The 115343-nt window shown below is 46.4% G+C and carries 61 protein-coding genes and 6 pseudogenes (1 of these 67 only partly in view); 58 read left to right on the plus strand and 9 right to left on the minus strand.

Going from position 1 to position 115343, the window contains the following annotated elements:
• The 9 genes and pseudogenes from AC1S8V_RS15805 to loaP all read left to right on the plus strand — a co-directional run.
• Positions 1 to 2646, plus strand: the 3' portion of a protein-coding gene (locus AC1S8V_RS15805; protein ID WP_482069835.1) for an SDR family NAD(P)-dependent oxidoreductase. The gene continues 3150 nt to the left of window position 1, outside the view; only the last 2646 of its 5796 coding nucleotides appear in the window; its start codon lies off the left edge, out of view; its stop codon occupies positions 2644 to 2646.
• Positions 2647 to 2687: 41 nt separating this feature from the next.
• Positions 2688 to 20297: an SDR family NAD(P)-dependent oxidoreductase gene (locus AC1S8V_RS15810; protein ID WP_482069836.1), complete on the plus strand. Its 17610-nt coding sequence runs from the start codon at positions 2688 to 2690 to the stop codon at positions 20295 to 20297.
• A gap of 113 nt (positions 20298 to 20410) precedes the next feature.
• A complete protein-coding gene (locus tag AC1S8V_RS15815; RefSeq protein ID WP_482069837.1) occupies positions 20411 to 31408 on the plus strand; it encodes an SDR family NAD(P)-dependent oxidoreductase in 10998 nt (3665 codons plus the stop codon).
• 19 nt (positions 31409 to 31427) lie between these two features.
• A pseudogene (locus AC1S8V_RS15820) lies at positions 31428 to 36359 on the plus strand (SDR family NAD(P)-dependent oxidoreductase); the annotation flags it as partial.
• A 207-nt stretch (positions 36360 to 36566) separates the two neighbouring features.
• Positions 36567 to 38204, plus strand: a pseudogene (locus tag AC1S8V_RS15825) (type I polyketide synthase); the annotation flags it as partial.
• Positions 38205 to 38642: 438 nt separating this feature from the next.
• Positions 38643 to 38882: pseudogene (locus tag AC1S8V_RS15830) on the plus strand (acyl carrier protein); the annotation flags it as partial.
• A 103-nt stretch (positions 38883 to 38985) separates the two neighbouring features.
• On the plus strand, positions 38986 to 39501 hold the full coding sequence (locus AC1S8V_RS15835) for an isoprenylcysteine carboxylmethyltransferase family protein (RefSeq protein ID WP_482069838.1): 516 nt from the start codon (positions 38986 to 38988) through the stop codon (positions 39499 to 39501).
• Between the two features lie 106 nt (positions 39502 to 39607).
• Positions 39608 to 40807: a cytochrome P450 gene (locus AC1S8V_RS15840; RefSeq protein ID WP_482069839.1), complete on the plus strand. Its 1200-nt coding sequence runs from the start codon at positions 39608 to 39610 to the stop codon at positions 40805 to 40807.
• 137 nt (positions 40808 to 40944) lie between these two features.
• Positions 40945 to 41484 (plus strand): antiterminator LoaP, encoded by a 540-nt coding sequence (loaP, locus tag AC1S8V_RS15845; RefSeq protein ID WP_482069840.1) that lies wholly within the window; start codon positions 40945 to 40947, stop codon positions 41482 to 41484.
• Between the two features lie 416 nt (positions 41485 to 41900).
• On the opposite strand, the gene AC1S8V_RS15850 is transcribed toward loaP, so the two are convergent.
• Complete coding sequence (locus tag AC1S8V_RS15850; RefSeq protein ID WP_482069841.1) at positions 41901 to 42242, minus strand: nuclear transport factor 2 family protein; 342 nt, start codon at positions 42240 to 42242, stop codon at positions 41901 to 41903.
• Positions 42243 to 42271: 29 nt separating this feature from the next.
• Positions 42272 to 43066, minus strand: a complete 795-nt coding sequence (locus tag AC1S8V_RS15855) for an SDR family oxidoreductase (RefSeq protein WP_482069842.1) — start codon at positions 43064 to 43066, stop codon at positions 42272 to 42274.
• A 179-nt stretch (positions 43067 to 43245) separates the two neighbouring features.
• Between AC1S8V_RS15855 and AC1S8V_RS15860 the strand changes: the two genes are divergently transcribed.
• From AC1S8V_RS15860 to AC1S8V_RS15885, 6 genes and pseudogenes are all read left to right on the plus strand, one after another.
• Positions 43246 to 44127, plus strand: a complete 882-nt coding sequence (locus tag AC1S8V_RS15860) for a LysR family transcriptional regulator (protein ID WP_482069843.1) — start codon at positions 43246 to 43248, stop codon at positions 44125 to 44127.
• A 449-nt stretch (positions 44128 to 44576) separates the two neighbouring features.
• The gene (locus AC1S8V_RS15865) at positions 44577 to 44702 is read left to right on the plus strand and encodes a hypothetical protein (RefSeq protein ID WP_482069844.1); all 126 of its coding nucleotides are present in this window, start codon (positions 44577 to 44579) and stop codon (positions 44700 to 44702) included.
• The gene (locus AC1S8V_RS15870) at positions 44696 to 45127 is read left to right on the plus strand and encodes an IS3 family transposase (RefSeq protein WP_482069845.1); all 432 of its coding nucleotides are present in this window, start codon (positions 44696 to 44698) and stop codon (positions 45125 to 45127) included. Before AC1S8V_RS15865 ends, AC1S8V_RS15870 begins: the two co-directional genes overlap by 7 nt.
• Positions 45128 to 45220: 93 nt before the next feature.
• Positions 45221 to 45535: an ArsR/SmtB family transcription factor gene (locus AC1S8V_RS15875; RefSeq protein ID WP_482069846.1), complete on the plus strand. Its 315-nt coding sequence runs from the start codon at positions 45221 to 45223 to the stop codon at positions 45533 to 45535.
• A complete protein-coding gene (locus AC1S8V_RS15880; RefSeq protein WP_482069847.1) occupies positions 45532 to 47967 on the plus strand; it encodes an FAD-dependent oxidoreductase in 2436 nt (811 codons plus the stop codon). The genes AC1S8V_RS15875 and AC1S8V_RS15880 overlap by 4 nt, the downstream gene beginning before the upstream one ends.
• Positions 47968 to 48425: 458 nt before the next feature.
• A pseudogene (locus AC1S8V_RS15885) lies at positions 48426 to 49462 on the plus strand (MFS transporter).
• Positions 49463 to 49645: 183 nt separating this feature from the next.
• Here the strand turns inward: AC1S8V_RS15885 and AC1S8V_RS15890 are convergent.
• Positions 49646 to 49981, minus strand: a complete 336-nt coding sequence (locus AC1S8V_RS15890; protein WP_482069848.1) for a hypothetical protein — start codon at positions 49979 to 49981, stop codon at positions 49646 to 49648.
• A 191-nt stretch (positions 49982 to 50172) separates the two neighbouring features.
• On the opposite strand from AC1S8V_RS15890, the gene AC1S8V_RS15895 reads away from it, so the two are divergent.
• From AC1S8V_RS15895 to AC1S8V_RS15905, 3 genes are all read left to right on the plus strand, one after another.
• On the plus strand, positions 50173 to 50496 hold the full coding sequence (locus AC1S8V_RS15895; RefSeq protein WP_482069849.1) for a winged helix-turn-helix transcriptional regulator: 324 nt from the start codon (positions 50173 to 50175) through the stop codon (positions 50494 to 50496).
• Positions 50497 to 50787: 291 nt separating this feature from the next.
• Complete coding sequence (locus AC1S8V_RS15900) at positions 50788 to 50934, plus strand: hypothetical protein (protein ID WP_186327940.1); 147 nt, start codon at positions 50788 to 50790, stop codon at positions 50932 to 50934.
• 248 nt (positions 50935 to 51182) lie between these two features.
• Complete coding sequence (locus AC1S8V_RS15905; protein ID WP_482069850.1) at positions 51183 to 51899, plus strand: class I SAM-dependent methyltransferase; 717 nt, start codon at positions 51183 to 51185, stop codon at positions 51897 to 51899.
• Positions 51900 to 52277: 378 nt separating this feature from the next.
• Here the strand turns inward: AC1S8V_RS15905 and AC1S8V_RS15910 are convergent, their stop codons facing one another.
• Complete coding sequence (locus tag AC1S8V_RS15910; protein WP_482069851.1) at positions 52278 to 52616, minus strand: NAD(+)--rifampin ADP-ribosyltransferase; 339 nt, start codon at positions 52614 to 52616, stop codon at positions 52278 to 52280.
• A 925-nt stretch (positions 52617 to 53541) separates the two neighbouring features.
• Between AC1S8V_RS15910 and AC1S8V_RS15915 the strand changes: the two genes are divergently transcribed.
• The 8 genes from AC1S8V_RS15915 (at position 53542) to AC1S8V_RS15950 (ending at position 68286) form a co-directional block, all read left to right on the plus strand.
• Complete coding sequence (locus AC1S8V_RS15915) at positions 53542 to 57813, plus strand: galactose-binding domain-containing protein (RefSeq protein ID WP_482069852.1); 4272 nt, start codon at positions 53542 to 53544, stop codon at positions 57811 to 57813.
• Between the two features lie 3 nt (positions 57814 to 57816).
• Complete coding sequence (locus tag AC1S8V_RS15920; protein WP_482069853.1) at positions 57817 to 58983, plus strand: RICIN domain-containing protein; 1167 nt, start codon at positions 57817 to 57819, stop codon at positions 58981 to 58983.
• A gap of 298 nt (positions 58984 to 59281) precedes the next feature.
• Positions 59282 to 61498, plus strand: a complete 2217-nt coding sequence (locus AC1S8V_RS15925; RefSeq protein WP_482069854.1) for a helix-turn-helix domain-containing protein — start codon at positions 59282 to 59284, stop codon at positions 61496 to 61498.
• Positions 61499 to 61727: 229 nt separating this feature from the next.
• The gene (locus AC1S8V_RS15930) at positions 61728 to 62702 is read left to right on the plus strand and encodes an ABC transporter permease (RefSeq protein ID WP_482069855.1); all 975 of its coding nucleotides are present in this window, start codon (positions 61728 to 61730) and stop codon (positions 62700 to 62702) included.
• A 29-nt stretch (positions 62703 to 62731) separates the two neighbouring features.
• Complete coding sequence (locus tag AC1S8V_RS15935; protein WP_482069856.1) at positions 62732 to 63604, plus strand: carbohydrate ABC transporter permease; 873 nt, start codon at positions 62732 to 62734, stop codon at positions 63602 to 63604.
• A gap of 78 nt (positions 63605 to 63682) precedes the next feature.
• Positions 63683 to 65257 (plus strand): extracellular solute-binding protein, encoded by a 1575-nt coding sequence (locus tag AC1S8V_RS15940; RefSeq protein WP_482069857.1) that lies wholly within the window; start codon positions 63683 to 63685, stop codon positions 65255 to 65257.
• A 100-nt stretch (positions 65258 to 65357) separates the two neighbouring features.
• Positions 65358 to 66800 (plus strand): glycosyl hydrolase family 28 protein, encoded by a 1443-nt coding sequence (locus AC1S8V_RS15945; RefSeq protein WP_482069858.1) that lies wholly within the window; start codon positions 65358 to 65360, stop codon positions 66798 to 66800.
• A gap of 328 nt (positions 66801 to 67128) precedes the next feature.
• Complete coding sequence (locus AC1S8V_RS15950) at positions 67129 to 68286, plus strand: glycoside hydrolase family 88 protein (RefSeq protein WP_482069859.1); 1158 nt, start codon at positions 67129 to 67131, stop codon at positions 68284 to 68286.
• A gap of 583 nt (positions 68287 to 68869) precedes the next feature.
• On the opposite strand, the pseudogene AC1S8V_RS15955 reads toward AC1S8V_RS15950, so the two are convergent.
• Positions 68870 to 69175 (minus strand): annotated as a pseudogene (locus AC1S8V_RS15955) (SDR family oxidoreductase); the annotation flags it as partial.
• Between the two features lie 310 nt (positions 69176 to 69485).
• Between AC1S8V_RS15955 and AC1S8V_RS15960 the strand changes: the two are divergent.
• From AC1S8V_RS15960 to AC1S8V_RS16010, 11 genes are all read left to right on the plus strand, one after another.
• A complete protein-coding gene (locus AC1S8V_RS15960) occupies positions 69486 to 70454 on the plus strand; it encodes a LacI family DNA-binding transcriptional regulator (RefSeq protein WP_482069860.1) in 969 nt (322 codons plus the stop codon).
• Positions 70455 to 70615: 161 nt separating this feature from the next.
• Positions 70616 to 71566, plus strand: a complete 951-nt coding sequence (locus AC1S8V_RS15965) for an ABC transporter permease (protein ID WP_482069861.1) — start codon at positions 70616 to 70618, stop codon at positions 71564 to 71566.
• A gap of 12 nt (positions 71567 to 71578) precedes the next feature.
• Positions 71579 to 72475, plus strand: coding sequence for a carbohydrate ABC transporter permease (locus tag AC1S8V_RS15970; protein WP_482069862.1), 897 nt, complete (start codon positions 71579 to 71581; stop codon positions 72473 to 72475).
• Between the two features lie 114 nt (positions 72476 to 72589).
• Positions 72590 to 74215: an ABC transporter substrate-binding protein gene (locus AC1S8V_RS15975; protein ID WP_482069863.1), complete on the plus strand. Its 1626-nt coding sequence runs from the start codon at positions 72590 to 72592 to the stop codon at positions 74213 to 74215.
• A gap of 166 nt (positions 74216 to 74381) precedes the next feature.
• Positions 74382 to 75905, plus strand: a complete 1524-nt coding sequence (locus AC1S8V_RS15980) for a glycoside hydrolase family 32 protein (RefSeq protein ID WP_482074497.1) — start codon at positions 74382 to 74384, stop codon at positions 75903 to 75905.
• A gap of 29 nt (positions 75906 to 75934) precedes the next feature.
• Positions 75935 to 78184: a GH32 C-terminal domain-containing protein gene (locus AC1S8V_RS15985; RefSeq protein WP_482074498.1), complete on the plus strand. Its 2250-nt coding sequence runs from the start codon at positions 75935 to 75937 to the stop codon at positions 78182 to 78184.
• Positions 78185 to 78380: 196 nt separating this feature from the next.
• Positions 78381 to 82919, plus strand: coding sequence for a GH32 C-terminal domain-containing protein (locus AC1S8V_RS15990; RefSeq protein ID WP_482069864.1), 4539 nt, complete (start codon positions 78381 to 78383; stop codon positions 82917 to 82919).
• Between the two features lie 88 nt (positions 82920 to 83007).
• Positions 83008 to 84672 (plus strand): glycoside hydrolase family 172 protein, encoded by a 1665-nt coding sequence (locus tag AC1S8V_RS15995; protein WP_482069865.1) that lies wholly within the window; start codon positions 83008 to 83010, stop codon positions 84670 to 84672.
• Positions 84669 to 86093: a GH32 C-terminal domain-containing protein gene (locus AC1S8V_RS16000; protein WP_482069866.1), complete on the plus strand. Its 1425-nt coding sequence runs from the start codon at positions 84669 to 84671 to the stop codon at positions 86091 to 86093. The genes AC1S8V_RS15995 and AC1S8V_RS16000 overlap by 4 nt, the downstream gene beginning before the upstream one ends.
• A 389-nt stretch (positions 86094 to 86482) precedes the next feature.
• A complete protein-coding gene (locus AC1S8V_RS16005) occupies positions 86483 to 86614 on the plus strand; it encodes a hypothetical protein (RefSeq protein WP_482069867.1) in 132 nt (43 codons plus the stop codon).
• A 655-nt stretch (positions 86615 to 87269) separates the two neighbouring features.
• Positions 87270 to 87614 (plus strand): alpha/beta hydrolase, encoded by a 345-nt coding sequence (locus tag AC1S8V_RS16010; protein ID WP_482069868.1) that lies wholly within the window; start codon positions 87270 to 87272, stop codon positions 87612 to 87614.
• Positions 87615 to 87704: 90 nt separating this feature from the next.
• Here the strand turns inward: AC1S8V_RS16010 and AC1S8V_RS16015 are convergent, their stop codons facing one another.
• Positions 87705 to 87962 carry a GlsB/YeaQ/YmgE family stress response membrane protein gene (locus AC1S8V_RS16015; RefSeq protein ID WP_024630063.1) on the minus strand — a complete coding sequence of 86 codons (258 nt, stop codon included), beginning with the start codon at positions 87960 to 87962 and terminating at the stop codon, positions 87705 to 87707.
• Positions 87963 to 88114: 152 nt separating this feature from the next.
• Here AC1S8V_RS16015 and AC1S8V_RS16020 point away from each other — a divergent pair, with 152 nt between their 5' ends.
• The 3 genes from AC1S8V_RS16020 (at position 88115) to AC1S8V_RS16030 (ending at position 91063) form a co-directional block, all read left to right on the plus strand.
• Positions 88115 to 88822, plus strand: coding sequence for a response regulator transcription factor (locus tag AC1S8V_RS16020; protein WP_482069869.1), 708 nt, complete (start codon positions 88115 to 88117; stop codon positions 88820 to 88822).
• Positions 88823 to 88863: 41 nt separating this feature from the next.
• Positions 88864 to 90246 carry a sensor histidine kinase gene (locus AC1S8V_RS16025; protein ID WP_482069870.1) on the plus strand — a complete coding sequence of 461 codons (1383 nt, stop codon included), beginning with the start codon at positions 88864 to 88866 and terminating at the stop codon, positions 90244 to 90246.
• Between the two features lie 112 nt (positions 90247 to 90358).
• Positions 90359 to 91063 (plus strand): hypothetical protein, encoded by a 705-nt coding sequence (locus AC1S8V_RS16030; RefSeq protein ID WP_482069871.1) that lies wholly within the window; start codon positions 90359 to 90361, stop codon positions 91061 to 91063.
• Between the two features lie 146 nt (positions 91064 to 91209).
• On the opposite strand, the gene AC1S8V_RS16035 is transcribed toward AC1S8V_RS16030, so the two are convergent.
• Complete coding sequence (locus AC1S8V_RS16035) at positions 91210 to 91779, minus strand: TetR/AcrR family transcriptional regulator (RefSeq protein WP_482069872.1); 570 nt, start codon at positions 91777 to 91779, stop codon at positions 91210 to 91212.
• Between the two features lie 155 nt (positions 91780 to 91934).
• Here AC1S8V_RS16035 and AC1S8V_RS16040 point away from each other — a divergent pair, with 155 nt between their 5' ends.
• The 3 genes from AC1S8V_RS16040 to AC1S8V_RS16050 all read left to right on the plus strand — a co-directional run bounded on the left by AC1S8V_RS16040 (position 91935) and on the right by AC1S8V_RS16050 (position 96331).
• The gene (locus AC1S8V_RS16040; protein ID WP_482069873.1) at positions 91935 to 93416 is read left to right on the plus strand and encodes an FAD-dependent oxidoreductase; all 1482 of its coding nucleotides are present in this window, start codon (positions 91935 to 91937) and stop codon (positions 93414 to 93416) included.
• A gap of 292 nt (positions 93417 to 93708) precedes the next feature.
• Complete coding sequence (locus AC1S8V_RS16045; protein WP_482069874.1) at positions 93709 to 95133, plus strand: glycoside hydrolase family 1 protein; 1425 nt, start codon at positions 93709 to 93711, stop codon at positions 95131 to 95133.
• Positions 95134 to 95158: 25 nt separating this feature from the next.
• Positions 95159 to 96331 (plus strand): MFS transporter, encoded by a 1173-nt coding sequence (locus tag AC1S8V_RS16050; RefSeq protein WP_482069875.1) that lies wholly within the window; start codon positions 95159 to 95161, stop codon positions 96329 to 96331.
• A 101-nt stretch (positions 96332 to 96432) separates the two neighbouring features.
• On the opposite strand, the gene AC1S8V_RS16055 is transcribed toward AC1S8V_RS16050, so the two are convergent.
• Positions 96433 to 97176, minus strand: coding sequence for a MurR/RpiR family transcriptional regulator (locus AC1S8V_RS16055; protein WP_482069876.1), 744 nt, complete (start codon positions 97174 to 97176; stop codon positions 96433 to 96435).
• 417 nt (positions 97177 to 97593) lie between these two features.
• On the opposite strand from AC1S8V_RS16055, the gene AC1S8V_RS16060 reads away from it, so the two are divergent.
• The 4 genes from AC1S8V_RS16060 (at position 97594) to AC1S8V_RS16075 (ending at position 103597) form a co-directional block, all read left to right on the plus strand.
• Positions 97594 to 99456, plus strand: a complete 1863-nt coding sequence (locus AC1S8V_RS16060) for a beta-glucoside-specific PTS transporter subunit IIABC (RefSeq protein ID WP_482069877.1) — start codon at positions 97594 to 97596, stop codon at positions 99454 to 99456.
• Between the two features lie 429 nt (positions 99457 to 99885).
• Entirely contained in the window at positions 99886 to 101049 is a 1164-nt protein-coding gene (locus AC1S8V_RS16065; RefSeq protein ID WP_482074499.1) for an MFS transporter, read from the plus strand.
• Positions 101050 to 101720: 671 nt separating this feature from the next.
• Positions 101721 to 102212: a hypothetical protein gene (locus AC1S8V_RS16070; RefSeq protein WP_482069878.1), complete on the plus strand. Its 492-nt coding sequence runs from the start codon at positions 101721 to 101723 to the stop codon at positions 102210 to 102212.
• 86 nt (positions 102213 to 102298) lie between these two features.
• Entirely contained in the window at positions 102299 to 103597 is a 1299-nt protein-coding gene (locus AC1S8V_RS16075; protein ID WP_482069879.1) for an IS110 family RNA-guided transposase, read from the plus strand.
• A gap of 392 nt (positions 103598 to 103989) precedes the next feature.
• Here AC1S8V_RS16075 and AC1S8V_RS16080 read toward each other — a convergent pair.
• A pseudogene (locus tag AC1S8V_RS16080) lies at positions 103990 to 104555 on the minus strand (alpha/beta hydrolase family protein); the annotation flags it as partial.
• A gap of 145 nt (positions 104556 to 104700) precedes the next feature.
• Here AC1S8V_RS16080 and AC1S8V_RS16085 point away from each other — a divergent pair.
• From AC1S8V_RS16085 to AC1S8V_RS16135, 11 genes are all read left to right on the plus strand, one after another.
• Positions 104701 to 105609, plus strand: a complete 909-nt coding sequence (locus AC1S8V_RS16085) for a LysR family transcriptional regulator (RefSeq protein WP_482069880.1) — start codon at positions 104701 to 104703, stop codon at positions 105607 to 105609.
• Positions 105610 to 105675: 66 nt separating this feature from the next.
• Positions 105676 to 106392, plus strand: a complete 717-nt coding sequence (locus AC1S8V_RS16090) for a class I SAM-dependent methyltransferase (protein WP_482069881.1) — start codon at positions 105676 to 105678, stop codon at positions 106390 to 106392.
• A gap of 255 nt (positions 106393 to 106647) precedes the next feature.
• Positions 106648 to 108579, plus strand: a complete 1932-nt coding sequence (locus AC1S8V_RS16095; RefSeq protein ID WP_482069882.1) for a fructose-1,6-bisphosphatase — start codon at positions 106648 to 106650, stop codon at positions 108577 to 108579.
• A 316-nt stretch (positions 108580 to 108895) separates the two neighbouring features.
• Positions 108896 to 109783 carry an RCC1 domain-containing protein gene (locus tag AC1S8V_RS16100; protein WP_482069883.1) on the plus strand — a complete coding sequence of 296 codons (888 nt, stop codon included), beginning with the start codon at positions 108896 to 108898 and terminating at the stop codon, positions 109781 to 109783.
• A gap of 273 nt (positions 109784 to 110056) precedes the next feature.
• Positions 110057 to 110257, plus strand: coding sequence for a cation transporter (locus AC1S8V_RS16105; protein WP_482069884.1), 201 nt, complete (start codon positions 110057 to 110059; stop codon positions 110255 to 110257).
• A gap of 29 nt (positions 110258 to 110286) precedes the next feature.
• On the plus strand, positions 110287 to 112725 hold the full coding sequence (locus AC1S8V_RS16110; protein WP_482069885.1) for a heavy metal translocating P-type ATPase: 2439 nt from the start codon (positions 110287 to 110289) through the stop codon (positions 112723 to 112725).
• 28 nt (positions 112726 to 112753) lie between these two features.
• Entirely contained in the window at positions 112754 to 113632 is an 879-nt protein-coding gene (locus AC1S8V_RS16115) for a DUF8832 domain-containing protein (protein WP_482069886.1), read from the plus strand.
• A gap of 16 nt (positions 113633 to 113648) precedes the next feature.
• Positions 113649 to 114278, plus strand: coding sequence for a nitrite reductase (locus tag AC1S8V_RS16120; RefSeq protein ID WP_482069887.1), 630 nt, complete (start codon positions 113649 to 113651; stop codon positions 114276 to 114278).
• Positions 114279 to 114283: 5 nt separating this feature from the next.
• Positions 114284 to 114487, plus strand: a complete 204-nt coding sequence (locus AC1S8V_RS16125; protein ID WP_482069888.1) for a heavy-metal-associated domain-containing protein — start codon at positions 114284 to 114286, stop codon at positions 114485 to 114487.
• Between the two features lie 33 nt (positions 114488 to 114520).
• On the plus strand, positions 114521 to 114760 hold the full coding sequence (locus tag AC1S8V_RS16130) for a glutaredoxin family protein (protein WP_482069889.1): 240 nt from the start codon (positions 114521 to 114523) through the stop codon (positions 114758 to 114760).
• Positions 114761 to 114999: 239 nt separating this feature from the next.
• Positions 115000 to 115329 carry a metal-sensitive transcriptional regulator gene (locus AC1S8V_RS16135; protein WP_127549284.1) on the plus strand — a complete coding sequence of 110 codons (330 nt, stop codon included), beginning with the start codon at positions 115000 to 115002 and terminating at the stop codon, positions 115327 to 115329.
• The last annotated feature ends 14 nt before the right edge of the window (positions 115330 to 115343 follow it).

Below are 115343 nucleotides of genomic sequence, written 5' to 3' on the forward strand. Positions count from 1 at the left end.
GAGATCAATATTGAACGGAATGACAATCGGCTTGTAGACGATGACGATATGCAGGAACTGGCAGCCAGCTGGATGCGCAAACGAAAAACGGTTCGGCTTCTGGAACAGTGGGTTCAGGGAATGAAGCTGGATTGGCAGCAGTGGTATGGAACGGTTAAACCACAGCGAATCAGCCTGCCGGGATACCCTTTTGCGGAAGAGCACTACATGATACCTTCTTTATCCTCCTCCTCACCGGTGAATGAAGGCTTCGTAACCGCGAACGTCGTAGCGCCAAGCCAAACAGAATGGCTTCATCCGCTGCTGCATAAAAACTCCAGTTATTTGGGCAGCCAGCGGTTTAGCTCACGTTTTACCGGAAACGAATCATTTCTGCGTGATCATCAAGTAAGAGGGGTGAACATTTTACCTGGAGCGGCCCATCTGGAGATGGCTGCAGCAGCTCTGCGGCATTCCCTGCCGCCCGAAGAACACAACAGACAGGAAAACGGAAACGATCATATTCGTCTGCATGATCTGGTATGGCTGCATCCCGCATCTGTAGAGGATCAATTGTTGTCTGTACATCTTGAATTACATGCCGAGCGACACCAGCAGGGGTACCGATTTGAAATTACGAGCCATGCGAAGGCTGAGGCTCCACCCGTATTATGCAGTCAAGGATTCGTTTCCCTGATCCGCTCCACAGGGGACAAGCCTTTATTCCAACCTGCTGATTGGCATAAGCGACATGGCAATAAGATCATTTCACCTGATCACAGTTATCAAATTTTTTCTCGTATAGGTCTGGTTTATGGAAGCACTCACCGCTGCATCTCACATTTGTATACAGGACAGCACAGCGTTATGGCACGACTAGTCATGCCAATGACGGGTACAGAAAGCCTGGAGGCATACGGACTCCATCCATCCCTGCTAGATTCGGCTTTTCAGGCCTGTCTTGCACTTGCTATGGATTTGAGCCAGGAAGAAGGTCTTTCACCGGAACCCTGGCTGCCATATGCACTGCATCAGGCGGAGATTTACAGACCATGTTCTTCAGTGATGTGGGTAGAAGTTAATTATGCCACGGGCAGTGGCCCTGAGAATTCTATGCCTCGTTATGACCTTGCGCTCTATAGTGAGGGTGGATTGCTTTGCGCGAAGTTTGAAGGTTTGGCGTTGCGGAAGTGGGCTGCCACCCCCCAATCCCAGCAGGATTGGACCGGCGAGGAAACAGCCGAAAATGATGCTAAACTGGCTGTTCTTACAACGGTGTGGGCCCCATTAGAGCAGCAATCATCAAGTGAAGACGTTTCCGGCACTGATGCGTATTCGGCGGGAAGACTCCTGATTCTCTGCGAAAATGCCGACATGAACATCCGTTTCCCGACAGGAAAAACCTTTCGAAAGATTGCCCTTCCGAGACAAACATCTGTGGCACAGATGGCGGATATGCTCGCTGCCGAAGGAGATTGCGATCATATGATCTGGATTTGTCGCCCCGGACCGTCAGAGAAACGTATGACAGAAACAAACAGGGAAGAGCAGGAAAGCTTCGTACCCGAACTTACTCGTTTCTTCAGGTTTGTCAAAAGCCTTCTGCACCTGGGATACGGCTCCAGAAGTCTTCACCTTACGGTCATTACATCGAATGGGCAGGCGCTCGCCTTTGATGAGTTCATCGACCCGGACCAGGCAGCCATTCATGGGTTGACGGGTTCACTTGCTAAGGAATATGCCCATTGGGCCATTCGCGTCATTGATCTGAATGGCGGCGAAATTCTCCCATTGGATGCTATCGCAGATATGACACCGAACCCCCACGGAAACTCTTATGTGTGGCGGGATCAGGAATGGTATCGCCAGGAATTGGTGCCTGTAGAATACGATTCCGTTCCACTAGCCGCTTATCGGCAGGGAGGGGTCTATTTGGTTATCGGCGGAGCCGGAGGAATCGGCGAAGTCTGGACACGTTATATGATTGCGACCTACCAAGCCCGAGTCATCTGGCTAGGAAGAAGCCCTCTGAGTCCCGAAATTCGCCGTAAAATCGAACAGTTGAGCCAATTGGGGCCTGAGCCTCTTTATATCCAGGCAGACGCTTCGCTCCCCGGTCGTCTGGAACAGGCTTATGAGTCTGTCATAAAGCGGTTTGGACGGGTGAATGGAATAATCCACTCTGCACTAGTGTTGTCTGACAGAAGTCTGGCGCGTATGGATGAGGAGATTTTCAACAACGTGCTATCTGCCAAAGTTCAAATTAGTGAACAAGTGAATGCATTAATGAGTCGGCTTCGGAAACAACCCGATTTTGTCTTGTTTTTCTCTTCGTTGAACTCCTATATGAAACTGCCAGGTCAGGGCAACTATGTAGCTGCTTGCTGTTATGCCGATGCCCTGGCCTCGCAGATGAACAGGAAATGGCCTGGACGGATCAAAGTGGTCAACTGGGGATATTGGGGCAGCGTCGGCTCGGTCGTATCTGAGCAGGTAAGGCAAAGCATGCAGCAGAAAGGCATTGGTTCCATCGAAGCGGAGGAAGCCCATCCCATACTGGAATGGCTGATGTCAGGTTCCCTGCAACAGGCCGTCATACTCAAGATGACCCGTAAACCCGAAATGCTTGTACTAAATGAAAATCAATTGTTAACGGTATATCGTTAGACCAAGTGCACATTGACCGATATGCAAAGGGAGTGTAGTAGATGATCATTACAGAACATATGGATTCGGTTCAGGAGCAGATGAGCAGCATCGAACGGCTTCTTATTCGGTTATTATGGGGGCAGCTGCACAATGCAGGATGTATGGATGAACATTTTGTGTTTGAAAAATCGGTCCGTCCATTCTATCAAAAATGGCTGATCGAAAGTCGCCTGATGCTTGCCGAATATGCCCAGGAGTTGCCTCGTTCGGTTGAAAACCTCCGATCAGAAGAGATTGCGGCCTGGACACGGTTATCCTGGACGGAATGGGAGAGCAGACTTCCGGGCTGGATCTCGCATCCCGATGTGCGTGCCTATGCAAGGTTGGCCGATTCGACGATTCGTGCTCTCCCTGACATTCTCAAAGGACATAGGGCCGCTACCGAGGTGATGTTTCCCGACTCGTCGATGCATATGGTCGAAGGTATTTATAAACATCATGCCATTGCCGATTATTTCAACGAAATCCTTGCGGAACAGGCGCTGAGCGTGATCAGTGAATATACGTCCGAGATAACAGAACACAGGAAAGTAAGCATTCTGGAAATCGGCGCCGGTACCGGAGGCACAAGCGAAGTCGTTTTTGAAAAGTTAAAACCCGTCGCACACAAGATACAGGAATACTGTTATTCCGATATATCCCGTGCCTTTCTCATGCATGCTGAGCAGCAGTATGGCCCCTCGGTACCTTATTTGACATACAGAATTGCCGATTTGAAAATTCCTTTTGCCGAGCAAGGCATTGAACCGGGGAGTTATGATCTCATTATTGCGAGCAATGTACTGCATACCACCCCCGATATCCGAGACACACTTCGCATGATCAAGGCATCACTCAAAAAGGATGGGCAATTGCTGTTAAACGAGATTACGCGCAAAACCGTAATAAATCACCTGACCTTTGGACTGCTGGAGGGTTGGTGGCAGTACACGGATGCGAATGTCCGCATCCCGGGATGTCCGGCTTTGTCCGCCGCAAACTGGAAAAAGATGCTTCAGCGGGAAGGCTATCATTCCGTTCATTACCCGTCAGAACAGGCAGACCGCTATGGACAGCACATCATTGCCGCCAAAAGTGACGGTATCGTTATTCGGGCTAACGTTTCTGTACCTATTGTTAAAAACGTTTTTCAACCCAGTCGTCCTGCCGATATCGTACACCAGAGCGGGTCGTTCTATGAACAGGAGCAGACCGCTGCGGAACATAGAATCATCACCACGGAGATGACTGAACAGTTTGTGAAAAAGGCGATCCGTGAAAGCATCGCAGAGGACTTGAAGATGGAACAGTCCAGAATCCAGAACAATCGCAGCTTCTCGGACTATGGCGTCGATTCCATTATTGCCGTACATCTGGTCAACGTGCTTAATCAGAAGTGCAAACTGACCTTGCAAACGACCGTCCTGTTCGACTATAACAATGTGGATCGTCTGGCAGAACACATTTTGCAGGAAAACGGAAAAACGATCGAATCGCTGCTCTTGCAGAGTCAGGCTTTGGAGCCGGAGTTGGCAGCTACCATGGCATCAGATAAAACGACAACCATTTTTCCGGGCACACCGCTCCCTTCCGAATCTGTCAATTATCCACCGGCTCCCTTTGTGGACAGCAGCGAAGCGGAAGCACGTAATACCCGAATCAATGACAAGACCTCGGGTTCTTATTTTTATCGGACACATATTAACAGCCCCTCGAAGATCAGTGATCTTCAGCTTCATCAGCTCCTTGTACAGGAGCTGCAGCCTGACGAAGTGCGCATTTCGGTCAGAGCGTTTTCCCTGAATTTTGGGGATTTGCTCTGTATTCGTGGCCTGTATCCGACCATGCCGCCGTATCCTTTTACACCAGGCTTTGAGGCAGCCGGTATTGTAGTCGAAACAGGGGCCTCCGTTACAACGGTAAAAACCGGTGATGAGGTAGTGTTCTATGCAGATGCCTCTCTCGGAGCGCATGCCACCGCCATCACATGTAAAGCGGAGCAAGTGTTTGCCAAGCCTGATCGGCTCACTCATGAGGAAGCTTGCTCGCTGCCCGTCGTAGCCATGACCGTCATTGCCGCCTTTCGCAAAGCCAATATTCAACCCGGCGAACGGGTTTTGATCCAAACGGCAACCGGAGGTGTCGGACTTGTAGCCATTCAGCTTGCCCGCCATCTTGGTGCAGAAATTTTCGCCACGGCCAGCAAGCAGCACAAGCTGGATTATTTGCGCGAAATGGGCGCCAGCCATGTAATCAACTATGCCACTACGGACTTTGAACAGGAAGTAGAGCGGCTCACGAACGGAGAAGGGGTACACGTCATTCTAAATACCCTGCCAGGCGAGGCGCTGCAAAAAGGACTAAACTGTCTTGCTCGGAACGGAAGATACATTGAGATCGCGATGACAGCTCTGAAAAGCGCCCATGCAGTAAATCTGTCGGGACTTAATCACAACCAGAGCTTCTACAGTCTGGATCTGCGCAAGCTGGGCATGGAGCAGCCGGAAATGCTCGCGGAATACAGGCAAGAGATGATGCAGTGGGTAGAAGAAGAGGTCATCCGTCCCCTGATCGGTCAAACATTCCCGATGGACAGATTGCAGGAAGCCTACCGTTGTATGGATCAACGAAAAAATATCGGCAAAATTGTCATCAGCGTGCCGGAATATATGCGCTATCAGCATGCCGCTGCCGCTCTTCCAGCCGATTCTGCCAGTGTCACCAACCGAGCCCGGATTGAACGTGACGGATTGGGAAACGAAAGTGAAGAGCTGACAACGTATGAGCCGGTGGCGATCATTGGCATGAGCGGCCGATTTGCGGGTTCGCGCGACGTAGCGGAATTGTGGTCGCATCTCGAAAAGGGAGATGACCTGATCCAACGTGAGCAGCGCTGGAATCTTGCCAAGCATTATGGAGCGGATGTTTCCTTTTGCGACCAGGGCAGCTTTTTGGATAACATTCATGCGTTTGATCCACTCTTTTTTAACATTTCCGGGCAAGAAGCGGCCTACATGGACCCTCAGCAACGGATTTTTCTGGAGGAAGCCTGGAGAACATTCGAGGATGCCGGTTATGCCGGCGATTCCATGCAGGGTCGCAAATGCGGCGTATACGTTGGCTGTACGGAAATGGATTATGGACAGCTGATGGGTGATCAGCCTCCGGCTCAGTCGTTCTGGGGGAAAGCCGGGTCCATCATTCCGGCCAGGATCGCCTATTATCTCGATTTGAAAGGTCCTGCCATTGCGGTAGATACCGCCTGCTCCAGCTCGTTGGTGGCCATTCATCTGGCGTGTCAGTCGCTGTGGGCCAGGGAAACAGAAATGGCGCTTGCGGGCGGGGTGTTTATTCAATCGACTCCCCAGTTCTATATGGATGCCAACCGTGCCGGCATGCTCTCAACCACCGGGCGATGTCATACGTTTGATGAACGGGCAGACGGTTTTGTGCCAGGAGAAGGAGCTGGAGCGGTTCTGCTGAAACGACTCAGTGATGCTGTACGTGATGGAGATCACATCCATGGCGTAATTCGCGGAACAGGCATCAATCAGGACGGTACGACCAACGGAATTACCGCACCAAGTGCCAAATCGCAGACTGCTCTGGAGAAACAGGTCTATGATCGCTTTGGGATCGATCCGGCCAGCATTCAGCTGGTAGAGGCGCATGGAACCGGAACCCGGCTCGGGGACCCGATCGAGTTCCAGGCGCTCACTAACGCCTTCTCGTCATATACGGATCAGAAACAATACTGTGCGCTAGGCTCCATCAAAACCAATATCGGGCATCTGGCAACTGCAGCAGGCATTGCGGGATTGATCAAGGTATTACTTTCCTTGCGTCACAAGCGTATTCCAGCTTCGCTGCATATGGAAAAGGCCAATCCCAACATTACGTTCGGCAACAGCCCTTTTTATGTCAATACGGAGACCAAGCCATGGGACACGGAAAAAGGACAGATGAGAAGGGCTGCGATCAGTTCATTTGGATTCAGCGGAACCAATGCTCATATGGTCATTGAAGAGGCACCCCCGCGTCCGGCAGCCAGTTCCGACCTGCGGCCCGGATATCTGATTGCACTGTCAGCCCGTACTGCGGACCAACTACGTCAGCAAGCTGAGCAGCTTGTGTCCTATGCGAAGGAAAACTCCGCGGTGGAAAGCCTGCATATGAGTTATACATTACTTACAGGTAGACCTCATTTGGCCCATCGGATGATCTGCATTGCCCGCAACGGGGAGCAGCTTGCAGATCAGTTGAGTGAGTGGCTTGCAAAAGGGGAGAGCAATTCAGTAACCAGCGGGTTCGTTAATCGAAATGAACAGCGCGGCAACGCCTCGTTGAAGCGATACGCCGCCGAATGTATAAGGGAATGCCGGGAAACGGAGGATTCGTCTGTTTATCTGGAGCATTTGGCAGCCCTCTGCGAAATGTATGTCCAGGGCTACGATCTTTCTTTCGACAAGCTGTTTCCAATCTCTGCACGGCGTATCCCGCTCCCGACTTACCCCTTTGCAGGGGACGACTACTGGGTACCGGCACGTGAAGAAATGCAGCGGGTTAAACAGCCGTCGAGCGCAGAACATGCTTTTGGAACAGTGCTGCATCCACTTGTTCACAGAAAAACATCCAGCGTAAGGCAATTGCAATATTCGTCCACTTTCAGTGGTCAGGAATTCTTTTTCAAGGATCACTTGGTCAAGGGGATGAAGGTGCTTCCGGGTGTAGCTCATTTGGAGTGGGTGTGCTTTGCAGCAGATACGGCCTGGGGTGATTTCTTGGATTCGAGGATGATTCGCTTGAGAAACGTGATCTGGTCAGCCCCGTTAATTCTGGATGAAACATCACCGTCCTTTGCCATCCGTTTTCGTCCTGTCGAACAGACAGAGGGTGATGAAACGATGCACTTTGAAATTTATCAGGAGCAAGGAAAGGAAAGCGGTCAAAATAAACAGGTATACAGTCAAGGCCAAGTCATGCTTGCCAAGCTTCCGGTGCAGATGGAGCGGGATATTCAAAGCGAGCTTGCGACCTGCAAACCCAGCCCGGTCCATGCCGAAGCATTTTACGCTGCCTCCGCTCAAACTGGCATTGTCCTTGGGCCGGGCTTACGCGGGATACAGTCCGTATATGTTGGACAGGATCGTGTCATAGCACACTTGTCACTCCCAAAATCTCTGAAGGCCTCGGGTGGAAATTATGTTCTTCATCCCAGCTTGATGGACTCGGCACTTCAGGTCACCATCGGATATCTGCTCGGCATTGTGACGGACCAGGCTGCCTCCGGCAGGCCTGCGCTGCCGTTTGCGCTGGAGCAGTTGGATATTCTGGGCCCCTGCACAGCGGAGATGTGGGCGGTTGCCACGTACAGTTCAGGAAACAGCCGGGACAGCAAAATTCACAAGCTGGATGTAGAGCTGTGCGACATGGACGGAATGGTACGTATACGCATGACCGGATTTACGCCGCGTGTTCTGGAGAAGGATTTCGATACACAGAAGGAAGAAAACGTGAGGCCGATTCTAATGGTGCCGGAATGGAAGCCGCTTGAGATCTCTTCCGACCAATCAGCCGTTCAGTACAACAGCCATCTGATCTTGATTTCGGATCATTTTACAGGGCAGCTATCTTCATTGCGTGAATCGTTCCCTCATGCTCGCTGCGTGCGACTGGCAATGGACGCATTTGCATCCGCAGAGCGATTGGAGCAAGATAATGCATTGCTGCACCCGCTTGCAAGCTTTTTTACTGAATCAGCTGCACACCTGCTCGAAGAAATCAGTCAAATGGTGAACACGGAAACCGGAAGCACACTTATTCAGCTCGTTATTCCTTTCGAGGAAGAGGGGCAGGGCGGACTGCTCAATGGTCTTGCCGGAATGCTGTTGACGGCTTCAAGAGAGCATCGACAGTTGACATGCCAGCTCATTCAGCTGCACTCCTCCATACAAACAGGAGAACTGATTGATAAAGTGGCTTCAGAGAGTCGTCATTCAGAAAACGTAATTGCCCGCTATCCGGCTTCCGGCATCAGGCAGACAAGGGTCTGGCATGAGCTGTCTGCTCACTCCGCTGGCAATTCATTGTCCTGGAAAGACGGTGGGGTATATCTGATAACCGGAGGCATCGGCGGACTCGGATTAGCATTGACGCGGACGCTTGTCAGTCAGATCAGGAACGCCACGATTCTGTTAAATGGTCGCTCGACTCCAAACGCCGAGCAGCAGGCCCATCTTCAACAGCTTCAATTGAACGGAAATCACGTGCTTTACAGGAAAGCGGACATTACTTCCCGTGAAGCAGTTCGGAGACTGGTACAGGAAATTCAGTCTGATTACGGTGAGCTGAACGGCATTATTCATGCTGCAGGTGTCGTGAAAGATCGTGCCTTACGGCACAAAGATTCAAAAGAACTGCGGTCCGTCTTGGCTCCCAAAGTGGATGGCACGATATGGATTGATGAATCGACCGCCCATATGGCGCTCGATTTTTTTGTCCTTTTCTCTTCGCTCGCTGCTGTGACAGGCAATTCGGGTCAAGCGGATTACGCCTGTGCGAATGCTTTCATGGATGCTTATGCCACATACCGAGATGCCCTGGTTCGGAACGGACAGCGAAACGGCACAACGCTCGCAATCAACTGGCCGCTCTGGAGGGAAGGACGCATGCAACCAGGGGCAGCAGCGGAGCAGAAAATACGCCGCCAATGGGGAATGCAGCCGATGGACACCTCGATCGGAATCAAGCTGTTGCATATGGCCTTGAACAGCGGTTCATCCCAAGTGCTGGCTTTTTACGGTGAACCGGACGTATTTCTGTCAGGTGTGATGTCAGATTTCGCAGGTTCGGTGGATCAGCCGTCGATATGGAACATGTCCACAGCTCCTTCACAATCCATGACGTCTGTTGCCGTCCCAAGCGACGTCCCCGAGTCGAAAGAACGAACAGGGCCGACAGGGGATGAGCGAAAACGGCTGCTCGTTTCCAGGGTCCAAGACGCTTTAACGGATCATATGTCAGAGTTGTTGCAGGTAAACCGGACCGACATCTTTCCAGATGTGGAATTTGGCGAATATGGATTCGATTCCATTTCGTTTACCGATTTCGCCGGTATTCTTAATGAGCACTATGCGCTTAAACTTACACCTACTGTTTTCTTTGAGCACTCCACCTTAAGGTCTTTAACAGGACATCTTGTCGGAGCCTATCCGAAACAGTGGGATACACTTTTGCCTGAGAAGCACATGGACACCGAGGGACTGCATGCTGATGACTCACCACAGGAGAAGGAAACAGAAGATTCATCTGAGCAGAAAGGACAAATGGAAGGTTCAATATCATCCTCCGAACGCCATAGAGAATCCAGCCTGCCTGAATCCGATCATCAAAATCATAAGGAACTGGAACCCGTCGCCATTATTGGCATGAGCGGCCGTTTTCCGATGGCGAAGGACATTGATGCCTTATGGAATAACCTGCTTCAGGGACGGGATTGCATCTCGGAAATTCCACCGGATCGGTGGGACTGGAGAGCCTTTTATGGAGACCCCGATCAGGCTCACAATAAAACCAACATCAAATGGGGCGGATTTATGGAGGGTGTCGCCGAATTTGATCCTGGCTTCTTTGGCATTTCCCCGCGTGAAGCGGAATTGATGGACCCGCAGCAGCGGCTTTTGATGATGTATGCCTGGAAAGCAATCGAAGATGCGGGCTATGCACCACCGAGCTTGTCCGGTTCAAAAATGGGTATCTTTGTTGGCACTGCGAGCAGCGGGTATCATCGTCTGTTGGCACAGGCGGATACCGTAATCGAAGGATATACTTCGACAGGCCATGTGGCTTCCGTAGGTCCTAACCGAATGAGTTTTTTCCTGAATGTACACGGTCCGAGCGAACCCGTGGAGACGGCATGCTCCAGTTCGCTGGTGGCACTTCACAGGGCTGTTCAGGCGATACGAAATGGTGACTGTGAAACTGCTGTAGTGGGTGGCGTTAATACCATTCTGGACCCGGACTATCATATCAGTTTCAATAAAGCGGGTATGCTGAGTCCCGATGGACGGTGTAAAACGTTCTCCGATGGGGTTAACGGATATGTACGCGGAGAAGGCGTTGGCATGATTTTTCTGAAAGGGTTACGAGCCGCTGAGCAAGCCGGTGACCACATATATGGCCTGATTCGTGCTACGGATGAAAATCACGGTGGACGGGCCGCATCGCTCACAGCACCGAACCCTCGAGCTCAGGCCGACTTGATTAAGTCCGTGTATTCAAAGGCTGGTGTGCACCCTTCTACCATAGGATACATTGAGGCTCACGGAACAGGCACGCCACTTGGTGATCCCATTGAAATTAATGGCTTGAAGATCGCGTTTCAGGAGACTCTTGCAAACGTGGAACTAAATATAACAACCTCAGCCTCCTGCGGACTGGGCTCTATCAAAACCAACATTGGACATCTGGAGCTTGCCGCGGGCATTGCCGGGGTCATTAAGGTACTGCTGCAAATGAAATACAAAACGCTCGTCAAGACAGTTCATTATGAGAGACCTAACCCTTACATTCAATTGGAAGGAAGTCCTTTTTACATCGTCGATGAAAACAAAGCATGGGAAGCGCTCAATGACTCTGCCGGGAGAGTGCTGCCAAGACGTGCAGGAGTGAGTTCCTTCGGATTCGGAGGCGTAAATGCACATGTGCTGCTTGAAGAGTATATTCCGGCTGAATCGGCAGCCGATTCGGATAGAACCCTTCATCCGGCTCACGGGGACTCAATGAACAAAGCTACTTCTGTATGCATCGTACTGTCAGCCAAAACCGAAGAGAGACTTCAGGAACAGGCTCGGCAATTGCTGGTGGCGCTGCAATCGGGACGATATGAGGATCGTCATCTGCCTCAGCTCGCGTACACACTTCAGACAGGGCGTGCGGCGATGGAAGAGCGACTGGCTTTTCTGGCAGATTCCATTCTTGAATTAAAAGAACGGCTCGATGCCTATATGGTTAATCCGGAGAAAGCCGAAAACATCTATCGCGGAAAACTAAAGTCCCACAGAGCCTCCATCGCTGCACTGGCAGAGGATGCAGATATGCAGGAAACGGTAAAAAGCTGGGTCCGCAAACGCAAGTATGGACAGCTGCTGGACCTTTGGGTGAAGGGGCTTGAGGTTCCGTGGTCTGAAGGTTACACAGGAATGGCGCCCCAGCGAATCAGTCTGCCCACGTATCCGTTTGCCACAAAACGTTATTGGGTGCCTGAACAGAAGGAGCGAAAATCGAGACAACCTGTACCGACATCTTATCTTCACCCGCTTCTCCAGCGAAATACATCGGATCTGCAAGGGATTCGTTTCAGTTCAGAGTGGAGCGGACAGGAATTTTTTCTAAATGATCATGTCATTCACAATCGTAAAATCATGCCAGGGGCCGCCTGCCTCGAAATGGCCAGGGCAGCGGTGGAACAGGTGATTCCGACAGATACATCCCGGCAGGACAGGGTTATTGTTATTCGCGACATCTACTGGACTGTGCCGCTGGGGATGGAACTGCATTCAGTCACACCGGACAGGCTTCAGGCGCAATTGGGATTGACTCCGCTGGATACAGGGGAGCTTCGTTATGAAATAACCAGCGGGGAATACAACCCGAGAACCGTGAGATCCGAACCATCCAAACGAAATGTACATCATATAGGCACGATCTCGACGTCCACTCGTCAAGCAGCTTCCTATCCAACGATCGATCTGGAATCCTTGCTGTTGCAATGTGGAAAACAAACGATGACGGCTGCTGAATGTTACCGTTTCTTTGAGCAGTCCGGCCTGTTTTACGGACCGGGTCATCAAGGGATTCAGCGTCTTCATATTGGAGAGGGGCAAGTCCTCGCACAATTGAAACTGCCGTCATCTCTTGCATCCACGGCTGATGAGTACGGTCTGCATCCGGCTCTGGTGGATTCAGCTATACAGGCATGCATCGGATTGTCGCAATTTAAGGAAGGGGGAGTTACCCCATTTTCCTTGGATCAGGCTGTAATCTATCGAGACTGCCCGGATTCCGTCTGGGCATGGGTGCGTCTTTTACCGGAGCAGGATTCATCCGGAACAGCCAGCAAAGTGCAGATCGATCTGTGTGACGAGCAGGGAAAAACAATCCTGCAATTCATAGGGCTGACGATTTTGCACACACCGTCCCCCGGGGAACCGTCCAGCTTTTTTGAGGAAGAGTCCAATACACTTGCGAAGCCACTTCCGTATGAAACAATAGCTTACGCCACCTCGGAGAAGCAGACACTGACACCAATTCCGCTCTCGGGAGCGATGACTTATGCGCCAGGTTGGAGAGAAGTATCGGCCAGTCCCGATGTAACCGAACCTCTGTCCATGTCTTTCGGTGGTTCGGGGATTATCGTAGGCGGGACGTCGAGGCAGCAGCACGTCATTCAGCAATGGCATCCCTACCTGCGACCTGTTGCGGTTGAAGGGAATGCCTCAGAAACAGAACTAGAACTTGAGTTAAAGCGCCATGACGTAATCAGCCGTCTGGTCTGGATTGTGCCGCCCTCAAGCATTGTTCACGGACCGGAGCATGCTGTGGAAGTGATCAATGAGCAGAACCAGGGATTGTTTCAGACATTTCTCCTCATTAAAGTCTTGTTGAATCTGGGCTACGACGCACGTAGACTCGATCTGACCATGATAACGGAGAGGGCTTGCAACGTATTAGCCGGAGAAGCCATCTACCCTGCGCACGCCGGAATTAGCGGACTCGCAGGTTCCCTCGCCAAGGAAATGCCGGATTGGAGGATCTGCCATCTGGATGTGGATGATATCCATGATATTGGAGCACATCCCGAACGCCATTTCCCAGGGATATGGGATGGGAATACGCGCGCCCGGCGGAATGGAAAAAGGTATGAACGTATACTTGTGAGCGTCTGCTCTATGGGTGACACGCTCGGTAACACGCATGAAGCATTCAGAAAAAATGGCGTCTACGTTGTTATTGGCGGTGCGGGCGGCATTGGGGAAGCATGGAGTGAATATATGATTCGGCGCTATCAGGCGCGGCTTATCTGGATTGGCCGAAGGGCAGTCGATGCAAGGATTGAAGAGCTATGCAGACGCCTTGGCGGATTGGGAACCGAACCGCTGTATATTTCTGCGGATGCAGCCGACAAGCACAGCTTGCAGGAGGCTTATCGCCAGATCAAATCATTGGCGCCAGCCATTCACGGGGTCGTGCATGCTGCGGTGGGCCTGATGGATCAAAGTCTGTCTCAGATGACACCGGATTATTTCCGCAATGTATTGTCTTCCAAGCTGGATGCCAGTGTGAACATGATGAATATTTTTGGACGGGAGCCCCTGGATTTCATGCTGTTTTTCTCCTCCATGAGCTCGTTCACCACACCAGCTGGACAAGCCGGATATGCTGCCGGGTGTGCCTTTATCGATGGCATGAGTGCTGCGGCACAATCCTGGAAATTCCCTGTAAAAGTGATGAATTGGGGTTACTGGGCTGAGACCGGCATCGCCAGTAAGGTGCCTGCCGCCTTCAAGCAAAGACTGAATCAGTCGGGAATTGGTTCCATACATGCTGAGGATGCCATGCGGGCACTGGAACTGCTGATGGCAGAAGGCAAGCATCAACTGGCATTCATTCAGACGGACAAGCCAGGGGCAGTGGAAGGCACGGCGTCTGATCGGATGTTTATTGTAGCACCTGAAGCCAAGCACGTAGGGCGACATCAGCTCATGAATAGAATTTCTGGGCAGCAGCTTAACGTGAAGCCGATTCAACAAAAGTGGGCTGCCTTTAACGATGAATTCGAGTCCATGCTGGCCGGACTGCTGTCGATTCAGTTGCAGCAGATGGGCTCAGCTGATTCGGTAAACCGTCCTATGGCCATCGATGATCGCTGGATGAAGGAAAGCAAAAAGCGCATAGAGCAGTATACGTTGTCGGAACAGTCTCTTGCTTCTGACTCGATGTGGTCGGCATGGGACCAGCGTATGAAACACTGGCTGCTGGACCCGGATTTTGCGCCCCAGGTTAAGTTAGTCGACCAGATGATACGCAGCCTGCCGGAGATTGTCAGAGGAGAGCTGGCTGCCACCCATATCATGTTCCCTGACGGAGCGATGGATATGGTGCAGAATATTTACAAGCATAATTCAGCAGCAGACTATTTCAACGAAATACTGGCCGATACCGCTGCAGCGTACCTCGCCGAGCGGCTTGAATCCAATCCGCAGGCCAGCTTGCGTATTCTTGAAATCGGTGCCGGGACAGGAGGAACGACCGAAAAGGTGCTTGAGCGAATCAAACCCTTTGCCGCGTCTATTGCGGAGTATGCTTACACCGACATCTCCAGAGCATTCCTGCTTCATGGAGATAAGACTTACGGGGAGAATCACCCTTATCTGAACTGCACCATTCTGGATATCGAAAAGCCTCCTGCCGAACAATCCTATGATCTGGGGAGGTATGATCTGGTCATCGCAGCCAATGTTCTTCATGCTACCCGGAACATAAGTCGTACCCTGGGTCACGTTCACTATCTGTTGAAACAAAACGGCCTGCTTCTGCTGAATGAATTGACCCACAGCTCGCTGTTTAGCCACCTGACATTTGGTTTGCTGGAAGGCTGGTGGCGGTATGAAGATGATGATATCCGTATCGGGGGCTCCCCTGTTCTTGGCAAGCAGCAATGGCAGAAGACGCTACAAGAGACTGGGTTTGGACAGGCAATGCTGCCAGCCGAACCAGGTGAAAGTCTTGGGCAGCAGATCATCACCGCCTTCAGCGACGGATATATATCCATGGCCATACCTCCTGCGGAGGCCAGTTTGAATCATGAGCCGATTTCTTCTGAAAACATATCGGTCATGAACATGGACAAAATGCAGATCGAACAACTGTCACAGCCGGAGTCCGAACTGGATTCCGATCAGATGTGGCAGGCCAGCCTTACATTTTTCAAACGTCTGGTTGGAGAGGTTATCCGGATGTTACCTGAACACATCGATGAAACCGAACTAATGGAGGCTTACGGCATCGATTCCATCCTGATTGTTCAACTGACCAATCAGTTGCGCAAGCATTTTGACGGGGTGAACACCACGCTGTTTTTTGAGCACAAAACACTTGCATCATTAATTCATTATTTTATGAAACAGCACAGACAGGAGCTTCTGGCGGCGGCCCTACCGAATCTGCCTGAAAAAGAGCCGGAACAAACGCGCGAATCCCTTATTCAGCCAACCATTTCCGCAGTGGAAAGGACGATGCACGAGCCTGTTTTACATCCGGCAAAGCATGTACCCATCACGGCACCTCCCAACTTGGCTGCCGATGAGCCGATTGCCATTATCGGCATTAGCGGCAAATATCCGCAGGCCGATAATCTGGAGCAATTTTGGGATAACCTGATTGCAGGCAAGGACTGCATCACGGAAATTCCGGAAGAACGCTGGTCACTTGAAGGATTCTATGAACCGGACCGCAAGGAAGCCGCACGCAAAGGCAAGAGCTACAGCAAATGGGGGGGCTTCATTGAAGGATACGCCGATTTTGATCCGCTATTCTTCCAGCTCTCTCCCCGAGAGGTCATGAACATGGACCCGCAGGAAAGGCTCTTTTTGCAAACCGTATGGGAAGCGCTTGAAGACTCGGGTTATACAAGGGAACAGATGGATCGACAGTACAGTGGCAAAGTGGGGGTGTTCGCGGGCATTACCAAGAATGGCTTCAACCTCTACGGCCCGCCTCTGTGGAATGAAAGCAGTGAATGGTTCCCGCAGACCTCGTTCAGTTCGGTCGCAAACCGGGTTTCCTATTTGCTAAACCTCCATGGTCCCAGCATGCCAGTGGATACGATGTGCTCCTCTTCACTCACGGCTATTCATGAAGCCTGTGAAAGCATTCGCCGCGGCGAATGTGAGGCAGCGATTGCAGGCGGGGTGAACCTGTATCTGCATCCTTCCAGCTATGTTGCCTTGTGTGCCCAGCAGATGCTGGCAGCGGACGGAAAATGCAAAAGCTTCGCTCAGGAGGCGGACGGTTTTGTACCCGGGGAAGGCGTAGGAGTGGTTATCCTGAAACAGCTGTCCAAAGCAGTAGAAGATGGCGATCAGGTCCATGCTGTCATCCGCGGAACCCACATTAACCATGGTGGCAAGACAAATGGGTATATGGTTCCCAATCCTGCAGCCCAAGGAGACCTGATTCGGGAAGCGATCAACAAAGCAGGCATGGATGCCCGTTGGATCAGCTATATCGAAGCTCATGGAACCGGGACAAGCCTGGGAGATCCGATTGAAATGGCCGGACTTGCCCGAGCGTTCCGCCAGGATACGCAGGATAAGGGATACTGTTCCATTGGGTCACTGAAAAGCAACGTTGGACATATGGAATCGGCTGCCGGAATTGGCGGACTTACCAAGATTATTCTTCAGTTGAAACATGGTCAGATTGCACCCAGCCTGCATGCCGGAGAGCTGAACAGAGAAATTGACTTCAAAAACACGCCGTTTATCGTACAGAAGAAGGCGAGTGATTGGTCAAGACCGATGGTTGAGGTGGACGGACAGATGCGGGAAATACCGCGCATTGCTGGTGTATCCTCATTTGGCGCTGGAGGCGCAAACGCTCATGTAATCGTTGAAGAATACATTCCTGCTCCTGCTCAACCTTCTTTTCCTGTGATAGAAAGCTCTTCTGGCAGGACAGAACGTAAGTCGGAGCAACCGGTAATGATCGTTTTGTCTGCCCGAAATGAAGAAAGGCTGGTTGCTGTGGCGGAGAAACTTCTACTATATATTAGCCGCCGAACATTGGATGATCAGGTGTTAGACATGCTGGCCTATACACTTCAAACCGGCAGAGAGGCAATGGAAGAACGTTTGGCTTTTACAGCAAGCACGATACGTGAACTGATCGCTAGACTGGTTACCATTCAAACCGGAAAGTTAAAACAAACCATTCCCGGGATATACAGAGGAAGGGTTAATCGAACCTCGTATACTCCTTTAGACACCGAGCAAGAAGCGAATAAACCTCCTTCTGAGGATGTCAGACTGGCCATGATGCAAGTTAACGTGGATCGATTGCTGGAATTATGGGTGAATGGCGCGAAGCTGGACTGGAAGCAAATGTATGGTGCAATAACACCAGGCAAAATGAGTCTGCCCACCTATCCGTTTGAGCGGGAAAAATATTGGCTGCCTGAAGCCAAGGGAATGTTGCATGTTGCTAATACCACCGAGGCAGATTCACGAAATACCATTGTGCTTCATCCGATGCTTCACCATAATACATCCCTGTTATCGGAGCAGCGCTTTACCTCACGGTTTAGCGGTAATGAATTTTTCCTGTCAGACCATCAGGTCGGTTCCCACCGGGTACTTCCGGGAGTGGCCTATTTGGAAATGGCTCGCGAGGCTGTGAAACGCTCTGTAGAATATGCTGGTTCCGTGCCCGAAGTGATTGTCCTGGAAAATATCATCTGGGGAAGACCGATGGCAATCGCCGCTCAGTCCATCGACGTTCATGTGCGTTTGTATACGGAAGAGCAGGGAGACATTCACTATGAAGTGTACACCCAAGACGCGTCAGCCGAGTTGCTGCACAGTCAGGGTTTGGCTTTGCTGAGAACCGAATCCCAAAACTTACGGCTGGATCTGGCAGACATACGAAAAAGATGCATCAAACCGTGGACAGCGGATGAATGCTATCATGCTTTTGAACGGATGGGACTTCACTATGGTACAGCCATGCAAGGGATCGAAACGGTTTATACGGGAGAAAATGTGGTGCTGGCCAAGCTCGCTCTACCTACCCGGGTGAGGGACTCCGCTCATGACTTCATCCTTCATCCGTCCATGGCAGATGCGGCTTTGCAGTCCGCCATTGGATTGCTGCTTGCACATTCGATGCCTGATGATCACAGACTGCAGACAAGTCCAAGTCCGCTGCTTCCTTTTGCACTGGAGCGGGCCGTTTTCCGTCGTCCTTGCACAGCAAACATGTGGGCTTATATTCGTTACAGTAACGGACATAAACCATCTACTTCGCTGCAAAAGCTGGACATTGACTTGTGTGATGAAGATGGAAATATATGTGTCCAATTCGAGGGCTTCACTAGCAAACCGTTGAAGGGAGAGATTCACATGGGGAAAACATCATCTCCAACCGAATCACAAACACTGATGTTTGCAAGAGAGTGGAAAGAGCAGGAAGCTGTAGTTGTGCCTGAGGTTGTATATAGTCGTCATATCGTCATGTTATCTGGCCCCTGGACAGAGCAGGAACATGCCATCGCTGCCAAACTTCCGAATGTGCAGTATGTATCCCTAGGTCCAGACCCAGCGGATCGAGTTGGTCATTCCGGCTTGATGGATGAGCAATATCTATTTGCTGTTAAGAAGGCCTATCGTTATGTACAACAGTTGCTCAAAGCTAGACCGGAAGGTACTGTGCTCATTCAACTGCTGGTTGCCAAGCGGGCACAATACAAGTTGTTCAGAGGATTATCTGCCTTGCTGAAAACGGCTGAATTGGAAAATCCGAAAATCATCATTCAAGTCATTGAAGCAGATGATCTTCAGAGTACCGAACGAGTGGTACAAATGCTGACGGAAAGCAGTCAAAGCGCTGGCGACACACATATCCGCTATCAGAACGATAGAAGATATACAGCATTGTGGAACGAGGTCGGTACTTCGCATTCATCCCTTGACGAGCTGCCTTGGAAAGATCGAGGCGTGTATCTGATTACAGGCGGTCTGGGAGCAATCGGATCGATCATAGCGGAGCATATCGCCGAGCAGGCGGAACATCCCGTGCTCATCCTTACAGGGCGCTCGGAACCGGATGATTCAGATCACCAGCGAATGGCGTTGCTGGAACAGATGGGGGCAGAGGTCATCTATCGGCGTTCGGATGTCTCGAAGAGGGAAGCTGTAGATGAACTGATGCTGGAAATCAGCCAAAATTACGGCGCACTGCATGGAATTATTCATAATGCGGGCTTGATTCGCGACAGCTATATGATCCGAAAGGAGCTTGACGACATCGAGGAGGTGCTGGCTCCAAAAGTCGCGGGAACGGTTCATTTGGATGAAGCAAGCCAGTATTTCAAGCTGGACTTTTTTGTTTTGTTTTCCTCGCTTGCCGGGGCGCATGGCAATGTGGGTCAGGCCGATTATGCAGCGGCGAATGCGTTTATGGACGAATATTCCGAATACCGCAATGAACGTGTTCAACAGGGAGAACGTCACGGGTTTACACTCTCCATTAATTGGCCCTTATGGGAAGAGGGCGGTATGAATATGAATGATCATGCCAGACAGAACATGGAGCGAATATCAGGCATGGCTCCATTGGAGCGTGTAAATGCGATGCAATCTCTCCTGCAGACGCTGCAAGAGAGAAGGTCACCTGTAGTCGTCATGCAGGGGGAGGCTGATCAAATGCGAAGTTTCATGGATGTTTCCGGGACAGCGCCGATTATGACTACGGATGATGCATACACCCGTTCCGACGACCAGAATTACATTCACCTTGTAGAGAAAATACGCAGCGGCGAATGTACCCTTGATCAGCTAATGCATCTCAAATAGTTGGATTTTACTTTTAACTTGCTTCTAAGCCGGTTTTTAAGACTTTCACGAAATGCAACTTGACTTTTTCAGCAATGATATCGATTGACGTTTTTCTATAGGAGGTGATCGCTTTGGAAGACCAACTGTCCACATTGTATCGAAAGATTCAGCAAGGAAAGCTCAGCGATCAGCAGGCAGCGGAGCAACTGCGCAAGCTTTTGTCCGAATCTGGAGAACAGGAGTCGAGCTTATTAGAGCCGCTTCAGGAAGACAGAGAGGAGGATACCAGCGAAAAAACCATTCGTTATTTCAAAAAAGTATTGTCCTCTAGCCTTATGCTGCCGGAACGGCAGATCGACGCACATGCGCCTCTGGAGAACTATGGCATTGATTCCGTGATGGTAATGAAATTAACGGATCAATTGGAACAGCAATTTGGTCCGCTGTCCAAGACATTGTTCTATGAATACCAAAATATAGCGGAGCTTGCCGGTTATTTCATGAGCCATCACCGGGAACGACTGGAGCAGCTCACAGGGGTGCAAGCGAAAAGCAATTCAGACGTGCAATTCCGTGCTTCAGAGCTTGAGTCCAACACAATTCGGAAGGCTGAAAGCCCGAATTCGTTCAATAGGCGGCAGCCTTCTGCTGGCTCGCGGAGAAGAATTCCAGCAGTGACCAGCGCAGGTGGAGAATCGATCAGCGAAGAGCAAGTGCACAGCAAATCGCTGGACATTGCCATCATTGGCATGTCTGGACGATATCCGAAGTCGAGTAACCTGGCGCAGTTCTGGGAGAACCTGAAACATGGGAAGGACTGCATCACCGAAATACCGGAAGATCGATGGGATTACCGGATTCATACCGAGATGAATAAGGGCAAAGGAAAACAGTCTGGAAAATGGGGCGGATTTCTGGATGGAGTGGATCGTTTTGATCCACTCTTTTTTCAGATTTCTCCAAAGGAAGCTGAACGAATTGATCCACAGGAGCGACTGTTTCTGGAATGTGTGTACGAGACGCTTCAGGATGCGGGATATACCCGCGAACAGGCCGCAGGTCCAGATACCCCGCCGGATCAGATGGGAAATGTCGGTGTATTCGCAGGAGTCATGTATCAGGAGTATCAGCTGTATGGCGCTGAAGCCAGAGTTGCGGGTAGCGAGCCATTTGCATTAAACGGTAATCCGGCTTCCATTGCCAATCGTGTCTCGTACTTTTGTAATTTTCATGGGCCCAGCATGGTGGTCGATACCATGTGTTCCTCGTCACTCACGGCCATTCATCTAGCCTGTCAGAGTCTGAGCAAAAAAGAATGCCGAACCGCAATCGCCGGAGGTGTCAATGTATCTGTTCACCCCAATAAATATGTGATGTTAACTCAGGGGCAATTTCTGTCTTCGAAAGGTCGCTGCGAAAGCTTTGGTGAAGGCGGTGACGGTTACGTCCCCGGAGAAGGTGTAGGTGCAGTGATGCTCAAACCTTTAAGCCGTGCCATAGCCGACGGCGATCATATCTATGGCGTCATTAAAGGAACTGCCATTAACCACGGCGGCAAAACGAACGGGTATACGGTTCCCAATCCTGCCAGACAGGCGGAGGTCATTGAAACAGCCGTTGCCGAGGCTGGAATTGATATTACCGACATCAGCTATATCGAAGCTCACGGGACAGGCACCTCTCTGGGAGATCCCATCGAAATTACAGGGTTAACTCAGGCATTTAGGAAAGGAAAAGCACAGGACAACAAATGTGCCATTGGCTCAGCCAAATCGAATATTGGTCATTGCGAAAGTGCAGCAGGCATTGCAGGCCTGACCAAGGTCCTTTTGCAGATGCAGCATCGGCAGCTGGTTCCTTCCATTCATGCGGACCCGCCTAATCCACACATTCAGTTCGACAAAACGCCTTTTGCAGTGCAGAAGCAATTAAGCGACTGGAACAGAATAACGATTGATTCAGGAGACTCTACACGGGAAGTCCCGCGGATTGCAGGAATTTCCTCATTTGGTGCCGGGGGTTCCAATGCTCATATCATTGTGCAGGAGTATTGTCCCGAGCAGTCAGATATGCTGCTGGCTGAGCAGGATAAGTCAGCTAAACCGCAAGCACTTATCGTTTTGTCTGCCCGGAATGAAGAGCAGCTTCGTGAATTGTGTGAACGCATGCTAACGGCTCTGCGATCCAATCGATATCAAGAGGAACAATTGGCGAACATCGCTTATACGCTGCAAACCGGACGTGAGATGATGAACATGCGTCTTGGCATCGTGACAGATTCGCTACAGGAACTAAGGTCGAAACTGGAAAGCTACTGTTCGGGGGATCAGGATTCGGACGACATGTATGTGGGACATGCAGGTGATACACAACAACCGCTATCCATATTGTCAGCCGATGCGGACATGAGCCACACCCTAATGAACTGGATTACCAAGCGCAAGTTCGGGAAATTGCTGGAGTTTTGGGTGAAAGGCCTGAATGTGGACTGGAACTTGCTGCATAACGGATTCAGGCACTGCAAGATCAGCCTGCCTACGTATCCGTTTGCCAAAGAACGGTATTGGGTACCTGTTGAACCTTCTGCGGTGTTCCGAATAAATGGGAATCATTCCCATAACGCATACTCCGGTCATATTCCATTTATTCATCCACTGCTTCATGAGAATAAGTCCAACTTGTCGGAGCAAAAATACGTGACGGTTCTGACCGGCCAGGAATTTTACCTGAATGATCATCGGATCGGGCAAGAGCGGATTCTACCCGGTGCGGCTTACCTTGAAATGGCCCACGCCGCGGTCAGCGATGCTCTCGGCGAGCAGCAGGGAGAGAATGCTGCGCTTATCCTGAAAAACCATGTGTGGATGCGACCTCTTATTGTCTGGGAGACTCCGGTGGCTCTGCATATTCGATTACATGCCGCATTGGAGAATCATCCTATTCAGTATGAAATGTACAGTGAGATGTCTGCGGATGGACTGGGCGAAAATAGGGTGCACAGCAGCGGTTATGCCAGCATCGTTTCACTGGAACCCGAGCTTGTCGCAACAATGACGATTGATCCAGGCGAGATAAAGGCACGCTGCAACACCAAACGATTTACTGCGGATCAATGCTACCGAATTTACGAACAGGGTGGTCTCAACTATGGACTCGCCCATCGGATGTTGGTTGAGTTACACGTGGGAGAAGGCGAGGTGTTAGGGCAGATTCGCCTGCCTTCTATTCTAAAGCAAGAAATGCAATCCTATGTACTGCATCCCGCCATCCTGGACGGAGCATTACAATCCGCGATTGGGCTGTGGATGGAGGACAAGGAGGGCAAAGAGCTGGAAAACGAAAATGCTATGCTGCCCATTCCCTATGCCATGGATGAACTTCAGGTTCTGGGCTCCTTCACTGAAGAAATGTGGGTTCATGTGCGTTACAGCTCTGATCCTGCTTCATCCGCTGCGGATGCCATGCCTAAGCTGGATATTGATTTGTTCTCCAGTACAGGCGTTCCATGTGTTCTTATTCAGGGACTTAGTTGCAGAGCCTTGAACAACGGTACAGTCCCGGGGGCTGAGCCGCATGAGCGGGCAACAGCAATGTTGGTACCTCGTTGGGAAAATACCGCCGCCGCTGTCCGAAATGAGTGGAACCACCCTTATGACAGGCATATCGTAATGCTGGCTGAACCTTGGGCCGAACTGGCGGAGGAAATAAAGGAAAGACTGAAGCGAGAGCAAATACCAACCGAGATCGTAGCGCTTGGATCTGAAAAGGTTGCTGACATTCACAACGTTGGTGCAAGCTCCAAACATTTTGCATATGCTTCAACTCAAGTGCTCCACGTACTTCAACAACTGGTGAGTAGTCCAGCCAACGCTGAGAATGTGCTTATTCAGCTGTTGTACAGCCGTGAAGATCAATTTCAGCTGTATAGCGGATTAACCGGATTACTGCGAACGGCGGCACTGGAAAATCCCCGGATCCGCGTTCAGTTCATTGAAGATATGGAAGAGGTCGGCTCAGAATCGAAGAGCCGACCTCGGGAAACGCGTAATGCCAAGCGTGCTGCCGAACTGATCAAGATTAACCGGGAGTCTGAGGATATATCTATCGGCTACCAAGGCGCACAACGACAAGTGCTTCACTGGAAAGCTCTCTATCTGCCTGCTGAGACGGATATCATGCCTTGGAAGAATGGCGGGGTGTACCTTATTACAGGAGGTGCAGGTGGTCTGGGCCACATTTTTGCCCGTGAGATTGCCTCTAAGGTTGTCAACACAACGCTGGTTTTGACAGGCAGATCGGACATGTCAGCGAATCAGGAGCAAGCGTGGGAACCATTGAAAACAAACGGTACTACGATCATCTATCGCCAAGGGGATATATCCCGGGAAAAAGATACATCGGAGCTTGTTGCTTATATTCAGCATAGCTTTGGTCGTCTGGATGGAATCATCCATAGCGCAGGTTTAACGGGAGATCAGTACATCCTGAACAAAACGAAGGCCGAAATGGAGAAGGTGCTGGCTCCAAAAGTTGCCGGTACCTTTCATCTGGATGAAGCAACCCGGGCGATGAAGCTGGACTTTTTTATCCTGTTCTCCTCCATGTCGGGTGTATATGGAAATCCAGGCCAATGTGATTACGCTGCAGCCAACGCGTATATGGGCAGCTATGCACAGTATCGTCATCAATTAATGCTTGCCGGTAAACGGCAAGGAAGGACCCTGGCCATTCACTGGCCGCTATGGAAAGATGGAGGCATGCATTTAAGCCCTGTTGAAGAGAAAGCATTATGGGAAAATACGGGAATGCGTCCACTGGCTATTGAAGCAGGTATTACGTTGCTGTACAGGGCTTTTCAGTCCGTAGCATGTGAAATTATTGGGGTACAAGGGGACATTCCGAAGCTGATTTCCAGCCTGGAGGCACGTTGGAATATGAACCGTGCAACGCAGGATATCCCACTCGTTTCAGAAGCAGATGCCATGTCTGTGTTGCAAGAATTGGCTGCGGAGCTGCTTGGTGTTGGGCCTGATGAGATTAGCCGCGAAGCGGATTGGCTTGAATGCGGGCTGGACCAGCCCCAATTAACGCTCTTGGCCCAAAGGTTGAACGAGCGATGTGGGCTGGATCTGAGTCATGTTCTATTCGTGGAATATCCAACGCTACAATCTGCTTCGGCATTTCTGAGCCGGCGATACCCGAGCGCTTTCCCGTCAGCATCGGTAGTTCCTGAGAGCAAACCATCACGTTCAAGCACAACCAGCCTGCCAACGGATCGTTCGGCGAAGCACGCGCAGACCACAGCAGCAGACCATATGCTGGCGGAAGCATTGGATACTTTTCTGAAAAAGGCCTTGTCCGCGGTGCTCAAAGTGCCCGCAGATCAAATTGAAAGCCACGCCCGACTGGAAGAGTATGGTATAGACTCGATTAGCATTACCCAATTGACGGATCAGCTTGAAGATACATTCGGGCCGTTGTCCAAAACGCTGCTTTTTGAATATCAGACCCTGAGAGAGTTGAGAGGATATCTGATCAAGGCCCACCGCGATACCGTCAATCGTCTGATTTCTGTTCCTGCGCTGCCATATGAAGAACGTAAGGAAGTTTCGGCTAAGACTGCCCAATCCGGCCTGCCGCACCCTCCATTTCGTGCATTTCAGCGTCCAGCTCAGCGCTCCTCGGTGCCAGCAGATGCTCAAGTGCGCTCACTAGCCAAGGATATTGCCATTATAGGCCTGTCCGGACGTTATCCCGAGGCGGACGACCTGGAACAATTTTGGGAAAACCTGATGCAAGGCAGGGACAGTGTTACTGAAATTCCTTTGGATCGCTGGGATTACAGGTTACATATGCACCATGCGGAGCCTAATTCACCGAAGCCTGGCGGCAAGTGGGGTGGCTTCCTCCAGGGCGTGGATCGTTTTGATCCCTTGTTTTTCCATATCTCGCCGAGAGAAGCACAGATGATGGACCCGCAGGAGCGGCTGTTCCTGGAAACGGCGTATGAAGCCATTGAGGATGCAGGATATACACCAGAGGGTTTGGCTTCTGCAACCGGAGATACTTGGGGAAACAGGGTTGGCGTGTACGTCGGAGTCATGTACGAGGAATACCAGCTGTACGCTGCCCAGGCTCAGGCCAAGGGTGATTCCTCCATCGCTTTAAGTGGCAATCCGGCATCCATCGCCAACCGAATATCGTATTATTGCAATTTCAATGGGCCAAGCATGGCTGTTGATACGATGTGTTCCTCTTCCTTGACTGCGATTCATCTGGCCTGCCAGAGTCTTGTATTGAAGGAATGCGAGGTGGCGGTCGCGGGCGGTGTCAACGTATCGATTCATCCTAACAAGTATATTTTACTGAATCAAGGAGGCTTCCTTTCAAGCGAAGGCCGATGTAAAAGCTTTGGTGCACAAGGGGATGGGTATGTTCCTGGCGAGGGTGTCGGAGCAGTCATTCTCAAGCCGCTCAACAAGGCAATCGAAGACGGAGATCATATCTACGGGGTTATTAAAGGCAGTGCACTGAATCACGGTGGAAAAACGAATGGATATACCGTGCCCAATCCGGCGGCGCAGTCATGCGTCATAGGGAGAGCCATTGCGGAGGCGGACATCTCCGCCGACACCATTACCTATGTGGAAGCACACGGCACAGGCACCTCGCTTGGTGATCCGATTGAGGTTTCCGGTCTGAGCAAGGCGTTTGCGGAGTCCACAGACCAGCAGCAGTTTTGCGCTCTCGGGTCGGTAAAGTCCAACATCGGGCACGCCGAAAGTGCGGCAGGCATCGCCGGACTGACCAAAATTTTACTTCAAATGAAACATGGACAACTGGTGCCCTCTCTGCATTCAGACCCGGCCAATCCGCATATCGACTTTGCGCAAACACCGTTTCGTGTACAGCGTGATGCAGAAGCGTGGGAGCCGTTGCAGCGGATGGAAAACGGCAAACTGATCCAGGTACCGCGCAGGGCAGGCTTGTCTTCATTTGGCGCGGGTGGTTCCAATGCCCACCTGATCATTGAGGAAGCAGAATACCGTCCGCATGAGGGGGTGAGCTTCAACGAAGCAACAAGAGGAGGAGCTGTCATCATTGTGCTCTCGGCAAGAACCCGATCCGCTCTCAGGGAACGAGCCAGACGTTTGCTCACTGCTGTGGATGAGAAGCATCTCACCGCTGGAGCAGAGGAAGAACCGGAACGTTTGCTGGAGCGCTTGGCATTTACACTTCAGACCGGAAGACAGGAGATGGAAGAGCGCCTCGGATTCGTCGTGCGATCCGTTCAGGAGTTGAAGGAACGTCTTCAACTTTTCCTGGGAAATGAGAACGCGAATGGGGCACTAGACGGAATGTACCTGGGTAATGTCAAGTCCTATCAGGCTGTGCAGGCGGCCATCGCCATGGATGAGCATTTTGGCGAAGTGGTGAGCCGTTGGTTGCAGGAAGGCCTTTACGGAAAAGTGCTGGAGTTGTGGGTGAAAGGCATCAAAGCGGACTGGACCGTTCTATATTCCACAGGAGAGCCTCGTCGAATTAGTCTGCCTGGCTATCCGTTTGAGCGGGAGCGCTGCTGGTTTGACTTGCCAGCGGATGCCGGTATCAGGGAACACGTGGATGGCCTTAACTCTGCCGCACCTGAAGGGATTCAAGAAGCAGCACCGAAGCGCCAAATGACTGCTTATCACAAAGACTGGCAGCTTGCGGACATTGCATCCATCTCCGATGAAAGCAATCCTGTTGGAAAGATTCTGATTCTTGCCAATCGTGATTCGGCAGCCCTTGCTGCGAGATTGACAGAACATTTTAAACATACGGTGGTTTTGAATGAAGAACAGTTGGATGATCCGGGACGCCATTGGCTCGAAAATGAGGAACAGTTGGAGCATGGCCTGACAGGCTTGATTGATCTGACAGCATGCATGAGGCAGACCACTGTTGATGATGCTTGCGAAGAACAGATCCGGCCGGCATGGCTGAAGCTTGTGCAGGACGTCATTGAAGACCATGGTCGTGAGGGGATGCTGCTGCTATTGGTGACCTGTGGCCTGGAGTCGTTCCGCAATTCCAAAGTGAATCTGGCCCACGCCTCTCGTGCGGGTCTGTTCCGCATGCTGCAATCCGAATACCGAAGCATCCAATCCAGACATCTGGATATTGATCCGTCAGCATCGGAAGAGGGGAAGATCGAATGTATTACAACAGAGTTCCGGCAAACCGATCGGGAACCGGAGATATGCTACCGTGATGGTAAACGCTGGCGTTCCTATATGCGCGAGATGCCTTATGGGGCGGGTATGAACAAAGATGTTACGGAATCTTCAATCGATCCGGAACGACCGATCCTGGAAGCCAATCAGGTGTTATGGATTACCGGAGGTACACGTGGCCTTGGAATGGCATGTGCCCGCCATTTTGTGAAGCATCACAACGTGAAGCGGCTGGTGTTGACTGGACGGGAAGCCATTCCTCAGCGGGAGGAATGGGACACGTATGCAAGCCATGACACTGCGACAGGTGCCAAAATCAGATCCCTGCTGGAACTCGAACAACTGGGGGCCGAGGTACTTGTTACGGATATCTCTCTTACGAACGAGAGCGCCATTCAGGCAGAACTGGCCAGAGTTAAGCGCTTCATGGGTCCAGTTGGAGGGGTTATTCATTGTGCTGGCAACGTGGATCATGCCAATCCGGCTTTTATTCGCAAGCAGGCAGATGACGTACAGCGGGTGCTTGATCCGAAAACAGGCGGGGTGCATGCGTTGTGTCATGCGCTCAGGCATGAGCCACTGCGCTTCTTTGTCCTGTTTTCCTCCGTCTCCTCAGCGATGCCTTCGCTGGGGGCAGGGCAGAGCGATTATGCGATGGCTAACGCTTATATGGACTATTTTGCCGAAGCCGTATCCCGGGAAAGTACCATCTCTCCATTCCCGGTTATCAGCATCCAGTGGCCAAGCTGGCAGGAATCCGGCTTTGGTGCGGTCACTAGCGAAGCATATCGCCAGAGCGGCCTTCTCAGCATCACCGATGCGGAAGGAATGTTATGGCTGGATCGGATTATTCGGGAAAACAGGGGACCTGTTATTCTGCCGGCTGTAGTTGCATCGCAAGCTGTTCACAAAAGAGAACAACAGGCAGAGGTATCGTTAGGCGAGGCAACGCAGGAGGTATCCATTCCGTTAATTCCACGCCCGGTGGAGCGGATGACCACAAGCTTTACGGAGGAGCTGGAGAACAGGACATTAGCGTGGCTCAAGGCTTTGATGGCAAAAGAACTGAGACTGGATAAATCCCGGCTGGATGAAGATACCCCTTTTCAGCACTACGGAATGGATTCAATCCTGCTTGTCCAGGTTCTAACGGTTATGGACCGAGAGTTGCAACATGTTGCTGTAGATCCTTCGCTGCTGCTTGAACATCCAACACTGCGTCAATTAGCGAAGCATCTGGTTCGGATCTATCCCGAATCTTTGGCTGACCTGTTGATGGCCCCCAACTCTAAGTTGGCGGAAAATTCGACTGGAAAACCTTCCGATGTTCGTTCAATGACTTCCACTCCTGTGCAGCATGCTGAACCAGATATGGAGGGTCGCACCGGACTGAACGAACTGAATGATCCTGTGGATGAAACACAAGGAAAACCAGCGGAGTTGGAACAAACCAAGAAACGGGATAAAATCGCGATTGTTGGTGTTGCCTGCCATTTTCCCGATGCCGACAATCCGGCGCAATTCTGGTCCAATCTGCAAAAGGGCAAAGATAGCATGACCGAACTCCCGGCGGAACGCTTGAGGTTAACAGGCAGCAGCACCAATAGGAGTTCCGCTTCCAGCAAGCGTATTGGGGCATTCATTCGAGACATTGAACAGTTTGATCCCGAATTTTTCCGAATTACGGATACGCTGGCAGAACAGCTCGATCCGCTCCAGCGCCAACTGCTGGAAGTGAGCGTGGAGGCCGCCGCAGACGCAGGATATAACCGGGAACGATTATGGAATTCGCAGACCGGCGTGTTTGTTGGCTCCAGAGCGAGCAACTTTTCGTCCAAGCTGGGAGGCAGCACCAAAGATACCATCGTTGGCATCGGCCAAAACTTTATCGCTGCACATCTGTCCCATTTTTATAATCTGAAAGGCCCCAACATGGTGGTGGATACCGCCTGCTCCAGTTCACTTACCGCAGTTCATCTTGCTGTACGAAGTCTGCTGGATGGGGAATGCGATCTCGCTTTTGCGGGCGGTGTGGACATTTTGCTGGATGATGCACCTTACGAGATGCTTGGAGCTGCCAGCGTATTATCCCCGGATTCTCGATGCAAAACGTTCAGTGCGGACGCAAACGGCATCGGGCTGGGTGAAGGTTGCGGCGTTGTATTACTTAAACCGCTATCACAAGCCATCGCCGATCAGGACACGATCTATGGGGTCATCGATGGTACCTCCATCAATAATGACGGTCAAACGATGGGCATTACGACACCTAATCCGGAAGCCCAGCAAGAATTGCTGGAAAAAGCGATGTCAAATGCAGGCATTCATCCTTCCACCATCAGCTATATCGAGACACATGGAACTGGGACACTAATCGGAGATCCCATTGAACTTAAGGCATTAACAGGTGTTTTTGCAAAATACACAAATCAGCGCCAGTTTTGCGGCGTAGGCAGTGTCAAAAGCAATATCGGGCATCTGCTGAGCGCCTCGGGCATTGCCAGCCTGATCAAGGTGCTGCTCTCGCTTGCTCACCGCGAGCTTCCGCCGACGATTCACTGCGACCAGCCCAATCCGCGGTTCCAGTTCGGGGAATCTCCTTTTTATATCGTGCAGCAGCACCAGCCGTGGGGAAATGGGCCAAGCGACACACTGCGGGCAGGCATAAGTGCATTCGGACTTGGAGGCAATAACGCACACATCATTGTCAGCAATGAAGGCATTCCTGCCGAACGTATGGTGAGCCTACCGCTTCGTTCCCCTGAATCACCTTTTCAACGCAAGTATTGCTGGCCACCCGTCAAGACCGCGGAATCGGTGGAGACCTCGTCCAATGTTTCAGCTGCGTCGCCGATGCAACAGCTATCGGAGCATTCAGAGCATTCGAGCTTTTTTGATTTCATCAAGCTATGAGAAGGGAGTGACACGGATCATGACATTGCCTGCAACCGAATCATTTTTACAGCGATTGCGCCACAGCGACTATTTCGTGAGAGATCATCGTGTTCACGGCGTCTGCACCCTTCCGGGTGTGGTGCTGCTGGATATGGTGTACCGACTGAGCGGAAGCCATCTGCGTACCACCTCCATTGAACTTCGGGATATCGTGTTTACACAGCCGATTGTCACTTCGGCCGATTTTGATGTGGATATCATGCTGACATTGTCCATGAAGATGGATGAGGGTCAGGGGCAAGTCACGATTCATAGCCGCAAAGTACCAACAGACGGTGAGCCGTCTTCATCTGATGTACTGAATATGGAATGCAAGCTGTATTTGCTCGGCGGGAAGGGGCCTGTACAACCTGTACAGCATACACACCCGCTGCCTTCCAAAGACACAGACGGGCTCCAGACGTGGGATATGGATCAGATCTATCAGCTCGCCCGACAGGCGGATATACAGCATTTTTCCTTTATGAAAAATCACGGAGATGTCTACAGACAAGACCAAATGGAGTGGATGGATATCCGGCTGAGCAGCCTGGCCGAGCAGTATCTGGACAAGTTCCACGCTCATGTAGCCCTGTTGGACGGAGCGACCTTTGCCGGGTCGTCCTTCCGTCTGGGGAATGTCGACGGTCTGGATGCTGAAGTTCCGCCATACATTCCGTTCATGATTGAACGATTTGTTATATACGACCGTTTTCCAGCCGAGATTCGCACGTTTACCGAACAAACACCAAGTGATCTTTCTGGTGGGGACATCATCTCCCGCAGCATTGCTGTTACGGATCGGGAGGGCAGGTTGCTTGCGGAGTTTGTGAATTTGAAGGCAAAGCGAGTTCGCCACGCCGCATCCATTACCGGACTGACAAACCCAATGACAACTGGACGCAACGACAAACCAACTTCTGAAGCGGCCATAGCTGAAAGTTCCGAATGGGCAAAGACAACTCTATTGTCTGCGGGTTCACAAGATCAGGTCCGAACCACGATTTCGGCTTATGTGAAAGCTGAAATCGCACGTATGCTGAACATTTTACCTGAGGCAGTGGATGAGCATGCAGGATTTTATGAGCAGGGGCTCGATTCCATGCATCTGCTTGAACTGGTGAAACGGATAGAAAACCGGGTAAACATGGTGCTTTATCCAACGCTGCTGTTTGAGCACTCTTCCGTGCAGGCTTTGACCGAGTACCTGCAAACCCATTGTTCCGACGTCTGGAATGAGGCGGCAGCGGTGTCGGAAAGTGTGAACTTGAATACCGTTTCATCCCAAGGCAGCCATTCGACTGATGAACAACCTGCAACGCATTCGGAAGTACCAGCAACAGCCAGAGAAATCGAGGGGAATGGAGAACCTGTGTGTTATGAGCCTAAATGGATTGAAACTCGGGATATCCATGAGGCTGAATCAGCCCGACCCACGATAGCGGATGGAAAAGAGCTACAGTCCGATCACACCCCGTACCGGATCGTTGTTCTCTATGGCAACTATCCGGCTCTGGCTGCGAAGATGGAGATTCAAACCGATATATACGAGGTTCATCAATTGCCTGATCATTCGTCCATGGATGCTGATCTGTACCGCCAGAAGGTAACCGCGTTATACGGAATGATCCAGGCCAAAGCAATTCACCCGAATGGGGGCAGACGAATCGTTCTTCAAGTGCTGTCGGATTCCCGTGACACGGGAGGATACATTCACGGATTTGAAGGCCTGGTAAAGACGGTTGCGATGGAGCTTCCAGCCTTTGGGGCTCAATTAATCAAAATTGATCTGCATGAAAGCTCCGTGGATGAGACGTTGATTCGTCGACTTCGATTCGAAGCCGAAAACATCTCGTCAGGGTCCGCTGTCTCCTTATGGTACAAAGGGGACTCTCTTCAGCGACATGTTCGCAAGCTGGTGGAGATACCTGTTCCGGGGGCCGCTACGGAACAGCGCTATAAGCCTGGCGGAGTCTATCTTATTACCGGCGGCATGGGCGGGCTGGGATATGCGCTGGCCGTTCATCTTTCCCGTCAATGCAGATGCAAGCTCGTTCTTGTCGGACGTTCTCCGCTGAATGAACGCATTCAGAGCAAACTGAATCCGCTGCGCATCAACGGTGCAGAAGCCATGTATATTCAGGTCGATACAACCGTTCAGGCCGAGCTGGAGCATGCTGTCCTGCGAATTCGGGATCAGTATGGCGGAATCACGGGGGTATTTCACTGTGCAGGAACTGCCAAAGACCAGTTGATGCTGCAAAAACCTTTGTCCGACCTGGAGAAAGTGTTGAAGCCCAAAATGGACGGACTCTGGAATCTGGAACAGGCCTTCGTTGATCTTAGGCCAGAGTTCACGGTTGCATTTTCCTCCCTGTCAGCCATTGTAGGCAACAAAGGGCAGGCCGATTACGCTGTAGCCAACAGCTGCATGGACAGAATTTTGTTGAATCATCAGGAGACAGGCGGAACAAACGGGACAATTACACGCCAGTTTACAATTAACTGGCCGTTATGGGCAGATGGCGGCATGCAAGTGAATGATCACATTCGCAGCAACATGTATACGTCCTCCGGTTCAATGCCGCTGCCGCTGGCAGAGGGGATGGCGCTTATCGACCGGATTATTGCTCAGGATGTTTCGCAGGTCGTACTTCTCTATGGAAACAAATCCCGGATTCAGTCCGTTATGGGAGACGACATGGCCATTCATTTGCCGCCGCCATCTGATCCGGAAGATATTGCTGTCATTGGCATGGCGGGAAGGTATCCCTCGGCAAACAACATGGACGAATTGGCCCGGATTTTGAAGGAGGGACGAGATTGTATCACGCCCATGCCGGATGAACGCTGGGCGGGGCTGCATCTTCCGTATTCCGCTTCTGAATATTACCCGGCTGGCGGGTTTCTGGATATGATCGATGACTTTGATCCGGCCTTCTTTCAAATTTCTCCGCTTCAGGCTGAGAGGATGGACCCGCAGGCACGCCTGTTTTTGCAGTCGGCATGGGCAGCCTGTGAGGATGCAGGCTTTGCTATTGAACGTGGCAAGCATCATTACGCTTCAGCAGCCAAGCGGAATGTCGGTGTATTTGCTGGCGTGTTCTGGAACCATTATGAACTGCTTGGCGCAGCCATAACGCAGCAAGGCACGCCTACGGCTATGGGCAGCAACGCTTCAGCCATCGCCAATCTGGTTTCTTACCACCTGAATTTTCATGGTCCATCCATTGCTGTAGACAGCATGTGCTCTTCCTCACTGACAGCGATACATTTGGCATGCGAGAGCATTCGGCATGGACAGAGCCAGTATGCCATAGCAGGAGGGGTGAATCTGGTCACCCATCCCCATAAGTATGTATTTCTGAAACAGGCCAAGTTTTTGTCATCGGACGGAAGATGTCGCAGCTTTGGCAAGGATGGAGACGGATATGTACCAAGTGAAGGGGTAGGTGCTGTCCTGCTCACAACGGTGGCTGAAGCCCGCAAGCAAGGTTATCCAGTCTATGGCGTCATTAAAGGCTCGGCTCTGAATCATGCTGGAAAAACGTCCGGAACGACGGTGCCTGATCCAGTGGCTCAATCGGAAGTCATTGCAGATGCACTCGCGGCAGCAGGCGTCGAGCCGGGAACCATCGGATATATCGAAGCCCACGGAACCGGAACGTCACTGGGTGATCCCATTGAAATTCAGGGGCTGGAGCGAGCCTTTCGAGACACCCTCAATCCGGGCCGAAGCTGTGCTGTCGGTTCCCTGAAGTCCAACATTGGACATCTGGAGGCAGCTGCAGGCGTCGCCGGGCTAACCAAGCTTATCCTGCAAATCAAGAACAGGGAGCTGTTTCCTTCGCTGCATGCCAAGGAGCTGAACCCGCTAATTCCGTTTGAAAACACCTGCTTCCACGTGCAGCAGACGACCGAGCGCTGGGAGCGCCGTCATGGACAACAGAATGGGCGCTACGCGGAGTGGCCTGTTCGTGCCGGGTTGAGCTCTTTTGGCGCAAGCGGAAGCAATGCACACCTGATCGTGGAGGAATATATTCCAACTGCAGCCTCATGGACAGATCGTTCTGCATTAGATACGAATTCCAATGGAGCGGAAGCTTCAGGGGATGGTGAAGTGGTTCTTCCGATCTCGGCCAGAACACAGGAGAGATTGATGGAATACGCTCGCCAGGTTCGTCTTTATTTGGAGAATGGTGGTCTGTCTGAGCGTCTAATAGACATCGCTTACACGTTTCAGGTTGGAAGAACGGACATGAAATACAGGATTGCTTTGACCGACAGCAGCCACAGCAAACTGGTGGAACAGATCGATCGCTTCCTGCACGGTCAATCCTCATTGCAACAAAATTCCAGTGAAAAATCAGATGAAATGACTTTGCTGGAAAATCGTCCTTCGTCGCAGGAGAGGCTTCATCAATGGGCTGCATTGTGGGAGCAGGGACAGGGGGTAGACTGGACAGCTTTGTATGATGATCTTCAGACGAAGCCGACCATTGTTCATGCACCTACGTATCCTTTTGCCAGAAATCGTTACTGGATTCAGGCTGAAGATCACTCACTCGGAGAGACAAAGAAGGAGAAGGAGAAGAAGGGATTGCAATTGAATCGTGCGGAAACATCCTCTTCTGAAGTTGAAGTCGCGGACATCGTCCAGCATATGGATGAAACATCGGACCCGGTTACGGGATCTGCTATGGCGTCTTCGTTTCAGGAAGATCCGCGGGAAGAACAGGTTCTATCCTTATTATCCCAAACGGTATCCTCTCTGTTGAAAGTCAGTATCTACGATCTGGACAGTGATGCGGAATGGGCAGAATACGGTTTTGATTCCATTCTGTTCACAGAGCTTGCGGATCGGTTGAACCACGACCATGGATTGGGTTTGACACCCGCTATCTTTTTCGAGTATGCCACTATTCGCGAGTTAGCGGTTCATTTGCTGCAAAATCATACGGATAAGTGGACACAGCTTGCTGCCACCAGAACGGCCTCTCAACCCGAATCGCTGAATGTGATGTCTCATTCTGTGCCAGGGGCATCAAGAAGGGAAGAACCGCTGCAAACTTCACTGCGGTCGACCACTTTAGAAGAAGAGAAACACGCCTCTGCCCGTTCCAATGCAGGTACAGGCAGCAAGCTTGATTCTCGTTCAGACCAGTTGTCTTCCGCCGAGCCGATAGCCATTGTGGGCATTAGCGCCAAGTTTCCGATGGCCGATAATGCGGAGCAGTTTTGGCACAATCTGCTTGATGGCAAAGACTGCATTTCGGAAGTTCCGGAGGAACGTTGGCGATGGCAGGATTATATGGGTGATCCACTTAGAGAGAATGGCAAAACCAACGTAAAACATGCGGGATTTATGAGCGGAATCAGTGAGTTCGATCCACTGTTTTTTGGCATTTCTCCCAAGGAAGCCATTCACATGGACCCACAACAGCGCTTGCTGATGATGCATGTGTGGAAAGTGATTGAAGATGCGGGCTATGCACCGTCAGACCTGTCAGGTTCGGCCATGGGACTGTTCATTGGCACAGGCAGCAGCGGATATAATGTCATGCTGGCCCAGTCGAATGAAGCGGTCGAGGCTTACTCCGTCACAGCCACCGTTCCTTCGGTTGGCCCTAATCGGATGAGCTACACCTTGAACATACACGGTCCTAGCCAGCCTGTCGAATCGTCTTGCTCCAGCTCCCTGGTCGCCATTCATCGGGCCGTTCAAGCGATTCGAAACGGGGATTGCGATACAGCTGTAGCTGGGGGAGTAAATACGATCCTGTCCGTGGATGCTCATATCAGTCTGACCAAAGCGGGCATGCTTAGCGCGGACGGGCGTTGCAAAACCTTTTCAAGCGAGGCAAACGGTTACGGCCGGGGCGAAGGGGTTGGAATGATTTTTCTGAAGAAATTAAGTGATGCTGAGCGTGATCATGACCACATTTACGGCCTGATCCGCGGTAGCGGGGAAAATCATGGCGGAAGGGCAGGCTCACTTACGGCTCCCAACCCCAAGGCGCAAACAGCGCTGCTGAATTCCGTATATGCTCGGGCGGGAATCGATCCTTCCACCATAAATTATATTGAAGCGCATGGCACAGGCACACCGCTTGGTGATCCTATTGAGATCAATGCGCTCAAGACAGCATTTCAGGAGACAAGATCAGACTTATTGCCCGCAGGGCGTTCTTCCATTCCAGGCCACTCAGACGCATACTGTGGCGTCGGCTCTGTCAAAACAAATATTGGTCACCTGGAGCTTGCTTCCGGCATTGCAGGAGTAATTAAGGTGTTGTTGCAGATGAAACACCGCAAGCTTGTTCCCAGCCTGCATGCAGAGCAGCTCAGTCCTTATATCCAGCTTGAGCAGAGCCCCTTTTACATTGTCAGAAAGACGCAGGAATGGGAGAGACTCATAGACGCCAATGGTAGCGAAATGCCCCGCAGGGCAGGAGTAAGCTCCTTTGGTTTTGGGGGTTCCAATGCCCACGTTATTCTGGAGGAATATGTACCACCACAGCATGAAGAGATGACCGCTTCTGAATCCAAATTGGATCCTGTTGCAATCGTACTGTCAGCCAAAAGCAAGGAGCGGCTCAGGGAACAGATGATCCAGCTGTCGGCTGCCCTGCTCCGTAATGAGGAGGAGGATACTCCTCAACAGCTGCATCGTATTGCCTGTACGCTTCAGACAGGAAGACAAGCCATGGAATACCGTGCAGGCTTCGTAGCCGCATCGATTACAGAGCTAAAATCCTTGCTAGACGGCTATGTTCAGGAAGCGCACCTGTGGACGGATTCGGATGATTCCGTGCATGCGCAGCGTCCATCAGAAGCCGCGAAAGGTCACAAGCTCCATCTCGGCTCCATTGCTGCTCACAAACGGACGGCAGCACTGTTCAGAGAGGATGAAGAACTCGGAGAAGCACTGCAAAAATGGATTATACGTCGCAAATACCATAAATTGCTTGAACTATGGGTGCAGGGCGTAGAGATCCGGTGGGAGCTGTTATATACAGAGGATCGTCCTGAGCGGATATCCCTTCCAACCTATCCGTTCACACCCGAGAAATACTGGGTTGGAATGAAGAATACTGTTACGGAAGAGTCCTTCGAAGCAAGTAAAGAAAAGATTGAAACCGTACCCGTTGCCAAAGCTGAAGCTATCGGATCAACAGCCCCGAATCCTTCGGTTGATAGTGAGGTCAGAAGCATTATTGCAGCTCTGCTGGGAATCCCACCAGACGAAATGGACGAGCATCGTTCGCTGGAAGATTACGGAATGGACTCTGTACTGGCGCTTCAGCTTCTTCATCATCTCCAGGCCCGGATTTCCTCTGAAATTGGTATGGAGGATCTGAATAAATGCCATACCTTGCAGGACGTCATCAGCGTTTCCCTGAACCCAATGCATCCAGAACACCAGAGGAAACTGGTACCGGACACTCCCTGATGAGTACCAAGTTGAATAAAGTCTCAGCGAGAAAGTCTCGGAGAGGAAATGCATGTAATCCATACTTGCCAATATAAAAAGCGAGAAGAAGGAGCGGATCACCATGTGGATTGGATTTTTGTTAATTATAATCTCACTCATTCGTATACCATCGGTTATTATTGCCATGCGTAACGAGAAAAAGATCGTTGCAGGAGGCGGCACAGAGTACGGCAACCTGAACAGCAAAGTACTGTTTGTGCTGCAAAACCTGATTTATCTGAGCTGCATTGTATATGCCTTTATTTACGATGTGCAGTTTAATACGTTGACCGTGATTGGTCTTGTCGTGTATGTGTTTGCCCTTTGCTGTCTCATCTATGTTATTCGTAAGCTCAGCCCTTTTTGGACATACAAGCTATACATTGCCAGAGACCACAAACTGGTGCAAAGCTCGCTGTTCCGGCTGGTGCGCCATCCCAATTATTACCTGAACATTATTCCCGAGCTTATCGGTTTTGCGCTGATTTCTCAAGCTTGGCCTGTATTTGTGCCTTTGTTTATCCTTCATCTCATTACACTGTTCAACCGGATTCATCTGGAGGAAAAGGTGATGAAACAAACGTTCACTCAGTACTAGGAACTGGTTGTAACCTTACGGCAGCTGTTGGCTCTTTCCAATGGCTGTATGGATCAAACGGGCTGCATCCCCTCTGCACATATGGATATAAAGGAGAGCGATTGGCATGAATATCAAGGAAAGAAGCAGTTTTCCCGATTTGAACTTGGTTACAGGTTTTAAGACCAACGCGGAAAAATATGAGCCATTTGCATGGTACAAAAAAATGCGGCAGGAAGATCCGGTTCATTATAACGAAGCAGAGGATGTCTGGAGTGTATTCAAATACGAGGATGTCAAACGGGTTGCTGAGGATAAGGAATACTTCTCCAACAAGGTGCTTGCTCCACCGATTATTCAGGATACGATCATTTTTCAGGATCAACCCAAGCATACCATCAGCCGCGCGCTGTTAGCCAAAGCATTCACACCAAAAGCGATGTCCTCCTGGGCATCCAGAATTGATATGATTGTCCAGGAACTGATGGAATCGATTGAAGGACGCATCGAAATAGATATGGTGCAGGACTTTGCCTCCCCGCTGCCGATGATTGTTATTTCCGAGTTGCTTGGTGTTCCTACGAGCGACCGCGAGCAATTCCGGGACTGGGCAAACACACTGACTCTGGCTCCCCAGGAGAATACGCCCGAAGAATATATGCGCATTTATCAGCTCCAGGCTCAGGCGAGTACACAGCTTGTTGCCTATTTTCAGGACATCATTGAACTAAAACGCCGTAATCCAGCCGATGATATCATATCTGACCTGACACAGGCGGAGGAAGATGGAGAGAAGCTGTCTTCCGAGTCGCTGATTGCAAGCTGTGTCATGCTGCTTATCGCAGGAAATGAAACCACCACCAGTCTCATCACCAACTCCATCTACACATTCAATGATTATGAGCTGGTTAAAGAGCTGGCGCAGCATCCGCAAATGATCCCTCCCGCTGTCGAGGAGATGTTGCGTTACCGATCTCCGTTGCAGCGAGCGATTCGCAAAGTGCTCAAACGCACAGAGATTGGCGGCAAAGTACTGGAGCCCGGCGACTATGTTGTCAATTGGATCGGTTCGGCGAACCGGGATGAGGACATATTTGAAGAGGGCGATAAGTTCATTCTTGGCAGAAAGAATAACCCCCATCTGGCTCTGGGTAAAGGCATCCATTTTTGCATGGGCTCCCACCTGGCAAGAATGGAAGCCAAAGCGGCGCTGACAGCGATGCTTACTACCTATCCGGGCCTTCAAGTGCATCCCGAATATGAGATCGACGTCAATCCCAGCAATGTATACGGGCTGAAAAATTTATCCGTTCTGCTTCAAGGCTGATCAATCAATCTGTTAGGTGAAAAGACGTAAAAAGTGCCTGAGGTGAACCATGACCTTAGGCACTTTTTCTTTACTTAAATGGGATATATTATAATATAATAAAATGAATGGGTTTGCATTTATCCAAAAAAAAGATCATGGGAGGACCTATGAACTGGTACAGCTTTTTTGTACGGAGTGGGAGAGAAGAAGAAATCAAACTTTTCATGGATCGATTTTATACGCGACAGCACTTGAGTTGTCTGGTACCCAAACGAATAATTCCTGAGCGAAAACAGGGAAAGACTCATCATTGCACCAAAGTCTTGTTTCCAGGCTATATTTTTATCCGAACCGGACAAATTCACGATTTATATTACAACATCAAAGAGATACCGCATATTTTGTATATGGTCAAGGGTGGCATTCACAAGCATGATCAGGCTGCCAATTTTTTCACACCGATCCCCAAGGAACAAATGGACTGGCTCATCCAGCTATGTGGTACCAACGGAACAGTGGGATACTCGGATATCATTCTTGGCGGGAACCAAATCAAAGTAACGTCCGGACCACTCGTCGGCAAAGAAGCATTGATACGAAAAATTGATAAACGCAAGTCACGGGCCAAAATTGAGGTACAGTTGCTGGACGAGGTCAAATTGATCGATGTCGGCATCAATGTCTCACTTGCTTGAGTTAACGGGATGAGCATTGGTTGGAGATTGCAGGGAAGGGTGTTACAATAAACAGTTGAGGCATATGTAAAAAGAAGTATATTTTTGAAACCGTTGATCTGATACATGATCAACGGTTTTTTTTTGATTTATTGTCGAGGGACAAGAACTTGTACTGGGACAAATCACGCGGAATCGCTAGCATGAGGCTATCTGGGAATTAGAAATATAGTAAAATATAGGATTTTTAGTGTTGAACTAATAATAACCTGTCCTCAATAAAGTAAGGTTGCGATATTTCCTTTCATTTTAAGGAGGACTTCTTGTGTTTCCTCAATTTTTGTATCAGAAGAGTCTTTTAGTCTTATAAGCAAGATAGTTAGATATATATACAAAGTAGCCTTAGAAAAGAATTCCTAAGGCCTTTGTGGTTATCTTTAAAAAATGGATAGTCTGACGATTTTATCGTCAACAATAACGAAATGATAATTCAATACTAGTGGATCGGGTAGACCAGTCTTGTCGTAAGTACCATCCAGCTTGCATGTTAGCACAATTTCATCACCTATTTTTTTTGCTGTTGTTGGCTCTAACGTAACATTCGCCGCGAAATGGTATTGATCACTCCATTCCCGAATCGCCTGTTTGCCATTTCGCTGTTTTCCTTCATCCAACACAACGGCATTTTCTGAAAAACAATCTACAAACACTGCCGGGTCTGGCTTGTTAGATGCAGTAATGTATTTGCCAATTACAGATGGTAAATGATTGAGATCCATATTGTTCTCTCCCTTTAATTAATTTGTTATTAGACGGTAGGGATAGTTCCCCCATCTATGACATATTCACTACCTGTAATGGATGCTGCTCGGTCTGAGACCAGAAATGCGACCAGCTCAGCGACTTCTTCAGGAAATCCTGGACGACCAATTGGAATACCTCCGAGTGAACTCATAAGTTGTTCGAGCGCACTTTCTCGACTTCCGGTTTCCGTTGCGATCCGATCAATTAATGCGTCAGCTGCTTCTGTCTGAATAAACCCGGGAGACAAAGTATTTATTCGAATTCCCTGAGGGGAAAATTCATTCGATAATCCCTTGCTATAATTAGCCAGCGCGGCTTTTGCAGATGCATAAGCCAGGGTAGTTTCATATAAAGGCAAACGCCTTTGAATGGAAGTGAAATGAAGAATAACGCCTGAATTGTTTTCTAACATAAGTGGAATTAATCCGCGATCAAGTCGAACTGCTGTGAGTAAATTCCAATTTAATGTATGAAGCCAATCCTCATCCCTCAATACAAGTGCGCCTCCTGGTGGTGTGGTTGATCCACCTACGCAATGGACAATAATATCGATACCTCCAAGTTGCTCTTTTACTGCTGTAATTACTTGCTCTATACCTTCAGGTGTGGCGACATCTGCTTGAACAAATTTGACCGAATTCGGCAAGTCAGTAGATCGGGAACGGGCAGTAGTAAGGACTGTAGCTCCGCCGTTTGCAAGCCTTCTTACAACAGCTTGCCCCATTCCCTTTGTTCCTCCGGTTACAAGCACCCTCTTGCCTTCAAATTCTGATGCAGACAACTCAAATTCTTTATGCATATCTATCCCTCCTAGTAATGGTATTCAATGATTAATTTAAAATCGCTCTGTCCCTTAACCTTAATGTGTTTTTCGAGAGGAGCTTGAACTAATATTACACTTGCCACTTCCATAACGTCCAATTTATTATAATAATTAAAACGATGAATAATATTAATGTATGAGGTAGGGATAATTTAATGGAACTTACACAATTAGAATACTTTATGACGGTTGCACGGCTTGAACATATGACCTTAGCCTCCAAAACACTCGGTATTACTCAGCCAGCGTTAAGTCATGCAATTGCCAAGCTCGAAAACGAAATAGGAGCTCCTTTATTTGAGCGAAATGGACGAAATATAAAGCTGAACCGAAACGGTACCATGTTCTCTAAATGGATTGGTAGAGCCCTACAGAATATTGAAAATGGCCTAAGGGAAATTGAAGAGTGGTCCAATCCGGATACTGGTGTGATTACGTTGTCTTATCTAAACATTCTCGGTGTTGAATTGATTCCTAGTCTAATCCGGAGTTATCAATTGGACTATCCCAAAGTTCGGTTCGAATTGACACAAGGGAACTTAGGGGATATTGATGAACATCTGGAGCAAGGATTTTCGGATGTTATGATTACATCGAGGGAATCCACTTTGGATAATCATCACTGGATGACTGTTCAAAATGTTCCTTTATATATTGTTGTTCCCTCCCAACATCGTTATGCAGGTTGTGGCGGTCTTAGTTTGGCAGAGCTGTCTGGCGAGCCATTTATTGGATTGAAAAACAACTGCGGATTAAAGGCGACGATTATGTCACGGTTCCAACATACCGGATTTGTTCTTGCTTCGGCTTATGAAGCGGAGGACCTGATCACTGTAGCCGGTTTTATAAAGTCGGGTCTTGGTGTATCCGTATTGCCTAAGACGTTGGGTTTGATGTTAGATGGATTGGTCTGGATCCCAATCATTGATGAAGGTTGGTACTGGGAAATCGGATTGAAGTGGAGAGAAGATCATCATATTTCCCCAGCAGCTAAAAGGTTTATTGCATATGTTGAAAATTTACATCAAGGAGAATGATCGCCGAAATTTTAAGTTTTCTTAATAACGCTCAAGTGTGAGATTGAAAGCATTAAGAAGAGTACCCGGCAGTGGATGTCAGAAGTGAGAAACGCTGTAAACAATATAGATAAATAACTTGGAGGGAGTGACATAAGTTGCCTACTAGGCTGGAGAATGTTTGAAGATGAGAAGATGTCGAGGGACAAGAACATATTCCCATTGAAGTCTGATATGCTCCCCTCATAGTAGACAGTAGAAAAAAACAAAACTTTCTACGTCTATTATGAGGGGAGTTTTACGAACTAAAACAAGCTGCGGTGCAAGATGTGTTGTCTGGGCGTTCCTCTATAGAAAAGGCAATTCAAACCTATCGTATTTCAAGCCGAAGCGTTTTATCGAGATGGATTTCCAAGTATACTCAAGAGATCATATGGAAAAACACCCTTCAACGTAAAGGACGATCTCAGATGAAAAAAGGACGTAAAACCACATTGGAGGAACGAATCGAAATTGTAAAATATACCCTCGCACATGAACAGGATTATCAGAAAGCAGTTGAGAAGTATGACGCTATTGGGCGTTATGTGTGTTAGCTGATGTAGCACGATCTGCCTATTACAAATGGTTAAATTGGATACCTTCTGCCAGGGAACGTGAAATGCGTATGCTGGCAAAAGAAGTGAAGTGCCGTTATCACAAGCGAGATGGAATTTTGGGCTATCGTCAAATGCGCACCCAATTCAATCGAAAGCTGAACCAGAAGTACAATATAAAGCGCTATTACCGAATTATGCGTGCTCTGGGACTGAAAGCAGTCATTCGTAAAAAACGACCACATTACGTGAGCGCCACAGCAATCCATTTGGCTGAAAATAAAATGAACCGCGACCTTAGTGCCCCTGCTCCGAATGTCAAATGGTCTACCGATGTGACAGAACTGAAGTATGGATTTACAAAGAGCGTGTCTCGTGTAAGTCGTTGTTTGGACAACCAGCCAATCGAACGATTTTGGGGTTGAAGAATGCGAGATGAATTTGAATATAAGAGAGCATATTGACATTGAAATCATTATATCGTAATATTGCGTTATAATGATTTAGGAGGAATACTTTTGAACACACCCGCTTTTGATATCAATAATTTAAAACAGTTCGACGAGCCTGCTAATCTGCTGAAAGCTTTATCTCACCCGATTCGTTTATGCATTGTGCGTGGACTGATGTTAAAAAAGAAATGTAATGTTTCATACATGCAAGAATGTCTGGACCTGCCCCAATCAACCGTATCTCAGCACTTGCAGAAGCTTCGCAGTGCAGGTATTGTCGCTACTGAGCGGAATGGTCTTGAAGTGAATTATGTGCTTGCCGATCAACGGGTTGAACAGATTATAACGACTTTGTTTGGAAAGGAAGACTGTGAATCATGAGCAAAAAAATACTGATTGTTGGCGGTGTAGCAGGGGGTGCATCTGCGGCTGCACGTCTGCGCCGTCTGGATGAACATGCCGAGATTATTATCTTTGAGAAAGGCCCCTATATATCGTTTGCCAATTGCGGCTTACCTTATTATATTGGTGGTTCGATTGATGATCGAGAGCGTCTGCTGGTACAAACACCAAAAGGCATGGCAGATCGCTTTCGTATTGATGTGCGTACAAGAAGCGAGGTCATTGCTATTGATCCGCACAAGCGTACGGTTCAGGTTCAAAACCAAGAGCGCGGTCAATATGAAGAAAGCTATGACGAGTTAATTTTGTCACCAGGTGCAAAACCAATCGTTCCCGATTTACCGGGTAAGGACATTCCATTGATTTACACCGTACGTAGCATTCCTGATATTGATCGGATCAAAGCACAAGTTAATTCATCTAACAACCAAATAGCAATCGTTATAGGTGGTGGATTTATTGGTGTTGAAATGGCAGAAAACTTAAAGGAAGCCGGATTGGATGTAACGTTAATCGAGGGTAATGGACAGCTACTCACGCCGTTTGATGCTGAACTGGCAGCAGCTTTGGCCCAGGAAATGGAGCAGAATGGTGTAAACTTGCTGTTCTCCCAGCGTGTTCAGGCATTTCATTCTCTAGAGAAGGGCATTGGAGTAAAGCTTGCCGATGGTCATGTTCTGACGGCTGACCTGGTTATTCTTGCGATCGGGGTAACCCCGGATACATCTTTCCTGAAAAGTAGCGGCGTTTCTCTGGGCACACGTGGACATATCATTGTTAATGAAGCTCTGGAAAGCAGTGTGCCACATATCTATGCTGTTGGCGATGCCATCGAAGTAACTGAAACCATTCATGGTACGAAGACAGCTATTCCACTTGCCGGACCTGCCAACAAACAAGGAAGAATTGTTGCTGATCGAATTGCCGGATTAAATTCCACCTATAAAGGAACACAAGGGACTTCCATTATTAAAATATTTGGAATGACAGGTGCTACGACAGGCAGTAATGAAAAAACACTAAAGCGTCTCGGCGTGGAATATCGCACTATAATTGTGCACCCTGCCTCACACGCATCGTATTATCCTGGTTCCAGCGCGATTACTCTTAAACTGCTGTTTACTCCGGAAGGTAAAATTTTGGGTGCGCAAGCCGTCGGTTATGACGGAGTGGATAAACGGATTGATGACATTGCCGTAGCCATTCATTTTGGGGGTCACATCCGAGATCTAACAGAGCTTGAACTGAGTTACGCCCCACCTTATTCTTCTGCAAAAGATCCGGTGAATATGGCGGGCTATGCAGCAGAGAATATTATAGCCGGTCGTGTTGAAACATTCACCTATGATCAGTTGTCTAAGCGTCAGCCGGAGCAGTCAATACTGCTGGATGTACGCAGTGAGCTGGAGCACCGCAATGGGAATATTCCGGGTTCAATCCATATCTCAGTGGATGAGCTTCGCCAGCGGTTAAATGAATTAGACATCTCCAAAGACATTTGGGTATACTGCCAGGTTGGTCTGCGTGGATACACGGCTTCACAAATTTTGCGACAGCATGGCTTCAACGTAAAAAACTTGAGTGGGGGTTACAAAACATATCGTCAAGCCCAGTTTCAGCCTGCCCCAATTTCTTCTGTCAATCATGGTCCGGTCCAATCAACTTCCGAACAGCCACAACGCATTGATCATGAGTTGAACGTATGCGGTTTAAGTTGTCCGGGTCCGCTGATACAAGTTAAGCAAAAGATGGATCAACTATCGAATGGAGAGACTCTGAGGGTCAAAGCTTCCGATCCAGGATTCTATGAAGATGTGAAAGCATGGGCAACCATGTCTGGGTCCGCACTCTTACACCTGGAACGAATCAAAGGCGGAATTATTGAAGCTGTCATTGCCAAGAATTCAGTGCAACCCATTTCCGATTCGCCTAGCCACCATGATCCCGCTAGCACGATGGTTGTCTTCAGCGGCGATCTGGATAAAGCCATTGCCTCTCTTATTATTGCAAATGGAGCTGCAGCAAGTGGACGTAAAGTAACGATGTTTTTCACATTTTGGGGATTGAATGTTATTCGGAAGCATCAGACACAGCCTGTATCCAAAACCATGATTGGCCGGATGTTTGATATGATGCTGCCACGTGGCAGCAAGAAGCTTGGCATGTCCAAAATGAATATGCTTGGTGTTGGTCCAAAGATTATCCGAGGTCTGATGAAAAATAATAACGTTCCGTCTTTAGAAGAATTGATAGAGTCCGTCATTGCACAAGGGGCTGAGTTGGTAGCCTGCCAAATGTCCATGGATTTAATGGGCATTCAGCGTGAAGAATTAATAGATCAAGTTACCATTGGTGGGGTCGGTTACTATCTGGGAGAAGCATCCCAAGCTAATCATAACCTGTTTATTTAAGTCAATTCCTACTTTGAGTTAATGAATAAAAACGTTATTAATAGACAAAGAACACCAAATGACATTGTACTAGAGAAGTTAGAGGGTAAGCGTAGAGAGATGCTTTCCTTAATCGCAATATCTGTATTACTTGAAAAAGGCCCAAAAGCGGTTTCTGTTATGCACAGAGAGCTGCTTTTCGGCCTTTTTGATCGATAAGAACAATTAACACACGAGAAGAGCGATATATCGCGTACAGTTTTTAGCAGGTCCTACATTATTCTTTCATTTAGATATCTAGGACTTGTTGTAAATCGGTTATCAGGTATGTTCATGATTTGTTTACATTTGAACGATATTACATGTTTCGGATAGCCCTACAGAGCCATTCAGTTAATGGACAGGTGCAGTTATGATTTTCAGTAAACCTGTGACATCAAGTTCTGTGGTTCATGCAATGGAGGGGAAGAACGTGACCAATATTCACAAAAACATTTATTTTCACAGCCTTCCTCGGGATTGGATTAATTGTTCCTGTTATGCCTTCTTTCAAAGATATGTTGGACTTATCCGGAAGTACAATGGGCTATCTAGTTGCAGTTTATGCCTTATCCCAGTTAATTATTTCGCCTTTTGCTGGTAGATGGGTTGATCGTTTTGGAAGAAAAAGAATGATCGTTATCGGTTTACTGGTATTTAGCTTATCAGAATTGATTTTTGGACTAGGAACACATGTTTCAATACTTTCAATACTTTATTTATCCAGGGTACTGGGAGGAGTAAGTGCTGCCTTTATCATGCCTGCTGTAACAGCTTACGTCGCTGATATTACTACTACAAAGGATAGACCAAAGGCGATGGGATACGTCTCCGCTGCGATCAGCACCGGATTTATTATTGGGCCAGGTGTGGGTGGGTTTATTGCCGATTATGGAATTAGGATGCCATTTTTCTTTGCCGCTGCTATGGCACTCTTAGCTGCTATTTCCTCTTCAATTATATTAAAAGAGCCTCTGTCACATGAAGAGATGGAACAACTATCGTCAAACACAAAGGGATCTAGCTTCATTAAGGATTTAAAGAAATCAATTCAACCAATCTATTTAATAGCGTTTATTATGGTCTTTGTCCTTGCTTTCGGATTATCTGCCTACGAAACGGTATTCAGCTTTACCTAATCATGGGTTCGGTTTTAGCTTTCATATCTACTATTGTCACTAGCTACACATCCGTTTTAATTGTAACTTGTTTTATTTTTTTACGTTTGATTTGTTACGACCTACGACCTGCCCTAACTACCTTCTTATCTAAAACTGCTGGTAAACAGCAAGGTTTTGTAGCAGGAATGAACTCCACTTACACTAACTTGGGGAATTTTTTTGGTCCAGCATTGGGTGGAATTCTATTTGATATTAATATTCATTACCCTTACCTTTTTGCAGGAATAGTTCTGATTGTTGGTTTAGGACTTACAGTACTGTGGAAAGGAACATCTAATCAAGCCTCACTCCGATAAGAAGTGTTTCTAAGATGGAAATGCCAAGTGGAAGGAGCGCGAGGGGAGGGGAAGATTGCCTTAAGACAACATAAAGTGGAGTGGCTGATAAAATAATCTCTCAGGGAATGTACTATAACACATTCCCTGAGAGATTCAAGTATTATTGCAACGAATTCTAGAGTGATGTTGCTGAATCTAATTTTAAGAACCAAACATTGTTTTTACATGCGGTTGTTGCAACCAATCTTTCAGAGAAGTCAATTGGAGATCAGGGACAACCACGCGATCTTTCACGTCATAATAGTTCAGGGAATGGAAAGTTACATTTTGACCCAAGGCTTGTGTAAAACGATCACCCAGTTCTGCACCTGTGAGAGCTTCTGGCCCTGGAGCCAGTAACACTTGTCCTGCCAGCTCAGGATGGCTTAACGCATAAACATGATATTGCGCTGCGTCTTCGGAGCTGATCCATGGGATTGGTTTATCCGCTGGCACAGGGTAGAAAAGCATCCCATTATTGATCAGACCCGGAATCAAAAAGTTCTCCGTACCCCTGACGCTCCATAGACTAATATCGTTTCCATATATACAACAGCTCCTTATAGTTACATTCATTTGTTCAGTAATGAACTAAATGTTATATTTATAATAACTAACTCACAAACTATATGTAAGTACGCACATTCGAGATACCACGTATCTCGAATGATACTTTTGGAGGTAAACTTATGAAGCTCGAACCACTGGAAAATTGTAGCCCTTGTCCGGTCGAATTTACAGTTAATGCGATCGGTGGGAAGTGGAAAATTCTGATTTTGTACCATTTATTGAATAAAGATATTATACGATTTAACGAACTGCAAAAATTGCTCTCCACCGTGACGCATCGCACGCTGACACGTCAATTGCGTGAACTTGAGGAAGATGGACTAGTACACCGAGTAGCTTATGCTGAAATGCCACCTCGTGTTGAATACACCCTTACGGATAAAGGACATAGTCTCACCCCAATTTTATTGCAATTGCGAGACTGGGGTCTACAGCATATGTAATTTTCTCGTGAATCCTTTATTTATTTGAACACAAGGAAAAAATCCTTTTACAATCATTGTCAGTACGCTATAATGCAATTATCAAGTGGGATTACTCAACATAAAAAGTGAAATAATGTAATTTGCGAAGGCTAAGTAATAACCGAAATTGATTAACGGCACATAGTGTTGGGTCATGGGACACCATGTGAATTTGGGTTGGATTATCTCCTTTTCACAGTCATGTAGTCACCCTCGGCTCGGCATAGTCTTGAGTCGCTTATTACATAATAAAATATTGGAGGTATGGTTTTGGTCAAGAAGAAAATTTCTACAGCCCTCAGCGCAGCTTTAATCGTTTCTATGCTGGCTACTGGCGTGATAGTCGCTATCCAAGGTAACACAACGTTAGAGGTAGCGAAGTCAGCAGGGGATAAAAAGGTTGAAGTTATTAAATGAAGAAGCTAGGTGCGACTCTAATATTCCCAACTAGGGGTATTCGAAACACCTGATGCGAAAGTCAACGGAATCAGATATAAAGAAAAAAACAAAATAGTAATTTATTAACCTCAGCTCGGTTAACCCAGCTGAGGTTTTTTCATTACCATTATTCATTGAAAAAAAGGCAGACCTATGACCCTTATTTATTGAACCATTTATTATAAAGACCATAGTAACATGCTATTGAAAGTGGGGAGACATTATTTATGATTCCATTAGTATACGACCAGATTAACCATTGGGGAAAAGACGATGAATTTTTCCTTGCATTGTTAAAGAGATTAAAAGTGGAATTTATAGCTGACTTAGGCTGTGGAACAGGAAGATGGACTATTCATCTTGATCAGTACGGTTATAAAATTACAGCTATAGATCCCAATGAAGAAGCGATTGAAGTGGCGAGAATTAAAGATAATTCAGGCAATGTGAAATGGATTGTAGGTGATAGTTCGGATTTACAAACCAATACCTATGATGCGGTAGTTATGACAGCCAATGTTGCACAGGTATTTCTTACAGATGATAGTTGGAAGCAAGTAATTTCTGACGTATTTCGTTCCCTAAAAATAGGCGGTCACTTTATTTTTGATACAAGAAACCCTTTGGTAAAAGTATGGAAAGAGTGGGAGAAGGACAAGACTCCTGACTTAGCTAAAGATAGGCTAAGTGGAGATCCACTAGAAATCTATACAGAATATGAAGGGTTTGAGGGAGATATTTATACATTCTATGAAACTGTAATAAATACTAAAACAGACAAAGTCCTAGTTCATGAAAAAATGCAGTTACGGTTCCGAAATCAAGAAGAATTTGATGATTCGCTAAAACAAATAGGTTTTTCGAAAATTGAAACATATGGCGATTGGGAGTTTAAATATGCAAATTCTGAAAATGGATCGTTTATTTTTCATTGTGTAAAATAGAGTCAAGTTCCAAATTTGCTCGTTAAATAAAAACAAAAGAGCATAGAACGCCGACCGTTCCTGTCGATGGACAAGAACATTGTTCCATATTTTGAGACATAAAAGAACCCAACTACAAGGACCTAAACGACCGACCACCATTAAGTAAACAAGCCCCAGACCTTATGTTAGTTGAACGATGATAAAATTATTGTCGAGGGAAGACTTTAACTCCTTTATTAATACATTTTATCAATGAGACGGTTTATTGGCTTATAGAGGTTTTTTTATTATCAGAAGCGGAAGGGGGAAGAGAAAACGCTCTCTTCCCGACAAGCATCGTGGTTGGCGTCCTCTAAGCGAACTAGAACTTTCTTGAATCCTGATGTGATCTAAAAATTAATCATATATTATATTTTTTCCTTCTTCACTTAGTTTTTTCAAAGATGTAATCATGTGATTAATCTCTTCTTCGGAGTGCCTTTCCCATGAAGCTAATTCAGCTATTATTTTAAGTGGCGATTTAGATCTATATGAACGTGTTGGGTTTCCAGGAAACTTTTTATCAGTTAAGTTTGGATCACTTTCAAATAATGTTGCAGTAAAATATATATGGTTAGATTTTTTTTCTTGGTAATTTGATAAGAATTGTGGTTCTAATACATCACCAATTTTTAGTTCTGCTTTTGTACCATGAAAAAAAGGACCCTGATCTATGATCACTTTTTTGTCATCCATACTGATGCACCTCTTCTATTGTAGTTTTGTATTTAGCAGTATAGTGTAGGAATTTTTAAAAAAACAGTCTATAAAAAAATAAAAAATAACGGTATAATTTAAGTAGAGGAATGATAACTGACCTAGCATTACATTTTTAATTAGTAATTTGATATGGGAGAAGAGTGTCGAGAGACAAGAACATTGTTCATTCAAAGTCGCTATTATAGTGGCTTTTTTGTTTTATCGATACAAGTTCTTCCCCGAACAAAAGACTAGAACTTGTACCGATTACCGGAATGGACAAGAACATAGTCCGATTCCCGATTAGGTGTATATCTAAACGTTGATCACAAGCACTTAAAACCTAATTAAGTACCACAGTACATGAAAATGTTCACATTGTATGAGCCAACGGACACGATTGAAAGGTAAACAGGGAATAGAACCGGGTAATGTATACAACTAAATAGTAGGAGTTTTCGTTTTCACTTAGGGCAAGCTGAAACTGAAATGACTTACTTTTTTCGGTATATGTTCTAGCAGTGTCGCGAGGAAAAATTAAGGGTATTCGCTAGATCCTCAGGTTTTGATGTGAGTAAACAAGTTTATGTCCAGCATTACGAGACTAATTGGCTAGGAAATTGCTTATGGTAGGCAGAAAGGTGAGTGGGCTTAAACAGGCACAAGCATTAACTGTTGGTCAAACATCATTTTTGGAGCATCCTTCAGGGTGCTTTTTCTTTTGTTCTCATAAAACGAACAGTGAGCTGTTTTAATCCTGTTTCAGCTAATGCTGCCTTGACGATTTAAAAGATATCTTAACAAATTGAATGATTTTGCAATGGACGAAGCTTGTGAAATCCTGCAATGTTATAGAGAACAACGAAACATCAATTAACGAATTGAATGGCACACAAGTCTACGACATGAAGGAGGAGTGTACATGTTATTACGGCAAAAGCGCGGCTTAAAAAACCAGGCCAAGTGTATTGTAATGTTTATGTTAATCGTTAGTTTGGTTGTAGCGGGTTATCCTTATCCGGTATCAGGTGAGGCGTCTCTCAACGAGAATACGGCAGCAGAATATCTGCCAACGATTTATGAGGAAATTGATGCAAGCGGTTTCAAACATCCGGGAATCGGGCTTACCAAGGAGACTCTTGAGAATATGCGCACACAGGTGCTGGCAAAGCAAGAACCTTGGTACAGCTATTATACTCGAATGACCGAATCTCCAACTGCATCAAGGAACGTTACGTCCAGCAATCAGAGCAGTGCGGATCCGACAAAGCCTGGCAACGTGGATTTCAACAGCCAATCCTTTAACTCCAAATTTATAGCCGACAGCTTAAAGGCCTACACACAGGCCATCATGTACTATGTAACAGGGGAAGATGTGTACAGAGCTAACGCGATGGGCATCATCCGAATCTGGTCTCAGATGGACCCGGCAAAATACAGCTATTTCACCGATTCGCATATTCACACTGGAATTCCGCTGAATCGGATGGTGACAGCAGCAGAGATTTTAAGATATACCAGCACTACAACGCAAGACCTGGAGTGGACAGACCAGGACACAGCCGATTTTAGCAATAACCTCATCTATCCGGTCATTGATACATTCCAGCATCATAACGGGTATTTTATGAACCAGCATCTGTATCCGCTCCTTGGAGCAATGTCGGGATATATATTTACAGGAAACCGTGACCGTTACAATGAGGGCGTAGAATGGTTTACCGTGAATGAGACCGCTGTGGATCAAGGGCAAAATGGCTCGATTAAGCAGTTATTCCGATGGGTGGATACTAATATTGTGACAGGTGAAGCAGTGGTTCCACCGAGAGTGCAACATGTGGAGATGGGGAGGGATCAGGCCCATGGCGCTGGGGATCTCACCAATGTGGAGATCTTGGCCCGACTGTTGGAAGCACAGGAAACCAAAGTCGATCCAGTCGCAGGAACAGTGTCCACTGCGGTGAATGCGGTTAATGCCTACGAATATCTGGATCAAAGGATATTGAAAGCGGCCGATTATTTTGCACAGTTCATGCTGGGCCATGATACGCCATGGACACCGGTGGCGGCTCATACAGATGCCGATGGCAATCCGACCATTATCTATAAGGAGCTGGCTGAAGGGTACAGAGGACGTATTGGCGGCAACGTCTATGGTCTCTACTATTATTACAAATATGCGGCAGGCGTAGATATGGAAGAGGAAGCTCCCTACTATGCCGATATGTTTAAGAAGCGACTGCCTTTCTATTGGGAATCTCCAGATGGAGGCGCTGATTATTGGATGTTTATCCCTGCAGAAGCAGCGACTGAAGGTGCAACAACACTTCCTAAAGTATCGACGAATGCGGATTGGAATGAAATGGAACACCGGGCTACAAGTCTGGATTCTCATTCCGAGATCATACAAGAGGGTGCAACATCCTTTGTAGAGATTACAGCCACGGAAGAAGGGAGTCGAATCTCCATCGTCAGCACCAGCACTCCCGTCAAAACCATAGGGCTGCGAATACGGACCAATGGTACAGCCAAGCTTGTGATCAATGGGTGGGACGATGCTCCTTTGATTTTGCCGAATACCCAGGGACAGTGGAAATATGTAACCTATACTATGCACAACCTGCGAGGTCTAAGTGATTTGACCTATTTCAAAATTCAGGGAGCGGGCACTGTAGTGAATATGGATCACATCCATCTTAAAGCCAGTGAACAGCTGACGCCACCTGTCTTTAACGATAGTGGAACCTCTCTTGATCTGTATTCGTATGTCGGGTCAAATGCAGCATTGCAGTATGATTTTTCTGCCACGGATGCAGGCGCAGGCGACAGCGTCACCTACCAGATCGATCATAAGCCTGAGGGGGCAGCGTTTGACGAAAGTACGGGTGCTTTTTCGTGGAATCCGGAGCAGGTCGGCACCTATTCCATAGTGGTAGGAGCGACGGATGGGACCACCATCACAGCCAAAGAAGTCAGGCTCATCGTGAGCGCTGACCGCTCGTCTGCCGTTACCGCAGTGATTGCTGCCTATAACCCGGAAACCACCTATGTATCAGCGAGTTTAACGCACTACAATAGCATATATGCTGATGTCATGGACGTAATAGCAACGGCTTCAGATGACGAATTTTTGCAAAAGCTGGTGGAGTTGAGAACTGCGGTAGTGGGTCTTCGGGAGTTAACACCGCAGCTTCAGGATGGAAGTATGGACTATTCCAATATACTGACTGCCGCAACCTTCTACAATGAAACGTTAAATTTATTGGATAATTACGCGGGGAGCTTTGCATTTTATGGTAACGCCATCAATTTGACGCACACGATGGATTTTGGACCGGATTATAAAGTGAGTGCGGATGCCTTCTCCCTTCAGGTAAGGGCAAGCTTTCCCGAGCGGATCGGCGGTACTGCGATTTTTGGCTCCAATGATAATGAAAGCTGGACACGGCTAACTCCAGAGTTAACCGTCGTGTCTGAAGATATGCAGACACTGGAGGTCAGCGAAGGACACAAGAATACGCCTTTCCGTTTCTTCAAGATTCAGATGATTGAGCCGTCCAGTACCATGTTGGAGTTATCCGAATTCAGAATATTTGGAGAACGCCATGAAACGAATAACAAGATTCAATCGCTCTCAATAAGCTCTCCCCAGAGCGTACAGAACCGCGTTGATGCAGGCAATTTGGTTGTGTTGACCTTTGAATCCAGCGAACCAATTCATGATGTGCAGGCAGTGATTCAAGGTCAGGAGGCAATCGTGCATTCGACGGATCAACTGAATTGGACGGCATCGGCGGTCATGGACAATCTTGCGCCTACAGGTCCTATTCGGTTTGCCATCGATTATAAGACGGCTAATGGACTGTCCGCTGGTCCTGCAATCTTCACAACGGATCGATCTTCGCTGTATTTGGTGAACCAATCCAAGCTCATCGATGTATCCAGGCTGGCAACCGTAACAGCTTCAGATAAACAGTATGGTACAGGCGGACTGAGCAAGGAGCAGGTAGGATATCTATTGTTCGATGGCAATACAGGTACTTTTGGCGATCTGGCAACTGGTGCCGGAGCCTACTATACGGTGGACTTTGGACCGGATGTATCAGTAGCGCTGAGCGATATTATGCTGATGCCCCGAGCCTCCTATCCCGCAAGAATGAACGGAGTGGTCTTGCAAGGTTCGAACGACAATAACAGCTGGACGAACTTGATTCCAGCCGTCACAGGAACAGCAGATGGCAAGTGGACTTACATTGGCGGGGACAGAATAATTGATCACGAAGCCTACCGATACCTGAGAATTTACAACAGCGCTGCATGGAATGGAAATGTGGCAGAAGTGGAATTGTACGGACAATATGATATTCGCAGCATCGATTCCAAGGTAGTCAGCCCGGATGGATATACCAAGGGAAGCTATTACGAATACATGCAAGAGGTTGAGCGAATTCGAGCACTCTTTAACAATCCTGCATCCGATCGGCCTGCTTTGCTGTCGGAGCTGTATCAGGCTCAAGAGCAGCTGGTTTCTCTTGTTTCCCTGCCTGCACAGAAGATTAGCGTAACGCCTTCCATGGTAGCGGCTTCCACGCCAGTCTATCAGAACAAGGGGACCAAAGAGCAGAATGGTTGGCGTGCCGTGGACAGCAATGTCGATACGTTTACCGATACCATGGATGCTGTATCATGGATTGATATTGATTTGGGAGAAAATCAGGCCGAGTCATTATCAAGCTTCAAGTTTTATCCGAGAAAGGGTAAGGCTTCAGAAATTACGCGAGTTAACGGAGCTATTCTGCAGGGTTCTAACGATGGTACGCATTACACCGATTTGTATACCATCAGCGGCATTAGCAGCGTCCAATGGTATACGGCTCCGATAACCAACGATACAGCGTTCCGATATCTGAGGTACTACTCACCTGGCGGCTATGCCAATGTGGCCGAACTGGAATTGTACAGCAAGCCCACAGACCCAACCCTGCTGGTAAAGCTACTGGAACAAGCAGGCACATTAGAGGCGGAAATCTATGATGAGACTGGCTTCACCACCATGTTGGCAGCCAAATCACTGGCCACAACAATAGCGGAAGATACTGACAGTACACAGGCACAGATTGACTCTGCAGCTAACGAGCTGCTTCAGGCGATACAGGCACTGGTGATCAAGACGGTAACGAACGATGAAAGATGAAAGGTGGTGCTGTTCCAGGATGAAAAAAACGGTAATCATCTCCATGGTGTTCAGTCTGTGTATCTTATTGGCAATGAATTCGGCGATGACCACAACGACGCCTACATCCAGAATTATTGGGCGAACTGGGATCTGAGCAACATGGCGGCGACGGTTGCGATTGGTATTTTCTGTGACCGCCGTGACATCTATGAAGTGGGAATTGAATATTTGAAGCACGGAAGTGGAAACGGCTCCATCTATAACGCAATTCCCTTCCTGCATCCAAACGGGCTTGCACAATGGCAGGAATCCGGACGTGACCAGGCACACACGATATTAGGGATTGGATTGATGGGTGCAATCAATGAAATGGCATGGAACCAAGGGGATGATATGTACGGCTGGGCGAACAATCGTTTCCTGCGTGCTGCCGAATACGTTGCCAAGTATAACAATGGAGACGATAATGTCCCTTTTGCGACCTATGAATGGGGCTCTGGAACGAACGGCGCTGTTCAGACCCATACTGTGATTTCGAATGCGAGCCGTAATGAGTACCGTCCGGTTTGGGAGATGATATATAACCACTATGTACAACGTAAGGGTCTATCCGTACCCAACATTGCTGCTCGTGCCAACCTGATGAGACCAGAGGCAGGCCCGAACACCGCTTATCCTTCAACTTTTGATCAGCTTGGATTTGGAACACTTCTATATACCCGGCCAGCGGGGAGTGGTGGTTCAGCCACACTTCCCAATGGGAATATAGCTAATGGCACGTACCGATTTGTTGTGCGTCTTGATGGCAAAGTGATGGAAGCAGCCGGTACTTCAAGTGGTGCACAAGTTCGAAAATCGACTTATACCGGGGGAACCCATCAAAAGTGGAACGTGACTCATCTCGGCGGTGGTCAATACAGTATCAAGAATGTTCAGAGCGGACTCTCACTGGATGTAGCAAGCGGTGCATTAAGCCATGGAGCCAACTTTCAATTGTGGAGCAATAATGGTGGTGATAATCAGAGGTTTGCGTTCATCCCTACAGGCCAGGGGTATTATCGAATCACTCCTGTGCATTCGAACAAACCCGCTGACGTGGTCAATGCATCCGCCGCAGAAGGAGCTTTGATTCAGCAATGGAGATATTTGTTAAGCAGTAATCAGCAGTGGAAGCTTGAACCATCCTAAAAAATCATTTTAACGAATCCCTTTATGTAAAAGAAAGCACGCGTTTATGTCCCGAAGTTCCTATACAAGGAGGCTTTGGGACATTTTTTTGCATTGTTTTGTACCAGATAAGTGCAGGTCCGCGACAGGGTTGAAAGAAATTAGAATGAAGTTAAAGATTTTATACTGGATTTTAGAGAATGATTTTGATAGCTTAAGCAATATGAATAACTATTGTTGATCTCATTTATGATAGCGCATACATTATTGTGGGGACGGGATAGTGTACGATGAGCGAAGTTAAAGGGGATGGATGAAAATGCCTGAATACAGAAAAACCATCTTTATCAAATTTATATTGTCATATACCGTTCTGTCCGTGGTTCTGATCGGCATTATGGGTGGGTATTGGTATACTCAGGCCAATGAAATGATGGAAGATGAGATTGCCAAAGACAATAAAAACCGTCTGATTTCCGCCGAGGATTATATCGAGCAGACGATATTAAAGAAATATGAAGACAACCTGCAGAATAAGGCACTCTCCATTCGGTTTATTCAGAATAACTTCAACTTGAATCTATTGTTAACGAAAAACTGGGAGGGAAATTTGAGCCGAATTGCATCCTTTCGGCAGGAACTGGAATTCTACAGGATTGAAAATGAAGGGCTAACCAATGTTACGGTTTATTTTCCGGCTAATCACTATGTTGTGGATGCCAGTAACTTTCATATGAAGAGTGATACATCTGAAGATGCAGAATTCATTCTGAAGCTGGACGAAGTGAAGCCTAAAGAATGGCTGTTTCGGACATTAGCGGATGGTAGCAAGGTCATGACCTATGTGATTAAACTGCCATACGAGACACCTGGCGTACCAACCATGGGGTATTTCTTCATGGATGTTGGGGTGGAGTATCTGCAGACGGCGGCCTCCCGAATCTTGAGTTCCCCGGCAGACCAATTGTATATTTTCGACCCTTCCGGTAAAGAGCTGCTTCACATCGGGGAGTATAATGAGGCGCTCGGTGGGTTATTGCAGAATACCATTTACAACCATCAAAGCGGAGAACAGATTATTGAAGGATCGGAAGGCAAAGCCGTGCTGTCTTATCTGGAGTCCGCAAACTCGCAGCAGGAGTGGACGTATGCGATGTACCGTCCCATGAACTCGTTTGTCCTGTCATCCGAACAGTTGAAAAACAGTCTCGTAATTAGTTGCGGCGTAGTTGTGTTATTCGGAATGTTACTATCGTTCTTTTTCTCCAAACAACTCTACATCCCGGTAAAGAGATTGATGATGCAGGTCAAAGGTTTACATACATCAAGTGCTGTCACGTCCTTAGGTAATGAGTACGCTTTTATCGGTAACACCTTTCATCTGATGGAGGAAAAGATCGTAAACCTCGAGACCCAAGCCAGAAAAAATCATTTGAAAAACCTCTTGCTTGGCGTAAGTCTGGAGATTGAAGCGGAACAGTTCATCCAACCGGGATATCACTATTGCACCGTCTATCTCCGAATTCCGGAAGAGGGCAGTGCCGGTTTGAAGATGCGTTATGAAAAGATGAATCGGTCTCTACACAGCATTTTCGTTCCATTAAATGAGAATGAGGCGGCTATGATTTATTATATTCTTCCTGATGAACAGGACGCAGAGAAGCGTATTCTGGCCGAGTTGCAGGAGGCTCATCAATCTACTGAGCCTGGTTCCCGGTTTGGAGCGGCTATTGGGAGCAGGGTAGAACACCCAGAGGCACTCGCTGATTCGTATCAGATGGCCAAGCAAACAAGCAGATATCACTTTTTATATGGAAAAGATTCAATCGTTGCGTACTCCAGAATGAAGGAGATGAGTACAGCCCCTTATCTGTTTCAATACGATCATTTCAAAAATGCATTACAGGCAGGAGATCAGGAAGCGGTTGCTGATTTCATTAATCATTTTCTGGAGGTTCTTCAGGATGGTCACATGCAGATCGAGACTGCCGAGCTGGCTGTGCTGCAATTAATGATGCAATTGTATCAATCGGTGCTTGAGTTGAAATTACAGCACTTTCTGCCGCATTCCAATATCTTTGATGAATTAAAAAAGGATACGCTGATCGATACGGTTGAAGGCATACGTAGACTATGCATGCAGATTACCGAACATTTGAAGTATGCGGGCAACCATGCACATACGGATGTGATTCGAACATTGAAGGTGTACATTGCGGATCATCTGCATGAAGAGTTATCCCTGCAGATCCTCTCGAAGGAGGTATCACTAGCCCCTGCTTATATTTCTACACTTTTCAGTGAAGGAACCAAAGAATCTTTTACGGAATATGTAACCCGGCTGCGGTTGGAAAAAGCTGCGGATCTGCTGCGTGATCAACCACGTCTATCGGTGTCGGTTATTGCAACCCAAGTCGGATACCGGAATCCTCAGTATTTTCACAGCAAATTCAAATCACGTTACGGCGTAACACCTGTACAATATCGAAATTCACAGCTGGCAGCGCTGGATTTATTGTCCTTGGATAAGGAATAACAGGAGGAGTCTGGAATTAGAAGGTAAGGTGCATATGGCTGTTGTTTGGAGCATCTAACGAATGTTATCCAAGCAGCGGTCATTTTTTATGAATTCGTTAGATTTTATAAGAAACTGTGAAAGAATTTATAAAGAATCGAATGAACTTGCAATAGAAAAAGCGCTTACATAATCCTAAGATTGGAGTGTGGCTTGAGGAATTTTGGATGGTTGGAAAGGAGTAGTTATCATGAACCCGGTGCACAATCCGGAAGTGGACGGCAAGAAAAATATATTCAATGAACAGCCGTCAAAATGGGCAGCAACTTGGAGGGAATACAAGAAGTGCAGATATCTGTTTCTGCTGCTTGCTCCGGTGATCATTTGGTACGCCGTCTTTGCATACGGCCCAATGTACGGTATCCAACTGGCCTTCAAGGATTTCAGGATCATGGATGGAATCTGGGGCAGTCCGTGGGTGGGCTTCAAGCATTTCGAGTTTTTGTTCTTTCAATCTCCTGATTTCTTGCGGATTCTGAAGAATACGATCATCATCAGTTTTTTGCATATTCTGTTTGGATTTCCGGCGCCGATCATACTTGCGCTTCTGATTAATGAGATCCGGTCAGGTGCCTTCAAAAGGGTAGCACAATCGCTGACTTATCTGCCGCATTTTTTCTCCTGGGTTATTCTCTCAGGGATATTAATCACACTGTTGTCTCCATCGTCCGGTGTGGTCAATTATCTGCTCCAGCTTGTGGGATTGGAGTCGGTCTATTTTCTGGGAGATCCGAATCATTTCCGGTCAACACTGGTCATTTCGGCGATTTGGAAAGAAGTCGGCTGGGGCACGATTATCTATTTGGCCGCACTTGCGGGTGTACAACCCGAAATGTATGAGGCTGCCGTGATGGACGGAGCGAGTCGCTGGAGGCAGACCCTCAGTATTACACTTCCGACAATTATGCCGGTCATTGTACTGATGTTTATTCTGCGCATTGGCAATGTACTGGATGCCGGCTTTGACCAAATTTTGAATCTTTACTCACCTGCAACCTATAGTGTAGCGGATATTCTGGATACTTACGTTTACAGGGTAGGCTTGCAGAATTTCCAGTTTAGCTTGACGACAGCGGTCGGTCTGTTCAAGAATGTGATTGCTTTTGCGCTGGTACTGGCAACGAACTATATGGCTAAAAGGTTTGGACAGCAGGGTCTTTTCTAAACAGAATAACCAGATTGGAGGACAAGGCAGTGAAGCATAGCAGGGGCAGTAACCTTTTTCAGGCTTGTTTGATTACCTTCATGATGATCTTGTGTATCGTCATGCTGTATCCGTTTGTCCATATGCTTTCGATCTCGTTTAGTACACCGGCAGAAGCATTGAGATTGGGTATCCATCTGTATCCACAGCAGGTATCTTTGTTTGCCTGGGAGAAGGTACTGGGCAACCAGGATATCTGGATGGGGTTTGGCAACACCGTTTTTCGTACCGTGGTGGGGACCGTTTGCTCGATTTTGTTCATGTCGTTTGGGGCATACCCGCTATCCCGTAAATACTTGCCGCATCGCAATGTGTATACGATGTTAATTGTGTTCACGATGTTCTTTAGCGGGGGAATGATTCCTTCCTACTTCCTGATCAAATCACTTGGGCTGCTGGATTCGCGGTTGGTGTACATTATACCGGGATTGATCAGTACGTTCTCCATGCTGATTTTGCGTAATTTCTTTCAGAACATACCTGATGAGCTGGAGGATTCGGCCAAAATCGATGGAGCGAACGATCTGCGTATTCTGTTTCAGCTGGTACTTCCGTTATCGATGCCTGTTATCGCCACCTTGTCGCTATGGTCTGCGGTAGGACATTGGAATGCCTGGTTTGATGCGGTGTTATATATCCAGGACCCTTCCAAGCAGGTACTTCAGACCTTTCTGAGACGAGTGGTCATCACAGGAGAGAATCTATCCATGTTCGCAGCAGATGTTAAGGGCTCGGAATTGGGATATCAGGAACCGATAAAAGCCGCTACACTGATGTTTACGGCACTGCCCATTATTATTGTGTATCCATTTCTGCAAAAGTACTTTGTAAAAGGAACCATGGTAGGCTCGCTCAAAGGGTAACACGGATTCATTCAAGCTGCCTTAGGGCGTCTTGATTCAAATATTCGAATAGTTAGATCAAAAGGGAGGAATTCAGAGATGAAACAAAAGAGATTCTTGACCGGTATGCTAGGACTAGTGGTGTCTGCTTCATTGCTAGTAAGCGGTTGCAGTGGCGGTGCGGCTATCGACAACAGTGCAGGAGAAATTTCCGATAAAGGCAATGAGAAGCCTATTGAAATTTCAATCGCAAACAACTGGAATATCCCGAAAGCCGATAACAATTACGTCCAGAAGTTTTTGGAAGAGAAATTTAATGTGAAGTTCAAGAATATCTCTTTCGAAACGGCTACCTGGAAAGAACAATTCAACGTCATGCTGGCTTCCGGCCAGATTCCAGACATTATTTCTGTAGATGGCACTGTAGGCGATGTGGTGCAATGGGCGGATCAAGGTATCCTTGCGAGTGTATCCCAAGAGGAAATTAAGCAATATATGCCTAAATACACGGCGGACGTGGAAAGTGTTGATCCGAATGCCTGGGACCCGGGGACATACAACGGCAAGAACTGGGGTGTTCCCAAGGTATGGGGGGAAGGCGCAACAGGTTTTATTCCGGCCTACAACGGACAATGGCTGAAGGCTATTGGCTATAATGAACCGCCAAAGGATCTTGCTGAGCTTGAGGATGTGCTGACCAAATTCATGAATAATGACCCGGACGGCAACGGTAAAAAGGATACGTACGGCTTGACCGGACGAGGCAAAGATGCCCAGGCTCAGCTGTTCAATACAGTATTCGCAGCTTACGGAGTAGCTCCGTACCAGTTCAAGCTGGACGCGAATGGCAAAGTAACTTATGGCGCAATTACAGAGGAAGCTCGCAATGCGTTGAAGTTGCTGAATGAATGGTATAAGGCGGGCATTATTGATCCTGAATTCATCACCGATGGTAATAGCGAGATTCAAACCAAGTTTGTCAGTCTGCGAACGGGCATCATTGAGACGGGAATGTGGCACCATCTGTATGATGATGGATACTTTGGCCTGATCTCCAAGGATAAAGGCATTGAACTTGTTCCCGGTGTTCCGTTCTCTGGGCCAGATGGCAAGAAGTATGCGATGGCCAACGGAGCCTTGCAGCCTCCGTTGTTGTTTGGAGCACAGCTGGAGAAGGATGAAGCCAAACGAATCAAAATTTTGCAAATTCTTGAGTATGTCACGACGGATACGGAAGGTTACTTGACGACGGTGTTTGGCGAAAAAGGAAACTCCTATAATCTTGAGGGCCAATTGGCGGTTGTTACGGAAGCCGCGGCTGGTACGGAGTTAATGAGTGAACTGGGTGCAGGTTTCTATAATCCATTCGGTGCCAAAGTAAGTTCCATGATGAAACATCACTATTCTCCTGAGAAGCTGGCTTTCAAAGAGAAATTGACTAATGTAGAGGGCGTTACTGTCCTGAGTGATCTGATGCAGTCCACGGTAATGAAGACCAAAGCCCAGTATGAGGCCATCTTAAATACATTGCAGGCACAATATTATATTAAAGCTATCTCCGGTGAAGCCAACACGGACAAAGACTTTGATGATTTCCGGTCACAGTGGCTGAACTCGGGAGGACAGTCGGAACTGGATGAGGCCCAACAGATTTACGAGGAGCGCAGTAAATAAAAATGACTTTCAGGGATGAACGCAAGATCGTTAGCAGATGAACGTGGGAACGGTGCTCATCTGCTAACTGGCTCATCTCTAGGGATGGAGGAGAACGGATATGCAGACTGTTAATACCGATTTAGTGGTTTATCCAGCCCCGACTGGTGCCGTAGTCAACCCTGACTTCACCGTGAAAGTTCGTAAGCCGCACGGAGAATGGCAGCCCTTGTTCAGCTACAATGTGAAGGTCGATATGCATGATGTCCGCAATGCATCGATGGTCACGTTTGATTGTAATGGGCCGGTAGAACTGGAGATTGTGAAAAATGAAGGGAGTGTTCAGGCGGCGATCGTCCGCCCAGTCTCAACAGGATTAAGCTGTGAGTTGGAAGCAAACCATATGTTTCTCCGTCTGGACGGTCCGCAGCAGCTATCCCTGGAAGTGAACGGAGAGCGATTCCACAATCTGCACATTTTTGCTAATCCGCTGGAGCAGGATGTCCCGCTGGTTTCGGATGATGGTGTGCTGCTGCTTACACCGGGAATGCATAACACGGCAGACATTCTGGAGACTTTGGCAGATATGAGTTCTGCAGTGAGATCCAAAGTGATATATTTTCAACCCGGTATCCATCATTTCGATACATCCCGATTAGAGGTACCTTCCAATACAATGATCTATATCGCCGGCGGCGCAGTCATCTATGGAGGATTTATGTGCAACCGTGTAGAGGACGTGGTCATTCGTGGCAGAGGAATTCTGTATCTGTCCGATTTTGAGAAAACGACCTTTTATCGTGGGGTGGAAATCAGCTACTCGAGAAACATATCCATTGAAGGGATCACAGTCATTGATCCACCTCATTATACGGTCCTGATTGGTCAATCGGAGTCTATAGATATTTGCAATATTAAGACCTTCAGTACCCGTGGCTGGTCAGATGGGATTGATATGATGGCCTGCTCAGACGTGAAAATCGACAGTGTTTTTCTCCGTACTTCTGATGATTGCATTGCGATCTATGCCTCACGGGGCGAATATCAAGGCGATACCCGGAGGATTAGTGTGACCCGTTCGATCTTATGGGCAGATGTAGCGCATCCAACGAACATAGGCACACATGGCAACTATGAAGGAGCTGGGGATGTAATTGAGGATATTAAATTCAGTGATATCGATATCCTTGAACATCATGAGCCACAGCCGGATTACTGGGGATGTCTGGCGATCAATGCAGGAGACAACAATACAGTACAGAATGTGGTGTATGAGAATATCCGTATTGAACCCTTCGAATTGGGTGAATTGTTCAATGTGAGAGTGCTGCAAAATCCGAAATACAATCCCGCTCCCGGTAAACAGATCCGCAATGTTCTCTTCAAAAACATTAAGTATAGCGGAACTTGCCTGAATCCATCACATATTGAGGGTTACGATGAAACACGCAAGGTAGAGAACGTGAGATTTGAGAATGTGGTGGTGAATGGCGAACATTTATCTAAAGACAAAGATCTTATTCTCGGACCCCACGTCGGTAAAGTAAAAGTACAACGAGTATAAGTAGAATTGCGCTGAGGAACTGGAGCATAAATGTAGTAATTCCCTCCTGAGAATCTCCTCGGTCCGTGTGCACTATTCGTTTGTAATCTCTATTCGTCAATAGTAGAATGGCTCAAATGGATGACCGTTCTCTCATACGTCTGGTTATTAATGACAACTATACGAGAGCCAAATCTAGCATTGCTACTCCTGTTTTCACAAATGCAATTATACACAACTAAACTTCCCCCAATTTTATATGCCTAGATGAAAGCAAATTAGAAGATTGAAACGTATATCCTAAGCGGTTAGGAAGAGTAAACTATATAAGGAAAGCAGGAGAATAGCCATGTTAACCATAGGGAAATCGAATATTTGGCTTCAAGAAGTCGTTCAACGCATAACCGAAAAAATGGACTGGGTGAGTGAGAAATCGAAGGATAAAATTCCTTATACGACCATAAATGGAGTACATGATGACAGATCAGTCCAGAATCCAAGCGGGATGCACGCTGACGGAATCAATTGGTGGACCAATGGGTTCTGGGGTGGTATGATGTGGCAAATGTATCATCTAACTGGTCAGGAGAAATACAAAAAGTATGCGAACCTCTCAGAAGATAAATTGGATGCCGGGCTGCAGCAGTATTACGGATTGCATCACGATGTGGGGTTTATGTGGCTGCCAACCAGTGTCACAAACTATAAGATCACCCAAAATCCACAGTCCCGAAAAAGGGCGCTACATGCAGCCAATCTTCTGGCGGGTCGCTATAACCTAGTAGGGGAATTTATCCGAGCATGGAACGACCTTCCTGAAGAAGATAGTCGAGGTTGGGCGATTATTGATTGTATGTTTAATATTCCGCTTCTTTATTGGGCCACTGAAGAAACCGGAGATCCTCGTTTCATGCAGATTGCCATGAAGCATGCAGATACAGTAATGAAAACATTTGTACGTCCGGACGGATCCGTCAATCACATTGTTGAATTCGACCCATTTAATGGGGGAGTCGTAAAAACGTATGGCGGACAAGGATATGAGGACGGCTCTTCCTGGACCAGAGGTCAGACGTGGGGACTTTACGGTTTTATGATGAGCTATATTCATACTGGCAAAGAAGAATACTTAAATACGGCAAAGCGCATTGCTCATTATTTTATCGCCAATATTCCAGAAAACGGAATTATTCCTGTTGACTTTAGGCAGCCAAAAGAACCCGCATATGAAGACTCCACGGCCGCAGCGATTGCTGCATGTGGACTCATTGAAATATCCAAGGTTGTCGGGCTGCATGAGAAAGATCTTTATCTGAGCGCTGCTATCAAGCTCTTAAAAGTATTAGATGAGGCTCGGGCAGACTGGACGAAGAACTGTGACTGCATCCTAATTAATGGATCAGCTGCGTATCATGCGAAAGAACATCACCAGTCCATCATTTATGGAGATTATTACTTTATTGAAGCTATCTTTAAATTAAAGGGGCATGATTTGTATCTTTGGTAAGCACTTATCATGTAGAAAATAGTATAGGGCAGCCAATCCCTTGGGCGGCTTCCTATTTTCAGTTTATTACAATGGACTTCATCAAACTAAAAGTTCACCCACGTTTTGTACGAAATGGGTGAACTTTTTCTCACTTCACTATTTGGTTCTTTTCATATTAGCCCTAAGAATATGAACTATCCTAAAAATAAAAACGGACAGACATACGGTTCAAGCGCAGATGCTACTTCGTCTTATAAGCAAGTGGGGTAATTATCATGAGTATTTACCCCTATAGTTAGATATTTATACAAAGTGGCCTTAGAAAAGAATTCCTAAGGCCTTTGTGGTTATCTTTAAAAAATGGATAGTCTGACGATTTTATCGTCAACAATAACGAAATGATAATTCAATACTAGTGGATCGGGTAGACCAGTCTTGTCGTAGGTACCATCCAGCTTGCATGTTAGCACAATTTCATCACCTATTTTTTTGCTGTTGTTGGCTCTAACGTAACATTCGCCGCGAAATGGTATTGATCACTCCATTCCCGAGACGGTAAATGATTGAGATCCATATTGTTCTCTCCCTTTATTAATGCTAATTAGACTGTAGGAATAGTTCCCCCATCTATGACATATTCACTACCTGTAATGGATGCTGCTCGGTCTGAGACCAAAAATGCAACCAGTTCAGCGACTTACCCTGGCCGACCAATTGGAATACCTCCGAGTGAACTCATAAGTTGTTCGAGTGCACTTTCTCGACTCCCGGTTTCCGTTGCGATCCGATCAATTAATGCGTCAGCTGCTTCTGTCTGAATAAACCCGGGAGACAACGTATTTATTCGAATTCCTTGAGGAGAAAATTCATTCGATAATCCTTTGCTATAATTAGCCAGCGCGGCTTTATTTTACGCTCTCCATAATCATTGCATTTTCCCTACTAAACATCCAAGAGATATGTGCATATTCCAAGCCAAATATAGTTAATGTTTGGTCTTTTTTTAATGGGCAAAAAAGTGAGTTTCTTATATTTAGCAGGATTATCTCAGTACCCAAAATTACGTTATTATATTGCCCTTTTGTACGTTTACCTGGTCATATTCCCCCCGTTCAGTAGGCAACGTAATAGAAGAAAGCGCTTTAAAAAAAGATATTGAAACGTTTCCAACTTGGTGTTATGATGATCTCCATAAAAGAGATTAAGCGGGGGGTTAAATGTCAAGTATTAAAGATGTAGCCACCTTAGCTGGTGTAGCTGTAGGGACCGTGTCCCGGGTCATTAACAATTCAGGCTCTGTTAAACCCGCAACACGCAAAAAAGTCGAGAAGGCCATACAAGAGTTGAATTATATCCCAAATGAGATTGCACGAAATTTCAAAATGCGGAAGTCCAAGATGGTAGCCCTGCTGCTCCCAAGTATCTGGCATCCCTTTTTTTCTGAACTGGCTTATTACATTGAAGATGAGTTGGACCGGGAAGGTTTTAAGCTTATGCTGTGCAACAGCGGCGGCAAACCTGAAAAGGAATTGTATTATCTGGATATGCTTCAGCAAAATAAAGTGGCAGGTATTGTCGGTATTACGTACAACGATATCGAAAATTTCGTAAGCAATGACATTCCGATTGTCAGTATCGACAGGCACTTCAACAAGAAAATCACATGCGTTACTTCGGACAATTATGAAGGTGGACGTCTGGCGTTAAGGGAGCTTGTCAAAGCGGGAGCCCAAAAACCGGCTTTTATGGGAAGTGTCACATCCGTTTTCAGCGAAACGATGAATCGGAGAGAAGGTTTTATTCATGAAGCCAAAGCAATGGGAGTCGACTATGTTATATACGAAAAGCCAGACCCGGTTGTAAACGATGATGCCTATTTTGGCGAGTTTCTAAAAGAGCATCGGGATGTGGACGGCATTTTTGCCATTACCGATATGTTCGCCGCCAAATATATTGAAAGGGCAGGCAGGCAGGGCATTCGCGTTCCGGAGGATGTAAAGGTCATCGGATATGACGGCATTCAGGATCATACTTATTTCCATCCGATATTGTCAACGATCAGACAACCTGTAGAGGAGATGGCTCGTACGACGATCAGGCTGCTCTACAAAAAGATCAATGGCGAAACATTGGACAGGGAAGTTTATCGTCTTCCGGTCATATTTAGACAAGGCGAAACCACTTGATTATTTCCTCGAAATAAATAATATACCCTTTAATTATTTCTAGAAAAACATCAGCTGTTATGGCTGCTTCACCGGTGGAATTACGGGATGACGTTTTTCTTATACTAAATTGGAAACGTTTCAAAAACAAAATACATTCTATGAAGAAAGGGAGTATGAGGATGAATTCAAGAGATTTTGGGGGAGATCAACCCCTGATCAAAGAAAATCGTAAAACTTGGAGTCGAGTCAAACGCGACTATGAACTGTATCTGTTCCTTCTACCGATCATTCTGATTTACCTTCTGTTCAAGTACTATCCGATGTACGGAGTACAAATTGCATTTAAGGATTTTTCGCCGAGTCAGGGAATTTGGGGCAGCGAATGGGTGGGGTTCCGGCATTTTATTGATTTTTTCAATTCTTATAACTTTTGGACGATCATAGAAAACACGCTAACACTTAGTTTTCTATCGCTTGTGTTCAGCTTCCCTGCTCCGATTATTATCGCGATCATGCTGAATCAGATGATGGGCAAGCGATATAAGAAATTTATCCAGACGGTCATTTATGCACCGCACTTTATATCTACTGTTGTCCTCGTCGGTATGCTCCATGTTTTTTTATCGCCAAATAGTGGGATCGTGAACCACATTATTACCTGGTTCGGTGGAGAACCCATTCTATTCATGGCTGACGAGGGATGGTTCCGTCCTTTGTACATTTTGTCAGGGATATGGCAAGAGACTGGTTTTGCCACGATTATTTACCTGGCTGCCCTTGCCGGGGTTAATCCAGAACTGCATGAAGCCGCGATTGTGGATGGGGCAAGTAAATGGAAGCGTGTATGGTACGTTGACATTCCGTCCATCTTGCCGACCATCGTCATCCTGCTAATTCTCGCACTCGGGAACGTCATGAGCATTGGTTTCGAGAAAGCATTTCTTATGCAAAGCGATCTGAACTATGCCACCTCGAATATTATTCCAACCTATGTATATGAATTGGGTATTCAGAAGGCGCAATACAGCTTTTCTACCGCGGTCGGACTGTTTAACTCTGTCATCAATATCATCCTGATTGTCATTGTCAACCGGATCGCCAAAAAATTAACCGAAACCAGTTTGTGGTAGGGGGGATTCACTTTGAACCAATTTTTGAAGAGAAAAACCAGAGGTGACGCATGGTTTGACGCTATCAACTATTTTTCCTTGACCGTAGTTATGCTGTTTGTTTTATTTCCGCTGTATTTTGTACTGGTTGCTTCATTCAGTGATCCCAATCTGATTTATTCGGGGGAAGTATGGCTATTTCCAAAGGGATTCACGCTCGATGGCTATGAACGAATATTCAGTGACTCTTCCATATGGATCGGATATGCCAACTCTTTGTTGTACGCGGGTATAGGAACCTTGATCGGAGTAGGGGTTACCGTATTTGCAGCTTATCCGTTAGCCCGTAAGAATTTGGTTGGAAGATCGGCCATCATGTGGTTTTTACTGATCACCATGTTTTTTAGCGGCGGGCTGATCCCTACGTATTTGTTAATCAAGGATCTTCATATGCTAAACACGATTTGGGCACTTGTGATCCCCGGTGCTGGCGGCATCATGAATGTCATTATTGTAAGGACTTTCTTTCAGTCCTCCATCCCGGATGAAATGTGGGAAGCCGCTTCGATTGACGGTTGTTCAAATACCAGATTCTTTTGGAGCATTGTATTGCCTTTATCCAAGTCAATATTAGCCGTCATGGTGCTGTATCATGTCGTCGGGTTCTGGAATGGATTCTTTGACGCTTTGATCTATTTAAACGATGAAAATAAATATCCGCTACAACTGGTGCTTCGAAATATTCTCGTCCAGAATCAGGTAAACTCCGGCATGATGGTAGATGTGGAATCCTATGCGGCAAAGATGCGCGTAACGGAACTGATCAAATACGGTGTCATCATGGTATCCAGTCTGCCGCTGCTGATTTTGTATCCTTTCCTGCAGAAGTACTTTGTCAAAGGAGTAATGATCGGCTCGATCAAGGGATGAGGTTGACATGGTACTTGAAAGGGGGGATGTGCAGCAGTTTCGATATATCAATACAGAAGAAGGTCAAAGAAAGGTATCTAACTTGTGCAATGATCTAAAGGGAGGTTATGTACGATGAAATCTGTATTCAAAAGAGCGGGAATTCTTATGCTGGCTGGAGCGTTTGCACTGAGTGGATGTTCAGGAGGTGGTGGAGGCTCCAAGAATCAGTCGGAAAATTCCAATCAGGCTGCTAGTTTCAACAAAACGGGGCTGCCGATTGTTGATGAACCGGTAACGTTAAGGATGGTATCCCCCAAAGCTGCATTGGCGCCCGAGTACTCGCAAATGGAAATTTTCAAGCGGTTGGAATCGAAAACCAACATTAAGATCGAATGGGAGAACATTCCGGATACCGATTTTACAGAGAAGAAAAATTTGCTGCTGGCCAGTGGGAATTTGCCTGACGCTTTCTATGGAGCGGGATTCTCGGATTACGAGCTGATCAATTACGGTAAAGACGGAACCATCCTTCCGCTGGAGGATTTAATCGATGAATATGCGCCTAATTTGAAAGCGCTCTTAAATCGCCGAACCGATCTTAAATCAGCAATCACAGCACCGGACGGGCATATTTACGGGCTGCCTTCGTGGGAAGAGAACAACCTTGGAACAAACCCTTTCTTTCACGTCATTAACAAAAAATGGCTCGACAAACTGGGCCAGAAAATGCCGCAAACTTTGGATGAATACACGGAAGCATTAGTTGCCTTTAAGACACAGGATCCAAACGGTAACGGCAAGGCCGATGAAATTCCGTTAAGCTTTATGCACATGCAGTGGTGTATGGATATTGCTGGCATATTCGGAGCTTTCGGACTTCCGGATAATATGGAACATCGGGTCGTTCGCGACGGAAAAGTGATCTTTACCGCTACGCAACCTGAATATAAGGAAGCATTGAACTATTTTCATGAAAAATGGTATAAGCAGGGCCTGATTGACCCTGAATCGTTCACCCAGGACGCCGCTCAGTATCTGGCCAAAGGGAAAACGACTACCGAAACGCTTGGCTCCTACATCTGGTGGGAAGTCGATGAGGTTGTCGGACCCGAGCGCACCAAGGATTATGCTTTACTGTCTCCGCTCAAAGGATCGAACGGGGATCAATTGATCGGTCGAGGCAATGGTGGCGGTCCAGGACGCGGCGCTTTCGTGATTACAAAAGAGAACCAGAATCCGGAAATCACAATGCGTTGGATCGATCAGCAGTATGAACCGTACATGGCTGCTCAAATCCACTGGGGTCCGATGGATATCGTATTTAAGAAGGACGAGAATGGAAAGTTGGTAAACCTGCCGCTTCCGGAGGGAACATCCGCAGGCGAATACCGTCAAAAAGTGGCTCCAGGGGCAGGCGGACCTGGCGTTATTACCATCGAAGACTTGGGGAAAGTAGTTGATTTGGAGCCTAGAGCCCAACAGCGAGTTAAAGATTTGGAGAAATATTACGATCCCTATATGGAAGAGGAAAACTATCCGAGTATCTTCTTTGAGCCGGAGGAACTGGACAAAATCAATAGAATTGAGCCCGAGTTGATTAAATATGTAAATACCCAACGAGGAAAATTCATTGTTGATGGCGGCGTGAATGAACAGTGGGACAGCTATTTAAAGAACCTGGAGAAGATGGGATTGAACGAATTGATGGAAATCTATCAAAATGGGCTGGATCGTTATAACGCAAATTTAAACAAATAAATAATCAAGCGTTGGGTGGGGAGAATCTGTGCTTGATGTAACAGCTGACGAGGGAGTATTGATAGACTTATAAGTTGCTGAATTTGCCAATGCTGGCGGTACGTTAATAACAATACGGAAAGGGGCTCTTCAGTCTATGCCGACGACAGATGAAATTAATAAGATAATGCAGTTAAATAAACAGCATGTGAATAATGGATCTAGACCGGGATTTCATTTTTCGCCTCCATCCCATTGGATGAACGATCCGAACGGATTAGTCTATTACGAGGGAGAATATCATCTGTTTTATCAACATCATCCCTATAGCAATACATGGGGGCCAATGCACTGGGGCCATGCCGTAAGTCGAGATCTGATTCATTGGCAGCATGAACCTGTCGCTCTTTTCCCGGACGAACATGGAGCTATTTTTTCCGGATGCTGTGTGGTTGACTTTAACAACAGTAGTGGATTTTTCGAAGGTGCTCATGGATTGGTTGCAATCTTTACCCATGCGGATACATGTCCAGAGACCGAACAGCCGCGCCAGCGGCAAAGCTTGGCTTACAGCAGTGATAATGGAAGGACCTGGCACAAATATAAGGGGAATCCGGTGCTTGCCGAACCTGCTCTGGCAGACTTCCGGGATCCGAAGGTGTTCTGGCATTCGCAAAGTGAGCAGTGGGTCATGACGATTGTCGCGGGAGATCATGTTCGGTTTTATGGATCGAAAAACTTGCGTGAATGGTCACTAACAGGGGAGTTCGGTCATGAGGAAGGCTCACATGATGGCATTTGGGAATGCCCGGATCTCTTTGAATTGTCAATCGATAACAGTGGGCGTTCCAAATGGGTACTTGTTATTAGCATTGGGGATAATCCTTCCTGTCCGGAAGGATCACGCACGCAATATTTTATCGGAGAGTTTGACGGAAATACCTTCATCAACGACAACCCTGCCGATCATATCATGTGGCTGGATCATGGTCGGGACAACTATGCAGGGGTCACCTGGTCGGATATGCATGAACTAGACGGCCGTCGCGTGATCATTGGCTGGATGAGTAACTGGAAATATGCCAACGAGACGCCTACGGGAGACTGGAGAGGCGCCATGACGCTGCCTCGTTTCTTGTCCTTAACCAATCGGGATGAGGGTATCGTGTTAACCCAAATGCCTGTCCAGGAAATAGAGCAGCTTCGAAAAGAATCGATAAGCTGGTCTGATACCACGGTTACTTCGGAGGTCCCATTTAGGCTAAAGACAAAGGATGATCTACTGGAGATCGAAGCGGATATCGATATTAGATCTGCGGGCGAGGTTCGTATCAAAATCCAATCGTCCGAGCAGAGTGAGACCATCATAGGATATGATCCTGGGCGCCAATGGCTTTTCATCGACCGATCCAAATCGGGCATAACGGACTTCCATCCTTCGTTTGCATGTCAGCATGGAGTTAGGCTGGCTCCGGAAAACGGGAAAATTAAGCTACATATCTGGCTGGATCGCAATTCGGTTGAAGTGTATGCGAATGAAGGCCTGGTTGTGCTGACGGATCAAATTTTTTCAGATGCCCCGGTGGATCATATTTCAATAAGTACGGAATCAGGGCAGTTTGTACTGAATTCGCTGTATGTCCATACACTTCAGTCCATTCATATTTCCAATAACAACATAGGAAATACATCGAGGAGGGATGAATCGTGAACCAAATACCCGACAATCAGGGTTTGATTATGTCTTGGGCCTTCGATGAAGGAACCGGAGCCAGCACGATGGAGAGCGTCTCCCAAGATCGGGATGATATTCAGTACGTATTTAAACAAGCGGAGTTTACCGAACCGTGCGATCCGCAGTGGAGAAAGGGAGTTTTGGGAAACGGACTCCTCTTCGACGGCTACTCGACTTATATTGCCCATCCGCTCAATGAGGGAGATGCGAATGGCGGGCCGCAATATCTTTCTGCGCTAAGCATCGGAGTATGGGTAGCACCCCGCTCGTATGAATGGGGAGATGAGGGCAAGTTGTCCGCCATTGTGAATCGCTACAACATGGATCGCAAGCAGGGTTATCTGTTTGGCATGTTTCGTCATGGCACCTGGTCCTTCCAAGTCGGTCTTGAAGGGGGGAGATGGAAGGAAGTTTGGTCGTCGGACGGCCATGAACTGCCTAAGAATGAGTGGTCTTACGTGAGTGCCGTGTTCGATGGGGACCAAGGGGAAATGAAGCTGTATTTGAATGGCAATGAAATCGCTTCGGCCGTCTTGCCTCGTGGTTCCCGCTTGGCCGAGGCTGTGGGCGAGGATCTGCTCATCGGCAAAAATAATCACGGCAGCCTGCTGGCGGGAGTATTCAGCCTGCACATGTTTAGCGGTATCATCGATGAGCTCAAGATTTATAATCGGCCGCTGAGCGCGGACGAGGTGGCCGCTTCCTATCGGCATGTGCTGGACACCGCCCATGGAGGAAGCCATCCACAATTAACGTATGATGAGATCAAGCTGGATCGGACGCCTCTGCTGCAGGATCGGCACAGACCACAATATCATGTTAGCCCGCCGGCCCATTGGATGAATGAACCCCACGCGCCGATCTATTTTGACGGACAATATCATTTATTTTATCAGCACAACCCGCTCGGACCGTTCTTTCATCAGATCCACTGGGGACATTGGGTAAGCAAGGACCTGGTACATTGGCGGGATCTTCCCGTGGCCCTGGCACCCGAAAAAGATCAACTCGCACCGGACGGGATTTGGTCGGGAAGCGCGACATATGACGCAGAAGGCCTGCCTGTCTTGTTCTTTACGGCGGGCAATGACAGTGCTTCGCCGAATCAGAGCGTGGCGCTTGCCCGAAGCACCTATTCCAGAGATGGAGATCCGGATCTGGTTCAATGGGTCAAACATCCGGAGCCGTTGATTGTACAAAAGAAGGGCATGGGCTTATTCGGAGATTTCCGGGATCCATTCGTGTGGAAGGATGATGACGGTTGGTTTGCCTTGGTCGGGTCCGGGATCGAAGGCGAAGGTGGAGCAGCGCTGGCATTTTCGTCGCAGGATATGCTGAATTGGACGTACAAAGGACCATTATTTAAAGCGGAGATTCAGAAGTTCCCTTATCTTGGACCGATCTGGGAGCTGCCCGTGCTTCTTCCACTTGGCAGCAATAAACAGGGAGTGAACAAGCATCTTTTACTGGTCAGCCCTGTGGGACAAGGAGCGGATGTCGAGGTATTCTACTGGATTGGGCAGCTCGATAAACAAAACCTTTCGTTTATTCCAGATCAAGAGGAGCCGGAACTGATTGATGTCGGTGATTTTCATTTTACCGGCCCGAGCGGCATGGTGGATCCGAAGACCGGCAGAAAGATCATATTTACGATAGCCCAAGGCGACCGGACATCTGAGCTTGAATATCAATCGGGCTGGGCTCATAACGGCGGCTTGCCTCTCAGCGTGTATTTGCGGGATGACGGACGGCTGGGAATCGAGCCGATTCAAGAGCTTCAATCCTTGCGTGGTGCCAAGCGGCTAGCGCTCCGGGACAAATCATTGGCTGAGGCTAATGAACTGCTTCAGGATGTTCAAGGCGACATGCTTGAGATTCAAGTGGAACTAGAGCCGGGCAGTGCCAGCCAACAACTCGGAATCAAAGTCCGGTGTACGCCGGATGGAGAAGAAGAAACGCTGCTATATTATGATTTAAATGAAGCTAAGCTCTTGGTTGATCGGAGGAAAACAACGCTGCATCCGGGAGAAAGGTGTAACGGGGTTCAGGGAGGTCAACTGGAGCTGTTGGGTGAGAATCTGAAACTTCACATCTATTTGGACCGCTCCATGGTTGAAGCGTATGCCAATGGATTGAAAAGCTTGACGACCCGTGTATATCCAAGCCGTAAGGATGCTCTGGGACTTGAGATCTGGGGTGATGGGGAACCGCTGGTTAAGTCCATGGAAATATGGGATATGCGATCCATATGGTAACGTGAGCACCTAGGCGCACCTTACTTACCATATGGGTAATGTAACTAACATTTAGACCACTTAGCACCCATCGGGATGGAAACGCTTCATTAACGCCTCTCTTACTTCATGACTATGCATCCTTGTATACGGAGAGCCATTTCAAAATTACGTATGAATGTTTGCATGAATAAGAAATGACGAAGGAGGCTCGTTGATGAGAGAAGCCAGAAGAAACAAAGGATGGATCTCCAGAATGGTTATAGGGGTGATGGTTCTTCAGCTTGTAGCTCCCGGAATCTCGGCCGCAGCCGAATCCCAGGTTGATGTCGAGGAAACACTCAGTCCACAGGTGAACATAGGATTGTCGGTTACGGATACAGTCTATCAAATCCAAAATCCAAGCTTCGAAACTGGGGATATGTCAGGCTGGACGGTTGTCAGAGGTCAAGCGTTTGGTCAGGACAGCGTATCGAATGAAACAACCTGGTGGGCGGAACAAATCCCGTACGATCAGGAAGGTACTTATCATCTAAACGGCTGGAAGCATGACGAGGCTGCGACCGGCGTGCTTCGTTCCAGCACATTCGAGCTGGGCGGCAGCGGCTGGATCAGCTTCAAGCTTGGTGGTGCCAAAAATCCAAACAAAGCATATGTAAATATCGTGGAAGCCCAGACAGGGCAGGTCATTGCCCGGTATGGCAATAGCGCCTTCGCTGACGTTGGCTTCCCGAATCCCGATCAGGGCTTGCGGCTTGCCAATATGGAGCAATATAAGGCAGATCTTTCCGAACATTTAGGCAAGAAGTTGTACATGGAGATCGTCGATAATGCAACCACGGACTGGGGAGTGGTATTTGCGGATGCATTCTTCATGTATCATGAATCCGAGCCGGCTGTAGGAATTATCGCCACGGATATCAAGCCTGATTTCAAACGTTATCAAATCGAAAATCCCAGCTTTGAAACCGGAAACTTAACAGGGTGGACGGTTGTCGAGGGTGAAGCATTTGGTCCGAACAGTGTATCGGACGACACAACCTTTTGGGATGAACAAATCCCGTATAATCAGGAAGGCAATTATCATTTAAACGGATGGAAATATAATGAGGCTGCGACAGGTGTGCTTCGTTCGAGCACCTTCGAGCTGGGTGGAACAGGCTGGATTACCTTCAGACTGGGTGGAGGCAAGAATAAGAATCAAGTGTATGTGAACGTCATCGAGGCGGATACGGGAGACTTGATTGCCAGGTACGGGAATAGCGAATTTAATGAGTCCGGGTTCCCGGATCCTGCGCAGGGTCTGAGACTGGCGAATATGGAACAATATAAAGCCGACCTGTCCAAGTATATCGGAAAGAAACTGTATGTTGAAATCGTAGATCATGCAACATCCGATTGGGGAGTAATATTTGCTGATGCCTTCAATACCTTCAGTGAAACCGTACCAGATGAAGGAGTCATGGCAGATAACATTATGCCGACTGAAATCACAAACCGCAGTTTTGAAACCGGGAATTTGGATGGGTGGACAGCTGAGGGGAATGCCTTTCAAGTGACCCAAGAAGCTCAAGCCGGTAAAGAAGGGAACTTCTTCGCCAAGTCCTCTGCGGAAGGACAGGGCTCCATTACTTCCAATACTTTCACCCTTCAGGGAACCGGAAGCATTACCTTTACTGTTTTGACTATCGAAAATCCGGAGGACGCCTTCGTCGCACTTTATGATGCGGGTACGAATACGTTGCTTGAAAAGATCGGAGATGTCAGTGCGAACGAGAAAATTACCTGGGAAATACAGGAACACTATAATAAGAAGCTCTATGTCAAGGTTGTCGATCAATCCAACCAAGCCAGTATTGCGGTTGACGCTTTTCAAGCTCATGGTTTGGGGACCGTTTTCTATATGAGTCTTGATGAAGGCGCAGGAAAGAAGGCGCTTGAGGAAGTAAGCAATTTGGAGCACGATGTGAACTATGTATTTAACAACGCCAGATACATGGCATCGAAGGATCCGAGATGGACTCCGCGCGGAGTAAAAGGCAGTGCCTTGTTGTTCGATGGATATTCGAATGATATTGAGGTGAATACAAAGGATACCATTCCTGTAAGCGATGCGTTCACGCTTGAAGCTTGGGTCGCCCCACGCAGCTACGAATGGGGAGACGGGAACAAGCTGTCTGCGATTGTAAATCAGTCCGATCAGGATAAGGCGGAAGGCTTTGCGCTTGGCATGTACCGGCACGGCACATGGTCAATGCAGGCCGGAATTGGCGGGCAGTGGATTCAGGTATGGGTCAAAGACCATCCACTCGAAAAATACAAATGGAATTACGTAGCAGCTACGTTCGACAAGGAAGAAGGAATGATTAAGTTATATCTAAACGGCGAGGAAGTGGCTTCCCAGGCAGCACCAGTCAACGTACCGATCACACCATCTGCGACAAGCCTGATTATCGGTAAAAACAATAAACCGGTAGAGTTGGCAGGCTTGTTCTCCTACAATATGTTCAGCGGACTCATCGATGAAGTGAAGCTGCAGAACAAAGCCCTTACCGCTCAGGAGATCCTTACTGAGTATGAGACTGTAAAGAGGCTTCATGGCGGCAAGGTTCCGGAAATTCCAAATGGCGATATTGATGAGGACCCTAGTGTATTCGACGGTGATCAGCACCGTCCGCAGTACCATGCGATGCCTCCGCAAAACTGGATGAATGAAGCGCATGCACCGATTTATTATAACGGCAAATACCATTTATTTTATCAGCATAACCCCCAGGGTCCATTTTGGCATCAAATCCACTGGGGACATTGGGTTAGTGACGATATGGTTCACTGGGAAAATGTGAGGCCTGCTCTTGCCCCCGAAGAGGGCACCCTTGATCCGGACGGCGCATGGTCAGGCAGTGCAGCGTATGATCGAAACGGAAATCCCGTTCTCTTTTATACCGCCGGCAATGACTCCCTGTCCCCCAACCAAAGAACAGGGCTGGCGACTCCGGCGGATTTGTCCGACCCCAATTTAGAGCAATGGGTGAAATATCCCGAACCGGTAACAGAGCAGAACGGGAATGGCATCCATAACGAGTTTCGGGACCCATTTGTATGGTACGACGAAGAGGTAGATAAGTGGTATCAGTTAGTGACGTCTGGCCTTCAGGACTTTAGCAGCGGCACAGCTTTGGTGTATGTGTCTGATGATATGTACAATTGGGAGTATAAGGGGCCTTTATACGTTAGTGACAGAAGCCAGTATCCAGAGTTGGGTACAGTATGGGAACTGCCCGTATTATTGCCGTTAGGCAAAGACAGTACGGGCAAGCAAAAGTATATTTTCATGATTAATCCCCATGAAAAGCCCGAGCAAGTACCTCCGGCGAACGATGTGCAAAGAGATGTTGAGGTCTTTTACTGGATAGGCACTTGGGACCGGGAACACTTCAAATTTATACCTGATCAAGAAGCACCCTCCAAAATGGATGTGGGTGATGGTTATTTAACCGCAGAGAGCGGTATGGTCACACCTGACGGAAGAACGGTCGTTTACTCCATGGTGCAAAACGTAAGAACACCGCAGGCTGAATATCAAGCCGGATGGGCTCATAATCTGGCACTGCCCGTTTCCCTAAGTCTGGACGACCATGATCAATTGCGCATTGAGCCCATTCAAGAATTGCAGAGTCTCCGGGGAGATAAGGTGGTTGATTTCTCGGACAAAAATTTGGCTACCGCCAATCAATTGATTCAAAATGTCAAAGGCGACATGCTGGAGATTGTGATGGAAATTGATCCAGGCGAAGCCCAGAAATTCGGTCTCAAAGTGCGGCGCTCCGATAACGGCCAAGAGGAAACGCTGATTTACTATGACAAGACGAACGGGACCTTTAATGTGGATCGGACCAAGAGCAGCATTGATCCGGATGTGCGCGTGGACGGTATTCAAGGAGGGTACGTAGATCTTGACGGAGAGAACCTGAAGCTGCATATCTTCCTCGATCGCTCGGTTGTTGAAGCCTTTGCCAATTACAAGAAAAAGCTGACAACCCGCGTCTATGTAGGCAGATACGACTCCTTGGGCTTGCAGGTCTGGGGCGACAACAATATAACGGTCAAGTCGATGGAAGTATGGAATATGAATGCCTTGACGGGTGAATCGGCTGCTCCGGTCGATGTGCCTGACAACTGGGACAACTCCGTATACACCGATATTGCGGACCTGTCTAACCATGATTTTGCCACAGGCGACTTAACAGGCTGGATAACGGAAGGAGACGCCTTCCAGAATGTCCATGTGACCGATACCCAGTTTTTCTGGGACACGATTTATTTCAATCCGTCGCATAAAATTCCGGGAGGCTATCATTTGTGGGGCTTCAATGAGGAAGCCGGCGGTGACAGTTTAACGGGAACGCTTAAATCACAGAACTTCATCCTTGGCGGGAACGGTAAACTCAACTTCCTTGTCAGCGGCGGGCGTGATATCGATAAACTGTATGTTGCGCTGGTCCGGGCGTCGGACGGCAAAGAGCTATTTAAAGAGACTGCCACCAATTATGAGGAGTATCAACGGAAAATTTGGGATGCGTCGCAGTATATCGGCGAGGAGCTTTATATTAAGGTGGTTGACCAATCCACAGGCGGCTTTGGACATATTAACGTCGATGACTTCAATGTACCGGTTAAGGTGAATAACCCGACTACTCCAAAATACCTCGACAAATCCAATCGATCCAGTCGGTCCTACCAGCCCTCCGAATAACTCTGTGGTCACCGCAAACAAACCGAGCAGTCAGAGCAGCTTGTCATTCGAAATGGAGAAGCAGGTAAGAAAGAAGGGAGTATACAGCATGACTCAAGCCAAGCAGCAATCTTATTCATATAAGGACCTTGTGAGAAGACTGTATGACTTTGAATCGCTGGCGGTACCGCCGCAGGCCGATGAGAAATCAGGGTGTTTCTCAAGCTTTGACCGAAGCTCTGTTTATAATGCCGAGACCGGCTTATACGAGAATTGGGGAGCCAATGATGACGGAGGAGGCTTCATTCGTAAGGAAGGGGACAGCATCGTCGCTATGGAACTCGGCGGTCCTGGCGTGATCTGGAGATTCTGGTCTGCGCTTCCGGAGGATGGACTTATCCGAATTTATATTGATCATGCCGATACCCCCGTGATTAATCTGCCCTTCCGGGATTATTTTGAAAAATTCAACCAGGAGGGGGCCCCGGCCAATTTTCCGTATCTGTCGCCTACATTATCCCGCGGAAGAAACAGCTTCATTCCGCTCCCCTTTCAAAAACATTGCAAGGTACTGTTGGATAAAGGTTGGGGCGCTTATTACCACATCACTTATACTTCATTCCCTTCCGAAGTCAAACTGCCGTCTTTTGATGGTAGCATCGACAAGGAGTCAGCTATTGCACTGGCCGAAGCGGATCGGGTATTACAGCAAAGAGGAATCGATTCTTCCTTGAATACGGAAGGGTCTTCCATCGAGAACGTTACGGTATCCGTACCAGCAGGGGGCAAGGCTGTGCTTTTTGATAAACAGGAGGCAGGCGCTATCTCGATGATCCGGATCAGGACTGACCTTGGACGAAAGAGCGAGGAACAGCAGCGGATCTGGGCTAGGCAATTGGCCATCTCAATGAAATGGGACAATGAAGTAGATCCCTCCGTATGGGCTCCACTGGGTGATTTTTTTGGAAGCGCTCCCGGCATCAAGCCGTACCGCTCTCTGCCTCTGGGTATGAATGAACATGAAATGTACAGTTATTGGTACATGCCGTTCTCGGAAGGTGCCAGGATCGAAATTGAAAATGATGGAACGCAGCCGTGTGAGATATCAGCTGATATCCGTTATTTTCCCTTAACAGCATCTCATACTTGCGATCTCCTGCGTTTTCATGCGAAATGGCACCGGGACGACTATCTGGATCTGGACGTGGGGCGCTTCAAGGAAGGCGGGGATCGCTGGCCGGATTGGCCTCTGCTGCTGACGAAAGGGCGGGGAAGGTTCTGCGGCGTTCACCTTCACGTGTACAATACCTGGGAGAAACCCAATGAGGAAGCCGAAACCTGGTGGTATGGGCGTTGGGATCGAAAAACGATTGATTGGTGGTGGGGAGAAGGGGACGAGAAATTTTTCGTCGATGGCGAATCCTTTCCGTCCACTTTCGGAACGGGCAGCGAGGACTATATTGGCTATGCCTGGGCGGCTGAGCCTCCCTTCCCGATGTTTGACAGTGCTTTCGCCAGTCAGCCGTTTATCGAATTGGATGCGAACGGACATACCTCGGTTAGCCGATTTCATATTTGTGATAACATTCCCTTCATGAACTCCTTCGAGGGATTTATTGAGAAATATAAAGAGAATCAATGGGGCTTAAATAACCAATGTTTGTATGCCTCCACGGTTTATTGGTATCAGGAGCGGGGCACAAGTGATGAGTATAGGCCCGTTTCGCTCAATGACCGCTTAGTTACTATAAACGCCAGGAGGGATAAAAAATGAAGGAATTTTTCTATCGGCCGGATAACGCATGGGTAGGAGACGTTATTCCATATTATGAAGACGGGGAGTTTAAGCTGTTCTATCTGCACGGATGGAGAGATAACTACCGGGAGGGACTCGACCACGGCTGGTATCTTGTCGGAACGAAGGATTTTGTGAATTATCGGGAAGAAGGAGCTTGCAAGATCGAAGGCGGGACCGGTCACATTCTGAAAGTGGACGGCATCTACCATATGTTCTATTGCATATTTCCTGAAGGCAAGCAGTTGGTATGTCATGCGATAAGCAGAGACTTCAAGACCTGGGAGGCAATCCCTGAGGATACCTTTACCGCTGACGACCACATATATGAGCTATCCGATTGGCGTGACCCCTTCGTATTCTGGAATGAAGAGGAAAGCCAGTACTGGATGTTGCTTGCAGCGATGGCAAAAGGGCCAACTAATCGAGAAGGATGCACCGCGCTGCTGTCATCCAAGGATCTTAAAGCTTGGGAGTACCGCGAGCCCCTGTACTCGCCAAATCTGCACGTGGGGGCTCACGAATGTCCCGATTTGTTTCGGATCGGGGATTGGTGGTATTTGATCTACTCTTCTTATACCGGACGATTTGCGACCTTTTACCGGATGAGCCGTTCCCTGGAAGGCCCTTGGATTACTCCAAAGGAAGATACCTTCGACGGTCGTGCCTACTATGCTGCCAAATCCGTTTCAGACGGTGAGAAGCGCTACCTGTTTGGATGGAATCCGACGAAGAATGACGATTTATTCGGCTGGAACCCGCCGAAGTCCCTTGGCAAGGATTACGACACTTGGGACTGGGGCGGGAATCTGATTGTGCATGAAATCGTTCAACGGGCAGATGGCACCCTTGGCGTAAAAGTACCGGAAACGGTTGATGCCGCTTTTGCCAAAACGCTACCTGTTCAATTCAATGGTATTATTGGAGAGTGGGAGTTCGCAGACGGATCGGTCTCTTGCGAGTCACCGTATAGGTTTGCCGGCTGTACAACTCCGGAAGATTTACCCGATCAATGTAAAATATCGGCTATTGTCTCATTCTCTGAACAAACTCAAGGTGTTGGGTTCATGCTCCGGACAAAAGACACTCTGGATGCGGCCTATTATGTCACGCTGGAACCGCAGCGGAACCGCATGACCTTTCGTGGGGCGATTATGCAGTCGGAAGAGGGGGGAAAGACGTTCCCTTATGAGGTTGAGCTGGAACGCCCCGTTCAGCTTGTTCCCAATCGTCCTTATGAAATCAAAGTGTTTATTGACGGATCGATATGCGAAATTTATGTGGACGATGAAATTGCCATGAGTGCCAGAATGTATGATATTCTTCAAGGGAAGCTGGGCTTGTTCGTCAATCAAGGCAGTGCACAACTCAGCAATGTGAAAATCGCGATCAGAGAATAATATAACTCTCGGAATGTTTCGTTTGAATAGACAAGAGTTACAGTTCGATTATGGCGACGAATTGTGGTTCTGCACAGCCGCGGTTCGCCCCCACCATATTAATCCACAACCGTAAGAGGTTGTGGATTTTTTACATTTTCAAAGTAAGAGCTCCACATGCTCATTGAAGCTTGCAAGGAGCTGCCGTAAACCTGCCTTTGTGACGCTTGCATTTTGCTTTATTGCTGAGTGCGATCACGATTGTCACAGTGGCAGGTGACGCACACCATGGGAAGTCCGACTCCTACATGATAAGGACCTGCTTATTGTTTTTTCAATTGAAACAATCGAATATGAGCAAAAAAATAAGGGCTATATTTGGGTAGGTGATTACCTTCATCTATGAGGAAATGGATGAGGATAAAGACGTTCCAAACATTAAACCTATAGCCCCTGTTGAGAATGAAACATTAAACACTCCACTTGATGAATTAAAGGTCGAGCTGACCGATAACGGATCAGGTTTGGATTTGGATACATAATCTGTTCTTTTGGATGGAACGGATAATACGAATGAAGTGCACTATTCTCCAAATACAAATGTATTAACCTATCCTGGGGAATATGTGGATGACGGCTATTGTGAGCTTGTTATTGAAGAATTCGCAGGAACGTTCGTTCGCGTCTGCTGGCAAAGAAGCAGTAAGTAATCCCAAGTCTATCTCGACAATGCCGCCCACAATGAACTGGCATCGGTGAGGCCGAATCTCTTACGCAATCCGAATGAGATGCTGTCAGAATTTAAACTCAATTAATATTTACGTAACAAAGGTTGGGTGCTGCAACGGAATGATCCGCCAAAGCTTCTGGAAATTGAAAAATCCGCAGTCTTAACGTTATAGCATAACGATTGAGGCTCTCACCAATCTCCACTAAAGGTATTTCAATTGCAGTAATATTCATAATTTTAGCTATTGGATGATTGTCAAACCCTATAACTGCCAGTTCATCCAGTATTGAAATTCCTTTTCCTTACTACACGTAACAATTCCTGCAGCTACGTGGTCGTTTGAAACCACGCGTGTATATTACGAAGATGCCCCTGAATTTGGCGATGTTCGGTGGAAACCGGGCAGAGTCGTTTCTCGCGGAGCATCCAGGTGAAACGTATGTCATTGGCGGGCATTCTCTAAGTGTATGTTTGCCTCAAGATATGCCGCAGCACATACAGATCAGATCAAAGGGGTATTTTACCTTGCATCCTATGCGGATGATGGCGGGAGACTGGACGGAACAAACTTGTCTGCACTGCAACTTACGGGAAGTAATGATGTTGTTCTGAACTGGGCAGCGTGGGAAAAAGCCAAAACCAATCTTCCGAAAAACACGACATTCGTGAGTACAAAGAGTCGCAACCATGGTCAATTTGGCTCCTACGGGATGCAAAAGGGAGACAGCCCGCCTAAGGTTACAGGACGACAGAAACAGCTTCAGCAGGTTGTTCAGGCACTGAAAGATTGGATGAAATCAGTACAAAAATAAATAAAGGACCGTAAGTGTTCATCTTCCATCGATGAATGCTTTCGGTCCTTTTATGTTTAGTACAACGGTATCGGTTTCCGCCTCTCTTGGTTAACGTCTTCGGAAGGCTCCGCCGCGTGCCAGAGCGAAGAAGATGAGCAGGGCAATAATCGAGCCAACGATGGCTGGAATAATATGAAATCCGCCAATCACCGGCCCCCTTGGTCCCAGCAATTCCGTTCCTAACCAGGAACCTATAAAACCCGCAATAATGTTCCCAAGTACACCGCCCGGTACGTCCCGCCCAATCAAGTTGCCGCTTAACCAGCCAATAAGTCCACCAACAATGAGTACCCAGAGCAGATCCATGGATTGTTCTCCTTTCTTCGGATTTATTACAAGTTATGTTGAGCTCATTGGAATATACCTCATCTTCCAGTTGGTGGAGGGATCTAAAGTGTCTGTGCTAAGATGAGGGTAAATTATGATTCAAGCTGGGGAAAGGCTAGAAGGGGTGCACATTGAAGAAAATACTTGTCATTGACGATGAAGTCGCAATCAGAGATTTAATTGAGCTCGTACTGAGAAGAGAAAACTACGTCGTTCAAACGGCTGAAAACGGTAAAATAGCCCTGCAGCTGCTGGATACTTTTCAACCGGACCTGGTGGTGCTTGACTTGATGCTGCCTGACTGCTCCGGATATGACCTGTGCAAGGAAATCACCGGGAAACGTGCCGTTCCTGTGATCATGCTCTCTGCCAAGAATGAGGTAATCGACAAGGTGTTGGGACTAGAGCTAGGGGCGGAAGATTACATGACCAAACCCTTTGATAATCGTGAATTGCTCGCTCGGATCAAGGTGATTCTGAGAAGAAACGAGAGCAAGGAGGAATCAAGTGAAGGAACAGAAGTGAAATCTACACGCATCATTCATGAAGAGCTGACATTTGATCTGGAAAGCCGCAGGGTGCTGAAAAACGGTGTACCCGTGTCTTTAACGGCCAAAGAGTTTAAAATTCTGGAAACGTTACTCAAAAGGCCAGACAAAATCTTTACCCGGGATGAGCTGCTGCAGATCGGATGGGGATATGACTTTATGGGAGACAGTCGTAGTGTAGATATGACCATCATGCGATTACGGAAGAAGCTGGAGGATAACGCGGACGAACCGAAGTATGTCAGGACGATCTATGGATTTGGCTATCAACTTGGAGGTGGCGAGGCCTGAAGTATGCAACCCGGTTACTGCTGAATTATTTATTTTTCTCCGTGCTGTCCTTTGGTATCATCATTTTTGCGGTGAATAAAGCCATCGATTACTACAGCTTCATTACCATTGAAAAACAGATGATGGAGAAGGCGGATCTGTCCGAGTTGTCCTTCCGTGAGGTGTTATCACAGCATAGGTCATCTTCAGGAGAGCCCCAGACCAAGGAAATTGTCAGACTTGCTCAGGAGAAGCTGAAAGCTTCGGGCAAGGAAGTACGTATCTATGACAGCTCCAAGCAGTTGCTGGGCCTGGCTGTGGACGGCATCATCATTAATGACGGCAAACCTCTTATTTTTGAAAAAAATATTGAGAAAGCCCTGAGCGGCAGTTATGCCTACACCGTAACGGAAGATCATCTGCTTTATTTTGCGACGCCCATTCAGGATCAATTCTACGAAAACGCTTATGTGTATGAGTTCGTGGAGGACATTTCCTACTTTTATGCGATTATGGATCAAATCCGTTATATCCTGTTTGCGGGTGCAGGCGGATTTATTGTGCTGATTACGTTATCCAGCCTGTGGATTGCCCGCAACACAACCAAGCCGATTAAGCTGTTGCTTGGCGCCACGCAAAGTTTCTCTAGACAGGAGTTTCGGAGAGTTCATCTAAACCGGAAGGATGAGCTGGGCATGCTGGCAGATGGGCTGGACTCCATGGGGCGGCAGCTTCATGATTACATTCAGTACCAGAAACAATTTGTCTCCAACGTATCTCACGAGTTAAAAACACCCTTGGCAGCCATTCGTGGTTTCTCTCAATACTTGCTTGAAGGGGAGAACGAGAACAAGGAGCTGCAAAAAATCTATGCTCATCTGCTGCAGGAATCGGATCGGCTGACGCGCTTGATTAATGAACTGTTGTTGTTATCCCGATTCGACAAGGCTGGTTCTAACGAACTGGAAGTCGAGAAAACGGAAATGAACGAACTGATTCAGCAAGTCGCAACGAGAATGGCTGCCAAGGCCAAAGATAAAGGAATCGAGATTATGTTCAGGGAGGCGGAAGCGAAATCGGAGGATAAGCTTCTGACGAGAGTCCACGCCAACGTGAATCCAATGCTGATGTCCCATGCGATCGCCAACCTTCTGGACAATGCCATCAAATATTCAGGCAGTCCATCGCTAATCGAATTGAAGTTGGAACATACGCCAAGCGAGGTAGTTATACGGATACGTGATCAAGGTATCGGTATCGCGGGCGATGAGCTGGAGAGAGTGCAGGAACGTTTTTACCGGGCGAAAAATGCAAGCACAGCGAACGGTTCAGGTCTTGGACTTTCTATTTGCAAAGAGATTGTAGAGCGGTTTAATGGATATATCGACATGGAAAGTCAAATCGGGGAAGGAACGACCGTTACGATTATGTTACCCCGTGCGTAAACACGCGCGTGAATAGTAACGTTACAAGATTGATACAATTTTGTTATGAGACTAACAAATGCTTTTTTTATAATTACTTCATAAGAAGAAATCACACATTTATGGAGGGATCATGATGAAATTGATAAACAAAGCTACAGGTGTTATCCTGCTGAGTATTTTACTAACGATGGCACTGACGGGCTGTCAGTCCAGTGATGCTACATCTCCAGCAACCGGACAGAACACAGCGAATGAACAAAGCATAGGCGAAGGAGCAACCAATTCTACTGCGCCTGCTTCAGAAAATTCGGAAGAAAAGGGTACTGAAGCTATTAAGGAAGGTTCGATGGAGAAGGAAGGCAATGTGGTGCTGAAGGAGCTTGCTTTTGTCTATAATGAGCACACCATTGCGATTTCGGACACAGCGAATGAAGATCAGATGGAACAGATGCTGGGCAAACCGGATAACCTGAAATCTCATACGTACAGTGCCGACGATGGAACAAACATGGATACGTTAATCGGTTTTACAGAAAAAGTGTATACGTATCCTGGTCTGGAGATTAAAACAATCAGTATACCGGAGGGGAAACAAGACTCCATCTTTCATATCGAAATTACAGATCCTAAGTACGCAACAGTGCGAAACATTAAAGCAGGAGATAGCCTGGATACACTCAAAAACGCCTACCCTGAGGGGAAACTTCTTGGTGATGGAGCCCCTAATGAGGAGGATGACTTCCGTTACGAGCCATCCAATTATGTGGATGTGATGTCTTTTCATATCAAGGATGCCAAGGTGGAGAGCATTCAGATCTACAGCCTTCTGGACTAATATAAAGTCGAAGGACAAGAACATAATCCTATTGAAGTCGCTAATTTAGCGGCTTTTTTGCTTTGATCGCCATCTTTATGGGACGTGATCTATAACTTTAAAGCTCAAACTTAAAATCAGATATGGATTTTAGATTGAGCTTCGTGCTAATCTAACATGATTTTCTCGTTAACCATTTGATAGTAATACTCATCCATCTGTTCTGCCGTAACATCTTCTTCAAGATGATATATCCACCACGTCACAAGTAAACTAATGACCCCTGAATGATATTCGGCTAAGAGTTCTATGGGAGGTGAGAATTGCTTACCTCTTCTTTTTAGTGCAAGAAAATCTCTTCTGGATATATCTCCGATATAGTTTTTGAAAAAGTCAGTAAATCCCTTGTCATTCTTCTGATTTTGAACAATCGGCTCTAGTAAATTCTCCAACATGAATCTAGATAGGCTTTGCAAGGGCTGCCGAAGCCGATCTTCTATACTCATTTGTAAATAATCCTGAAGAACCCACGTGAGGGTAGCGGATAACAGCGCAAATTTATCCTCAAAATGTTTGTAAAACGTTGTACGGTGAACCATCGCTTTGTCACATATCTCATTAATCGTGATATTGCTGAATAGTTTGCCTTGCTCAGATAACAGATCTTTAAAGGCCGTAATTAACAATTTATGAGTCCTGGCAACTCTTAAATCAAGCTTTTTTTCATTGATTTTCATCTACACCACTTCCATATCGTAGTTTAACTATATACCATCCCTATATTGATTCTTACTATAAAATAAATTTTAATTATATATTGGTATTATAAGAAATATTTTGATTTATCTACAAGTGTAGATAAATCAAATTTCATAGAAAGGATGAAATTTCGATGTCTGACAAGAAAAAAGCTGTTGTGATCGGGGCAGGGATTGCAGGATTAATTACTGCAAGAATGTTAACTGATTATTATGAGGAAGTATGTGTGATTGAAAGAGATGAATTCCCTTCGGAGCCAAATAACCGGCAGGGTGTACCTCAATCTTTTCATCCACACCGTGTACAACCACGCGGCGCGCTGATTATGGAACATTATTTCCCAGGATACAATGACGAATTGATAGAATTGGGGGCGATCTCTTCACACGATGAGAAGCTTATAGTTACTAATCGATACGGTACATTAGTTAACAAGGAGGATCCTTCTTCATTTAAAATTGCATCGTGCAGCAGAGCTTTGCTGGAATGGGTGCTGCGCAAGCGAATCCAAAACATCCCTCATATAAGCTTCTTAACAAGTATGGAAGTTACCGGACTCATCGTATCTGAAGACCAGTATGCTGTTACAGGCATTTATACCAAAGAAAGAAGCGGTGAAAAAAGGGAAGACCAACTTTCAGCGAATATGGTTATTGATGCCTCAGGACGTTCTTCCAAATTGATTAGGTGGCTTGATAAAATAGGGTTGAATGTGCCAGAACCAGAAGTACTAAAGGTATCTCTTGGTTATAGCACCCGTTATTACAACATAAAATCACCCATTCCAAACGAATGGGTGATGTCTGATTCAGATCCTGAGCAAGGTATTCGTGCAGGCATATTTACGCGCATTGAGGATGATATCGCTGGACTCATTCTTTTTAACGCAGGAGGAGATGAATATCCTTCAACTCAGCCAGAGGAGTTTCAAGAACAACTCAAACATTTATTTGCATCAGATAAAATTGTGGAGTTGATGGAACGGTTGGAGCCTGTGCAAGGGCCGCGCGGATACCGTATATCCGAGTCTGTTCGTCAGCATTTTGAACTCATGGAAGATTGGCCATCTGGATTACTCGTCCTTGGTGATGCATTTTGCAGCTTTGACCCTATTCATGGACAAGGTATCACCGTTGCTGCGATCGAAGCTGAGACTATAGGAAAGTCTTTGGAAACACAGCGCTTGCATCCCGATCCGCAGTTTGAACGGAACGTATTGCTTCGTATGCAGCAGGCCATCGATCCAGCTTGGTGGCTTAGTTCCGTGGCTGACCTGCGTTGGAGAGGGGTAGAACATGGTGGGCCTTATGAACTGAAAGGAGTGGATTTTGCTCAGAAATATATCAACTTATTTACGAAGCAAGCGATGAAAAAAGCGGATCAGGAAAAAGATAACGATCTCTTTTTTATGCAATTCCTGATGAATGCTTTGATCCTTCCTCCAAGTGAATATTTCAAAGTGGATGTCCTGGACATGATTCTGAACGACAATGGTTCAGAAGAAGAAATTGAATTAAGAGCAGCGCTTAGTGTCCAGGATCCGGATTTGTACCAGCAAAAATTAGATGAGATCATTCCATTATTTCAACTGGAGTATATGGATAACTTATCATGATGAAGTCGTCATTTTGACGGCTTTTTTTATTTTGTTGACTATTATGATGGCGTGTTAGAAGTACAGTTACCCTTGAGCTAGCATACAGTAATTCTTTAAAACACTGTGTTACTTTTATGTTACAAATGTGAATCTGTGATACCTTGAACTAATTACGAAATAACATATATTTTATGAATTAATCTATGTAACATAAGTTGTGAAAACAAATACATGATCAAAAAAAACCGTAAAGTGGGATCGTTTTTTATCCAGATCAGCTGAAGGTTTAAAAGAAAGGTGGGCTTACAAAATGAGTCAAACATTTCAATTTCCTAATGATTTTTTGTGGGGAGGCTCGGTCTCTGCTAACCAAATTGAGGGTGCATATCTAGAGGACGGGAAAGGACTATCCATTCAGGATATCATGCCACACGGCATTCAGACACCTCCAACAACAGAACCAACAGAGGATAATATGAAGTTAGTCGCGATTGACTTCTATCATCGATACAAAGAAGATATTAAACTCCTTGCCGAAATGGGATTCAAAGTTTTTCGCACGTCTATAGCTTGGTCCAGAATCTTCCCCAAAGGGGATGAACTTGAGCCGAACGAGAAAGGCCTCCAATTTTACGACAACCTGTTTGACGAGTGCCGGAAATACGGTATTGAACCTCTGGTTACGATCTCTCATTATGAGACTCCTTTACATCTTGCTAGGGAATATGATGGCTGGGTGAATCGAAAAATGATCGATTTCTATGAACGATATGTGCGAACCATTTTTGAAAGATATAAAGACAAAGTGAAGTATTGGCTCACATTTAACGAGATTAATTCGATTCTGGAACATCCGTTTGTAAGCGGTGGGATCAACACACATAAGGATCAACTGAGCAAACAGGATCTGTACCAAGCCATTCACCACGAGTTTGTTGCAAGTGCTCTGGCTGTTAAAATAGGGCATGAAATTAACCCGGAGTTCAAAATTGGTTGTATGGTCATTGCTATGCCGATTTACCCACTGACTCCTGACCCTAATGATATGATCAAAGTGATGGAAGCTGATCATAAGAACACAGGATTTACGGATGTTCACGTGCGTGGTTACTACCCCGGTTACATGAAACGTTATTTGAAAGATAACGGGATTACCATTCATTTTGAACCTGGCGACGAAGAAATTTTGAAAAATACCGTTGACTTTATTTCCTTTAGCTACTACCAAAGTAGTTGTGAAACGGCTGATCCAGCCAAGCAAATTAAAGGAGAAGGAAACCTGATTGGTGGTGTTCCTAATCCGCTCTTGACCGCGAGTGATTGGGGTTGGCAGATCGACCCTCAAGGCTTAAGGTACATCATGAATGCGATGTATGATCGTTATCAGAAGCCATTATTCATCGTTGAAAATGGATTAGGAGCCGTAGATGAACTGATTACGGATGGAGATGGTAATAAAACTGTTATTGATGATTATCGCATTAAATATTTGAAGGAGCACTTGCTTCAAGTCGCTGAAGCCATTCAAGATGGTGTTGAATTGATGGGATATGCAACATGGGGTTGTATTGACTTGGTGAGTGCAACAACTTCAGAATTGAAAAAACGATACGGATTCATCTATGTGGATCGTCATGATGATGGTTCAGGAACATTGGAACGCTATCGTAAGAAGTCCTTCCACTGGTATAAAGAAGTCATTCAGAGTAACGGGAGCAGTTTGTTTCGAGAATAGTGATAGGCGCTAATGGGAGTAGAAGATGAGAAAAAAAATGTTTTTAATTATTGCTTTATTTGTTGCTACATTGAATTTGCGCCCAGCTATTAATTCCATATCTCCGCTGTTAGATACGATTCGGGAAGATCTGGGGATGAGTGCTGCACTAGCCAGTTTGCTAACTTCAATACCTGTACTATGTATGGGCGTATTCTCACCTTTTGCCGTCAAAGCAAGTGGGAAATGGGGAATAGAACGAATCATTGGATATTCCCTGATCGTGGTGGGAATCGGAATAGCCACTCGGCTATTTACACAGTCTACGTTCGTTTTACTTTTATCTGCATTGATCGTAGGTATCGGGATCGCTTCGATTGGCCCGTTAACTTCAGGTTTTATTAAAAAGTATTTTCCCGATCATGTTCCATCCATGATTGCACTCTATAGTATTGCGATCACTGTAGGGGCTGCAGTTAGTTCAATGGTATCCATTCCCTTAGAGGCATACTTCAATTCTTGGCAGACAGCGGTAGGAGGGTGGGCAGTAATTGCCTTTGTAGCAGCGATCGTTTGGTGGATCATGGTGAAGCCGCGATCTGAATCTGTTCATGTGAGTGAAATAAAAGAACGTCCGCAAATTAAACTTCCCTGGGGAAATAGAAGCGCATGGACGCTTACGCTCTCATTTGGATTAATGGCTATGTTGTTTTATTCTTTTACAGCGTGGCTCCCGTTAATAATTCAGGAAATGGGGTATAGCAAATCCTATGCAACGCTTTGTCTGACCATATTTGTTGTAATCCAAATCCCAATTAGCTTTATACTTCCTGTATTATTGAAGAACTTTCCTTCAAGAAGAGTATGGATGGTTGGTGAATCTCTGTTCATGATTGTTGGTTTGATTTTATTGATGATGAATTTCATACCGATGGTTTCCGTTGTGCTCTTTGGGGTTGGAGCAGGGGGCTTGTTCACTTTAAACCTGATGTTACCGATTGATTCTACAACCAATGTGAACGATGCGACTTCCTGGTCAGCGATGCAACAATCTGCTGGGTATGTCATTGGAGCACTTGGTCCAATACTGCTAGGTTGGATTCATGATGCTTCCAATAGTTTCACACCTGCTATGATTGGAATGATTGTGATCATCATCCTAATGATTATGACGCAAATTGTAGCAACACGAGGAAAACAAGTAACGGAAAGAGTCTAACGTAGTCATCCAGTTGAGAGCCATAACGACTTAAAAGAGAGTCCAGATGACTCTCTTTCTGGTGCGTATTTTTAGAAAGAACGAGTTCTCTCTTATAGTTCTCATTCTGTATTTACCATTTCTTTGAAAACCTCTCGTCCCAGCCATTCTAACAGGAAAGTAACAGGAACCTGAGTGGTGATGTTAGTGGATTCGTAATACTCTTCTTTTACATAATAAGGGATACTTACATCTGATATTTTAGCCATGGTGGATTGGCGATTGTTCGTTATCGCCACAATTTTATGTTTCTCCTGCTTGATCCGTTGGAGATAAGGTAGAACATACGGGTTTTCACCTCGCGTAGATAATGCAATCGTAACGCTATCTTTTTGCATTTTAATATGAACAGGATAATGGGGATCTTTTATGTACACGGAGCAGATCCCTAGATTTGAAAAAAATCGGGCTCCATATTCGCCCATTATTCCGGAACTCCCGATACCAATAAAAATGACGCTACTGGCTTTAGCAATTAACTTTGCTGCCATTTGAATTTTTTCCTCCAATTCAGGAGATTGAGAACGTTCAAAAAACTCATACACAGCATGATGTGGACTTTTCAACTCCTGCTTCGTTAATTTATCCTTTTGGGAAATGAGCATCTTAAGTTTTACTTTAAATTCCGAAAATCCCTCACATTGATTCTTCCTGCAAAATCGCATAATGGTGGCTGTAGATACATGAGTTTCATCGGCCAGCTCTCTAATACGCATGTACGCCACTTTTTCCATGTTCTGAGAAATATAGTTATATAAAGATAGTTCCAATTCATTATAGGATGAGATTTGCTCGCTGGTGAACATGGATTTACACTCCCTTAAGACCATAATAAAAAGAATAGATAACCTGCTTAGGCAGTATACATTACCTTCTCCTAAAAAACAACGCGTTACATTTTTGTTACAAAAATCATTTCGTGTCAAAGGAAACTAAACACATAAATAATATATATTTTCTTCTCTAATCTGAGTAACATGACGTTATAACATATGTTTGATAATTCCATTATAACTGGCTAGACGCGTCCATGGTCAGAGAACGAAGGTGGCAACGAATAAACCAAACTACCCTTAACTAGTTCAAGTTCCAAGCTTGTTGAGCTTCCTTAGTCTGCTTGAGAATATCACAATAGCTGTCATATGAAAACATAATGAGTTTGTTTTGCTATCCTAAAAAATTTAGCTTTACTACCTTAATATACGTCGAAGGAGCCCTACATCATGGATAAACAACAATTGTCCAAAGATATTCTCAAACTGGTTGGTGGGGAAGAGAATATCGATCAAGTTACTCACTGCATGACTCGACTCAGATTCAATCTAAACGATAACAATCAAGCAGACAGAGCAACGTTAAAGAACACACCTGGTGTTATGGGTGTAACGGAAAACGGTGGACAGTTTCAGGTGATTATTGGCAGTGAAGTATCCGAAGTGTATAAAGCATTAGTGAACAACATGAACAAGACCCCTAAGGGAGAAAGTGCTCCAAAAGGCGGAAAGAAACAAAGGAATCCGATCAGCGCATTATTTGATTTCATCGCGGGCATGTTCACGCCAATCCTGCCAGCAATTGCTGGCGCAGGTATGATCAAAGGGATCGTGTCCATTCTGGTGGCTCTTGGTTGGATGACGAATACAAGTTCAACTTATATCATTTTGTCCGCCGTTGGGGATGGCGCATTCTACTTCCTGCCCATTATTCTGGCCATTAGTGCTGCGAAGAAAATGGGGAGCAATGTTTATGTAGGTGCTGCACTAGCGGCCGGTCTCATGCACCCAACCATTACAGCGTTGCTTCAAGAGGGTAATACATCGTTTGCAGGCATTACAGTTATTGCCACATCCTATGCATCATCGGTCATTCCCATCGTCATTGCAATCTGGATTGCTGCTTACGTGGAAAGAGCGATTGACCGCATCACTCATTCTTCACTGAAACTGATTGTTGTACCAACTGTTACGTTACTTATCATGGTACCACTAACCTTGATAGCGATCGGACCACTGGGTGGCATTATTGGAAACGGTTTATCTGGGGGAATCGGATGGTTATTTGATAACGCATCCATTTTTGCAAGTATATTAATTGGTGGCACGATGTCTGTACTGATTATTACAGGCATGCACTATGCGCTGTTACCGCTTGCAGTTGGTTCAATCGCAACACTTGGTTACGATTTTATCGTTCCGTTAATGTTCGCAGCTAATATGGCACAGGGTGGTGCTGCATTTGGTGTGGGCTTCAAGTCCAAAAATACCCAAACCAAATCACTTTCATATTCTACAGGACTGACTGCTCTTATGGGAATTACGGAGCCTGCAATGTACGGAATTAACATGAAATTCAAAAAGCCATTTATTGCAGCTCTCATTGGGGGCGCAGTCGCTGGGGCGTTTCTGGGAACCTTTTCTGTTAAAGCCTATTTCATTGGCACTGTAGGTCTTCCGGGAGCTGCCTCATATGTCGGTCCAGACATTAGCAACCTGCTCTATGCACTGATTGCTGCTTTAATTGCATTCGTTGTAGCTAACGTAATTACTTATATTCTGGGCTTCCAGGAAGAGGCAGCTTCACCATCAGCAATGACCGCAACTATACCTGTAGTAACTGAGGACACTAAATTACAGGATCAACCAATATTCAGCCCTATGAATGGGGAAGTTAAGCCACTTAGCCTAGTGCCAGATCCTGCTTTTTCCGAAGAAATGATGGGTAAAGGATTTGCCATTCAACCTGCTGAAGGACGTGCAGTATCTCCGGTTAACGGAACAGTAATATCTGTGTCCAAGAGTGGACATGCTATTGGTCTCGTAAGTGATCATGGCGCAGAGATGCTGATTCACATCGGAATTGATACTGTAAAGCTGAAAGGCCAATTCTTCTCGCGAAAGGTACAGGCTGGAGCTAAAGTATCCGTAGGTGATCTATTGATGGAATTTGACCGTGAAGAGATCGAAAAAGCGGGTTACAATATGATTACTCCGGTCATTATTACGAACATGTATCAATATACCGATGTCCAATCGGCTGGGCGTACCACAATTAATGAAAAAGAATTGATGTACACAGTCAAAGCCTAATTTGATGTTATTAATAGCGGCAGTGATTCCAAGTTATACCTGGAACGCTGCCGTTTTTAATAATAAAACACTGCGTTACTTTTGAGTAACAAATGTGATCTCATGTTAATTCAAACTAAAATGCCGAAATGTATATATTTATTTGAATAATAAAAGTAACATAAGTTTTGCAAAATAAAATGTATTACAGACGGATAAGTAGGATTACTCTGAATATGGAGAAATCTCTTATGGATTTAACACTGAAAGGTGGAACATACAAATGAGTCTAACCATTCGATTGGCGGCTGTTTTAATGTGGGAAGTTCTTTAGCTACTAATTCAATAGAAGGGTCTTTATAGAAAATGGTTTTGTCCCAGATGAGTGAATAGTTAATTAATCTATTTTTCTAGAAATACAGAAATAAGAAGGTGCAATTGTTGAAAAATATGTGGAAAATATATTTATTAGCTGTAATTAGTTTTCTTAATGGCGCATCAGAATATGTTATTGCCGGGATCCTAGACAAAATTGCTGAATCTAGCAACATTTCAGTTTCTTCTGCTGGACAGCTAATTACAGTGTTCTCTATAGCTTTTGGTGTAGGTACTCCTTTTTTAATTGCATTCACATCTAAATTAGACCGAAAAAAACTCTTAGTTTATGCATTAACTGTATTCTCTGTTATTAACATTTTAATTGCAACGATAACAGGATATGAGATGCTTATCGTAGCTAGAATTATTTCAGCACTTAGTGCTGGTGTTATTCAGGTTACGCTCCTTACTCTTGCTGCGGTTTTGGCTGCTCCAGGAAAGCAAGGCAGTTCAATTGCTACTGTTATTATGGGAAATAGTACGGCATTAGTTATCGGTGTACCCATAGGCAGGGTTGTAGCTTCACATTATGATTGGAACATCATATTTATTGGTCTTGGCGTAGTAGGACTTATTCTCTTATTCCTAGCGGTACTGATAATACCCAAAGTAGTTGCTGAAGAAGTTGTTCCTTTGCGTGATCAGTTTAAATTCATCATGCAACCCCGTATCGCAGCAGCGTTACTGATTACGTTCGTGTGGTTAGGCTCATATTCCATTTTATTTACGTACATTTCACCGTATCTCCTTGATATATTTAGCATGAGTGATCAAGGTGTAACGGTAGCCCTGTTTATATTTGGTATCGCTAGTGCTATTGGTTCCAAAATAGGAGGACTCAGTACAGATAAATGGGGCACATTCCGTACACTAACTAGCGGAATGGTACTCCATGCCATTGCATTACTGTTATTCCCGTTTATAGGCCAATCCATATTTCTTCTATATATATTACTTATTTTCTGGGCACTAGCAGCCTGGTCCTCAGGGACGCCAATCCAATTTCAGCTTATAAGTCTCGCTCCCGCTGCTTCAGGCATTGTACTAAGTTTGCATAGCGCGATTGGACAAGTTGGAATGGCTGCCGGAGCTGGTATCGGGGGTATTGCTGTCAACCACAACTTGTTGAACTATATTCCATGGATCGGTGCGCTTGCCCTTGTGATTGGCATCGTAACAACGTTGCTTGATAACTCTCTATCTAAAAGAAAACAAACTAAACATTCTTTGCAATGAATAAACACTTGTATCATCTTCGTTTGATACATGCCCGTTAACGATGAACAAAACCTCTATAACAATAAGAAAGCAGCTGACCCAAGTGATCAGCTGCTTTCTTTGTTTTATAATTCATAACTCATTACTTTTAAAGGGTAATAAAGTCCGAACTATCCTACACCCACAATCTCTGGTGTCATGGCTGACCATGTGATGGCCTCAACTGGTGAATCGGCCTTATGAATATTGATCAAGATAATGAAGAAAAGGGTAGGCTACGTATTTAATATAGATGTCCTTACCAGCATAAAAGTACTAAAGAAGATATTCAATCACTAGTTTCGTACACACCACAAATGTCGCGGGACGAGAACATATTCCCATTGAAGTCACTATTATAGCATTTTTTTTCGTTGACTTTGAATCGGAATTTCTAGAACAGTTCAAGCGAGCACAAGTTTATCCGGTGCTATTTGGCTCAGCAATTACTGGTGAGGGCATTCCCCATTAAATTACAGCCATACAGAATTGCCATTCTTCCGTTCATTGTGAAAATACTTCTCTTACAAAAGGAAACCCATTTCATAGTACTGTAGGCTTTCGTATTGATCCGAATCCTCGTTCACTCGGTATTGAATATCATCTAGAAGTAGAGCTCGGCTCGCTACCTTTATCTTTTCATAAGGCAATTGAAGAAACCAACCGTCTATGAGACACTTAAGCAAGGACTATATGGTTGGGAAGTTCGCGATCTAATCGTGACACTTACTGATACTGCCTATGCAAGTGCAGTTAGTACAGCTAGTGATTTTCGAAAATTAACGCCTCTTGTGTTAATGAGAGCACTAGCTAAAGCAACTACTCAAATTTATGAACCCATTCATCGGTTCGAATTAGAGGTTCCGACTAATTATCTAAGTAGGATTTTATTTAAACTAACTCAAGCCTCTTCAACTTATCAGGATCCGATTCAGAATGACCAGGTATTTATGATATATGGCATGATCCCGATTAAGAATATTCAGTCATTCAAGAACCAACTTCCGGGTTGGACCGAAGGTGAAGGTGTATTGCTATCCGAATTTTATGGCTATCAGCCCTTCGATGGTGAAGTGCCTTCATGTACAAGATACGATCATAATCCATTAAATAGGAGCTATTCCTGTAATGAAGTAATTTGAGTTTTGAATGAAAAATGCGCCTCTAGTATACTGGGAATCGTTGTTCCGGACAAGAACAATACCCACATACGAAAAGAGGCGCACAAATGAAGTATAAGATGAAACAGAAACAGAATCAACGTATTACGCGAATTACGGAAGGTACGCTAGTCATAGGAGCAGACATTGCCAAAAAGATTCACGTAGCTAGAGCGGTAGATTTCCGCGGCATTGAATTAGGAAAAGACTGCGTGTTCCACAACAATAAGGAAGGGTTAACGAAGCTAGTAACATGGATGAAAGAACTTCAGGAGGTTCATTTGAAAACGGACATTGTTTTCGGAATCGAGCCTACCGGGCACTACTGGTTTCCGCTAGCTGCTTTTCTGGAAGCTCGAGATATAAAGGTCGTCATTGTGAACCCGCATCACGTAAACAAGAGCAAGGAACTTGAGGATAACTCCCCGACGAAGAGCGACTATAAGGATGCCAAGGTAATCGCAGACCTCATACGCAATGGGAAGTACTCTGAGCCTAAACTACCGACGATGGAATACGCCGAATTACGGATTCTCATGAATTTTCGTGAAAAGGTTATGGTGAGTTTGAATCAAGTGAAGGCCCGCGTGCATAACTGGATCGACCGCTATTTCCCTGAGTATCTCAGCGTGTTTAAGGACTGGGAAGGCAAAGCTTCGCTAATGACCATGCGCCAGTTTCCGACACCGGAAGAGATCGTCTCTACAGGCGCCAGAGGCGTTCTCGCACACTGGAAAACGGAAGTGAAGCGCGGAGTCGGTATCAAGAGAGCGGAAAAGCTCTTTGCGACAGCCGGGACATCCATCGGGCTTACCGAAGGGTTACGAGCTGCGAGACTGGAGCTTCTGAGCTTGCTCGACCAGTTTGAGCTTTTCTCTAAACAGGTGGAAATGACCATGAATCAGGTCATGGACATCTTGAGTGAGATCCCGGGAACAACGCAGATGTTGAATATACCAGGCGTTGGCGCGGTTACCGTTGCAGGATTTCTGGCTGAGGTTGGCGATCTGAGTCATTACGACCACGGACAACAAATCATCCGGTTGGCGGGCTTGAATTTAAAAGAAAATAGTTCCGGTAAACGGAAGGGTAAAACGGGCATCACCAAGCGCGGACGCTCCAGGCTCCGAGCCTTGTTGTTCCGTTGCGTCATGCCAATGGTAGCTAAGAATGAGGAATTCAAGGCGCTTCACAGGTATTTCACAACACGAAGTCAAAATCCATTGAAGAAAAAGCAGTCCCTTATTGCGCTGTGTGGCAAACTGATACGCGTCTTGCACACGCTGGGGACAAAGCAAATCGCATATCATGCAAACGATGTTCTTGGACCTGTACGACAAAAACAGCTACAACAGAACGCAGCTTAAATTCAAACCAATACTACCTGAACCTCATCTCAACATCAGATATACAACTTGACAAATGAAGCACCGGAGAAGCCGAAGTTGAATAAACCATAAGGGCAATGACCCCGTATAGGAGCGAGAATCGGCCTCCACCCCTTGGCAGGTAGAACGAAGGAATGTAAGGGCAACGACCCAGCGTGACATGGGAGGGTAAACCCCAAGGGAAGATGTGGAGATCCACTGTGCGATCATACGTATCATCCACAGTTTGGAAAATCGAGTCCAAGCCCTGTTCCCGTCACCGGCCTTTTCAGAAAAATATGGTTCTAAACCAATCTCCTTCCATTACCCTGAGATGTCGAAGTTGTAAATCTAAGAATGAGAGAGAAAACAGGCGAAAACATTACTTTTTAGTGGGAGGGGTTTGCACTGATATCTGCATGTTGGCCTGTCCATAACATGGCCAGAACATTATGCGGATCCATATTCATAAAGCTATCTTCTCAGACACCAGCTACAAAATCCTCCAATGTGTCAAATCCCATCTCACGGTAAAGCCCTTCTCTATAAAACGCATGTGATAGTCCCCATCCCGCATACACCCGACGACGAGAGCAATCTTTTGAATACCGAATTTTTCGGTCAGCGGTTGGTGCTGGAATCGAACGTTGTCATAGATGGTTACCTGTGGAAAGTTAGCCCGATCGAATGGAGGAGGCGTGTTACTGGGAGAAGAGGAGAGTCCATTGCCCAGCAAATTGGGGACGATAATAAAATATTTCTCTGGATCCAGTGCCATCCCGCTGCCAATGAGCCATTCATTCTGAACATGCTGATCCCCAAAAGCCGTTGGATAGACAATAACATTATCTTTATGTTCATTTAATTTTCCGTATGTTTTATAAGCAAGAAAAGCATTTGGTAACGTCACTCCTGATTGTAAGATGACATCACCCAAATTAAAAATTTCATAATCCATCGTATATTTTCTCCCTTCAAAATGAAAAACCACATGTTCACTGTGATCTCTTGTACTCAGTATAGAGCTGTGATACTCTCAATAAAAGTGAATAGAATTCAAGATAGTATTCAATAAAATTGAAAGATGAAGGGGGGATCATCGGATGGAATTTCGTCAACTGAATACGTTTTGTACGGTTGCAACAACATTGAATTTCACGCGGGCAGCAGAAGTGCTGAGCTACGTTCCTTCCAACGTCACGATGCAAATTAAAGCATTGGAAGATGAGTTAGGTGTTCGCCTCTTTGACCGGTTGGGCAAGCAACTCGCGCTCACAACTGCGGGTAAACGCTTTTTAACACACGCCCAAGGCGTTCTTGAGAAAATGGACGAAGCTCGTAGTGCTGTTCATGATAATGAAAAACTAAGTGGTACCTTAACGATAAGTGCAAATGAGGTTATTTGCTCCTACCGGCTTCCACCTGTCTTCCAACGCTTTCGTTCGCAGCATCCGGGAGTTCGTCTAATCTTCCGCTCAGTTCCGAATCAAGAGCTCAAGCAAACGCTCTTTGAGGGAACCACGGATATTGTTTATATGTTGGATGAACCCATTCGCTCGAGTGGACTTTCCGTGGAACCTTTGCTGGAAGAACATTTCCGATTGTTAGCTGCTCCAGATCACCCACTCGCCAAACGAACTGTGCTGCAATTGGAAGATTTTCATGAAGAAGTGTTCCTGACAAATGAGAAGGGTTGTCCCTATCGAACGATGTTTGATCGGTCATTTGAGAAAGAGGGGATTGATAGCATTACATATTTAGAGTTTCAAAGTGCTGAAGCCATTAAACAATGTGCAATTTCAGGCATCGGTATTGCCTTTCTTCCTGAGATCGTCGTGGAGTCTGAAGTTGAACGCGGAGAACTTGTTGTCCTCCCATGGCAAATTCCGGACTTGCAGGTATATACACAGATGTTGTGGCATAAAGACAAGTGGCTTTCACCAATCATGTTATCTTTTATAGAAGCAACCAGGGAAGTTTTTGGTTCACAGAATGAAAATAAAACCGTATAGCTTATGTATGAGACATCAAACTGTTGAGCACAGTAAAACGCTGCTGAAAGTGGGGAGACATTATTTATGATTCCATTAGTGTACGACCAGATTAACCATTGGGGAAAAGACGATGAATTTTTCCTTGCATTGTTAAAGAGATTAAAAGTAGAACTTATAGCTGACCTGGGCTGTGGAACAGGAAGATGGACTACTCATCTTGTTGCGTGCGGTTATAAAATTACCGCTATAGATCCCAATGAAGAAGCGATTGAAATGGCGAGAAGTAAAGATAATTCCGGAAATGTGAATTGGATCATAGGTGATAGTGCAGATTTACAAACCAATACCTATGATGCGGTAATTATGACAGCCAATGTTGCACAGGTATTTCTTACAGATGATAGTTGGAAGCGAGTAATCTCAGACGTATTCCGATCCCTAAAACTGGGGGGTCACTTTATTTTTGATACAAGAAACCCTTTGGTAAAAGTATGGGAAGAATGGGAGAAGGACAAAACTCCTGACTTAGCTAAAGATAGACTAAGCGGAGATCCTTTAGAAATTTATACAGAATATGAAGGGTTTGAGGGAGATATTTACACTTTCTATGAAATTGTAAAAAATACTAAAACAGACAAAGTGTTAGTTCATGAAAAAATGCAGCTGCGGTTTCGAAATCAAGAAGCATTCGATGAGTCGCTGAAACAAATAGGTTTTTCAAAAGTTAAAACATATGGTGATTGGGAATTTAAACAAGCAAATTCTGAGAATGGATCGTTTATTTTTCATTGTGTAAAATAGCAGTTAGTAAAAAAATGTCGAGGGACCAGAACCCATTGAACACAATTCTTATTCCTAAAATAACTACAGACATTGTTTATTCAGACCCATTCACTGAAATTTGTTCATATATGATGAACTGGAGTATGATGAGGGAAGGCAATGCTGATAATTACCATATAATCAATGCCATGTATAGAGTGTAATTTGATATAGGTCTAAAGCTTTTGGACCCGGCTATACAACACCATACTTCCTTGAAGGGGGACATCTGTTTTGGATGAGCAGTTTCTAGATTTATTGGCCGAGAAGTATGATACGGAAGAAAAAATCATAACAGAGATCATCAACCTTGAAGCGATCTCCAATCTCCCGAAGGGAACCGAGCATTTTGTCAGTGATTTGCATGGGGAGTTTCAGGCTTTTCAGCATGTACTACGAAACGGTTCGGGTACCGTCAAAGAGAAAATCAAAGAATTATTCCGAGAGGTTTGGACGGATCAAGAAATCAATGATTTTGCGGCGTTGGTTTATTACCCGGAAGAAAAAATACAGCTGGTTATAGGGGAACTGAGCAATAAACAGGCTTTGAACCAGTGGTATAGACTAACAATTGAACACATGCTTAAGCTTATTTCTTATGCCTCTTCCAAGTATACACGCTCAAAATTGCGTAAAGCTCTGCCTGAGCAATATGTATATATTGTAGAAGAGCTTTTATACAAGACGGATTCGACCAACAATAAGGATCCTTATTACGAGGAAATATATCGGCAAATTATATCCTTGGGCCAGGCGGACAATCTCATTATCGGCCTTGCTTATACGACACAACGCCTGGTGGTTGACCATCTTCATGTGGTTGGAGATATCTATGACCGGGGGCCGTACCCCGATAAAATTATGGATACACTGATCAACTACCATTCTGTAGACATACAGTGGGGGAACCATGATGTCCTCTGGATCGGAGCCTACGCAGGTTCTCTGGTCTGCCTTGCGAATATTATTCGAATCTGCGCCAGGTACGACAATCTGGACATCATTGAAGATGTATACGGAATCAATCTGCGCCCACTGCTAAATCTGGCGGAGAAATATTATGAAGACAATCCACCCTTCAGACCTAAGCTGCAGGCTGGCCATAATGTATCGGAGCAGGAAATTCTGCAGATCACCAAAATTCACCAAGCCATTGCCATGATTCAGTTTAAACTTGAAATCCCGATTATCAAGAGACGCCCATACTTTAATATGTCTGAAAGACTTTTGCTGGAGCAGATTGATTACGACAACAATGAAATCAATATCTGCGGTAAAACGTACCTGCTGGAAAACACCTGTTTCGCAACCGTAAATCCGCAGAAGCCTGAACAATTGCTGGAGGAAGAACGCCAGGTGATGGAAAAGCTGCTGTTTTCCGTTCAGCATTCCGAAAAGATGGCCAGACATATGAATTTTCTCATGAAAAAGGGCAGCCTTTATTTAAAATACAACGGGAATTTGTTAATCCACGGCTGTATTCCTTTGGATGAAGAGGGAAATATGGAAGAAATGCAGATTGAAGACAAGACATATGCGGGCCGTCAATTGCTTGATGTTTTTGAAGATTATTTACGTTACGCCTTTGCGCATCCGGAAGAGACAGAAGATCTGGCGACGGATATGGTATGGTACATCTGGACAGGGGAATGCTCCTCGCTCTTTGGAAAGAGAGAAATGACCACTTTTGAACGGTATTTTATCCAAGATAAAGAAGCACATAAGGAGAGAAAGAATCCTTACTACCATTTACGTGAAAATGAAGAGATCTGTCGAAAAATCTTGCAGGAGTTTGATTTGAATCCAGATCATGGACATGTCATTAACGGCCACACGCCAGTCAAAGAAATTAGTGGAGAGAATCCTGTAAAAGCAAACGGAAAAATGATCGTGATTGACGGCGGTTTTTCCAAAGCCTATCAATCCACAACGGGCATTGCCGGATATACCTTGTTGTACAATTCCTTTGGCATGCAGCTCGTCGCCCATAAGAAATTTAATTCAAAAGAAGATGTGTTATGTAACGGAACGGACGTGTTATCTCTAAAAAGATTGGTGGACAAAGAACTGGCGCGGAAGCTGGTGAGGGAAACCAATGTCGGAGAAAAGCTGCTGCAGAAAATCTCAAATTTGAAGGATCTATTAGACTATCGCTACATGAAATGAAACGATTGCTAAAAGTACACATCCGGATCAACTGTTTGAGTGCAATTTGACGTAGACGCTCGTATTGGGCAGGGAAGTAATAATACCCTGTCTGTGCGAGCCTTTCTTTTTTTACAGAGCGATTTAACAACGCAGAGGAAATGCGAATATGCCTGCTGGTTCCGCTATCTTGACAGCTAGGGTATTAGATACAACGTCGAATAAGAATAATATGTTAGTGTCCTCTTGACTGTTTTCTGTGAAAGATATGAACGTTGAACTTTATAACTTACTGTTGAGCTAACAGAGGATTTCAATTGGTAGAGGGGAGGAAGATATGGACTACAATTCACGGAAGGAAGCAGTGTTTGAGACGAAACGGTTCCGTAACTGTACCATAGCGGCAGGTCGTCGTCATACCGTTGCTCTTAAATCTGACGGAACAGTAATAGCTGTGGGTGATAATAAATACGGTCAATGTAAGGTAAGCGATTGGTGCCATATCGTCGCAGTTGCTGCTGGTAATGTTCATATGGCTACGAACACCGGTAATGCACATACAGTTGGTCTTAGATCTGATGGTACGGTAACAGCTATAGGTTGGAATAAGCATGACCAATGCAATGTAAGCGAATGGCGCGATATAGTAACCGTTTCGGCAGGTTGGTGCCGTACTGTTGGGGTTAAATCAGATGGCACCGTGGTTGCGGTGGGGCGAAATAATGAAGGGGAATGCAACGTGAGCAGCTGGCGCGATATTGTATCGGTCACGACGGGTGACTGGCATACAGTCGGTCTAAAATTAGACGGAACGGTAACAGCAGTTGGTAACAATAAGTATAACCAATGTAGCATAAACGACTGGAGCGACATATTAGCTGTTTCGGCGGGGTATCTTCATACGGTTGGGCTTAGATCGGATGGCACGGTAGTGGCTGTGGGTAGAAATAATGAAGGTGAATGCGACGTAAGCGGTTGGCGCGATATTGTAGCAGTTGCAGCGGGGAGTTATCATACCGTTGGTCTTAAGTCTGACGGTACAATGGTTGCTGTGGGTTCGAATAAACATCACCAATGCGATGTAAGTAGCTGGCACGAAATTCGAGCTATTTCTGCGGGGTGTGCCTATACAATTGGACTGAAATCGAATGGTACGATGGTTGCTGTGGGTGATAATGATTATGGACAATGTGATGTAAGATTATGGAGTAGCATCAAACAATAAATAAGGGAATGTTATATCGAGGGACAAGATCATGGTCCGATTACCGATCAGCGTACAGATAATCGGTTCTTCTCTCCATAAATTCATTGAGTTAACGAGAAAGATAGTCCATATAGGGTATGGGGGTATAAAAATATGTTGACTAATATAGGGTAGGGGGGTATTGTATTGTACAAGAGCTTGATGAGACCTGAAAAACTGGCCTCGAGAGTTTAGCCCATCGTTTAGGTCAAACTAAACCAAAAAATCACCCACAAGAAGGGACGAAATAAGATGAAAAACATTGTTTTGAATGTACAAGGTATGAGCTGCCAACATTGTGTAAACTCCATCGAAGGTGCTCTGAAAGAAATCGGAGTGAGTGGCAAGGTGAACCTCAGTGATGATTCGGTTGAAGCGACGTATGATGAAAATCAAGTCTCCTTGGAGCAAATTAAAGAAGTTATTGAAGCGCAAGGCTACGAAGTAGCGTAAGTAATGGACGATGAGGGGAGTGAGTTATTGTGGCAACAGCAGAGGCTCAGACAAAACAGTCGAGTATACAAATTACAGGTATGACCTGTGCAGCTTGTGCAAACAAAATCGAAAAAGGCCTCGGTAAAATGAACGGGGTCACATCAGCAAATGTTAACTTTGCTTTGGAAAAGGCAAGTGTAACGTATGATCCCACGAAAGTGGAAATGAAAGAACTTGAGGAAAAAATCAAAAAACTTGGATATGGTTCCGTATCAGAGGTTGCGCAATTCAATCTTGAAGGCATGACCTGTGCAGCATGTGCGAACAAAATTGAAAAAGGCCTGAATAAGCTGCCCGGAGTTACTAACGCTTCAGTAAACTTGGCCATGGAAACTGCCCGAGTTGAATTTTCCCCTGGTGAAGTTTCCATCGAAGACATGAAAAACAAAGTGAAAAAACTCGGTTATACGGCGATCGTCAAGCAAGACGGTACCAGTAATGGTGCAAGTGACCATCGTGCTAAAGAACTGAGTAATCAAAAACGGAAATTACTGATTTCGGCGATTCTTTCCTTGCCGTTGTTGTGGACTATGGTAGGTCACTTCTCGTTCACTTCATGGATCTATGTACCGGAATTGTTTATGAATCCGTGGTTCCAACTAATTCTGGCTACACCAGTACAATTTTATATTGGTAGACAGTTCTATGTGGGTGCGTATAAGGCTCTCCGAAACGGGAGTGCCAACATGGATGTGTTGGTATCACTTGGTACCTCTGCAGCCTACTTCTATAGTTTGTATTTGACCATTCAATGGTCAAGTATGGCTGACGGGATGCATCATGGTCCATCCCTCTATTATGAAACGAGTGCGGTCCTTATTACATTGGTTCTTATGGGTAAATTGTTTGAATCACTTGCGAAAGGTCGAACATCAGAGGCTATTAAATCACTAATGAGTCTGCAGGCGAAGACGGCATTAGTGGTTCGGGATGGCAAAGAACTTACCATTCCAGTGGATGAAGTCATTGTAGGAGATGTTGTCCTTATTCGTCCAGGAGATAAAGTACCTGTAGACGGAGAGGTGCTGGAAGGGATCTCATCTGTAGATGAATCCATGCTTACGGGTGAAAGCCTTCCAGTAGAGAAAAAAGTCGGAGATGCTGTGATTGGAGCTACGATTAATAAAAACGGTATTCTTCGGATCAAAGCAACCAAAGTAGGTAAAGAAACCGCTCTTGCACAAATTATTAAGGTTGTTGAAGAAGCTCAGGGATCAAAAGCACCAATTCAGCGGGTAGCCGATGTGATCTCGGGCATATTCGTCCCGATCGTTGTAGGGATTGCAATAGTTGCTTTCGTGGTTTGGTACTTCTGGGTTACACCAGGTGATTTTGCAGGTTCGTTAGAAAAAGCAATTGCGATTCTTGTTATCGCATGTCCTTGTGCACTTGGACTTGCAACCCCAACATCCATTATGGCGGGGTCTGGTCGTTCGGCTGAACTAGGGGTGTTGTTCAAAGGCGGGGAGCATCTGGAGCAGACGCATAAAATTGATGCGATCCTTCTGGATAAAACCGGTACTGTTACAAAAGGTAAACCTGAATTGACTGACGTCGTCGCTCTTGGCAATGAAAATGAATTCCTGAAACTTGTTGGAGCTGCAGAGAAAAATTCTGAGCATCCACTTGCAGAAGCCATCGTTGTGGGCATCCAGGAACGAAATATCGAACTACCAGGAACACAATCCTTTGAAGCATTTCCGGGTTTCGGAATCCAGGCAATGGTTGAAGGTAAACAGCTACTCGTGGGTACACGTCGACTGATGGAAAAGTATAATATCGATGCAAAAGCAGCTTATCATTCGATGTCACGTTTGGAAGAAGCGGGCAAAACTGCGATGCTGGTTGCCATTAATGGTCAATATGCAGGTATGGTCGCTGTAGCAGACACAATTAAAGAAACTTCGAAAGCTGCAGTGAGCCGTCTGAAAGAAATGGGCATTCAGGTCATTATGATTACAGGTGACAATGAACGGACGGCAAAAGCCATCGCTGCTCAAGTAGGTATTGACCACGTTCGTGCAGAGGTCTTGCCTGAAGGAAAAGCGGAAGAAGTGAAAAAACTGCAATCTCAAGGGAAGAAAGTGGCGATGGTTGGCGATGGTATCAACGATGCACCGGCTTTGGCAACTGCAGATATTGGTATGGCGATTGGTACTGGGACAGATGTAGCGATGGAAGCAGCTGATGTAACACTCATGCGCGGCGATCTATCCAGTATTCCTGATGCTATCTACATGAGTCGTAAGACCATGCGCAACATTAAGCAAAACTTGTTCTGGGCACTTGGTTACAACACTTTAGGCATCCCTATTGCAGCTATCGGTCTGTTAGCACCATGGGTTGCAGGCGCAGCGATGGCCTTGAGTTCGGTATCCGTCGTTCTGAACGCCCTGCGATTGCAACGCGTAAAAGTACGTCACTAGTCAAAGTACTAGAATAGGAGCGAACATAATGATGATGAGGAGTAAAAAAATCATGCTAATGTTAACCGGTGTTTTAGCTTTCGGTGTGTTGTCTGCTTGCGGAACCCCTAAAGAAAGTGCACATACAGATGGACATGGTGGTATGAATCATACTGAGATGAATTCTGAAACTGAAGGTGCGAGTCATGATCATGCAGGGCCTCATGCTGATTCAACAGCAAGTACCCTTAAAGCCTCGTTCTCCTTTGCATCAGATGTGAAGGCCAATGAAAATTCGCATCTGACAATCCAAATCACGGACGCCGATGGAAATCCGGTTAATGAATTTGAAATGGGCCACGAAAAACGAATGCACCTTATCGTGGTGAGTAAAGATCTTTCTTACTTTAATCACATTCATCCTGATTATAAAGGCGATGGAAAGTTTGCGATGGAAACTTCATTTCTAGCCGGTGGCGAATACAAAATCCTTGCCGACTTTGTTCCAAAAGGTGGAGCGAGTACTACACTCAGTGAATGGGTGAATGTTGGGGGACAAGAAAAAGCCCAAAAGCCTGTTCAAGCGGATTCCAATCTTGTAAAAGAAGTGGATGATAAAAAAATTGAACTTTCAGTGAGTAGCACAAAGGCCAATGAAGACGTAAATCTGACCTTTAATATCATGGATGCGAAAACGGACGAAGGGATCAATAATCTGGAACAATACCTCGGTGCTGTAGGTCATGTTGTTATCCTTTCTGAGGATGCAGAGCAATATCTGCATGTTCATCCAACAGAGGAAAAGGCAACAGGTCCAAAAGCGGAATTTATGACCTCCTTCCCGCATAGCGGAATCTATAAAATCTGGGGTCAATTCCAACATGATGGGGAAGTCTTTACAGTACCTTTCGTCGTAAATGTAAAGTGAGTAGAGAGGTATGAGCATGGGAGATAAAATTAAAATAGCGATTAGTCCAGCAATCCAACTTGGTGGAAGCTTATTCACTCCGGAGCAACTAGTTAAAATTGGCGAGATTATTGGTCCAGATTCAAAAGTGGAGATGACACCCTTTAAGCAACTCTACGCAGAAGTATCGATTGAACAACGAGATCAGATCAAAAATAAACTTGAGGATCACGGTCTTGAAATAAACCCTGCAGGATTTGTAACCAAAAGTCTGATCGCTTGCAACTTTTGTAGAGGTGCAGAAGAAGCAGGCATGGAAACAGCCAAAAATTTAAATCAAGCCATTTCCGGTATCGATACGCCTGCACCACTCAAGATTGGATATGCAGGATGCGCCTTAGGCACTAGTGAACCGTTGATTAAAGATATTGGGGTCGTAAAGATGCGCGATAAGTTCGATGTTTATGTTGGTGGCGAGTTAAAGGGGCTTAAACCCTCCTTTGCCACGCTGCTAAGTTCCGGACTAACGGAGGATCAGCTTATTCCTTTTGTCACCGCAATTGTTGATTATTATAAGATGCATGCGAAAGGCAAAGAAAAGTTCAGCAAATTCGTTAATCGAATGACACTGGAAAACTTGAAGTCTATGACTCTTGAAAGGGGGTGAAAACAGTGAAAGAAGCAACTGTAAAAATTCAAGGTATGTCTTGCCGTTCTTGTGTATCTAAAATTGAAGGTGCAATTAGCGCTCTTGGCGCTGAAGGCCACGTTAATTTTGAACAAGGAACAGTAGAACTCCGATTTGACGAATCTAAAATTCAAATCGCTGAAATTGAAGAAGCGGTCCGTAAAAAAGGATATAACGTCGGAGCGTAATATATATTGAAATACAAGGGAGAGTAATTGGGCATGACGGAATCCATTCAGATTTATTCAATCCCATCCTGTAGCGATTGCAATTATGCTAAACGTTACTTTAAAGAGCATGAACTTCCCTATACGGATTACAATTGTGAAGAAGATGTCAAGTACGCTGAGGAAGTCTGGAAGTTGACTGGCAAACAGGTTGTTCCAACCATTGTCATTGGAGATAAGGTCTTTGTAGGCTTTGCCGAAAATCTAACTGAAATCAGTGAGTTAGTTAATTAACTCTTACGACCCCGGTCAACTTTTGACCGGGGTTATTCTTAATAGAAATAGCCCTTTGACTGGTATATCGTTGTAGGAGGGGAGGGTATAATATGCTTACAAGATGCAGTAGATGGTTGCCCAACCGATTCAATCTTGGTTGATGACAAGCCGTTCTCTTAGCACGTACCATGATACTTCTTACTCCCTTTACATAGGGTAGGGGGGGATGGTAATGTGTAATAAAGGAGTTGATCTACATGGATGATACGATACTTGAGGACGCCTCATGTGACCATACATCTTCAAACGAGCGGAAAAGCCATCATTCGGAGAGTACGAAGCGAAAATTAATTAGCCGGTTGAATCGGATTGAAGGGCAAGTGCGTGGAGTAAAAGGAATGATTGAGAAGGATACGTATTGTGATGACGTGTTGCACCAAATTGCCTCCATTCAATCCGCGTTGAATGGAGTAGGAAAGCAGCTTTTGGAACATCATATGAAAAGCTGTGTCATTGAACGCATTTCAGAAGGCGATCACAAAGTTTTGGATGAATTGATGATCACTGTAAATAAGTTAATTAAATAAGCTAGAATATTGGA

It is taken from the genome of Paenibacillus sp. B46(2026), from assembly GCF_056786355.1.

Bases quoted from the DNA above. Each gene is read 5' to 3' on its own strand.
- AC1S8V_RS15810 (WP_482069836.1), top strand. From the start codon at position 2,688: ATGATCATTACAGAACATATGGATTCGGTTCAGGAGCAGATGAGCAGC.
- AC1S8V_RS15835 (WP_482069838.1), top strand. From the start codon at position 38,986: ATGTGGATTGGATTTTTGTTAATTATAATCTCACTCATTCGTATACCA.
- AC1S8V_RS15840 (WP_482069839.1), top strand. From the start codon at position 39,608: ATGAATATCAAGGAAAGAAGCAGTTTTCCCGATTTGAACTTGGTTACA.
- loaP (WP_482069840.1), top strand. From the start codon at position 40,945: ATGGGAGGACCTATGAACTGGTACAGCTTTTTTGTACGGAGTGGGAGA.
- AC1S8V_RS15850 (WP_482069841.1), bottom strand. From the start codon at position 42,242: ATGGATCTCAATCATTTACCATCTGTAATTGGCAAATACATTACTGCA.
- AC1S8V_RS15855 (WP_482069842.1), bottom strand. From the start codon at position 43,066: ATGCATAAAGAATTTGAGTTGTCTGCATCAGAATTTGAAGGCAAGAGG.
- AC1S8V_RS15860 (WP_482069843.1), top strand. From the start codon at position 43,246: ATGGAACTTACACAATTAGAATACTTTATGACGGTTGCACGGCTTGAA.
- AC1S8V_RS15865 (WP_482069844.1), top strand. From the start codon at position 44,577: ATGAAAAAAGGACGTAAAACCACATTGGAGGAACGAATCGAAATTGTA.
- AC1S8V_RS15880 (WP_482069847.1), top strand. From the start codon at position 45,532: ATGAGCAAAAAAATACTGATTGTTGGCGGTGTAGCAGGGGGTGCATCT.
- AC1S8V_RS15895 (WP_482069849.1), top strand. From the start codon at position 50,173: ATGAAGCTCGAACCACTGGAAAATTGTAGCCCTTGTCCGGTCGAATTT.
- AC1S8V_RS15905 (WP_482069850.1), top strand. From the start codon at position 51,183: ATGATTCCATTAGTATACGACCAGATTAACCATTGGGGAAAAGACGAT.
- AC1S8V_RS15910 (WP_482069851.1), bottom strand. From the start codon at position 52,616: ATGGATGACAAAAAAGTGATCATAGATCAGGGTCCTTTTTTTCATGGT.
- AC1S8V_RS15915 (WP_482069852.1), top strand. From the start codon at position 53,542: ATGTTATTACGGCAAAAGCGCGGCTTAAAAAACCAGGCCAAGTGTATT.
- AC1S8V_RS15925 (WP_482069854.1), top strand. From the start codon at position 59,282: ATGCCTGAATACAGAAAAACCATCTTTATCAAATTTATATTGTCATAT.
- AC1S8V_RS15930 (WP_482069855.1), top strand. From the start codon at position 61,728: ATGAACCCGGTGCACAATCCGGAAGTGGACGGCAAGAAAAATATATTC.
- AC1S8V_RS15940 (WP_482069857.1), top strand. From the start codon at position 63,683: ATGAAACAAAAGAGATTCTTGACCGGTATGCTAGGACTAGTGGTGTCT.
- AC1S8V_RS15945 (WP_482069858.1), top strand. From the start codon at position 65,358: ATGCAGACTGTTAATACCGATTTAGTGGTTTATCCAGCCCCGACTGGT.
- AC1S8V_RS15950 (WP_482069859.1), top strand. From the start codon at position 67,129: ATGTTAACCATAGGGAAATCGAATATTTGGCTTCAAGAAGTCGTTCAA.
- AC1S8V_RS15960 (WP_482069860.1), top strand. From the start codon at position 69,486: ATGTCAAGTATTAAAGATGTAGCCACCTTAGCTGGTGTAGCTGTAGGG.
- AC1S8V_RS15965 (WP_482069861.1), top strand. From the start codon at position 70,616: ATGAATTCAAGAGATTTTGGGGGAGATCAACCCCTGATCAAAGAAAAT.
- AC1S8V_RS15975 (WP_482069863.1), top strand. From the start codon at position 72,590: ATGAAATCTGTATTCAAAAGAGCGGGAATTCTTATGCTGGCTGGAGCG.
- AC1S8V_RS15980 (WP_482074497.1), top strand. From the start codon at position 74,382: ATGCAGTTAAATAAACAGCATGTGAATAATGGATCTAGACCGGGATTT.
- AC1S8V_RS15985 (WP_482074498.1), top strand. From the start codon at position 75,935: ATGTCTTGGGCCTTCGATGAAGGAACCGGAGCCAGCACGATGGAGAGC.
- AC1S8V_RS15990 (WP_482069864.1), top strand. From the start codon at position 78,381: ATGAGAGAAGCCAGAAGAAACAAAGGATGGATCTCCAGAATGGTTATA.
- AC1S8V_RS15995 (WP_482069865.1), top strand. From the start codon at position 83,008: ATGACTCAAGCCAAGCAGCAATCTTATTCATATAAGGACCTTGTGAGA.
- AC1S8V_RS16000 (WP_482069866.1), top strand. From the start codon at position 84,669: ATGAAGGAATTTTTCTATCGGCCGGATAACGCATGGGTAGGAGACGTT.
- AC1S8V_RS16005 (WP_482069867.1), top strand. From the start codon at position 86,483: ATGGATGAGGATAAAGACGTTCCAAACATTAAACCTATAGCCCCTGTT.
- AC1S8V_RS16010 (WP_482069868.1), top strand. From the start codon at position 87,270: ATGTTTGCCTCAAGATATGCCGCAGCACATACAGATCAGATCAAAGGG.
- AC1S8V_RS16015 (WP_024630063.1), bottom strand. From the start codon at position 87,962: ATGGATCTGCTCTGGGTACTCATTGTTGGTGGACTTATTGGCTGGTTA.
- AC1S8V_RS16030 (WP_482069871.1), top strand. From the start codon at position 90,359: ATGATGAAATTGATAAACAAAGCTACAGGTGTTATCCTGCTGAGTATT.
- AC1S8V_RS16035 (WP_482069872.1), bottom strand. From the start codon at position 91,779: ATGAAAATCAATGAAAAAAAGCTTGATTTAAGAGTTGCCAGGACTCAT.
- AC1S8V_RS16040 (WP_482069873.1), top strand. From the start codon at position 91,935: ATGTCTGACAAGAAAAAAGCTGTTGTGATCGGGGCAGGGATTGCAGGA.
- AC1S8V_RS16045 (WP_482069874.1), top strand. From the start codon at position 93,709: ATGAGTCAAACATTTCAATTTCCTAATGATTTTTTGTGGGGAGGCTCG.
- AC1S8V_RS16050 (WP_482069875.1), top strand. From the start codon at position 95,159: ATGAGAAAAAAAATGTTTTTAATTATTGCTTTATTTGTTGCTACATTG.
- AC1S8V_RS16055 (WP_482069876.1), bottom strand. From the start codon at position 97,176: ATGTTCACCAGCGAGCAAATCTCATCCTATAATGAATTGGAACTATCT.
- AC1S8V_RS16060 (WP_482069877.1), top strand. From the start codon at position 97,594: ATGGATAAACAACAATTGTCCAAAGATATTCTCAAACTGGTTGGTGGG.
- AC1S8V_RS16065 (WP_482074499.1), top strand. From the start codon at position 99,886: ATGTGGAAAATATATTTATTAGCTGTAATTAGTTTTCTTAATGGCGCA.
- AC1S8V_RS16075 (WP_482069879.1), top strand. From the start codon at position 102,299: ATGAAGTATAAGATGAAACAGAAACAGAATCAACGTATTACGCGAATT.
- AC1S8V_RS16085 (WP_482069880.1), top strand. From the start codon at position 104,701: ATGGAATTTCGTCAACTGAATACGTTTTGTACGGTTGCAACAACATTG.
- AC1S8V_RS16090 (WP_482069881.1), top strand. From the start codon at position 105,676: ATGATTCCATTAGTGTACGACCAGATTAACCATTGGGGAAAAGACGAT.
- AC1S8V_RS16100 (WP_482069883.1), top strand. From the start codon at position 108,896: ATGGACTACAATTCACGGAAGGAAGCAGTGTTTGAGACGAAACGGTTC.
- AC1S8V_RS16105 (WP_482069884.1), top strand. From the start codon at position 110,057: ATGAAAAACATTGTTTTGAATGTACAAGGTATGAGCTGCCAACATTGT.
- AC1S8V_RS16115 (WP_482069886.1), top strand. From the start codon at position 112,754: ATGATGATGAGGAGTAAAAAAATCATGCTAATGTTAACCGGTGTTTTA.
- AC1S8V_RS16120 (WP_482069887.1), top strand. From the start codon at position 113,649: ATGGGAGATAAAATTAAAATAGCGATTAGTCCAGCAATCCAACTTGGT.
- AC1S8V_RS16130 (WP_482069889.1), top strand. From the start codon at position 114,521: ATGACGGAATCCATTCAGATTTATTCAATCCCATCCTGTAGCGATTGC.
- AC1S8V_RS16135 (WP_127549284.1), top strand. From the start codon at position 115,000: ATGGATGATACGATACTTGAGGACGCCTCATGTGACCATACATCTTCA.